The 112491-nt window shown below is 56.8% G+C and carries 112 protein-coding genes and 2 tRNA genes (1 of these 114 cut by a window edge); 51 read left to right on the forward strand and 63 right to left on the reverse strand.

Features of this window, described 5'->3' with window-relative positions; genetic code table 11:
- The first annotated feature begins 12 nt into the window (after positions 1–12).
- On the forward strand, positions 13–456 hold the full coding sequence (locus tag GOX75_RS07255; RefSeq protein WP_171121920.1) for a low molecular weight protein-tyrosine-phosphatase: 444 nt from the start codon (positions 13–15) through the stop codon (positions 454–456).
- Here the strand turns inward: GOX75_RS07255 and GOX75_RS07260 are convergent.
- Complete coding sequence (locus GOX75_RS07260; protein ID WP_171121921.1) at positions 453–1394, reverse strand: LysR family transcriptional regulator; 942 nt, start codon at positions 1392–1394, stop codon at positions 453–455. The two genes, GOX75_RS07255 and GOX75_RS07260, sit on opposite strands and share 4 nt — an antisense overlap.
- Positions 1395–1460: 66 nt before the next feature.
- Positions 1461–1769: a hypothetical protein gene (locus tag GOX75_RS07265; RefSeq protein WP_171121922.1), complete on the reverse strand. Its 309-nt coding sequence runs from the start codon at positions 1767–1769 to the stop codon at positions 1461–1463.
- A gap of 255 nt (positions 1770–2024) precedes the next feature.
- On the opposite strand from GOX75_RS07265, the gene lepA reads away from it, so the two are divergent.
- Positions 2025–3824 carry a translation elongation factor 4 gene (lepA, locus tag GOX75_RS07270; protein WP_170707663.1) on the forward strand — a complete coding sequence of 600 codons (1800 nt, stop codon included), beginning with the start codon at positions 2025–2027 and terminating at the stop codon, positions 3822–3824.
- Positions 3825–3859: 35 nt separating this feature from the next.
- On the opposite strand, the gene GOX75_RS07275 is transcribed toward lepA, so the two are convergent.
- On the reverse strand, positions 3860–4807 hold the full coding sequence (locus tag GOX75_RS07275) for an aldo/keto reductase (RefSeq protein ID WP_171121923.1): 948 nt from the start codon (positions 4805–4807) through the stop codon (positions 3860–3862).
- Between the two features lie 190 nt (positions 4808–4997).
- Between GOX75_RS07275 and GOX75_RS07280 the strand changes: the two genes are divergently transcribed.
- The 4 genes from GOX75_RS07280 to GOX75_RS07295 all read left to right on the forward strand — a co-directional run bounded on the left by GOX75_RS07280 (position 4998) and on the right by GOX75_RS07295 (position 6822).
- On the forward strand, positions 4998–5318 hold the full coding sequence (locus GOX75_RS07280) for a hypothetical protein (RefSeq protein WP_171121924.1): 321 nt from the start codon (positions 4998–5000) through the stop codon (positions 5316–5318).
- A gap of 88 nt (positions 5319–5406) precedes the next feature.
- A complete protein-coding gene (locus tag GOX75_RS07285) occupies positions 5407–5586 on the forward strand; it encodes a CTP synthetase (RefSeq protein WP_171121925.1) in 180 nt (59 codons plus the stop codon).
- Positions 5587–5704: 118 nt separating this feature from the next.
- Positions 5705–6190, forward strand: coding sequence for a hypothetical protein (locus tag GOX75_RS07290; RefSeq protein ID WP_171121926.1), 486 nt, complete (start codon positions 5705–5707; stop codon positions 6188–6190).
- A 182-nt stretch (positions 6191–6372) separates the two neighbouring features.
- A complete protein-coding gene (locus GOX75_RS07295; protein ID WP_171121927.1) occupies positions 6373–6822 on the forward strand; it encodes a hypothetical protein in 450 nt (149 codons plus the stop codon).
- A gap of 1112 nt (positions 6823–7934) precedes the next feature.
- On the opposite strand, the gene GOX75_RS07300 is transcribed toward GOX75_RS07295, so the two are convergent.
- Together GOX75_RS07300 and GOX75_RS07305 are read right to left on the reverse strand one after the other, a co-directional pair.
- Positions 7935–8072, reverse strand: a complete 138-nt coding sequence (locus GOX75_RS07300; RefSeq protein ID WP_217354422.1) for an entericidin A/B family lipoprotein — start codon at positions 8070–8072, stop codon at positions 7935–7937.
- Between the two features lie 280 nt (positions 8073–8352).
- Positions 8353–8694, reverse strand: coding sequence for a metalloregulator ArsR/SmtB family transcription factor (locus GOX75_RS07305; protein WP_171121929.1), 342 nt, complete (start codon positions 8692–8694; stop codon positions 8353–8355).
- A gap of 338 nt (positions 8695–9032) precedes the next feature.
- Between GOX75_RS07305 and GOX75_RS07310 the strand changes: the two genes are divergently transcribed.
- The 6 genes from GOX75_RS07310 to GOX75_RS07335 all read left to right on the forward strand — a co-directional run bounded on the left by GOX75_RS07310 (position 9033) and on the right by GOX75_RS07335 (position 12785).
- Positions 9033–9665 carry an ATP-dependent Clp protease proteolytic subunit gene (locus tag GOX75_RS07310; RefSeq protein WP_039970058.1) on the forward strand — a complete coding sequence of 211 codons (633 nt, stop codon included), beginning with the start codon at positions 9033–9035 and terminating at the stop codon, positions 9663–9665.
- A 125-nt stretch (positions 9666–9790) separates the two neighbouring features.
- A complete protein-coding gene (clpX, locus tag GOX75_RS07315; protein WP_171121930.1) occupies positions 9791–11056 on the forward strand; it encodes an ATP-dependent Clp protease ATP-binding subunit ClpX in 1266 nt (421 codons plus the stop codon).
- Positions 11057–11117: 61 nt separating this feature from the next.
- On the forward strand, positions 11118–11492 hold the full coding sequence (locus GOX75_RS07320; protein WP_171121931.1) for a Rid family hydrolase: 375 nt from the start codon (positions 11118–11120) through the stop codon (positions 11490–11492).
- A 79-nt stretch (positions 11493–11571) separates the two neighbouring features.
- Complete coding sequence (locus GOX75_RS07325) at positions 11572–11955, forward strand: NADH:ubiquinone oxidoreductase subunit NDUFA12 (RefSeq protein ID WP_171121932.1); 384 nt, start codon at positions 11572–11574, stop codon at positions 11953–11955.
- Between the two features lie 12 nt (positions 11956–11967).
- Positions 11968–12420, forward strand: coding sequence for an outer membrane lipid asymmetry maintenance protein MlaD (gene mlaD / locus GOX75_RS07330; RefSeq protein ID WP_171121933.1), 453 nt, complete (start codon positions 11968–11970; stop codon positions 12418–12420).
- Positions 12417–12785, forward strand: a complete 369-nt coding sequence (locus GOX75_RS07335; RefSeq protein WP_171121934.1) for a DUF2155 domain-containing protein — start codon at positions 12417–12419, stop codon at positions 12783–12785. Before mlaD ends, GOX75_RS07335 begins: the two co-directional genes overlap by 4 nt.
- Here GOX75_RS07335 and aat read toward each other — a convergent pair.
- The 4 genes from aat to GOX75_RS07355 form a co-directional block, all read right to left on the reverse strand.
- A complete protein-coding gene (gene aat / locus GOX75_RS07340; protein ID WP_171121935.1) occupies positions 12740–13372 on the reverse strand; it encodes a leucyl/phenylalanyl-tRNA--protein transferase in 633 nt (210 codons plus the stop codon). The two genes, GOX75_RS07335 and aat, sit on opposite strands and share 46 nt — an antisense overlap.
- A 48-nt stretch (positions 13373–13420) precedes the next feature.
- Positions 13421–14770 carry an acetyl-CoA carboxylase biotin carboxylase subunit gene (gene accC / locus GOX75_RS07345; protein ID WP_171121936.1) on the reverse strand — a complete coding sequence of 450 codons (1350 nt, stop codon included), beginning with the start codon at positions 14768–14770 and terminating at the stop codon, positions 13421–13423.
- Between the two features lie 9 nt (positions 14771–14779).
- A complete protein-coding gene (accB, locus tag GOX75_RS07350) occupies positions 14780–15283 on the reverse strand; it encodes an acetyl-CoA carboxylase biotin carboxyl carrier protein (RefSeq protein WP_171121937.1) in 504 nt (167 codons plus the stop codon).
- A gap of 151 nt (positions 15284–15434) precedes the next feature.
- Positions 15435–15971 carry a helix-turn-helix transcriptional regulator gene (locus GOX75_RS07355; protein ID WP_171121938.1) on the reverse strand — a complete coding sequence of 179 codons (537 nt, stop codon included), beginning with the start codon at positions 15969–15971 and terminating at the stop codon, positions 15435–15437.
- 215 nt (positions 15972–16186) lie between these two features.
- Between GOX75_RS07355 and GOX75_RS07360 the strand changes: the two genes are divergently transcribed.
- The 5 genes from GOX75_RS07360 to GOX75_RS07380 all read left to right on the forward strand — a co-directional run bounded on the left by GOX75_RS07360 (position 16187) and on the right by GOX75_RS07380 (position 22066).
- Positions 16187–17482, forward strand: a complete 1296-nt coding sequence (locus GOX75_RS07360) for a helix-turn-helix domain-containing protein (RefSeq protein ID WP_171121939.1) — start codon at positions 16187–16189, stop codon at positions 17480–17482.
- Positions 17483–17560: 78 nt separating this feature from the next.
- The gene (locus GOX75_RS07365) at positions 17561–17941 is read left to right on the forward strand and encodes a response regulator transcription factor (RefSeq protein WP_171121940.1); all 381 of its coding nucleotides are present in this window, start codon (positions 17561–17563) and stop codon (positions 17939–17941) included.
- Positions 17938–18249 carry a hypothetical protein gene (locus GOX75_RS07370; protein WP_171121941.1) on the forward strand — a complete coding sequence of 104 codons (312 nt, stop codon included), beginning with the start codon at positions 17938–17940 and terminating at the stop codon, positions 18247–18249. The genes GOX75_RS07365 and GOX75_RS07370 overlap by 4 nt, the downstream gene beginning before the upstream one ends.
- On the forward strand, positions 18237–20915 hold the full coding sequence (locus tag GOX75_RS07375) for an ATP-binding protein (RefSeq protein ID WP_171121942.1): 2679 nt from the start codon (positions 18237–18239) through the stop codon (positions 20913–20915). The genes GOX75_RS07370 and GOX75_RS07375 overlap by 13 nt, the downstream gene beginning before the upstream one ends.
- Before the next feature lie 77 nt (positions 20916–20992).
- Entirely contained in the window at positions 20993–22066 is a 1074-nt protein-coding gene (locus tag GOX75_RS07380; RefSeq protein ID WP_171121943.1) for a FliM/FliN family flagellar motor C-terminal domain-containing protein, read from the forward strand.
- A 10-nt stretch (positions 22067–22076) separates the two neighbouring features.
- Here the strand turns inward: GOX75_RS07380 and GOX75_RS07385 are convergent, their stop codons facing one another.
- Genes GOX75_RS07385 through GOX75_RS07400 form a run of 4 tightly spaced genes read right to left on the reverse strand, consistent with a single transcriptional unit; the run spans position 22077 to position 24265 of the window.
- Complete coding sequence (locus GOX75_RS07385) at positions 22077–22508, reverse strand: TIGR01244 family sulfur transferase (RefSeq protein WP_171121944.1); 432 nt, start codon at positions 22506–22508, stop codon at positions 22077–22079.
- Between the two features lie 9 nt (positions 22509–22517).
- Entirely contained in the window at positions 22518–22949 is a 432-nt protein-coding gene (locus GOX75_RS07390) for a DUF6691 family protein (protein ID WP_171121945.1), read from the reverse strand.
- Positions 22949–23371 (reverse strand): YeeE/YedE family protein, encoded by a 423-nt coding sequence (locus tag GOX75_RS07395; RefSeq protein ID WP_171121946.1) that lies wholly within the window; start codon positions 23369–23371, stop codon positions 22949–22951. Before GOX75_RS07395 ends, GOX75_RS07390 begins: the two co-directional genes overlap by 1 nt.
- A 30-nt stretch (positions 23372–23401) precedes the next feature.
- Positions 23402–24265, reverse strand: a complete 864-nt coding sequence (locus GOX75_RS07400; RefSeq protein ID WP_171121947.1) for an MBL fold metallo-hydrolase — start codon at positions 24263–24265, stop codon at positions 23402–23404.
- Positions 24266–24510: 245 nt separating this feature from the next.
- Between GOX75_RS07400 and GOX75_RS07405 the strand changes: the two genes are divergently transcribed.
- Positions 24511–24726: a hypothetical protein gene (locus tag GOX75_RS07405; protein WP_171121948.1), complete on the forward strand. Its 216-nt coding sequence runs from the start codon at positions 24511–24513 to the stop codon at positions 24724–24726.
- A 9-nt stretch (positions 24727–24735) separates the two neighbouring features.
- Here the strand turns inward: GOX75_RS07405 and GOX75_RS07410 are convergent, their stop codons facing one another.
- Positions 24736–24954 (reverse strand): hypothetical protein, encoded by a 219-nt coding sequence (locus GOX75_RS07410; protein ID WP_171122335.1) that lies wholly within the window; start codon positions 24952–24954, stop codon positions 24736–24738.
- Between the two features lie 160 nt (positions 24955–25114).
- On the opposite strand from GOX75_RS07410, the gene GOX75_RS07415 reads away from it, so the two are divergent.
- Positions 25115–25384, forward strand: a complete 270-nt coding sequence (locus GOX75_RS07415; RefSeq protein ID WP_171121949.1) for a DUF2312 domain-containing protein — start codon at positions 25115–25117, stop codon at positions 25382–25384.
- Positions 25385–25539: 155 nt separating this feature from the next.
- Here GOX75_RS07415 and GOX75_RS07420 read toward each other — a convergent pair whose 3' ends face one another.
- Positions 25540–26415: a hypothetical protein gene (locus tag GOX75_RS07420; RefSeq protein ID WP_171121950.1), complete on the reverse strand. Its 876-nt coding sequence runs from the start codon at positions 26413–26415 to the stop codon at positions 25540–25542.
- A 183-nt stretch (positions 26416–26598) separates the two neighbouring features.
- On the opposite strand from GOX75_RS07420, the gene GOX75_RS07425 reads away from it, so the two are divergent.
- A tRNA-Thr gene (locus GOX75_RS07425) sits at positions 26599–26674 on the forward strand.
- 142 nt (positions 26675–26816) lie between these two features.
- On the opposite strand, the gene GOX75_RS07430 is transcribed toward GOX75_RS07425, so the two are convergent.
- Positions 26817–27041 (reverse strand): hypothetical protein, encoded by a 225-nt coding sequence (locus GOX75_RS07430; protein WP_171121951.1) that lies wholly within the window; start codon positions 27039–27041, stop codon positions 26817–26819.
- A gap of 266 nt (positions 27042–27307) precedes the next feature.
- On the opposite strand from GOX75_RS07430, the gene GOX75_RS07435 reads away from it, so the two are divergent.
- Together GOX75_RS07435 and GOX75_RS07440 are read left to right on the forward strand one after the other, a co-directional pair.
- Positions 27308–27952, forward strand: a complete 645-nt coding sequence (locus GOX75_RS07435; protein WP_171121952.1) for a hypothetical protein — start codon at positions 27308–27310, stop codon at positions 27950–27952.
- A gap of 396 nt (positions 27953–28348) precedes the next feature.
- Positions 28349–30361 (forward strand): polysaccharide pyruvyl transferase family protein, encoded by a 2013-nt coding sequence (locus GOX75_RS07440; RefSeq protein ID WP_171121953.1) that lies wholly within the window; start codon positions 28349–28351, stop codon positions 30359–30361.
- A 690-nt stretch (positions 30362–31051) separates the two neighbouring features.
- Here the strand turns inward: GOX75_RS07440 and GOX75_RS07445 are convergent.
- The 8 genes from GOX75_RS07445 to GOX75_RS07480 form a co-directional block, all read right to left on the reverse strand.
- Positions 31052–31627, reverse strand: coding sequence for a sulfotransferase family 2 domain-containing protein (locus tag GOX75_RS07445; protein ID WP_171121954.1), 576 nt, complete (start codon positions 31625–31627; stop codon positions 31052–31054).
- Positions 31628–31645: 18 nt separating this feature from the next.
- Positions 31646–32233, reverse strand: a complete 588-nt coding sequence (locus GOX75_RS07450) for a glycosyltransferase family 29 protein (RefSeq protein ID WP_171121955.1) — start codon at positions 32231–32233, stop codon at positions 31646–31648.
- A 345-nt stretch (positions 32234–32578) separates the two neighbouring features.
- The gene (locus GOX75_RS07455) at positions 32579–34465 is read right to left on the reverse strand and encodes an AAA family ATPase (RefSeq protein WP_171121956.1); all 1887 of its coding nucleotides are present in this window, start codon (positions 34463–34465) and stop codon (positions 32579–32581) included.
- 85 nt (positions 34466–34550) lie between these two features.
- Entirely contained in the window at positions 34551–34787 is a 237-nt protein-coding gene (locus tag GOX75_RS07460) for a hypothetical protein (protein WP_171121957.1), read from the reverse strand.
- 117 nt (positions 34788–34904) lie between these two features.
- Positions 34905–35477: a hypothetical protein gene (locus tag GOX75_RS07465; RefSeq protein WP_171121958.1), complete on the reverse strand. Its 573-nt coding sequence runs from the start codon at positions 35475–35477 to the stop codon at positions 34905–34907.
- A gap of 158 nt (positions 35478–35635) precedes the next feature.
- Positions 35636–35818: an AlpA family transcriptional regulator gene (locus tag GOX75_RS07470; protein WP_170412870.1), complete on the reverse strand. Its 183-nt coding sequence runs from the start codon at positions 35816–35818 to the stop codon at positions 35636–35638.
- Positions 35819–35915: 97 nt separating this feature from the next.
- Entirely contained in the window at positions 35916–36287 is a 372-nt protein-coding gene (locus GOX75_RS07475; RefSeq protein ID WP_171121959.1) for a hypothetical protein, read from the reverse strand.
- On the reverse strand, positions 36284–37483 hold the full coding sequence (locus GOX75_RS07480) for an integrase arm-type DNA-binding domain-containing protein (RefSeq protein WP_171121960.1): 1200 nt from the start codon (positions 37481–37483) through the stop codon (positions 36284–36286). The genes GOX75_RS07475 and GOX75_RS07480 overlap by 4 nt, the downstream gene beginning before the upstream one ends.
- Before the next feature lie 368 nt (positions 37484–37851).
- On the opposite strand from GOX75_RS07480, the gene GOX75_RS07485 reads away from it, so the two are divergent.
- Positions 37852–40641, forward strand: coding sequence for a bifunctional aconitate hydratase 2/2-methylisocitrate dehydratase (locus GOX75_RS07485; RefSeq protein WP_171121961.1), 2790 nt, complete (start codon positions 37852–37854; stop codon positions 40639–40641).
- Between the two features lie 122 nt (positions 40642–40763).
- On the opposite strand, the gene GOX75_RS07490 is transcribed toward GOX75_RS07485, so the two are convergent.
- The 5 genes from GOX75_RS07490 to GOX75_RS07510 all read right to left on the reverse strand — a co-directional run bounded on the left by GOX75_RS07490 (position 40764) and on the right by GOX75_RS07510 (position 45204).
- A complete protein-coding gene (locus tag GOX75_RS07490) occupies positions 40764–42026 on the reverse strand; it encodes a TRAP transporter large permease (protein WP_171121962.1) in 1263 nt (420 codons plus the stop codon).
- The gene (locus tag GOX75_RS07495; RefSeq protein WP_171121963.1) at positions 42023–42547 is read right to left on the reverse strand and encodes a TRAP transporter small permease; all 525 of its coding nucleotides are present in this window, start codon (positions 42545–42547) and stop codon (positions 42023–42025) included. Before GOX75_RS07495 ends, GOX75_RS07490 begins: the two co-directional genes overlap by 4 nt.
- Before the next feature lie 63 nt (positions 42548–42610).
- A complete protein-coding gene (locus GOX75_RS07500) occupies positions 42611–43585 on the reverse strand; it encodes a TRAP transporter substrate-binding protein (RefSeq protein ID WP_171121964.1) in 975 nt (324 codons plus the stop codon).
- A gap of 25 nt (positions 43586–43610) precedes the next feature.
- On the reverse strand, positions 43611–44153 hold the full coding sequence (locus GOX75_RS07505; protein ID WP_171121965.1) for a 3-hydroxyanthranilate 3,4-dioxygenase: 543 nt from the start codon (positions 44151–44153) through the stop codon (positions 43611–43613).
- A gap of 97 nt (positions 44154–44250) precedes the next feature.
- Positions 44251–45204: a dihydrodipicolinate synthase family protein gene (locus GOX75_RS07510; protein ID WP_171121966.1), complete on the reverse strand. Its 954-nt coding sequence runs from the start codon at positions 45202–45204 to the stop codon at positions 44251–44253.
- A 148-nt stretch (positions 45205–45352) separates the two neighbouring features.
- Between GOX75_RS07510 and GOX75_RS07515 the strand changes: the two genes are divergently transcribed.
- The 3 genes from GOX75_RS07515 (at position 45353) to GOX75_RS07525 (ending at position 48605) form a co-directional block, all read left to right on the forward strand.
- Positions 45353–46129 carry an aspartate dehydrogenase gene (locus tag GOX75_RS07515; protein WP_171121967.1) on the forward strand — a complete coding sequence of 259 codons (777 nt, stop codon included), beginning with the start codon at positions 45353–45355 and terminating at the stop codon, positions 46127–46129.
- Positions 46126–47091 (forward strand): LysR substrate-binding domain-containing protein, encoded by a 966-nt coding sequence (locus tag GOX75_RS07520; protein WP_171121968.1) that lies wholly within the window; start codon positions 46126–46128, stop codon positions 47089–47091. The genes GOX75_RS07515 and GOX75_RS07520 overlap by 4 nt, the downstream gene beginning before the upstream one ends.
- Before the next feature lie 83 nt (positions 47092–47174).
- Positions 47175–48605, forward strand: coding sequence for an NAD-dependent succinate-semialdehyde dehydrogenase (locus tag GOX75_RS07525; protein WP_171121969.1), 1431 nt, complete (start codon positions 47175–47177; stop codon positions 48603–48605).
- Positions 48606–48720: 115 nt separating this feature from the next.
- On the opposite strand, the gene GOX75_RS07530 is transcribed toward GOX75_RS07525, so the two are convergent.
- Positions 48721–49947, reverse strand: coding sequence for an HlyD family secretion protein (locus tag GOX75_RS07530; RefSeq protein ID WP_171121970.1), 1227 nt, complete (start codon positions 49945–49947; stop codon positions 48721–48723).
- Positions 49940–50278: a hypothetical protein gene (locus tag GOX75_RS07535; RefSeq protein WP_171121971.1), complete on the reverse strand. Its 339-nt coding sequence runs from the start codon at positions 50276–50278 to the stop codon at positions 49940–49942. The genes GOX75_RS07530 and GOX75_RS07535 overlap by 8 nt, the downstream gene beginning before the upstream one ends.
- Before the next feature lie 238 nt (positions 50279–50516).
- Between GOX75_RS07535 and GOX75_RS07540 the strand changes: the two genes are divergently transcribed.
- Positions 50517–50601, forward strand: a tRNA-Leu gene (locus tag GOX75_RS07540).
- 9 nt (positions 50602–50610) lie between these two features.
- On the opposite strand, the gene GOX75_RS07545 is transcribed toward GOX75_RS07540, so the two are convergent.
- Together GOX75_RS07545 and GOX75_RS07550 are read right to left on the reverse strand one after the other, a co-directional pair.
- The gene (locus GOX75_RS07545) at positions 50611–51120 is read right to left on the reverse strand and encodes a hypothetical protein (protein ID WP_171121972.1); all 510 of its coding nucleotides are present in this window, start codon (positions 51118–51120) and stop codon (positions 50611–50613) included.
- Entirely contained in the window at positions 51101–51844 is a 744-nt protein-coding gene (locus tag GOX75_RS07550; protein ID WP_254428703.1) for a response regulator transcription factor, read from the reverse strand. Before GOX75_RS07550 ends, GOX75_RS07545 begins: the two co-directional genes overlap by 20 nt.
- Positions 51845–52450: 606 nt before the next feature.
- Between GOX75_RS07550 and GOX75_RS07555 the strand changes: the two genes are divergently transcribed.
- The 5 genes from GOX75_RS07555 to GOX75_RS07575 all read left to right on the forward strand — a co-directional run bounded on the left by GOX75_RS07555 (position 52451) and on the right by GOX75_RS07575 (position 60991).
- Positions 52451–54832 carry a hypothetical protein gene (locus tag GOX75_RS07555; protein ID WP_171121973.1) on the forward strand — a complete coding sequence of 794 codons (2382 nt, stop codon included), beginning with the start codon at positions 52451–52453 and terminating at the stop codon, positions 54830–54832.
- A gap of 142 nt (positions 54833–54974) precedes the next feature.
- Complete coding sequence (locus GOX75_RS07560; protein WP_171121974.1) at positions 54975–56912, forward strand: type I secretion protein; 1938 nt, start codon at positions 54975–54977, stop codon at positions 56910–56912.
- Positions 56913–57063: 151 nt separating this feature from the next.
- Entirely contained in the window at positions 57064–59184 is a 2121-nt protein-coding gene (locus tag GOX75_RS07565) for a type I secretion system permease/ATPase (RefSeq protein ID WP_371808143.1), read from the forward strand.
- On the forward strand, positions 59181–60533 hold the full coding sequence (locus GOX75_RS07570; protein ID WP_171121976.1) for an HlyD family type I secretion periplasmic adaptor subunit: 1353 nt from the start codon (positions 59181–59183) through the stop codon (positions 60531–60533). Before GOX75_RS07565 ends, GOX75_RS07570 begins: the two co-directional genes overlap by 4 nt.
- An 80-nt stretch (positions 60534–60613) precedes the next feature.
- Positions 60614–60991, forward strand: a complete 378-nt coding sequence (locus GOX75_RS07575; protein ID WP_171121977.1) for a rhodanese-like domain-containing protein — start codon at positions 60614–60616, stop codon at positions 60989–60991.
- 27 nt (positions 60992–61018) lie between these two features.
- On the opposite strand, the gene GOX75_RS07580 is transcribed toward GOX75_RS07575, so the two are convergent.
- On the reverse strand, positions 61019–61777 hold the full coding sequence (locus GOX75_RS07580; RefSeq protein WP_171121978.1) for an alpha/beta fold hydrolase: 759 nt from the start codon (positions 61775–61777) through the stop codon (positions 61019–61021).
- Positions 61778–61868: 91 nt separating this feature from the next.
- Here GOX75_RS07580 and GOX75_RS07585 point away from each other — a divergent pair, with 91 nt between their 5' ends.
- On the forward strand, positions 61869–62243 hold the full coding sequence (locus GOX75_RS07585) for a hypothetical protein (RefSeq protein ID WP_171121979.1): 375 nt from the start codon (positions 61869–61871) through the stop codon (positions 62241–62243).
- 50 nt (positions 62244–62293) lie between these two features.
- Here GOX75_RS07585 and glyA read toward each other — a convergent pair whose 3' ends face one another.
- Complete coding sequence (gene glyA / locus GOX75_RS07590; protein WP_171121980.1) at positions 62294–63589, reverse strand: serine hydroxymethyltransferase; 1296 nt, start codon at positions 63587–63589, stop codon at positions 62294–62296.
- 167 nt (positions 63590–63756) lie between these two features.
- Between glyA and GOX75_RS07595 the strand changes: the two genes are divergently transcribed.
- On the forward strand, positions 63757–64518 hold the full coding sequence (locus tag GOX75_RS07595; protein WP_171121981.1) for an NAD kinase: 762 nt from the start codon (positions 63757–63759) through the stop codon (positions 64516–64518).
- Positions 64519–64776: 258 nt separating this feature from the next.
- On the opposite strand, the gene GOX75_RS07600 is transcribed toward GOX75_RS07595, so the two are convergent.
- The 3 genes from GOX75_RS07600 to GOX75_RS07610 form a co-directional block, all read right to left on the reverse strand.
- Positions 64777–66216 (reverse strand): amidase family protein, encoded by a 1440-nt coding sequence (locus GOX75_RS07600; RefSeq protein WP_171121982.1) that lies wholly within the window; start codon positions 66214–66216, stop codon positions 64777–64779.
- Positions 66217–66311: 95 nt separating this feature from the next.
- Entirely contained in the window at positions 66312–68201 is a 1890-nt protein-coding gene (prpE, locus tag GOX75_RS07605; protein ID WP_171121983.1) for a propionate-CoA ligase PrpE, read from the reverse strand.
- A gap of 256 nt (positions 68202–68457) precedes the next feature.
- Positions 68458–70731: an NADP-dependent malic enzyme gene (locus tag GOX75_RS07610; protein ID WP_171121984.1), complete on the reverse strand. Its 2274-nt coding sequence runs from the start codon at positions 70729–70731 to the stop codon at positions 68458–68460.
- 188 nt (positions 70732–70919) lie between these two features.
- Here GOX75_RS07610 and GOX75_RS07615 point away from each other — a divergent pair, with 188 nt between their 5' ends.
- The 7 genes from GOX75_RS07615 (at position 70920) to upp (ending at position 77311) form a co-directional block, all read left to right on the forward strand.
- Positions 70920–71618, forward strand: a complete 699-nt coding sequence (locus GOX75_RS07615; protein ID WP_171121985.1) for a hypothetical protein — start codon at positions 70920–70922, stop codon at positions 71616–71618.
- Positions 71587–72684 carry a cupin domain-containing protein gene (locus GOX75_RS07620; RefSeq protein ID WP_171121986.1) on the forward strand — a complete coding sequence of 366 codons (1098 nt, stop codon included), beginning with the start codon at positions 71587–71589 and terminating at the stop codon, positions 72682–72684. The genes GOX75_RS07615 and GOX75_RS07620 overlap by 32 nt, the downstream gene beginning before the upstream one ends.
- Positions 72685–72786: 102 nt before the next feature.
- The gene (locus tag GOX75_RS07625) at positions 72787–73179 is read left to right on the forward strand and encodes a cytidine deaminase (RefSeq protein WP_171121987.1); all 393 of its coding nucleotides are present in this window, start codon (positions 72787–72789) and stop codon (positions 73177–73179) included.
- 4 nt (positions 73180–73183) lie between these two features.
- Positions 73184–74491, forward strand: coding sequence for a thymidine phosphorylase (locus GOX75_RS07630; protein ID WP_171122339.1), 1308 nt, complete (start codon positions 73184–73186; stop codon positions 74489–74491).
- A complete protein-coding gene (locus tag GOX75_RS07635) occupies positions 74488–75699 on the forward strand; it encodes a phosphopentomutase (RefSeq protein WP_171121988.1) in 1212 nt (403 codons plus the stop codon). Before GOX75_RS07630 ends, GOX75_RS07635 begins: the two co-directional genes overlap by 4 nt.
- Complete coding sequence (locus GOX75_RS07640) at positions 75696–76682, forward strand: adenosine deaminase (protein WP_171121989.1); 987 nt, start codon at positions 75696–75698, stop codon at positions 76680–76682. Before GOX75_RS07635 ends, GOX75_RS07640 begins: the two co-directional genes overlap by 4 nt.
- A complete protein-coding gene (gene upp / locus GOX75_RS07645) occupies positions 76679–77311 on the forward strand; it encodes a uracil phosphoribosyltransferase (RefSeq protein WP_171121990.1) in 633 nt (210 codons plus the stop codon). The genes GOX75_RS07640 and upp overlap by 4 nt, the downstream gene beginning before the upstream one ends.
- A gap of 5 nt (positions 77312–77316) precedes the next feature.
- Here the strand turns inward: upp and GOX75_RS07650 are convergent, their stop codons facing one another.
- Positions 77317–78330 carry a hypothetical protein gene (locus GOX75_RS07650; protein ID WP_171121991.1) on the reverse strand — a complete coding sequence of 338 codons (1014 nt, stop codon included), beginning with the start codon at positions 78328–78330 and terminating at the stop codon, positions 77317–77319.
- A 149-nt stretch (positions 78331–78479) separates the two neighbouring features.
- Here GOX75_RS07650 and GOX75_RS07655 point away from each other — a divergent pair, with 149 nt between their 5' ends.
- Together GOX75_RS07655 and GOX75_RS07660 are read left to right on the forward strand one after the other, a co-directional pair.
- Positions 78480–79415 (forward strand): DMT family transporter, encoded by a 936-nt coding sequence (locus GOX75_RS07655; protein WP_171121992.1) that lies wholly within the window; start codon positions 78480–78482, stop codon positions 79413–79415.
- A complete protein-coding gene (locus tag GOX75_RS07660; RefSeq protein ID WP_171121993.1) occupies positions 79412–80068 on the forward strand; it encodes a sulfotransferase family 2 domain-containing protein in 657 nt (218 codons plus the stop codon). Before GOX75_RS07655 ends, GOX75_RS07660 begins: the two co-directional genes overlap by 4 nt.
- A gap of 114 nt (positions 80069–80182) precedes the next feature.
- Here GOX75_RS07660 and GOX75_RS07665 read toward each other — a convergent pair whose 3' ends face one another.
- From GOX75_RS07665 to GOX75_RS07700, 8 genes are all read right to left on the reverse strand, one after another.
- Entirely contained in the window at positions 80183–82384 is a 2202-nt protein-coding gene (locus GOX75_RS07665; RefSeq protein WP_171121994.1) for a 3-hydroxyacyl-CoA dehydrogenase NAD-binding domain-containing protein, read from the reverse strand.
- Entirely contained in the window at positions 82381–82866 is a 486-nt protein-coding gene (locus GOX75_RS07670) for a cupin domain-containing protein (protein ID WP_171121995.1), read from the reverse strand. The genes GOX75_RS07665 and GOX75_RS07670 overlap by 4 nt, the downstream gene beginning before the upstream one ends.
- Positions 82866–84077 carry an acetyl-CoA C-acetyltransferase gene (locus GOX75_RS07675; RefSeq protein WP_171121996.1) on the reverse strand — a complete coding sequence of 404 codons (1212 nt, stop codon included), beginning with the start codon at positions 84075–84077 and terminating at the stop codon, positions 82866–82868. Before GOX75_RS07675 ends, GOX75_RS07670 begins: the two co-directional genes overlap by 1 nt.
- Positions 84078–84089: 12 nt before the next feature.
- A complete protein-coding gene (locus GOX75_RS07680; protein ID WP_171121997.1) occupies positions 84090–84728 on the reverse strand; it encodes a glutathione S-transferase family protein in 639 nt (212 codons plus the stop codon).
- A 150-nt stretch (positions 84729–84878) separates the two neighbouring features.
- Positions 84879–85091 (reverse strand): hypothetical protein, encoded by a 213-nt coding sequence (locus GOX75_RS07685; RefSeq protein ID WP_171121998.1) that lies wholly within the window; start codon positions 85089–85091, stop codon positions 84879–84881.
- Positions 85092–85145: 54 nt separating this feature from the next.
- On the reverse strand, positions 85146–86927 hold the full coding sequence (locus GOX75_RS07690) for an acyl-CoA dehydrogenase C-terminal domain-containing protein (protein WP_171121999.1): 1782 nt from the start codon (positions 86925–86927) through the stop codon (positions 85146–85148).
- Positions 86928–86978: 51 nt separating this feature from the next.
- A complete protein-coding gene (locus GOX75_RS07695; protein WP_171122000.1) occupies positions 86979–87380 on the reverse strand; it encodes a MerR family DNA-binding transcriptional regulator in 402 nt (133 codons plus the stop codon).
- Between the two features lie 305 nt (positions 87381–87685).
- Entirely contained in the window at positions 87686–88054 is a 369-nt protein-coding gene (locus GOX75_RS07700) for a MerR family DNA-binding transcriptional regulator (protein WP_171122001.1), read from the reverse strand.
- Between the two features lie 113 nt (positions 88055–88167).
- Here GOX75_RS07700 and GOX75_RS07705 point away from each other — a divergent pair, with 113 nt between their 5' ends.
- From GOX75_RS07705 to GOX75_RS07715, 3 genes are read left to right on the forward strand one after another with little or no spacing between them, the layout of a single operon-like run.
- Complete coding sequence (locus GOX75_RS07705) at positions 88168–88587, forward strand: PaaI family thioesterase (RefSeq protein WP_171122002.1); 420 nt, start codon at positions 88168–88170, stop codon at positions 88585–88587.
- Positions 88587–89105, forward strand: a complete 519-nt coding sequence (locus GOX75_RS07710; protein ID WP_171122003.1) for a PaaI family thioesterase — start codon at positions 88587–88589, stop codon at positions 89103–89105. The genes GOX75_RS07705 and GOX75_RS07710 overlap by 1 nt, the downstream gene beginning before the upstream one ends.
- Positions 89106–89110: 5 nt before the next feature.
- Complete coding sequence (locus tag GOX75_RS07715; protein WP_171122004.1) at positions 89111–90427, forward strand: MATE family efflux transporter; 1317 nt, start codon at positions 89111–89113, stop codon at positions 90425–90427.
- Here GOX75_RS07715 and arsC read toward each other — a convergent pair.
- Genes arsC through GOX75_RS07735 form a run of 4 tightly spaced genes read right to left on the reverse strand, consistent with a single transcriptional unit; the run spans position 90424 to position 92583 of the window.
- Entirely contained in the window at positions 90424–90765 is a 342-nt protein-coding gene (gene arsC, locus GOX75_RS07720) for an arsenate reductase (glutaredoxin) (protein ID WP_171122005.1), read from the reverse strand. The genes GOX75_RS07715 and arsC overlap by 4 nt on opposite strands.
- Entirely contained in the window at positions 90762–91820 is a 1059-nt protein-coding gene (locus GOX75_RS07725) for a quinone-dependent dihydroorotate dehydrogenase (protein ID WP_171122006.1), read from the reverse strand. The genes arsC and GOX75_RS07725 overlap by 4 nt, the downstream gene beginning before the upstream one ends.
- Positions 91817–92248 (reverse strand): DUF1330 domain-containing protein, encoded by a 432-nt coding sequence (locus GOX75_RS07730; protein ID WP_171122007.1) that lies wholly within the window; start codon positions 92246–92248, stop codon positions 91817–91819. The genes GOX75_RS07725 and GOX75_RS07730 overlap by 4 nt, the downstream gene beginning before the upstream one ends.
- On the reverse strand, positions 92245–92583 hold the full coding sequence (locus tag GOX75_RS07735) for a DUF952 domain-containing protein (protein WP_171122008.1): 339 nt from the start codon (positions 92581–92583) through the stop codon (positions 92245–92247). The genes GOX75_RS07730 and GOX75_RS07735 overlap by 4 nt, the downstream gene beginning before the upstream one ends.
- Before the next feature lie 108 nt (positions 92584–92691).
- On the opposite strand from GOX75_RS07735, the gene GOX75_RS07740 reads away from it, so the two are divergent.
- On the forward strand, positions 92692–94275 hold the full coding sequence (locus GOX75_RS07740) for a bifunctional UDP-sugar hydrolase/5'-nucleotidase (RefSeq protein ID WP_171122009.1): 1584 nt from the start codon (positions 92692–92694) through the stop codon (positions 94273–94275).
- 64 nt (positions 94276–94339) lie between these two features.
- On the opposite strand, the gene GOX75_RS07745 is transcribed toward GOX75_RS07740, so the two are convergent.
- Positions 94340–95992, reverse strand: coding sequence for a sulfotransferase (locus GOX75_RS07745; protein ID WP_171122010.1), 1653 nt, complete (start codon positions 95990–95992; stop codon positions 94340–94342).
- A gap of 54 nt (positions 95993–96046) precedes the next feature.
- Between GOX75_RS07745 and GOX75_RS07750 the strand changes: the two genes are divergently transcribed.
- Positions 96047–96712 (forward strand): SOS response-associated peptidase, encoded by a 666-nt coding sequence (locus tag GOX75_RS07750; protein WP_171122011.1) that lies wholly within the window; start codon positions 96047–96049, stop codon positions 96710–96712.
- A 44-nt stretch (positions 96713–96756) separates the two neighbouring features.
- Positions 96757–97809, forward strand: coding sequence for a tRNA 2-selenouridine(34) synthase MnmH (gene mnmH, locus GOX75_RS07755; protein WP_171122012.1), 1053 nt, complete (start codon positions 96757–96759; stop codon positions 97807–97809).
- Here mnmH and selD read toward each other — a convergent pair.
- The 7 genes from selD to GOX75_RS07790 are packed head-to-tail and all read right to left on the reverse strand — an operon-like array spanning position 97800 to position 105891.
- A complete protein-coding gene (gene selD / locus GOX75_RS07760) occupies positions 97800–99959 on the reverse strand; it encodes a selenide, water dikinase SelD (protein ID WP_171122013.1) in 2160 nt (719 codons plus the stop codon). The genes mnmH and selD overlap by 10 nt on opposite strands.
- Positions 99960–99963: 4 nt before the next feature.
- Positions 99964–100350: a Na+/H+ antiporter subunit G gene (locus GOX75_RS07765; protein WP_171122014.1), complete on the reverse strand. Its 387-nt coding sequence runs from the start codon at positions 100348–100350 to the stop codon at positions 99964–99966.
- A 7-nt stretch (positions 100351–100357) separates the two neighbouring features.
- Entirely contained in the window at positions 100358–100627 is a 270-nt protein-coding gene (locus GOX75_RS07770; protein ID WP_171122015.1) for a K+/H+ antiporter subunit F, read from the reverse strand.
- Entirely contained in the window at positions 100624–101124 is a 501-nt protein-coding gene (locus tag GOX75_RS07775; RefSeq protein WP_174825780.1) for a Na+/H+ antiporter subunit E, read from the reverse strand. The genes GOX75_RS07770 and GOX75_RS07775 overlap by 4 nt, the downstream gene beginning before the upstream one ends.
- A complete protein-coding gene (locus tag GOX75_RS07780) occupies positions 101121–102665 on the reverse strand; it encodes a monovalent cation/H+ antiporter subunit D (protein WP_171122016.1) in 1545 nt (514 codons plus the stop codon). The genes GOX75_RS07775 and GOX75_RS07780 overlap by 4 nt, the downstream gene beginning before the upstream one ends.
- Positions 102662–103021, reverse strand: a complete 360-nt coding sequence (locus GOX75_RS07785) for a Na+/H+ antiporter subunit C (RefSeq protein ID WP_171122017.1) — start codon at positions 103019–103021, stop codon at positions 102662–102664. Before GOX75_RS07785 ends, GOX75_RS07780 begins: the two co-directional genes overlap by 4 nt.
- Positions 103021–105891 (reverse strand): monovalent cation/H+ antiporter subunit A, encoded by a 2871-nt coding sequence (locus GOX75_RS07790; protein WP_171122018.1) that lies wholly within the window; start codon positions 105889–105891, stop codon positions 103021–103023. Before GOX75_RS07790 ends, GOX75_RS07785 begins: the two co-directional genes overlap by 1 nt.
- A 222-nt stretch (positions 105892–106113) precedes the next feature.
- On the opposite strand from GOX75_RS07790, the gene GOX75_RS07795 reads away from it, so the two are divergent.
- The gene (locus GOX75_RS07795; protein ID WP_171122019.1) at positions 106114–106581 is read left to right on the forward strand and encodes a rhodanese-like domain-containing protein; all 468 of its coding nucleotides are present in this window, start codon (positions 106114–106116) and stop codon (positions 106579–106581) included.
- 2 nt (positions 106582–106583) lie between these two features.
- Entirely contained in the window at positions 106584–107399 is an 816-nt protein-coding gene (locus GOX75_RS07800; RefSeq protein WP_171122020.1) for a PHB depolymerase family esterase, read from the forward strand.
- A 10-nt stretch (positions 107400–107409) separates the two neighbouring features.
- Here GOX75_RS07800 and mdoH read toward each other — a convergent pair whose 3' ends face one another.
- The 4 genes in view from mdoH to GOX75_RS07820 are tightly spaced (at most 34 nt apart) and all read right to left on the reverse strand, a layout consistent with a single transcriptional unit that may run on beyond the window.
- Entirely contained in the window at positions 107410–109278 is a 1869-nt protein-coding gene (gene mdoH, locus GOX75_RS07805; RefSeq protein ID WP_171122021.1) for a glucans biosynthesis glucosyltransferase MdoH, read from the reverse strand.
- Complete coding sequence (locus tag GOX75_RS07810; protein ID WP_171122022.1) at positions 109275–110774, reverse strand: glucan biosynthesis protein; 1500 nt, start codon at positions 110772–110774, stop codon at positions 109275–109277. Before GOX75_RS07810 ends, mdoH begins: the two co-directional genes overlap by 4 nt.
- On the reverse strand, positions 110771–111988 hold the full coding sequence (locus GOX75_RS07815) for an OpgC family protein (RefSeq protein ID WP_171122023.1): 1218 nt from the start codon (positions 111986–111988) through the stop codon (positions 110771–110773). Before GOX75_RS07815 ends, GOX75_RS07810 begins: the two co-directional genes overlap by 4 nt.
- Positions 111989–112022: 34 nt before the next feature.
- Positions 112023–112491: the end of a tetratricopeptide repeat protein gene (locus GOX75_RS07820; protein ID WP_171122024.1), read on the reverse strand. It continues 902 nt past the right edge of the window; 469 of the gene's 1371 nt are visible here — the last part of the coding sequence; its start codon lies beyond the right edge, outside the window — the gene reads right to left on this strand; it ends in the stop codon at positions 112023–112025.

Here is a 112491-nt window from a genome sequence, read left to right on the forward strand (position 1 = left end):
ACACCTTGGCCTATGAGCCACAGTATCCTGTTTGTCTGCCTAGGCAATATCTGCCGTTCCCCTGCCGCCGAGGGCGTTTTTCGGGCGCGTGCGCCGCACCACTCCAGCGACAGTGCCGGGACGGCGGGCTGGCATGTTGGCAATCCACCTTACGGCCCGATGCAAGAGGCCGCCCTTGCGCGTGGGATCGCCTTAAGCAATCTGCGCGCCCGTCAGTTTGCAGCCGAGGATTTCCGCAGGTTCGACCTGATTATCGGAATGGATGCGAATAACATCGTGGATATTGAGGAGCTGCGCCCTGAAGGAAACGACACCCCCGTGCGCCTGCTAACCGATTTCGCACCCCACTTGGGGGCCGATCACGTGCCCGACCCGTATTACACGCGCGATTTCGACGGTGCGTTGGACTTGATAGAGGCCGCCGTTGATGGCTTGAATGAGTACTTGGGCGGTTAACCCATGACCTTGAGCCGGTCACTGAGCCATGGCAATTGCTCCAAGGTTGGATCGACGATCTGAGTGCGCATGAGGCGGCGCATCATGCCAGCGACCTCTTGCGGTACCTGATCGGACCAGTCGGTGCGGGTGAACAGCGAGATCATGCGCGCGTATTCCCCGAACGGGGCCGGATGTGCTTCGAGCCCGTCGTGGAAACGTGCCGCACGCATGTACCCCAGCGGGGTCGTTATCGCCCAGCCCAATCCGCGCGCAACCATCGCCATCAGTGCAAGGTGAGATCCGATTTCAAACCGTTCCTCAAATTCAAGCTGCTGTCGGGACATGTGCGCTTCAATCTGGCGGCTTATCAACTGTTCCCGCGCATAGCGCAAAAAGGGCAGGTCCTGCATCGCGTTTGCGGCCCCTTTGGGGGTCACAAGAATAAATGGGTCCTGAACCAACGGGTATTCTACAACGCCTTCAAGCACCTCACCGGAATGTGCGGATACGGCCATGTGCAGGCGCTGGGCCTCGAGGTCCGCAAACAGGTCAAGGCTGGGCAGCGTGATCAGTTTGAACTTTGACCGGGTCAGACTGTCGGCCAGTAACGTTGCCAACCGCGGCGTCAGGTCGTTGTCGAAGTCGTCGATCAACCCGATGGACAACGTGGTCAGATGGCCAAGGTCCATCACTGTCAGTTCGCTCTGGGCCATCTGGAGTTCGGCCAGAATGGCCTCGGTTCGGGTCAGGAAACTGCGCCCGGCCTGCGTCAGCCGCATAGGGCGACGTCCATGGTCGACCAGTTCGGTGCCCAAGGCATTTTCCAGATTGCGCAATTGTTGCGAGACCGATGGCTGGCTGAGGCCTGTAATCTCGGCAGCCTGAGCTACCGAACCTGTCCGCGCCAGCGCTTCGAACACTTCGAGGCCGCGCAGGGTAAGCCCTTTCATAACCATAGAGTACACCTTTCGCTGCGCCTTTTCTGGGGCGCAGGGCGTGTCAGGTCAAGGCGTAGGGCTGGCTTAGCTGCAAATCGCCTGAGCCATTTGGCCAAAGGCCCGATATCTGTCCCACAGGGCATCGTCCCGCGCAGTCTGAGACATCTTTAGCTCTTGCGCTTGGTGTGGGTCGGTGAACCACTTGGCGACGGTTTTCTGGTCGCTGCGTGTAAGGGCCTGATTGGCCACGCGCTGAATGCAACTGCACCGGTCTCGTGTGGCAGCCGAACGGTCGGACGCCAGACATGCCTGTTTGATCTGAGCCGCATCTGCCACCGGAGCTACCGCCATCAGCGACGCGGCGCATATTGCGATCAAGAGGAACTGTTTCATACTCGAGCCTCGTTTTTGCCTGCCCGGAGGGGTCTTGCGCCCCTCTCGGTATGCGCGTGAGTATGAATCAAAGTGGATTCGGGATCAATCTCACGATGCAGAAATGTGATTTCTTTTATTATGGCGAAAAGAATGGCCAAATTAGGGCCACACGTGGCTGCGCGCGACCCAACGGGTTATTCCAAGGAAATAAGGATCGCAGGCGGCTTTGTCCCACCTTGACCAGCGCCCATTTTCGAACCATATCCCGACGCTATGACAGACCTCGCTCATATCCGCAATTTCTCCATCGTCGCGCATATCGACCATGGTAAATCCACCCTTGCTGACCGGCTCATCCAAGAGACCGGAACGGTCAAGGATCGCGACATGAAAGAACAGCTGCTTGACAGCATGGATATCGAACGGGAACGTGGCATCACCATCAAGGCCAACACGGTGCGCATCGACTATACCGCCGACAATGGCGAGCAATACGTGCTGAACCTGATCGACACACCCGGCCACGTGGACTTTGCCTATGAGGTCAGCCGGTCCATGCGCGCGGTCGAAGGCTCGCTGCTGGTTGTGGACTCGACCCAAGGGGTCGAGGCACAGACGCTGGCGAATGTGTATCAGGCCATCGACGCTGATCATGAGATCGTGCCGGTGCTGAACAAGATCGATCTGCCCGCCTCCGATTGTGACCGCGTAGCCGAGCAGATCGAGGATGTGATCGGCATTGACGCGACCGACGCCATCCAGGTTTCGGCCAAGACGGGGCAGGGCATCCACGAAACGCTTGAGGCCATCGTGCAGCAACTACCCGCGCCGCAGGGCAATCTGGACGCGCCGCTTAAGGCGATGCTGGTGGATTCGTGGTACGACGCCTATCTGGGCGTCATCGTTCTGGTCCGCATCATGGACGGCACGCTGAAAAAGGGAATGCGGGTCAAGTTCATGTCGAACGGCACACTGCACCATGTGGACCGCGTTGGCGTCTTCCGGCCTGAGATGGAGATGGTCGACAGCCTCGGCCCCGGTGAGATCGGCTTTCTCACCGCGTCCATCAAACAGGTCCGCGACACCCGCGTCGGCGACACGATCACCAATGACCGCAACGGGACTGAGGACGCGCTGGACGGCTTCAAACCAGCGCAGCCAGTGGTGTTTTGTGGTCTCTTCCCCGTGGACTCGGCGGAATTCGAAGACCTGCGCGATGCGATCGACAAGCTGGCGCTGAACGACGCGTCGTTCTCGTTCGAAATGGAAACCTCGGCTGCGCTGGGCTTTGGCTTCCGCTGCGGCTTCCTCGGCCTTCTGCATCTTGAGGTCATCCGCGACCGGATCGAACGCGAATATGATATCGAGCTCATCACCACCGCACCGTCGGTGATCTATCACGTCTACATGAAAGACGGCGAAATGATCGAGCTGCACAACCCCGCCGACATGCCCGATCCGTCCAAGGTCGACCATATCGAGGAACCGCGCATCAAGGCGACCATTCTGGTTCCCGACGAATACCTGGGCGACGTGCTGAAACTGTGTCAGGACCGTCGCGGCATTCAGTTGGACCTGACCTATGCCGGGTCACGCGCGATGGTTGTGTATGACCTGCCCCTCAACGAAGTTGTGTTCGACTTCTATGATCGCCTGAAATCGGTAACAAAAGGATACGCTTCGTTCGACTACCAGATGACCGGCTATACCGAGGATAATCTGGTCAAAATGTCGGTGCTGGTGAATGACGAACCTGTCGACGCGTTGTCGACCATGGTTCACCGCGACCGGGCCGAGATGCGGGGCCGGGCGATGTGCGAAAAGCTCAAGGATCTGATCCCGCGCCACATGTTCAAAATCCCGATTCAGGCCGCCATCGGAGGCAAGGTCATCGCCCGCGAGACCCTCTCGGCCCTGCGCAAGGACGTGACCGCGAAGTGTTACGGGGGCGACGCCACGCGGAAACGCAAACTGCTGGACAAGCAGAAGGCCGGTAAGAAGAAAATGCGCCAGTTCGGGAAGGTCGATATCCCGCAGGAGGCGTTTATTTCGGCACTCAAAATGGACAGCTAAGGCTGTCCATTTTTTCGACTTCGGATTGACCGCTTCTATGAGGTTTCTGGATCGGCGTCCGATTTCCCTAGGTCAGCGAGTTCGGTCCAGGCTGTCTCTGGAATGTCCCAATCCGCCCATTCAAATGTCTGGTTCACGTGCTGCGGCCAAGTCACCCCGCACACTGTAGAGGCAATGTTTTCGTCTTGCAGTGAAAACTGTAGCGCCAGCGCGCCCATGGGAACGTCATGGCGTGCACAGATATCCTCGACAGCGCGCACTGGGGCGAGCGTTTCTTCTGTTGCTGTTTGATAAACGTAGAAGCTGTGGACTGCGCTGCCTCTTGCCAGAATTCCTCCCGCGTAGGGCGCGGCATTTAACACAGTGATGCCCTTAGAGGCGGCTAGTTCGATTAAGGGCGATGCATTCACGTTTACAAGCGTGTGCCGATTGTGCGTCATTACCACGTCGAAGTCCCAGTCGCGTAGCATAGGCACCAAGACGTCCAGCCGCCCGCCGGCCAAACCGACGGCCGTTGCGAGGCCCTCCTCTTTGATTTTGAACAATTCGTCCAGCGCCCCTCCGCTGCGGGTGATCTCCGACACGTCCTCAGCGTATTCTGGATCATGCAAGTGAAGGATATCGACGCTGTCTACGCCAAGCGCCTTCAGGCTTTGTTCGAGGGACCGCCTTGCTTGGGCAGCGTCAAACACGTTTGTCTCCATGTTACGGTCGATTTTTGTAGATAGTACGCGACCCTCTGGCAGGCCGCCGAGTTCGCGTATTACGCTCCCAATGCGTTCCTCACTGCGGCCCATGGCATAGCCGCGAGCGGTGTCGATAAACCCGTCGGGGCGTGCAAATATTGTGCGCAAGGTTTCTCGCGCCCTGTTCTCATCAACTTCATAACCGTAAATCTGAGGAATGCTGCCGATTCCGGTTGATCCAAAACCAATTCGTGGAATTCGTACTCCGGTTCTACCGATTTCGTAAAAAGATGTCATTGTTTCCATTCTCCACGTCACATTTGAATGTGTAAATTTTTTACGGATCAGCCATTCACTGCAAGATTGGGATCTCAATAAACACACGAGGAGAACCGAGTGTGCGAGTCGAAACTGTGACCAATCTCACAGCCGCAAAACCTCCAATCTGCAATAATTGACCTAATGGCAACCTCAGGAGGAGGCCTCTATGTCAACATCGCTCGTCCCTCTCATCGCATTCGGATCAGCAGGACTCTATTCCGCAGCCATGATCGCGATGAAGTTCTGGTGGAAAATCCCCGGGATCGGCCTCAGCCTGTTAATCGTGGCAACCCTGCTGGCCGCCGCAACGCTAGAGCTTGCCGCCCTGCGCGAGGAGCGGTTGGGTATTATCTATACCGGCATTCTCGGGGGCGAGGTTATTCTGATCGCCATCGCATCCTACTTTCTGTTCGGCGAGAATTTTTCGCACCGCGAGGTTGCGGGGATCGGCCTTGTCTTGGTTGGAACGGTACTAGCATGGGCCTGATCGGGTTGCGCATCCTGACCCAGATCAAGGACCACCCTCAACTTCAGTTCTAGTCTCCGGCAAAACACTCAGAACACACGAGGCCCCTATGTCACCGCTGACGCTGATCCTTCACATTTTTCTTGGCTCCACCCTTGCCGGGTTCGCTGTGATTGCGGTTTTGGTCTTGGGCTATGTCTCGTGGACGGCCATGTTGATCGCTGCGGTTGCGGGCTTTGTTGCGGCCTTCCCTGCCTCGTTCATGGTGGCGCGCAGGCTGGAAGGCTAAGGCCCGGTTTAGACGCAAAGTTCGGAATGTGTTATCCTCCGCCCCAGGGGGACCGCGTTCAGGCGGCCTTTTTGATTATATGCTTGCAACGCCAAACCCTCAGAAATGAGAGGTTATTATGCACAAGTTCTTAACAGCGACCGCAATCACAGCCCTAGCCATCGGCCTGTCCAGCACATTTGCTATGGCCGAAAGTTATGACGCCGCCGGCAAGGGGTCGGGTGTCAGTTCGAACCAGGTCTTCGGCATCTCAGACGGGCATGCGGTGATCAAATCTCAGACCGACTATGACAGTTTCGAGGTTTCCGCCGGTCACCCGTTGGAAGGGGCGACGGGGTCGTGTTTTGGTTCGATGCTGATCAATGGGGCCGAGGTGTCGGGCGCGGGCAATTGCGTCTTTGACACAACCTCCGGCGACAAGGCAGTGATGAGCTGGACCGCCACGGGGATCGGTTCGGACGGCGCATTGACCGGCGACTGGTCGGTATCCGGCGGCACGGGCGGTTGGGCCAGCGCCACTGGGGGCGGCACGTTCTCGTCATTTACCGATCCGGACACGCAGAAATTCGTCAATACGATTTCGGGTAGCTTTGAGATGAACTGAATCACTATTGTTAACAGGTGCTTAGGAAAGGGCGCTTTGGTAAGAGCGCCCTTTGCGCTGCGTGGCAGGTAAGCGTCACCTAAACCCTTTATGAAGTTTCCCTTAGGTTAGTTGCAACCGGCCCTCTCTCAACCAATCTGTTCAGCAAGCCGGAAACGGCCAGATCTTTGGGAGGAGAGCCCATGACCAGATATATGACTGCCGGAGCAGCCGCTTTGGCCACGACACTCACCCTTGGAACGGCTGCGATGGCCGATACCGCGCCCGATCTGCGCGGCACATGGGTAGGGACTTATACGACCGTACAACCCACGCATATGCAGCGCGGGACTGAGCCGCGGTTCAACAAGGCCGAATGGATGCTGGATGTTCAGGTGCAGGAAGACAACGTCTTTTGGGGGCCGAGCCTGTGGCGCCGGGACGGTGACACGGACTGGAACCAGAACGAGGCCACCGGGACAATAAGCCTGGATGGATCCGGCAAGATCGGGATTGTCGAAACCTCACCCATGGTGATTGGTGCAAATGCGCTGATCGACGCCCGGTATGAAGACGGAAAGATCTTTGCGGATTTCCGTAGCCTGAGAAACGGAACGACCTACAGCACCGTTCTGGAGCGTCAGGTGAACTGAAGCGTTTCCGGCCCGGTTGGGCTGTAGGGGGTACTGGCTGCGATTGTTTGCAGTACGTAATAAGTAACTCCGACCGGGCCGGACGCTTCTCAAAAATGGAACCAATGTCTCCACAGGGAGGAGACGGGTCGGGCGGCAATTCCACCGTCAGCGGCAGGGTTCGGTTCAATCCATGCTGGAATGCGGCGTTTCTTGGTTTGGGTTAATCGGATCTGGTGAGCTTCAGCGCAGTATCGCAGACGGTTGCAGAAGTGTCGCCCGGCCCCGGTGCCTTTTGTGTGGCTCCCCATTTGAGGCGAATCCGCAGGTGTCGATTCGACGGATCGCGCGTCCGAAAGTTGAACGTCCCGCTCCACTTTCACGTTTCCAGATGTTTGCACATGCAGAAACAGCCGCAAATTCGGGCGCTTCCTAAAGTCTGGACTTTTCCTTGATCAAACCTATGTCTTGGCGCGTTTTCTGGAGTTGTCCACAAAACGCTCCCTGCGGATATCAACACGTTATCCACGGCTAATTTTCATGCTGCAGTGCTATTTTCTTGTCGGGTTACGGTCTGAATGTAACAGTCGCCTTACCGCAGCGGTTCTTAGGGGCCACGGCGGGACGCAAAGGCCAAGGGGTCTGAGTGAAAGGTGGTAAATCTTAGGATATACCAGCGTTCACAGAGGCTTACCGGTAGGTGATTGATCGAGTTGAGCCGAGGCTCGGATCGTTTGATCAACTTCTCAGAAGGTCAATGCGTGCTGTAAGGCGTCCGCGGGCGCCAAGCAGCAGTCGCGGCTCTTGACTGGGTTGTGACAACTGGATCGGGGCGTCCCTCGGGCGTGTCGACCCGGCAAGGCGTCAGGGGTGTCCGTTCGGGCACATGCAAAGACCGCGTCTGCGCACCTGACGCCTTTTCCTTTTGCCGGTTCCCGGGATTTTACAGGCTGCCACTCTATCCCCCTTTATGATGGGATCGGGGTTCTTGCTATTGTGCAAGAACCCCGAAGTCGTGTCAGAAATGCAATGCCGCGTCTATGCACCTGTAAGGCAACGATAACGCGGAAGGCTCAGGCGATCAACCATATGTAGGGGGTGCGTGTCGCCTTTGCGCAACATAAGGGTTGCGGTCAAAGGGCTTGCTGTACGTCGCTGGCCGTATCCGAAATCGCATCGCCCGCTTTTTCAATATCGCGTCCAACGCCTTTTGCCGTTTCGCAGGCAGTCAGTGCAAACAAGGTCAATGCAAGCAGAATTGTGCGGATCATTGCTTTCTCCATAGGTGTTTATGTCGACGTGCGTAGCAGTTTTCCAATGTTGAAACCAGCGTTTTGCTGACGGTTGATGAGCCGCTCAAGCCGACGCGAAACGGGCGGGTAGTCGAGAATTCGGCATGTCGAAACAGGCGGTCCCCGAAGCGGGTCAGAGGTGCTGGTCAAAAGGAAACCCAGCAACCCATGAACCGCGTTCGAACTGCCGATTAACAGAGGTCGAGATTCTTGCGCCGGTTGAATGGATGTATCAAAACGCCCGGGGCGTGCGACTGCGTCAGGCAGTCTCTTCGCGGCAGAAAATCTCGTAGACAACTTCCAACATGCGGCGGGGACGGTCATCTGCCAAACGGTAGAAAATAGCTTTCCCTTCGCGGCGGGGCGTTACCAACCCTTCAAGGCGCAGGCGCGACAATTGCTGCGAAACCGCCGCTTGGCGGGCGGATAGCAGTTCCTCTAGTTGCGTAACCGATTTTTCACCCGACACCAGATGACACAGGATCAAAAGCCGCCCTTCATGGCTGATCGCCTTCAGAAAGTTGGATGCGCGTGCGGCGTTTCCTGCAACGCGCTCGAGGTTTTCAGAAAATGAATCCTGTGAAAGCTCTGATAGTGCCATATGCGTTTTCCTTTTGGGCCGGGCTTGTGCGTGGTTGGCGGGTTCCATATCGCCGCCAAGAGCGGTCGCTTTATCTATTTTGGCGACGAATTTCTATATGTAAGAATCAAAATGACGCGATGAGAAAAACTCAGCCTGCCCGCATGACGGGTCGCGGCTTTCAAGGTTCAGGTCATGCCTGGGAACCGGACAGTTGCGAAGTGCGCTTGGTGGGGGAAACGCCGCGTTCACGGCATAAGTATTCAGCCCCCCTTGCGGCCCCCCGGTGCCGACACTAAGACTCGGGTAATGTTTCTTCGGGTAGTATCCCGATCCATAGCAAGACAGGCAGGTTCCTAATGTTCGATCCCGTTGATACCTATATGAATACGCTCGTCCCGATGGTTGTTGAGCAGACCAGCCGTGGCGAACGCGCGTATGACATTTTCTCGCGCCTTCTGAAAGAGCGGATCATTTTCATCAATGGCCCGATCCACGACGGGATGAGCCATCTGGTCGTGGCGCAATTGTTGCATCTTGAGGCTGAAAACCCGAACAAGGAAATCTCGATCTACATCAACTCACCTGGCGGTGTTGTGACCAGCGGATTGTCGATTTACGACACAATGCAGTATATCAAGCCGAAATGTTCGACTTTGGTGATCGGTCAGGCGGCCTCGATGGGGTCTGTTTTGCTGGCTGGTGGCGAGAAGGGGATGCGCTTTTCACTACCAAACAGCCGGATCATGGTTCACCAGCCCAGTGGCGGTTATCAGGGTCAGGCGAGTGATATCATGATTCACGCGGCCGAGACGCAAAAACTCAAGGATCGCCTGTATGATATATACGTGCGCCACACCGGGCAGACGAAAAAGGCGGTTGAAAAAGCCTTGGATCGCGACAACTTCATGAGCCCGGAAGAGGCGAAAGACTGGGGTCATATCGACGAAATCGTCGAAAATCGCGCCAAAATGGATGGCGATGAGGCCTAAAAAATAGTCCCCGCGTTAAGGGCGCGGGGTACATTTTTGACATTGTAGCGGCCCCGGCGGTGGCCTAAGCTGCAGGCAAGAGCGGCCCAAAGCGGGTCGCAGGGACGAAGCCCGAAAGGTAGAACATGGCGACGAATTCAGGCGGTGACGGCAAGAACACGCTCTACTGTAGCTTCTGCGGCAAGAGCCAGCATGAGGTGCGCAAGCTGATTGCCGGCCCCACAGTTTTCATCTGTGATGAATGCGTCGAGCTGTGCATGGACATCATCCGCGAGGAAACCAAGGCCAGCGGTCTGAAATCCACGGATGGGGTACCGACGCCCAAGGATATTTGCGAGGTTCTGGACGATTACGTGATCGGCCAGGCGACGGCCAAGCGGGTTCTGTCGGTGGCGGTGCACAACCACTACAAACGCCTGAACCACGCCCAGAAAGCTGGCGGCGACATCGAATTGGCCAAGTCCAACATTCTGTTGATAGGTCCCACCGGTTGCGGCAAGACGCTGCTGGCGCAGACCTTAGCGCGGATTCTGGACGTGCCGTTCACCATGGCGGATGCAACCACGCTGACCGAAGCCGGTTATGTGGGTGAGGATGTCGAGAATATCATCCTCAAACTGCTGCAGGCGTCGGAGTATAATGTCGAGCGCGCGCAGCGCGGCATTGTCTATATTGACGAGGTCGACAAGATCACGCGCAAATCCGAGAACCCCTCGATCACCCGTGACGTATCGGGCGAGGGCGTGCAGCAGGCGCTGCTGAAACTGATGGAAGGCACCGTGGCCAGCGTGCCGCCACAGGGCGGCCGCAAGCATCCGCAGCAGGAATTCCTGCAGGTGGACACCACGAATATCCTGTTCATCTGCGGCGGTGCGTTTGCCGGTTTGGACAAGATCATCGCACAGCGCGGCAAGGGCTCGGCGATGGGCTTTGGCGCTGACGTTCGCGACAATGATGAGCGTGGCGTCGGTGAAATCTTCAAGGATCTGGAGCCCGAAGATCTGCTGAAATTTGGCTTGATCCCAGAATTTGTTGGCCGTCTGCCGGTTCTAGCAACGCTGGAAGACCTGGACGAAGATGCGCTGGTGACGATCCTGACCAAGCCCAAGAACGCTCTGGTCAAGCAATACCAGCGTCTGTTCGAACTTGAAGACGCAGAGCTGGCCTTCACCGATGATGCGCTGAAAGCGATCGCCAAGAAAGCGATTGAGCGTAAGACAGGTGCGCGTGGTCTGCGATCAATTCTGGAAGATATCCTGCTGGACACGATGTTCGAACTTCCGGGTCTGAAAAACGTGACCGAGGTTGTTGTGAACGAAGAAGCGGTGTCTTCGGACTCGCAACCGCTGATCATCTATGCCGATGCGGCTGAGTCTGCTTCGGCCGGGTAAGTTCAAAGTCTCCTGACATATTCGGCGCGGTTCCTCCGCGCCGTTTTCTTTTGAGGGCACTATGGCAATTAGACGTATTTCTTCAGGCAGGGAATTTGAGGCCAAAGTCGGGTATTGCCGCGCCGTAGTGTCGAATGGATTTGTCTTTGTTGCCGGAACCTGCGCTCAGGGCGACGACATTCCCAAAGATATTGTTGGTCAGTGCAGGTCCTCTCTTGATGCAATTGGAAAAGCACTGGCTGAGGCTGGGACGGATTTCGCGCATGTGGTCCGTGTAAACTATTACTTGCCGGACATGAGTGAGTTTGAACTGTGTTGGCCTTTGTTGGTTGAGGCATTCGGAGCCAACCCGCCAGCGGCAACAGTTACCGAATGCAATCTCATCACGCCTGAAGATCGCATTGAAATCGAAGTGACCGCAGTTTTGCCGGAATAGGGGCTGCGGTCTTAGTGACACTGGACCTTGGCGAGCCTTTGGTCCATATCTGCAGGAGCAGAAATACCGGAGGCAGACGATGGGAATCCTGAATAATCTTTTGCGAGCCGTAACCTGGTGGAATGGGGCCACTCTGAATACGCAGCTCTACACGGCGCGTAAGGGAACCAAGGTTGGCGAAGATAACGAAGGTAATGTTTTCTATCGCAATGCCGACGACAGCAAGCGCTGGGTTATTTTTAATGGTGAGGCCGAGGCCAGCCGGATCGACCCTGACTGGCATGGATGGTTGCATCGGACTTGGGACGAGCCGCCGACAGACAAGCCGTTGCAGCATAAAACCTGGGAAAAACCACATCAGGAAAATTTGACAGGTACGGCTTTGGCCTATGCTCCTGCAGGTTCGTTGCGCCGACCCAATCCGGTCGAACGTTCGGACTACGAGGCTTGGACCCCAGAATAAGCGAGGCCAGCAATGTCGAGCTATAATGTAACCGAAGTCCTGGTGGGCGGGGCCGTGTTGGCCTGTGCTGTGGCATTTGGCGTTTATGCCAGCCAATCGACTGGCCTGTCGCAAAGCGGACCGGGATATGAATTGGGCGCATCATTCAGATCGCTGGAAGGTGTTGGCGTTGGCACTGACGTTCGTCTTGCTGGTGTCAAGATCGGGACCGTGACAGGCGTTGCGCTGAACCCCGACACGTATCGCGCGGATACAACGTTTTCGATTTCTGATGGAATATTGGTACCCGACGACAGCGCGATCGTCATCTCATCCGAAGGATTGCTGGGCGGAAACTTTGTCGAAGTGATGCCCGGTGGATCGCCCTTCTTTTTCGAACCTGGTGATCAGGTTGAGGATACGCAGGGTGCGGTCAGTCTAATTTCGCTGCTGGTCAAATTTGTGGCTGGGGATGGTGGCGAATGAAGCGCCTGTTTCTGATAGCAGCGCTGCTTGCATCCACCGGCGCAGCAGCCCAGCAAAAGGTTCAATCCGGCCCGGGCGCGATGCTGCGTGGTTTGGACAAGGTGAACGGCCACACCGTTGACGTCGAATTGCAAAGCGGTCAGACCGAGGCGATTTTTGGACTGGATGTGGCTTTGGGCGATTGCCGTTATCCGGCTGATAATCCGACCGGGGACGCCTTTGCTTATCTCACGATTTGGGAAAAAGGCAAGACAGATCAATTGTTTGATGGATGGATGATCGCCACATCCCCGGCGTTGAACGCGCTGGATCATTCACGTTACGATGTCTGGGTAATCCGCTGTATGACACCGTCCGGCAACTGATCCAGTTCTGCGGTGAAGTCTGCGCTGGCCTCGATCGCCTCTTCCAAAGCCTGTCTGTACTGAGCGCGCGGAACTTCGATCGCGCCTAATGACGCCAGATGAGCGGTCAGAAATTGCGTGTCAAATAACTGAAATCCGGTGCGCCTTAGCCGATCAACCAGATAGGCCAACGCAATTTTTGAGGCATCCGTTCGCCGTGAAAACATGCTTTCTCCGAAGAACGCAGCACCCAAGGATACTCCGTAGACGCCGCCGACCAGTGCCTGTCCATCCCAGATTTCTAATGAATGGGCATGGCCGGATTGGTGCAGGCGATGATACAGATTTCTCAGCTCTGCGTTGATCCAGGTGTCTGCGCGATCGGCGCAGCCGTCGACGACGCCAGAGAAGTTCTGATTGATCGTAACTGAGAAACCGCAGTTTCGGATTCGCCGCGCAAGGCTGCGGGATATGTGGAACCCGTTCAGAGGGATGACGCCCCGAAACTTTGGGTCGACCCAGAACAAATCCGGGTCGTCGCGGTGCTCTGCCATCGGGAAAATACCGATGGAATACCCATGCAGTAGGAGTTCGGGAGAAAGGCTCATACAGACAGTCCGACGTTCGAAGGGCCGAAGCCCTTCGAAGTGGTGGTGTTACTCGGCCATGTTCTCCGCAAGCCAATGCTCCAGCCAGTGAATGTTGTAGTCGCCGCTGTGAATGTCGGCTTCTTGGAGCAGAGCATGGAACAGCGGCACCGTGGTGTCGATTCCATCCACGATCAATTCACCCAGGGCTCGGTCCAGACGCGCCAGCGCCTCGGCCCGGTCGCGGCCTTGCACGATCAGCTTGGCAATCAGCGAGTCGTAATAGGGCGGGATCGAGTACCCGTCATACAACGCCGAATCCATCCGCACACCCAGACCGCCGGGCGCGTGATAGGCGCTGATCTTTCCGGGGCAGGGCGAGAAGTTAGGCAGCTTTTCCGCGTTGATCCGAACCTCGATGGCGTGGCCGTTGATTTCCAGATCGTCCTGACCGAACGACATGTCCTCGCCTGCTGCCACACGGATTTGTTCGCGCACCAAATCGACGCCGAAAATGCCCTCGGTCACCGGGTGTTCCACCTGTAGGCGGGTGTTCATTTCGATGAAATAGAACTCGCCATTCTCATACAGAAATTCGATTGTGCCCGCGCCGATATAATTGATCTTCGCCACAGCGTCGGCGCAGATTTTACCAATCTTGGCACGTTCTTCGGGGGTGATGCTGGGGCCGGGGGCCTCTTCAAACACCTTCTGATGGCGGCGCTGAAGCGAGCAGTCACGTTCGCCCAGATGGACAGCCTTGCCTTTGCCGTCGCCAAAGACCTGAATCTCGATATGGCGCGGTGTGGTCAGGTATTTCTCGATATAGACCTCGTCATTGCCAAAGGCGGCTTTGCCTTCGGCGCGTGCGGTCATGAACGCGCTTTCCATCTCATCCGCGGTCTGCGCAACCTTCATGCCGCGTCCGCCGCCACCGGCGGTTGCTTTGATGATGACGGGATAGCCGAATTCCTCACCAATGCGCTTGGCGTCTTCCAAAGTCGGAACGCCGCCGTCGGAACCGGGTACGCATGGCACGCCAAGGGCTTTCATCGTGTCCTTGGCGGTAATCTTGTCACCCATCACGCGGATATGTTCGGCGGTGGGGCCGATAAAGGTGATGTCGTGATCTTCGACGATCTGCACGAACTCAGCGTTTTCGGACAGAAAGCCATAGCCGGGGTGGATCGCCTGCGCGCCTGTGATTTCACAGGCCGAGATGATGGCTGGCACGGACAGATAGCTTTGCGGGCTGGGCGGGGGGCCGATGCAGACAGACTCGTCTGCCATGCGGACGTGCATTGCGTCGCTGTCGGCGGTGGAATGGACGGCAACCGTCTTTATCCCCATCTCGCGCGCGGCGCGGATGACGCGCAGGGCGATCTCGCCTCGGTTGGCAATCAGGATCTTGTCGAACATGGGCCTGCCTTACTCAACAATGACCAGGGGTGTGCCGAATTCCACAGCGTCGCCGTCACCCACCAGAATGCGCTTGATGGTGCCCGATTTGGGCGCGTGGATGTGGTTCATGGTTTTCATCGCTTCGACGATCAGCAGCGTGTCGCCTTCGGACACGGATGCGCCGACCGAGATGAACGCAGGCGCGCCGGGTTCGGGCTGCATGTAGACGGTTCCCACCATGGGAGAGGTCACTGCACCGGGATGGCTGGCCGGGTCTTCGACGGCAGCCGGTGCTTCGGCCGCAGCAGCCGGTGCCGGAGCCGCAGCGGGTGCTGCAGGGGCCGCAGCCGGAACTGCCACCTGAACCGGAGCTACGGCGGCGGTTTGGGACAAGCGGCTGACGCGTACATTCAGGCTGTCTTCCTCGCCATATTCGCGTTTGACCTGCAATTCGGTCAGGTCGTTCTCGCGCAGCAGTTCAGCCAATGCCTTGATGAATGCCACATCCGCTTCGTGTTTGGTGTCTGTCATGAGTGTCCTCGACGGTTCCCCTTTGGCCCGTCTGTGTCTTGCGGGCTTTGGTCTGATTACGCAGCGTTATAAGCCATGAGCCTTGCCATGAAAAGCGCGTCTCGGCCTGTCAGATGGGGGTTTTAACCAAGTTTTCGAGGGGGGGAAGAGGTTACAGCGGCATTCCGGAAAGTTTTGCAACCAATTCCGGTAGTTTTCGCGCGCCGAATTTCTCAAGCAGCCGGGCGCGATAAGCTTCGATGGTGCGGTAGCTCAGGCCCAGTTCGACGCCGATTTCCTTGGCGGACAGGCCCCTGCACGACAAAATCGCCACTTCGCGTTCCCGCGCGGTTAGCTCGACCAACGGGCGTTCCTCCGAGATATCGGAAAAGCTCCAGATGCCGTGGCGGAAAGGGTCATCGGGGGTCAAGGACCGACCGCGTGCGCGGCACCAGAACAAATCCCCATTTCGCCGCCGCATGACGCGCTCGTCCGTGTAATATCCGGTGTCGCGCATGACCTGTAGACTACGGGCACCGATACGCTCCCAATCTGCGACCGAGGGGTAAAGATGTAGCAAAGGCATGTTGCGATAGTCGGCCTCGTCCCCTCCGAAGGTCCGTGCGAACTGCAGATTGCAGCGTCGGATGATACGGTTTTCCAACTCGACCAATCCGATAGGAGCATATTCGAAGGCGGCGTCACTCATTTCGGTATCGTGCAGGGAATTGTCTGGAAATAGAAGGGGTGCGGCCGAGAATGTGGTGTTGAAAGGCGTCAACACTGGTCTGATGATCGTGCAATCCGTTTGTTAAGGGTGTAAACTCGGTTTGAAAATGAACTCCTAAAAGATAGAAAAACCTTGAGAGTTTAGAAAAACTGAACGTTTACAAAGGTTGGCTCCGCTTGGGGAGGGGCGAGAACATGCGCGACACGTTGACAGGCAGCCGTATTCGAGAGAGGCGGCAAATTGCAGGACTGCGGCAGGCAGAACTGGCGCGTCGGGTCGGGATCTCAGCCTCCTATCTGAACCTGATTGAACACAATCGCCGCAGGATTGGTGGCAAGCTGCTTGTGGATATTGCCGCGGCTTTGGCCGTCGAACCTTCGCTGCTGACACAGGGGCTAGAGGCAACGCTGATATCCGCCCTGCGCGAGGCAGCGGCGGACGCGGTGGGGCAACAGGCCGAAGTCGACAGTCTGGAAGAGTTTGCGGGACGTTTCCCGGGGTGGGCTGCTGTGCTGGCGCAGATGCACAGGCGCGTTGTCTCGCTTGAGCGAACGGTTGAAACCCTATCCGACCGCTTGACCCATGATCCACATCTGGCTGCTTCGATGCATGAGGTTCTGTCCACCGCCGCCGCGATTCGTTCGACCGCAGCGATTCTGGCGGAAACACAGGAGATCGAACCCGAGTGGCAGGATCGCTTTCATCGAAACCTGCATCAGGATGCTGAACGCCTTGCCGACAGTTCGAAATCCTTGGTTGCTTATCTGGATGATTCTGACGCGGCGGACGACCGTCGCGGCGTTCCGCTTGAAGATGCCGAGGCGTTCTTTGAACAGCGCGGACATCATTTTCCTGAGATGGAGGGCAGCGAAGACAGCTCTGCGATAGACCTGAGCGAGATTGACTCGGCGGCAGCAAAGACCGTCGCTCGCGGTCTTTTGGGTGTCTATGCAAGCGACGCCAAGGCCATGCCACTGGAGGCGGTGAAAACTGCGCTGGCTGGCACAGAACCGGACCCGATCAAGCTGGCTGCACAATTTTCGGTGGACATCGCGACGGTCTTGCGCCGTTTGGCGGCACTGCCAGACGGGGTGCTTTCGCGACCTACGGGACTGGTTGTGTGCGATGCATCGGGAAGTATCTTGTTTGCCAAGTCGGTGCCGGGCTTTGCGATGCCGCGCTTTGGCGAGGCGTGCCCGCTGTGGCCATTGTTTCAGGCTTTGAACCGGCCTTTGGTGCCAATTCGCAAACGTATCGTACAGCTTGGCCGGTCGGCGGCTGAGTTTGATTGCTATGCCTATGCATGGCCACAAGCGATGTCCGGATATGACGACGCACCTGTTTATCGCTCGGTCATGTTGGTTCGGTCCGTCGAAGAAGGCGGGCAGGGTGGCCAGCCAGTTGCCAGGGTCGGGCCAAGTTGCAGGGTTTGCCCAAATGCCGACTGCGAGTCGCGCCGAGAGCCGTCGATTCTGAGCGAAGGTTTTTGACACTTTCCTGACAGACAGCGTAAGCTGATACAGACAGGACTGCGGATGGGTATCCTGTCACGGGGAGGAATGAAACATATGAGCCGTAAGGTTCTTCTAATTGAGGATGAGCCGAACATCGCCGAGGCCATTCGGTTCCTGCTGACGCGTGAGGGTTGGCAGGTTGAAACGCACGCTGAAGGAACGGACGCTGTCGAGGTCATTCAGGGCGCAAATCCTGATCTGGTCATTCTGGATGTTATGCTGCCGGGCAAAAGCGGCATGGATATCCTGCGCGATCTGCGCGAGTTGGATGACCTTCGGGGTCTGCCGGTCTTGATGTTGACGGCACGCGGCCAGCTTCGTGATCGCGAAATGGCCGAAAGCGCGGGTGTCAGCCGCTTTATGACCAAGCCGTTTTCCAATGCCGAGGTCCTGACCGCGGTGCGCGATCTGCACGCGCAGGCCACGCAATCATGAGCAATAGCGAAGATCGGCAGCCTCAGGGTGTTCGGCCTTCGCTGTTTCTGGAACGCCAAAGTTATCGTCGGCGTCGGTTGACGGACGCTGCACGGCTGTTGCCAATTCTCGGGGCTGCACTGATCGCGATTCCGTTGCTATGGCCTGAACCGGGGGAAACCGGGGCGGTCACTTTATCGTCGGCCATTCTCTATATCTTTACCTGCTGGGGGCTATTGATACTGATTAGCCTGATCTTTGGCTTCGCCGCCCGTCGCACGGCGGCGCGGGATGACACCGACCCGGACACGGATCGATGGCAACGCTGAACCTTCTGATCCTCGTCTGTCTGGGCTATGTGGTTCTTTTGTTCGGCGTGGCCTTTGCCGCTGACCGAATGGCTGCTGCCGGACGTGGGGCGTGGCTGCGATCCCCGTTGTTTTATACTCTGTCGCTGTCGATCTATTGCACCGCCTGGACATTCTACGGCGCAGTTGGAAATGCCGCCCGTTCGGGGCTGGAGTTCGTGACGATCTATCTGGGCCCCACGCTGGTCATGATCAGTTGGTGGTGGGGTCTCAGGAAACTGGTCAGGGTTGGGCGCAGCCAAAGGGTAACCTCGATCGCGGACCTGATTTCGTCGCGCTACGGAAAATCGAATACGCTGGCAATCTGTGTGACCATTCTGGCGGTTCTGGGCGGAACGCCGTATATCGCGCTGCAACTGCAGTCTATTACCTTATCGTTCTCGATCTTTGCAGAGGCTGACCCGTCTGGCCTTTACCGCGAGGGGTCAAGCGTGTTTTGGGTGGCTGCAGGGCTGGCGGTGTTCGCCATCCTGTTCGGGACACGAAACCTGGACGCGAACGAGCGTCACCATGGTGTTGTGACCGCTATCGCATTGGAATCCGTGGTTAAACTGTTCGCTTTGCTGGCGGTTGGCATCTTCGTCGTTTGGGGAATTGCAGGCGGCGTTGGGCCGATGATGGACCGCATAGACGCATCAGAGATCGGTCAGTGGAATGTGGACGCGGGCCGCTGGACGACGTTCATCTTCTTGTCTGCTGCGGCGTTTGTCTGCTTGCCGCGCATGTTTCAGGTGATGGTGGTTGAAAACGCGGATGAGGGACACCTGAGAACAGCGGCCTGGGCGTTTCCGTTATACCTGCTTTTGATGAGCCTGTTTGTGGTGCCAATCGCCGTAGTGGGTCTGGACCTGTTGCCAGAGGGGTCGAACCCAGACCTGTTTGTTCTGACTGTGCCCCTGTCACAGGGCAATGAGTGGCTGGCCATGTTGTCCTTCATTGGGGGCTTCTCATCTGCAACGTCGATGGTGATCGTTACGGCTATGGCCTTGTCCACCATGGTTTCGAACCATCTTGTGATGCCAATTTGGCTAAGCACTCAGGAAGGGTCCGGGTCCTTGTCGGGCGATGTTCGACACGTTGTGTTGGTTGCGCGCCGTGTCTCAATCGCAGCGATCATGGCGTTGGGCTTTTTTTATTACCGGTTATCTGGTGGCGGCGCTGCGCTTGCCTCAATCGGGCTTGTGGCCTTCGCCGGTATTTCTCAGATTCTGCCTGCTCTGGTCGGCGGATTGTTCTGGCGCGGGGCGACGCGGACAGGGGCACTTGTCGGGTTGTCAGTGGGGTTCCTCTTGTGGATCTACACGCTGCTTCTGCCCGGAATGGGTGGGGCGCTGATGTCCAGCTCGGTCCTGCAGGACGGCCCGTTTGGGATCGGCTGGCTGCGGCCGCAGGCATTGTTCGGGATCGAAGGGATGGACCCCATGGTCCATACGGTCATGTGGTCGCTGTCTTTGAATACCGTCGCTTTCTGCGTGGCGTCGCTGCTGAGTTTTCCTAGCCCGCTGGAGCGCTTGCAGGGGGCGCAGTTCGTCAATGTCTTTGACCATTCTGTCGCCCCGCGCGGATGGACCGGGTCTGTTGCGCAAAGCGAGGACCTAATGATCATGACCCAGCGCATACTGGGGGCCGGTCCCGCGCAGGAGTTCTTTCAGGCCGAAGCTGAACAACAAGGCGGACGATCCAGTCTGCCCGAACCAACCCCCGCCTTTCTGGAACGGCTTGAACGGGAATTGAGCGGCTCGGTCGGGGCCGCGACGGCGCACGCCATGATCGGCCAGATTGTCGGCGGGTCTTCGGTGTCGGTCGAGGACCTTTTGGCCGTGGCCGACGAATCCGCGCAATTGCTGGAATACTCCAGCCAGCTAGAAGTGAAATCTGCCGAACTTAGCCGCACAGCCCGGCAACTGCGCGAAGCGAATACCAAGTTGACCCAGATATCGCAGCAGAAAGACAACTTCCTTAGTCAGGTCAGTCATGAACTACGTACACCGATGACCTCGATCCGGGCGTTTTCCGAGATCATGCGGGACACCGACGGTTTAACTGATGAAGAACAGACGCGCTATGCCGCAATCATCCACGACGAGGCGCTGCGGCTGACGCGATTGCTGGATGACCTGCTGGACTTGAGCGTTTTGGAAAGCGGACAGGTCAGCCTGAATATGGGAGGCGATACCCTGCGCTCGGTTCTGGATCGGGCGGTATCGAGCGCGTTGGCGGGCACCAGCAAAACCCTCACTGTTCGGCGCTCGAAGGCGTCCGAACGCATTCCGCTTCACACCGATCTGGATCGTTTGGGGCAAGTCTTCATCAACTTGATTTCCAACGCGCAGAAATACTGCGATGCGGTTGACCCGGTCCTGACCATTTCAGCGCATGATGTAGGCGGCCAAGTCGTGATAGATTTTGCGGATAACGGCAGCGGTATTCCAGCCGAGGCGCGGTCCATGGTGTTCGAAAAATTCGCGCGTGTAGGCGGTGACAAGGCAGGCGGGGCCGGTTTGGGTTTGGCGATCTGCCGCGAGATCATGCAGCGTCTTGGGGGCGATATCAGCTATTTGCCGGGGCAGGGCGGAGCAGCCTTCCGCGTGCAGGTGCCACTGGCTTATAGACAAGCAGCCCAATAAGACGGGCGTAAAGGCATTCGTAACCTTTGCCGGAGTAGACCGGAACATAGGCATATTTACGATTGACGGCTCCAGGCATGACACAACCGGTCACCACAGCTTTGGCAAAAAAAGTATCTGCAAGCCAGGATGAGCGCGGCGGTCAGACGAATTCCATTCTTCGCGCTTTGCGGTTGGCACTTGCCCGTACCGCTGCGGATCGTGTGCAATTGCCGTTGTCGGTCATCGCGGCAAGGCGGGCATCTCGACCAGCCGACGGGCTTGCGGGGTTTGCCGGTGACAATTGGTTGTTGCTGCATCTTCTGAACAACGACGGACTTTCGGCAGCGGTCTGTATGGATTTGGAAACCGTTTCGGCCATCGTTCAAGTGCAGACTATTGGTGAGGTGACGTCAACGACACCAACGCCACGGGCCTTTACCGATACGGATGCCGCGATGGTTGCGCCCATAATCGAAGACGCATGCACCCGCGCGGCACGGTTGGTGGAAACCGTCAGTGAACAGGCAAGCCTGACAGGCTATCAGTACAAGTTGCGGCTGCCTGATCTTCGGGCGCTGTCATTGGCTATGACGCAGGATGCGTATGTTTCATATGATCTAAAGGTCGAGCTGGGCGGCGGTTTGCGACAGGGCTGGATTTCGGTTCTTCTTCCCGATGTGGAGGATCCAGCAGATGCCGAACCTAGTGGGGATTCGGGGCCGCATATCGAACAGGCATCGGGCGTGCTGCGCGCAGAGTTGAATACTGTGATTTGCCAAATGGCTTTACCCCTGGCTTCTTTTTCGGCGCTTGCAGCGGGGGATGTATTGCCTTTGACCGGAGCACGTCTTGACCGTGCACAATTGCTAACGATCGACCGGACTCGGACAGCAGTTGGGCGTTTGGGGCAATCCGGTGGAATGCGGGCAATTCGCCTGAACGAATATGAGCCGCAGGATGTGCCGTCACAGGCCGAGACTCAGGATTTCCTTGAGGCACGAACGTCGGTAATCCAAACATCGGCAGAGCTGTCCGTAGAACCCATTCACACAGACACACATGCGATCGACACCATCGACAGCAAGTTGCAGTTCGGCGACTCAGATCAGATCGCCGCTGAAATTTCGAAGCTGGCTGGCCTGAACGATGACGCAGGTCAGGTGACCTGATCCATAGGGCTTACCCAGCCACGTTGCGAATCTGATCAAGCGTGGGGCGAAGGTTTTCCAGCGCGTAGCCTGCCTTGGTTGTTGCGTCCAGAATATCGTCCGTACTCATCCGGTCGCATTGGCCAAGGGCCCAGATAACTGAACACCGCGTGCCTGATGCGCAATACGCCAGCACCGGTCCGCTGCAACTTTCGGCCAACTCGCGCTGACGGGCGACGTTTTCGGGTGTCATGGTCTGATGCGTCAGTTCCAGAACCTCATAATCCAAACCCGCGGCACGGACGGCCTCGCCAATGGCGTCTGACTGCATGTCTGACGGAACTTCTGTGTTTGGCCGGTTGCAAATAACCTTGACGAATCCGGCTTCGGCTATGGCTGAAACATCCTCGACCGTGATTTGCGGCGAGACGGCGTAGCGGGGTGTAATGCGGCGAATCTCCATCCCAATTGATTAGGCTGCGTTTGCAGTTCTGTCCAGTTGCGCCCCCACAGTCGGCGCTGCGTACATTCCGGCGATCATTGCGGCCAGAAACACTAGCCCGCCAACGCCGCCATAGGTCACCGAGGCAATGGCAGGCCCCGGACACAGCCCGGACAAGCCCCACCCCATGCCAAATAAAACGGAGCCTACGACAAGTCGCCGGTCCAACTCGGGCGGAGACATGGTCGGAAAGGTTCCCCCGACCAAGGGGCGACGATGTTCGGTCATCCGCCAGGCAAACAGCATTGGGATAATTGCCCCACCCATCACGAAGGCCAGTGTCGGGTCCCAGTTCCCGAACACGTCCAGCCACCCCTGAACCTTGGTGGTGTCCGTCATGCCCGAGATCAGCAGACCTGCGCCAAACAGGCATCCGGCGATCAAAGAGATCAGCAACCGCATCAGATCACCCCCCACATGTGGCGCAGAACCGCGAGTGTGATCGCGCCAGCAGCGATGTAGATAACCGTCGCCACAATTCCGCGCAGCGAGAAACGCGATATCCCGCAGACCCCATGTCCCGACGTGCATCCATTGGCGATCCGGGTGCCGATCCCAACCAGCAGTCCCGCGAAAATGATGACAGCAATATTGCCGGTCAGATGGGTCTGCGGTGTGGGTGACATCAACGGGCGAAGAAGCAAGGGCATTCCTACAAGCCCTGCAACAAAGACCAGGCGTTCCAAGGTGCGATCACTATTGTCGACCAAACCGCCCAAGATGCCGCTGGCCCCCATGATCCGGCCATTCCCAAGCAGATAAACGGCGGCACCCAGACCGATCAACAGGCCCCCGGCCAACCCCCAAATCCATTCCAGTTGCATGGTTCTTTTTTCTCCACGTATTGGTTGGCTTCACAGTTTATTCACTGGAATCTTTAGGAAAACATCGCCTTCTTCGTCGCCAGGAGGCATCCGCCCCGCGCGCATATTGACCTGAAGAGAAGGCAGGATCAGACGAGGCATGCCAAGCGTCGCATCCCGTGCATCGCGCATTTTGACGAACTCCTCGACCGAGCGTCCCTGGCCGATATGAACATTGAGCGCCTTCTGCTCTCCGACTGTTGTTTCCCACGCATACTCGTCGCGGCCCGGTGCCTTGTAGTCGTGCCCGACGAAGATGCGTGTCTGATCAGGCAGCGAAAGGATTTTCTGGATCGACGCAAACAGCATTTCCGATGAACCGCCCGGAAAATCGCATCGTGCCGTCCCGAAATCGGGCATGAACAACGTGTCCCCCACAAAGGCCGCATCTCCGATGACATAGGTCAAACAGGCCGGGGTGTGGCCGGGCGTATGCAGAACATCACCCCGCATTTGACCCACGTGAAAGCTGTCGCCCTCGCGGAACAAGGCGTCAAACTGACTGCCATCGCGTTGGAACTCGGTCCCTTCATTGAAGATTTTTCCAAATGTCTCCTGAATGGTGACGATCTGATCTCCGATCCCGATTTTACCGCCCAGTTTCTGTTGCAGGTAGGGGGCCGCTGACAGATGATCGGCATGGACATGACTTTCCAGAATCCATTCGACTTTCAAACCGTTAGCCTGCACATGCTCGATTATTTTGTCTGCTGAACTGGTGTCTGTCCGGCCGGATGCATGGTCAAAGTCCAGGACACTGTCGATAATTGCGCAGGCCGTCCCCTCGGGTTCCTGCACAAGGTAGGACACGGTAAATGTATCGGTGTCAAAAAACGCTTTCACCTTTGGTGTCATTTTGCCCTCCGTCAGACTGCTTTATTCGTATATCAATTTCGGAATGTATAGGATAAAGAATCCGTGAATTGATGCTTGTCAAGGCAGGGTAATTCAGATCGGCCTAGAATTTAACCATTCCGCAGGTGACTGCCGAAACCGTATTTCAGACAGGCGGGTTTTCGCGTGTCCTCGGGTTAAGGTCAGCAGGTCTTAAAACGGTTACCTATATGTGGGTAGATAACGCACCATTTGGGAGGATGGAGATGTCTACAATTAATTTATATTCCGAAGCCGAGCAGCTTGAAGAAAAGTTGCAGGGTGCGTGTCTTGAAACCCGCCTGGCGCTTCAGCCAAGCGTGACAAGGGTAATTGAACGGATGCGTCAGCAGGGTGTGCATATCCCCTCGCGCCTGCGTCGTCTGGATGCAGCCTTGTGCGAGGACGCGATGGAGGCTCAGTTCGATAATCTGCCGGTTTAGGCTGTGGGATTAACTGAACGAGATACCCAAAATAACTAGCATCAGCCCGATCACGGACAGAAAGAGTGAGGCCAGGTTCCAAGGCAATACTCCCTGAACTGTTGCTCGCAGTTCGTCGTCGGACAGGCCGGATTTGCGCGCTTTCATCACGTGCAGGATGCACCAGACGAGTCCCAACAGTCCGGCAAGCGACAGGGCGGCTCCGCCCCAGGTGATGATTTCGAACATGGTTTTCCGCATCAGGCCAAAGAGTTTCTCTGCGCTTATCGGATACCTGTGCATCGCACAAGTCCGATGCCCGATTGTGCGCTTGCGGCGGGTGCTGCGGCCATGTATCCGGCTTAGTGCCGACTTGCGGCAGCAGACTTCAGCCTCTGGGAGAGAATAAATGGAAGACATGACCGAAGATCAGGCCGCCGCCAACTATCGCGTTACCGCCGGAGAGCTGCGTCAGTTTATCGAACGGTTTGAACGTCTGGACGCCGAGAAGAAAGATATCGCAGAGCAGCAGAAAGAAGTCATGGCCGAAGCCAAGGCACGCGGCTACGACACCAAGGTCATGCGCAAGGTGGTTGCTCTTCGCAAACGCGACAAAGACGATATCGCAGAAGAAGAGGCGGTATTGGAGATGTACAAAGAAGCGTTGGGTATGAGCTGACGGTTTCGAATTTGCGGTGTCGTTCAGGCTTTGCCTTCTAGGACACCGCGATCCGGGTGGGCCTCCGAACCGGGACCGGTGGATTTTCTATCTCGGGTCAAGAAAGGCTGATTGATCGCAGGTCGCAGCGCTTGGGCGGGTCAATTTTTCTGGGCTCAGGGCCTTAACAACTGGACCTCTGGCATTGATTCCAGCCTTTCAAGATCCTGTTCATAAAGCTCGGAAAACGCATCCACGATGTCTGTGCTCCAGCCCGGAAGTTCGAGTTCTTCCTCTACAAGCTCCGGTTGGGCGTGATCTTCCAAGATGTCCGCCAGAGCATTACGTAAGCTCGCTTGATCCCCGTGAGGTCCGGCATTCAAAAGCGCATTTGCCTTTTCTTTTCCCGCTTCATCCAGAAGGGAAAGCAGAAAGTTGTACTCTTTTTCTAGGGTCACATCCTCTGGCAGGCCGCACATTTTTCGCAAAATGTCACCCCAAATCAGAGGCGATTCCTCATTGCTCCACAAGGTGATGTTTACGCCCGGAGCCATGTCGCGGATGTCGTCGACCATTCCGATCCAATTCAGGCAGCTCAGGTCTGTATTGCGGATGATATTTTCCCTGTCTTCGTCCGGCAGAGACATTAGTAGTTTAGGAATAAACGTGCCTGGGTTTCTTAAGGTAAAGAAGAAGTCGATCCGAATGTCTTCGAGCGCCTGATCCAAAACGGACATTAGCTTTCCGGCGCGTGGGTAGAATTGCCCGTCCTGAATAGCCGCTTTTGAGTCTGCAATCAGTGCATTGCTTTGGAACACAGCCCGGCGAATGCTCGGGTCTGATGTCAGGCCGGCGCGAACCTGACTGGTTTCTTCTGGAGTCAGGAACTGCGGCTCGGATGTTGCGAAGGTCGGCTTGAAGGCTTGTTTGTATTGGCGCGGGCCAAAAGCGGCGACACCATGCTCGGTCAGCACAGATTTGTGGGCTCTTAGAGCTTTTAACAATCTGCCTTCGCCGGTGAATGCGGCTCCTGCGTGGATAGCAACCTGCATATTCGCTTTTTGCCCCTGCTTCTTCTGCCTCGTCCGCCGGGTTACAGGCTGTGTAGCTGACAGTCAAACCAGTGCACTGATGTGGCGCGGCAGGGGCGCCTGACGTTGGGATTCAAAAATCATCGACAAAAGAAAAAAATGAGTCTTGCAGTCCAGAACCAGAGGCAGTAATCGACGTCCAGTGCCCCTATAGCTCAGCTGGTAGAGCAACTGATTTGTAATCAGTAGGTCCGCGGTTCGAGTCCGTGTGGGGGCACCACTAAATCTCTTTAAATTATTTAATATCAATGGTTTTTACCTTATAATATGAGGCCAGTCCCCCAAATGGTCCCCCGCAGGGATTTTGGTTGAAAAATCGCTTGATCCTACTGAATCGGCAATATTGGATGCCTCGGACGCAATCAGTCCAGCGTCAGAACACTTACTATAAGCCGGTCGTTACTGACCTCATCGCCACCTTCTTTTCGCGGTAAAGCTTTGGCATGCCCGAATGGAATGAGAAACATCGCAATCTTGATAGCCTTGTCATGATTGCCCTTATCAACCGCGCCTTTCAACTGTCCAAACAAGTATTGCATTGGTTCAACGTAGTTCCGACGCGAAGCTAAATCCTCATACCGTTTCATACGGTTACGCTTGAGTTTGTCCCGATTTGACATGCCAGGATTATAGCGAGCTAATGCCTATTGGGAAAGAAAGGGCGTTCGTTCTGCTTGAAAAGTTGACGTTCACTTTAAATGCAGCGAACGGCTACTCTAATCCCAAAAAGCGACAATCTACTTATTCTTTAGATCGGCGCGCCATCCGCATTATTGTTCCTTGATTTAGCTCAACGCAGCATTCATTTCTCAGCAGTAAACTACCTGTGGCCAAGCACCAATGGAGTTACGCTGTGGTCAAAACAACGATCATGCGGCTATCAAATTCTCTGACATTGATGGCGGCGTTATGTTGCCCTGGGTGCGAGAAGGAGACGGCGGGAGCTGCAGGAATGGTTGCGGGCAACACTCTGGTTGCTCCACTGATCTACCCGGCAGCTGTTGCAGTACGCCTTGGAAGAAACCAAAAATACACTGTTCAGCCGGTTGTTGTTTCGGACGGCAGCGGAAAAGTGCTGTCGCCGAGCTTCGAAGGAACGCCAGAGGCAGAGTTTAGGGTATCAGAACGAACGCTGATTTGTTCTGGCGAGGTCCCTTACTTTCGTGGAGCAAACATTTACGACGGTTTTATTGCATGCGGTAGCGGTCGCAAGTTACAAGTAAAGCTCTATTCACACTACGGTAGGAAACTATTCCTTGAGATTGGTCCAGCAAACGTTCCCGTTGAGCAACTGGATCGGCCTCAGGCCGCGTATCCAATCTTTGTATTGGGAGAGATAGAATTCGGTTGCAAAGGAAATTACTCGGAGTCGAAGCAAGGTGCGACACCATTCCTAATTGGTTGCGGAAACGGCTACAACGATAGTACTGGCGTGGTGTCGATTACGCCCAGCGAAGACGGGCGGAAACAGTTAATCGTATGGGTTGACCGACCGTAGCTTCCGCCGTTGCGCGTTAACAGCCAAGCGGCGCGCGTATGGCCACAGAAGGCTTGCTTTGTCTGTGAGCCAGAAGTTGGCGTTTTGCATCGTTGGGCCTGCTATTCGTGCCCAAGCGGACATCTGTCTAAATTACTCAGATTATCGCGCTGAGCCCCTTTTGAACTTTCAGTTTTAGTGCAGCATTCGGCGCGGAATGACCAGTGACGGCCGACTTTGCACCAAAAAAACAGCTTTAGGATGGATCATCGACTGGGCATACGCTAGCACTCAAGCTGGACCACTCAACGGTGAAAGACCGCAGCGGCCCATTCACACGGTTCCTTCTTCGGGATCTCGTGCGTAGAGCTTGACCGAGAAGGGATTCGAAGGGTTATGTGGCAATTCAGAAAACCGATGTTGAAGGATCAGCTGCCCTCCTGGGCGGTCCCTCTTGTCGAGGAAGCTCAACCGCGGCGCTTCTTTCTATTTTCAAACGGCCCTATCGGAAATGCCACCGCGACGCTAAAGGCAATGGACGAACGAGACATCGCAATCCAATTCAACACGTGCCGCCACCATTCATGGCTTAGGGAACATCGCGGCGAACAGATTTTCTTTTTGCATACCAGACCAATAAGTGGCGAAGTTATTGGCCTTCGAAGGGTGGAGGCACTCTATCCAACGCCGGAAAGTGCCGCCAATTTACAAATATTTGCCTGCTATGGTGAACGATTTTTGAAGGTATCAGATATAGAAAAATCGGCCTTACTTCCGGTTCACAATTTAAATTATATGAGCTCGATTCGATCAGCTAAAATGAAATGGCCGAAACGGTTAATTCCATCCATTGGCTTTTCTGCCGTGAGCTGGCTTCAAGCGATAAACTTGAGGCGGCAAATGTCCGGCATGAGTGCTCATCAAATTGTTCTCTGTGGTTTCACTGGTCGATATTCGCACGCTGTGTTCGCTCGGCATGACTTTGAGTTTGAGCAGGAGTTGTTCCAAAGTATGGAAGACTTACAGATGATATGCGCTGACGGGTCACTTACACCCTTTGAGAACAAGAGCTTTAGCGCCCAATCGAAGTTCCGAAATATAATCCCAGATGACTTTGAGTTCTTCCGAGCTGAAAAATCTGATTTGTTCTCCATCATCGCAAAGCGGGCGTTTCAGGATGGGGACACTCAAATGGCGGCATCAATGGCGCGTCTCGCAGTATGGAATAAACCAAAGGATATTGGTGCAGCCTTGAGACTGCTGGTTGACGTCGAGATATCCGAGAGCCAAGAGCAGCTCTATTCGTCGAAGCACGCTTCCGTTCTTTCGCCGACCAGCACGACACTGAATGAACTGCGTTCTATCCCTTCTGCCAAAGAGTTTTTGAAGCCGCTAGACTATTCTGACAACATGATGCGATTTGATAATCGATTTGGAGCAGATGGAGCATACACGCAATCGGAAGGTACACATCGGCGAGCAATCATTGTCAATCATACGATTTGGATTCCTGGAAATTCGCAACACTTGGGCTGTGCTGTTGTTTCTCAACAGATTGAAAGAGAGCTATCCAAGAGAGGCATCGTCGTTGCAGGTTGGATAAACAGCCTCGAAGGATTGTCTCAAATAATTCAAAAGGATCCATCACTTGATTTTGATACGGTCGTTATAAACGGAGAGGGTACACTCCATCACGGGCGACCGAGGGCCTTCGAGATTCTGTTGATTGGGAAGATTCTCGCTGAGAAGGGTAAGTCAGTTCATCTGGTAAACTCGATTTGGGAGGAGAACCCGGACCATTTCATCGAGCTACTAGGAAACTACTCGATGGTGTCAGTTCGCGACAGAGCTTCGGCTACACAGCTGATATCCAAAGGTATCGACGCGACCTACGCGCCAGATCTATCTTGGACACACAAGATTTCGACGGAACAGGCTAAACCTTCTAGGGAAGTAATAGGCATACAAGACTGCGTGCTAAAAGATCGGGCGCGATTGCTCGCCTCCTTCGCGCGCGCAAAGCAGGCTCAATTTCATGTAATGGGAAGGTTCTTCTATGAAGTACAACAGGAGCTGCTAGAAGGATCGGATCCCTTGCGGTTTCCTAAGCCTCTTGAACCTAGTGACTTTTTGACAGCGAAAGCTTGGGTAACGGGCCGGTATCATGGATTAATCCTAGCGTTGCGGCATCGCCACAAGGTAGTCAGTGTTGCGTCGAACACCTCAAAAATCTCCCAGTTGCTTCAGGAGATCGATCTTTCATTTACTGGCATCCCTGATGTGGACTGTTCGTCTGAAAAAGATCTTGAGCGCGAAGCTTATAGCCGAATTGATCGTTATCCCGAGGGTTGGGAAGATAGGATCGAGGCATTCGAGCGAGAGGCAAATTTACGTGCGGCCGAGGTGTTTGACCGGATTGCGCAGGGTTAATTTCCGATGTGCGCCTCGATTTGTGGATTCGTTACTCCCTTGGCGCAAACCAAGCAAGCAGGCTGTTGAGCAGGCCAAGTCATAGATGAGTTCAAGCTGTACGCTATGCATCGCATCGAGTTGCTCGGCCAAGCCTTTCGCTGCTCATTTCCGGTCTCCCACTCACATCCAAGACACCGCACCCGATATAGCCTATACAGTGCAACCCGACTTAGTTCGTAAATCGGTCGTTCGAAGAGTATAGGACGCCAAAAAACCTAGCCCACGCGGTCAGATGGCTGCTCGGAAACCAGGGTCGATCATTCATGCACTCTTCGTATAGAAGTAATGGAAATGAACATCGGGTCTTTAGTCTCGCGGAAGTTGAACAAAAAACGAATGTTGTAAAACGACGATAATTTCGCAGAGACTTCGCCTGAAGTAATGGAGCTTCACCTCTGCGAGGAGGTTCTTTTTTTGGTTGTACACATTCTTCTTGTCTTCTGCAGCCGCTTTTTGGGCATCCAGCACAGGTGTTCAGACGAATACGTTGAGCCCAAAGCAGCCGTTCCCGGAGCTTAAAGGGTCGCCCTGCCGGTAAAACATTTGTTGTGCTTTGGTCTTTGAAACAATGAGTTTATCACCACGGTCCAATCAGTTCAAATTGCCGCAACGACATTCGTGGCGAGTGCGCTCTTCAAGACTTGCTCACTACGCTATAATTGGAGCGTCATAACCAAGAGTTTCAAAATCGCCTTGGTAGTATTCTACCATTCTACTCAATGCAGCGTCGTTTCCTTTGAACAACTCTTGGAAAGTTTCCCCCTTGGTGTGTCGCATACGTGGGAAAGTCACAACTTGTTTTCCGACGGCCTTCAGAATCTCGTTTAGGTCATCTTCATAGTTTTCATACCGGCCGACAAAATCGGCCTGATCCAAGCAATTGAATGGGTGGGTCTGCGGAATTGTATGGTGACGCACACTGATTTCGACGTTTTTGCGCGCTCTGCCATAGGGGATACTATCGTCCAAGACGAGATCAAGAAACTTGTCGAAGCCGCCCTCAAAGCGTCGTATGTCCCTAAAATCGCGATAGGCCGATGCAAGTCGTTCGAGTGGATGTCGCACAAAAGCGAACTTGAAATGCTTATTCCAGTCGGACGGAATCTCACCAAATTCCGGTCCAGTATAGTTGCGCTCCCAGATGCCGATACGGATGGTTGAACCGCCTGTTTTGGGAATGTGGATGAAAACCGCATCCGGATCGGCTAGCAGAAAATTCGACAAGTCCTTAGATCTCCGTTTTCAACTCTGTGTAGAATTATTGGTAGGTTCCCAGTCGCAAAGCAATTGCCAACCCAGTTTTGCAGCGGTGCCTTGTACAAAGATCTCTTCGCTCTGAAAGTCGTGAGGTCCGAGATGCTGCTTCTCTGAGTAGTTGGTCAGGGTTCTTTTGAAATCAAATCCAAAGATCGACACTTGCTTTGGACGTAGGCTGGAAATCAAGTCCACAGTCATTGCTCCGACGCTTGGTCTTGCGTTTAATCTTTGGTGCAAGCGTTCCCATCTATCCAATGGGTAAAAGCTCATATCGCCCCAATTTGTCTGAGCGCTTTTCTCTCGTAGTTTTGGCGACATCCAGATCAGGTGGCGAGCACCAAACTTATGATAAATGTCTTCAACAACACGAGACGTACTGAACGCTAGAATATCAGTTCTTGTACCCTGCGAACCTGGTAACTTCGGAATACCACGGTTCATCCTGATAACAACATCGGCATCGTCAATCAGAAGCCCGTGCCTTTTCGAGAGGATTGAAGCCGCATTCCCGACAATAGCAACGGAGCACTTACTCCAGTCCGAAAACTTGCCTAAGGCATTAGTCGGGTCCAATTTAAGACTTCCCACCTTTGAAACTGTGAATTCCATCTGAACCGGGCGTTTGATTTGGTTTCATGACGATTTGTAGAAGCTAATCCTGCGGCGTTTGTCAACTCAGCCAAAGCGACAGATTTTCCCGAATGTCCGTTTCTCTGCTCAAACCCGTCTTTCACACCGCGCCTTGCACAAAGCGTGACAGCGAGAGCGCGAGCCCGGGGGCTTTGCCCGGGCTCGCGCTCTCGCCTCTGTTGCGATGGTTCAAGCAGCGCGCGAGATGCGAGTTTATCTATAAGGATCTCGCGCTAAATCTCGCGCCCGCGAGTTACCGCGATCTCGCGTGTTTCTCGCGCATCTCGCTCACGCTGAAACAAGCCAAATCCAATCTCGGTTTGTTCCTACGCGACCCGCAGTCTGCAGTGCGTCTATCATCCGGGTAATTTCACGTTTTTGGTCGCGATCGCGCGATGCTTTGGAGATGTCCAACTTCGAAGCGTACGCAATGAGATCCTCCATATGGACGATCCGATACATTTGCGGCTCGGGCCATTCCTCGCCTCCGGGATTCCAGATGCCATGCTCATCGATGTAGAGAGAAAGAGCCTCGATGAGCTTTTGCTGCTTGTCCGGCAGCTGCTCAGCTGCACCTGCAGTTTCATGCGGTGAGTTGGACATCGGCTCGACATAGCATGACGTGACATGCTCCCCGTCGCTGTCGAGACCCAGCGCCACCTGCTGGAGTTGGTAAGAGAACCTCGCCCCATCTTCTCCATCCCGCACTTTCTCGGCGACTGCCGTGATTATATCGCCGTCGCGAGTAATTGAGATTTCTGCATCGACGGCGCCTTTGAGAGAAGAATGCCCGCGTGCTCCACGTGACGTATCCTTGCCCGTATGATGAACAAGCAGGACAAGTCCTTCGATTGCGTTCTCGATCGCGCTTGCGCCCTTCAGAGCCGCCCCCATGCCCTCTGGCGAGTTTTCGTCACGCCCGCCGATTGCACGAGCCAATGTGTCTATGAAAACGGATTGTACCGCCTCACCGGCTTCCTGACCAAGCGCGTGGATTTGTTTTATCAAAATAGAAACAGCGTCCTCATCGCAAAGATCAAGCTCGCCATTTAGGACATACATCGGAACAGGTCCGACCTTTCTCAAAAGAGGCACAAGGCGGTTGCGTACCCCGCCCACGCCTTCAAACGCGATATAGACAACTGGCCCGCCTTGCGTGCGGTGAGAATACCATGGCTGGTTTGCAGCAAGATGTGCTGCCATGTCCAACGCCAACCATGTTTTTCCGGAACCCGGCGGTCCAAACAGCGTTGCGATTCCACGTTTCGGCAACCAACCCCGGATCGCATCAGCGTTTTGAAGTATGGGTTCAACTTCTCCCAACCAGAAGCCATCTGTCGCCATGCGCTCTGGCGTTTCGCTGCCTGCGACTGCGCGTTGAGCGCGCCTTAAACGATCCCAGAGTTGCGTTGGGCCATCTTCTATTAGAATTTCGTTTGCGTCCTTGCGTGGCGACGGATCAAAAATACGCCCGCCGCAGGAAACCGCGGCATCGCGTGCTGCTACGACACTGTCCGCGTCCGCGCAGAATATCGCGCCGGGAAAATCTTTCACTGCTCGAGACCATCGTTGACCAAGCATTGCGACCACCCGGACGTCAGGTGTGGAGATGTCCTCTTTCATCGCTCGCCAGATCGCCAAAGCATCCTCTGCGCCCTCCGCAACCAGAGTATGAGCCGGTTCGGCATCTGAGACCTCGAACCAACCTTCTCCAATTGGCCCAAGTGATTTTCGATCACCGACACGCACACCATCAGTTGAAAGCGGAACACGTTGCACGCCACAGATTTCCCCCATTGAATCCAACACTGGAAAAACGCAGCAGGGACGGCCATACACAGCGTTCGGATGAAAGCGTGCTGCATTTTCTGGAAGGTGTCTTAAGATGCCGCGTGCTTCGAGATACCTCTGGGCAGGCGTACCTTCGATCGGAAGAGCCTTTGACCAAAGCTGTCGGACCTTATCGCGGTTCGGTTTTTCCATTTTGCTGTTGCCCAATCTGAATGTTCTGTCGCCCTGGGCTGCGAGCTGATCAAAATCCGCATCGGGAATGCGAAGGTAGCCACCGTCTTGAGCCTCATGATCATAGAAGGATCCGCGTTTTTCACCGTGCAGAACGACAGACTTAGACCCCCGTTGGCCGAATCTGAGGTCGCCTTGGTTCGACAGGGTCAAGTTGGGCTCACCGAAAGCTTCAGTTGCCGCGTCGCGAAGAAGCCCATTGGACGCCGTCGCCCAAAACGCTGCTCGATCAATTGGACTAAAACGGGATTTCGTCATCCAGAAACTTGTTCCGGCGGTCCCGGTCCACTCTCTGTTGCCGCAACTCAAAATACGCGCTTAACGCGACGCGTAATCCCTCATACCCGAGGTCTGGCCCAATCTGGCGAACCGCGTCAGCAAGTCCTTCTCGCTTCCAGAATAATGCCATGCGACCCGCGGCCACCCGCAGGTCTTCGCGTTCGCTGTCGGTGAAATCGATCAACGTATCACTCATATTTGTGCTCGCTTATTGCTATTTCGCAGGAAGGTCGTGGCAAGACGATGCAGGCGGCTCGGGTTTGATTTGCGGCACAAATCAGAACCCGAGCGTTTGTACTTGCCTGCGGTGACCTCAGGCCCAGGCATCAGGATCTTCGGTACCATCATCTCCGGACTCAGGATCGGATCCCGATGAACCGACATCAGACGCAAATGTTGAAAGGTCAGGCCATTTGCTCTTTGGCGCAATTTCAAACCTGATTTCGGTCGATGTGCCTCGCCCAATTTTAACGGTGTTGACCGCAACAATTCGAACTCGAACAGCCTTACCGTTTGGAATATCGCCGGCCTCTTTTGCGACCGATGCGATGAAAGAGGTAATGGCTCGCGAACCGCCACGCAGTTCGCGGACAGCGGGTTCATCCCAAGCGTCGCTTCTGAGGTCCAGCGATACGGCGGGCGAGTATTCGGGAGATGGGCTTGGAGTGCCATTCCAATCATCTCGTTTCGCTAGCGGTACGAAATCTGCGCCATGTTGATCTACTTTGAGCCAACCCTGTTCTGCGTTAGCCAGATCCAGATCTACGATTTTGCCGACTAAATCGACTTCAACCGCATCACTGTCGACGCAGGAGGCCTTAAATGTTGCCGTTCTTGCGTCGAGACGAATGTAAGGGCGGCCTGTGCCGCTGTTAGGAAATTGCATCGTATTTCTCCTTTTCGGTTTGATGTATTTGAACTTCGTGTTTCGGCGTTAGGTTTTGCCGCCATTTTGTTTCTAGAATTCGAAAGGTCTGATCAGGCATATCTCCTCCGTTCGCGGACCTTTGGGCTCGCGGTTAAGTGTTTCGGATGTCGGGCTGTTTAAGTTCGCTTGGCCTTCAAGCTTTCCACTGCAGTTTGAATATCGCTTTCTGGCCAGCGGGCCGCATATCCAAGTTTGACGGGTTTTGGCAGCAATCCGGCCTTGGCATGTCGCCAGATTGTAGCTTTGGACAAGCCAAGGCGCTCGGCAACTTCGCGGTCCGTTAAAAGTCGATCGGTCATTCAATACCCCGTTTCATCTGACGTTACGGGGTAAGAATGCGTGAGCCCATGGCTTCAAGTCACGGTCAATAAAAGGCTGAATAAATGTCCGCTTCTGCTAGAGGCCATCGGTGTCTTCTTTCGAAATCCTATCTCGCAGGCGTTCCAACACTTCGTCTAGCTCAGCTTGCTTCTTTCGCGATCGTTCCCTTTGCCTACGCTCGGTGCGCTCACTGACTTTAAGCCCGTTCGGAGTAAAAGAACCTTTGGGCCTGCCCCGAGGTTTCCGCAACTCTTTTGGGGTGTCTGCCTTTAAACTTAACACGGCAATGTAGAGCGCGGTTTGCGCTTCAACCTTTGCGCCAATATCCGATAGTTGCTCTAAAAGTAGGAGAGCCGCTGAAATGTCCGTCCGGGCCAATTCGCGCAGCTCTCCGTCGTGTCTCATTTTCCATGCGCCAAGCTGCGGAGTATAGTTTTTACTGTTCATCCCCGCACCCCATTGATCGACACAACATCAGCCTCGCCTCGGCCTGTTACGTGATCAGCCCACGCGGCCATTAAAACGCGACGCTTCTCAATCAGGTCGGATCGCTGATACGCCCGCTCCACCGCATTGCCGACAACGTGACCAAGTGCTGTTTCAGCGACTTCGTACGGCTGGCCGGTTTCCTCGGCCCACGTTCGCAAACTCGATCTGAACCCGTGCGGGCGGGCTGCCATGTCCCGGTCACGCATGAGTTTGCTCATCGTCATATCGCTGATCGGTTTTCCGCGCTGCCCCGGAAACAACACTTCACCACCGTGACGCAGAGCAACCTCTACGACCATCACAGCCTCGTCGGTCAGTGGTACTCGAAAATCTCCCGTCGTACCTTTGCGACTCTTCACAAGCTCGGCGGGTATCGTCCAGATGCGCGCGCCTAGATCGATTTGATCCGGTCTTGCATGGCGGATCGGGGCAGAGCGCACCCCGGTGAGGATTAATAGCCGTAACGCGAGTTCAGTGACACCCTGACCTAGTGATGCATAGAAAGTCGGCACCTCTTGCCACGGTAATGCCGGAATGTTCTTCGCTTCATGCCGTTGTTTGCCGAGAAGGGCGCGGGCCTTGTCCACCGCCTGTAAATCCACATGCAGGCCCAAAGCGGCTGCATGCTTCAGAACGAGATTCAGGCGGTTCGCAGCTTTGCGAGCCGTCTCGGCCTTTTCATGCCAGATCGGCGCCAGCGTGTCTCGTACAGAGATCTGGTCCACCTCAGCGATGGGCATATTTCCAAGCTTGGGCAAGATGTGGATTTCCAACGGCGAGAACCAGCGTCCCGCAGTTCCATCGCCCTTCAGTTCTGCCTTGCGGGCCTCAAAGCAATCCTGTGCCACATCCCGAACAACGTGCAGATTACGGATGGCTTCCAGCTTCTCTGCTTCGCGCTTGGCTATAGGATCGATACCACGCTTGGCCTGCTGCCTGTACTCGGTCGCCATTTCTCGCGCAGCCTTGAGGGAAACATCGGGGTAGGGGCCAAGACCCATTTCCCTACGCCTGCCGTGTATCGTGAAACGAAATACCCAAGCAGCCGTGCCATCCTTACGCCGCACAAACCGTAGTCCACCACCATCCTCGTGCTTACCTGACGGGAGCGATTTCAATCCGACTGCTGAAAGCTTGTTTAGCTTGCCCGACATTCCTGGTCCCCCAATTCGTCCCCCAATACATATTGCGGTACGGTGACACGAGCTAAGACTACCTGCAATGCATAAATGTATTAACACTAAGTAATTACATATCAGCTTGCGTATCTATGATACTATATGATGTGGACTTCTACTCTTATTATGTGCCGTGTGGGGGCACCACTATCCCCTGTATACAAAAGACTTGCCCGGTTCATGCGGCTGGAATTTCGTGCCAGAAGCGCTGGGACTAGCGGTTGTGGGCAGAATGTCGCAAGCGGGGCCCTTGAATTCCGTCGATGTGTATACCATTGTATGCCAAATCGAGTCTTCCCTTAATTTAGCTGCCCTCCAGCCCCTTGCCCGATGTGGAAATGATCATGAGCCTATACGACGAATACCTCGCTGAAATCGAAAACCGGAAAGAACAGGGCCTTAACCCTAAACCGATTGACGATGGTGCGCTTCTCAATGAGGTGATCGCCCATATCCAGGATTCGGCCAGCGGGCATCGCGCGGATTGCCTGCAGTTCTTTATCTACAACACACTTCCCGGAACCACCAGCGCGGCAGGTGAGAAAGCCCGTTTTCTGAAGGCGATCATCTTGGGTGAAGCGACCGTGGACGAAATCACGCCCGCCTTTGCCTTTGAGCTTCTGAGCCATATGAAAGGCGGGCCGTCGGTTGAGGTGCTGCTTGATCTGGCGCTGGGCGCTGACGAGGGCATTGCAAGCCAAGCGGCTGACGTTCTGAAAACCCAAGTCTTCCTCTACGAGGCCGATACGGACCGTATCAAAGCAGCTTACGAGGCAGGCAACGCAGTCGCTGCGGACTTGTTGGACAGCTATGCCAAGGCTGAGTTTTTCACGACTCTGCCTGACATCGACGAAGAGATCGAGGTTGTTACTTATGTTGCAGCCGAAGGCGATATCTCGACTGACCTTCTCAGCCCCGGCAATCAGGCGCATTCTCGGGCTGACCGCGAATTGCACGGCAAATGCCTGATCTCGGAAGAGGCGCAGAAAGAGATCGAAGCACTCAAACTGAAGCATCCGAATGCACGTGTGATGCTTGTTGCCGAGAAGGGCACAATGGGTGTTGGCTCGTCGCGTATGTCTGGCGTCAACAACGTGGCGCTTTGGACTGGCAAGCAGGCTTCGCCTTATGTTCCGTTCATAAACGTGGCGCCCGTTGTGGCGGGCACAAATGGGATTTCCCCGATCTTCTTGACAACCGTTGGCGTGACCGGCGGTATTGGTGTCGACCTCAAGAACTGGGGCAAGAAAATCGGTGAAGACGGTCAACCGATCCTGAACAACGACGGCAATCCTGTTCTTGAGCAGAAATATTCGGTCGAGACTGGCACCGTACTCAAGATCGACACGAAAAAGAAAAAACTCTTCAGTGTTGAAGGCGAAGAGCTGGTCGATATGGAGGGGTCGTTCACACCGCAGAAGATGGAGTTCATGAAGGCAGGCGGCTCTTACGCTATCGTCTTCGGAAAGAAGCTGCAGACATTTGCCGCAGAAACCCTGGGGATCGAAGCCCCGCGGGTCTTTGCCCCATCGAAGGAAATCAGCAACGACGATCAAGGGCTGACAGCGGTTGAGAAGATCTTTAACGCCAACGCGCTGGGCGTCGCACCGGACAAGGTGCTGCATGCAGGGTCCGACGTGCGCGTGCGGGTCAACATCGTTGGATCGCAGGACACCACCGGCCCGATGACGGCACAGGAGCTAGAGGCAATGGCGGCAACCGTGCTGTCGCCGTCCGTTGACGGTGCGTATCAGTCCGGGTGTCACACAGCGTCTGTCTGGGATGCCAAGGCGCAGGCCAACACACCAAAATTGATGGCGTTCATGAACAAGTTTGGTCTTGTGACCGGTCGCGACCCCAAGGGTGTTTATCACGCAATGACCGATGTGATTCACAAGGTCCTGAATGACATTACCGTCGACGATTGGGCGATCATCATTGGCGGGGACAGCCACACGCGTATGTCCAAGGGCGTGGCGTTTGGTGCAGACTCAGGCACTGTGGCGCTGGCGCTTGCGACCGGTGAAGCCTCGATGCCGATCCCGGAATCGGTGAAGGTAACCTTCAAGGGCAAGATGGCCGATCACATGGATTTCCGCGACGTGGTCCATGCAACGCAGGCACAGATGCTGGCGCAGCATGGTGACAACGTGTTCCAGGGGCGCATCATCGAGGTCCATATCGGAACGCTTTTGGCAGACCAAGCGTTCACATTCACGGACTGGACGGCCGAGATGAAGGCAAAGGCGTCGATCTGCATTTCGAACGATGACACGCTGATCCAATCGCTTGAACTGGCAAAGCACCGTATTCAGATCATGATCGACAAGGGAATGGAGCATGAGAACGGAATGCTTCAGAAACTGATCGACATTGCCGAGGCGCGGATCGCCCAGATCAAGTCGGGCGAGAAGCCTGCGTTGACGCCGGACGATAACGCCAAGTACTTCGCCGAAGTTGTCGTTGATCTGGACGAAATCGTCGAGCCGATGATCGCTGACCCAGATGTCAATAACATCGACGTATCAAAGCGTTATACTCATGATACGATCCGGCCGATCTCTTACTACGGGGCGGAAAAGAAGGTCGATCTGGGTTTTGTCGGATCGTGCATGGTCCACAAGGGCGACATTAAGATCGTCGCGCAGATGCTCCGCAACCTTGAGGCGGCCCATGGTGAGGTTGCGTTCAAGGCACCGTTGGTTGTTGCTGCCCCGACCTACAACATCATTGATGAGTTGAAAGAGGAAGGGGATTGGGAAATCCTGCAGAAATACTGCGGATTTGAGTTTGACGACGCTGCCCCCAAGGTCACGGCAAGAACGGAATACGAGAATATTCTCTATCTCGAACGTCCGGGTTGTAACCTTTGCATGGGGAACCAGGAAAAGGCCGCAAAAGGGGATACGGTTCTGGCGACCTCGACACGCTTGTTCCAAGGCCGGGTTGTTGCCGACTCTGAGACCAAGAAGGGTGAATCGCTTTTGGGTTCAACACCGGTTGTTGTTCTGTCCGCAATTTTGGGACGCACGCCGACGCTTGAAGAATACAAGCTGGCGGTAGAAGGGATTGACCTGACAAAATTTGCGCCGCCGGTTCAGAAACCACTCGGCGGCTTGTCGGTGCATTTCTAACGATAACGGCAGCGGCGCGAAGGGCATGGGCAAGCTATCAGCTTGTCTCAGGCCGTCGCGCCGCTGCCGACACTTTGCGGCACGCGGTATCGCCACAGGTCATGCAAGGGCGAAATGTGGACCTAGCGAATAAGGTAGGTCGACAGAATCGGCGCATAGCTCAGCAGGACAAGGACAACCGTTATGGCCATTAGAAATGGCCAGAGCGATCTTAGGATCGAACCGGGTGTGGCGCCGCTCATTGAAGAAGCGATATATAGGCCAATTCCGACCGGCGGTGTCAGCAGGCCAAGAACAAGGTTCAGGCAAACGACTACGCCGAACTGGTAGGGGCTGATGTCGTATGAGCCCGTGGCAATTGGCAGCAAGATCGGAGTGATCAGGATAATCGCGGCGATGCCGTCGATGATCATGCCCACCAACAGAAGCGCCGCGTTGACTATCAGCAGGAATAGGAACGGATCAGAGGTTATGGTCGTGATCAAACCGGCCAGCTTTTGTGGAAGCTCTTCGTAAATGATCACCCATCCGAAAACACTGGCTGCCGCGATCATGAACAGGATCATCGAGGCGTTCTTGGCCGTTCTCAGGAACATTTCGCCAAGATGTCTTGGGTCAAGCTCACCATAGATCAGCCAGCCGACGACAAACGCTACAAATGATGCGACAGCGGCGGACTCTGTCGGCGTGGCAATGCCGAACAGGATGCCGCCAATGATGGCGACAGGGATCAACAGGGCCGGTGCTGCGGCAGCTAGGGCGCGTGCGGATTCCTTGGCGCTCATCCAACTGCCTTTGGGAAATTGCCTCCGCCATCCGATCAACGCGATCACCAACGCAAAGCTGGCCGCCAGGATCAGGCCGGGCAGGATTCCGGCGATGAACATCTCACCAATCGGAATTTGCGCCAGAACCCCAAAAACCACGAACATCATCGACGGTGGGATCACCGGGGCCAACAACCCGCCCGCTGCGGTGGTGGCCGTCGCAAAGCCCTTGTCATATCCCTCCTCCTCCATGGCGGGGACCATGGCGCGCGACATGACGGCGATCTGGGCTGTGGCCGATCCGATAATCGCAGCCATGAACATGTTCGCCAAAAGGTTGATATATGCCAGACCACCCCGGAAACCGCCCACGAAAATGCGGGCCAGAGCAATCAGGCGGCGAGTCATGCCTCCTTCGTTCATAAGCTCGCCGGTCAGCATGAACAGCGGGATGGCCAACAGGCCATAGTTTTCCAGGCCGCCGAACATCTTCTGGGCAAAGCTGTCATAGAGGATCGTGTTCCCACTTTCCCAGATGTACCAGATCGCGGTCACACTCAGAACGATTGCCACGGGCACCGAGATAAACAGGGCCGCAAGAAAGACAATAGGGCTCATGAAACAGGCCTCGTTCCAAAGAGGTGCATTGCGGAATGCAATGTGGCCCCAAGCGCAAAGAGCCACATGACCAGCCAAAACAGGAATTTCGGCAGGCCCAGCGTCAGTGTGGGTTCGGCGTAAATGAAGTTGAAGGTCTGGCCCTGAAACGCGGTTGTATCGAATCCGGCTTGGACAATGTCCAAGGGCAGAAACCATCGCCAGCAGAACCACAACATCGCCAGCGCGAAAGCAAAGACAATCACGTCAACGCATTTGTCGATAAGATGTTTAACGCGGATCGACACGGCATCCGTGACGATGGTGATGGATACGGCATCCCGGTGGTGCAAAGCGGCGGATGCCCCCAGAAAAGTCATCCAAACCATCGAATAAATCGCAAGTTCGTCGACCCAGAACAGCGCGTTTCCCATGCTGCGCGTGACCACGTTCAGCAGGATCAGCACCGTTACGACAAGCGCCAAAAGCGCCGCCGACCAGAGCTCCACTCGGGCCCAGAATGCCGATAAGCGGTACAACATGACCTATCCCCAAGACAAATGGCGCGAGCACAGGCTCGCGCCATGTCTGTCTGCGACCAAACTTTACTTGGTTTCTGCCGCAGTAGCGCGCAGGGCGTCAAGCGACGAGGTCTTTTCTGACCAGATCGTATTCCATTCGTCGATGGCATCGCCAAAGAACGAGGCATCCACCTTTACATAGGACTTTCCAGTGCCTTCGATCTGCTCCAGCCAACTGGCCTCGTTCGAGACATAGCTGTCGATGGTGCTGTCCACATGCTTGGCCATCAACTCACCAATCAGTGCCCGGTCTTCCTCGGACAACCCCGCCCAGACTTTGGCCGAGACAAGCCCCACCATTGGGAACATCATGTGGTCGGACTGAACAATCGTATCTGCATGGTCATAGTATTTCAGAACCCAAATAAGTTCGGCATCCATGTCGATGGCGTCGACCTGACCATTTGCCAACGCGTCGTAAACCGCAGGCAAGGGCATCGGAGTCGGGGCCGCGCCAACGGCGTTGTAGAAATCAAGGATCGGAGTGAACGGAGTGATCCGCAGTTTTAGACCGGCAAGGTCATCCGCTGACGAAACTTCGCCCCGGCTTACGATCTGGCGCAGTCCGGCCATACCGTAGCCGACCCCGACGACGCCGACCTGACCGGGCAGCGGCTCCAGCATTGTCTTTGCGGTGTCTGACCTCAGGATACGACCGGCATGGCCGATGTCGTCAGCAAGGTATGGGGCGTAGAAAGCACCCAGTTCCGGCGCGCGGTTTGACACTTCGGCCACTGTCATAAAGGCCATGTCCAGCGCGCCTGTCTGCAACTGCTGCAGCATCTCAGCCTCGTTACCCAGTTGTCGCGCCGGGAAAACGGATACGCTGTGCGCGCCATCGCTGGCTTCGGACAGCTCGGCCCCAAACGCTTCGGCGGCCTTGGTCCAAATGTGGGGCGGTGGCGTGATCAGGCCCAGACGGAATTCCTCGGCCTGTGCCGCAACAACAGAGACTGTCGCCAAAGCAGTGGCCGCAATTATTTTTCCAAAGTGTTTCATGTTCTTCCCCGTTACTTTTTTGTTTCTACAACTGCACCCAGCCTTCGGGCGGTTCTTTTCCCGGATGTATGGCATTACAATTCGGGCAAGTGCGGTCTTTTTCCGATGCATAGAATTTTTCGTACACCGGAGGCAGGTCGTCAACGATGGACTTTAGCTGCATTTCAGCCCGGTACACGCGTGTCCCACATTCAAAACAATACCACTCGATTGCGTCCAGTTCTCCTTCCTGCCGCTTGGGTTCGATGACCAAGCCGACCGAGCCTTCTTGCGGACGCTGAGGAGAGTGGCGGACATGCGCCGGAAGAAGAAACACCTCGCCTTCACGGATGGGGACGTCATAGAATTCCTCGCCATCAAACAGCTTGAGAAGCATGTCCCCTTCAAGCTGGTAAAAGAACTCTTCGACCGGGTCGTCGTGGTAATCGGTGCGTTTGTTTGGGCCGCCGACAACGGTGACCATAAGGTCGGCATCTTCGAATACCATTTTGTTGCCGACCGGTGGCTTCAGAAGATGACGATGTTCGTCAACCCAAGCCTTGAAGTTGAACGCTCTTAGCTTTGACATTGTTTTCTCCCGTCTGGCAAAAAACTTCGGCGACATTCCTCATAACCACAAAGAAATTGTCCGCATGTAGGTATCGGATTAAGTTATACCGCTAGTTTCACAGTTTCAGTCCGCATTCGTCAAACCCCTTGCGAATAATATCTTTTTCCGCCTGACTGAGCTCTAGCATCGGCGGGCGTACATGGCCCCCGGTTTGGCCCAGCAGGTACTGCCAGTACTTGCCGAAGGCGGTTGGCTTATCTGCGGGTTTGGTCCGCTTGATCGCGTCCCGTACGGGGTTCAGGCTGTCGAACACGCGCCGTGCCTGATCCGCTTTCCCTGCGAAGGCCAGCTGCGTGTATTCATTCATCCGTTGGTCATTGGCGGTCTGCAACTGGTAGGGTGGTGATGAGCACAGGTACAGCTTCCAGTCCAGTTCAAGAATGTTGTCCAACCATTCATGTTCGGCAGAGGTCGAGACATGAATTTTGTCTCCGACCATATGGGTCAGCCTGACATACATGTCGCGCGGAACCGAGTATTTGATCGCAACGATATTGGGCAGATCGGCAATACGTGCGCATTCTTCGGGTTGCATCAGATAACCGCTGTCGGGGTGGCTCCACATGGCAATGCCGATATCAAGCTCATCGCAGAAGCGTTTGTAGTATTGATACAGCAACTCGCCCCGGTCCTGACAGAAACTGAGCATTGGCGCATGTACGACGACATAATCGGCGCCGCAGTCCTGCGCGTGACGGCCAAGTTCAAGCGCGGTTTCCATGTTCTGATCCGAGATCGACATGATTGTTCCGGCCTTCCCGGCGCATTCTTCGACCGCGATCGACATGTTCCGTTTGCGCTCTTCCAACGTCATGGCCCAGAATTCGCCCTGCTTTCCGGCGATGAACAGCCCCTGAATCCCAAGGTCGTCGATCCAATGACGGATATTCGACCGCAGCCCGGCCTCGTCAAGCGACAGATCCTCGTGGAACGGGTTGAGAGCGGCCGCCCAGATGCCCGTCATGTTTTCGCGCGCATAAGCTTTGGCGTCTTGTTTTGTGTATTTCATGGGGCAGGGCCTTTCACTCTGGTTCGGGTTAGAAAACCGTATTGAGTATTGGCATTCCAAGTCGAACTCGGGCAACTGGATATCAGAAAAACGAATATCTGTGGGTTTCTAATTCAGTTTTGCTCTGATCTGTCCTAGCGTTCGACACATGAAAATCGGAATGATCGGGAATGGCGCCATTGCGCAATACGTATCGTCGGGCCTTGCTGCGCGCGAGCATCACCTTGGCGCGGTTCTGATGCGGCCCGATCGGGTTAGGCAAGGCGCCGGGTTGGAAATCGGCTCGGTCAACGACCTGCCATCCGGCATTGATCTGGTGATTGATTGCGCAGGTCACGAGGCGTTGGCATGTTTAGGGCCTCAAATACTGGCCCGTGGGGTCAACATGATCACGGTCTCTTTGGGTGCGCTTGCCGACCCGAAAGTATCTGAGGCTTTGAGCCTTTCCGCGAAAGAGGGGAACGCGAAGCTGCATCTGGCAAGTGGCGCAATCGGAGCGTTGGATTGTCTTGCCGCCGCAAGGGCGGGAAAATTGTCGACGGTCACTTATGTCGGACGCAAGCCGCCGGGGGGATGGAAGGGCTCTGCTGCTGAGGAGAAGTTGGATCTGGATGACATCGTCGATTGCGCCGTTACCCATTTCGAAGGGACCGCGCGCGCGGCGGCCTTGTCTTATCCGAAAAATGCCAATGTCGCTGCGGCGGTGGCTCTGGCTGGTCTTGGGTTTGATCACACCCGCGTTCAATTGATTGCCGACCCATCAATCACGCAAAACGTCCACGAGATCAGGGCCGAAGGTGACTTCGGCAATTTCCATTTTCAGATCAACGGCAATGCTTTGCCTGACAATCCGCGTTCGTCGGCGCTGGCGGCGATGAGCATTCTTGCCAAGCTGGATCAGATAACACAGCGGATCACGCTATGACGGGGCGGCATTCACGCATTGTCGACCGTGCGCTGACGCGATTGAAACTGCGTCAACTCCGCCTGCTGGTGGCGGTGGGCGCGCATGGGAACATTCAAAATGCAGCCCGCGAGCTTGGAATTTCGCAACCTGCTGCCACGAAAATGATTCAGGATCTCGAGCTGGATTTTGAGGTCAAGCTGTTCAACCGGACCAATCGCGGGGTAGTGCCGACCGTGTTCGGCGAAACCTTGATACGCCATGGCAAGCTGATCTTCACGCAGGTTTCAAATGCCGCTCAGGAATTGGATGACCTGAACGAAGGCAATTCTGGACGCGTTGTCGTGGGTACGCTGTTGGCGGCGTCCACAAGCCTGTTGCCCGCCGCTATTGAAATCCTGCTGACCGACAGGCCAAACGTGGCCGTCAAGATCAGTGAAGGCACCAATGAGGTGCTGATGCCCGGGTTGTTGTCCGGTGAGATTGATATGGTGGTGGGGCGCCTGCCGTCGCATCGGCACCGTGACAAGATCCGTCAGGAAAAGCTGTTGCAGGATCATATTCTGGCAGTGGTCGGCCCTCAGCACCCATTGGCGGGCAAGTCAGATGTTTCCTTCGCGCAAACCAAACCGTTTGGCTGGATTTTGCCGCCGTTGGAGACCACTTTGCGCCGACAGGCTGATCATTTCTTTATCGGTCAACAGCAATATGTCCCGCCTGTTACAGTCGAAAGCGTGTCTTACCTGGCCAATCGCGCACTGTTGCAATCGCGCAATCTGATCGGGCTTATGCCTGCTGCGGTGGTAACGCAGGATTTCTCGAACGGGCATTTGTCACAGTTGGACTGGACCGTACCCTTTGGCCATGGGCCAATTGGAATATCCCTGCGGGCAGATGACGATCTGTCACCTGCCGGTCGTGCGTTCAAGGCAGCTTTGCATCAGGCAGCGCAGGACAATCGGTTCAGGTATTCGTCAAAATGATATCAGTATTCCCCCAATTCACTTGAAGCGATCACCCGGGATGCCTGATCTGAACGGGCAGAACAATCGGAGGCCTCTGCGTCATGTATCCAGATTTGAAGCTCTTTATCGGGGGGAAGTGGCGTAGCACCGAAACCGATATGCCGGTCGTGAACCCCGCGACAGAAGAAGAGATCGCCCGCCTGCCACGCGCCTCTGTCAGCGATCTGGATGATGCACTGGATGCGGCGGTCAAAGGCTTTCGGGTTTGGAGCCACACGTCACCACGAGAGCGCGCAGACACGATCCTGCGGGCAGCGGCGCTCATCCGGGATCGGCAGGAAGACATTGCGCAGTCGATAACACTGGAACATGGCAAACCGTTGGCTCAGGCTCGGCTGGAAGTCATACGCGGGGCGGAATTCTTCGAATGGGATGCGGGGGAGGCCATGCGGTCCTATGGGCGCATCATTCCAGCGGCCCCCGGCCACAAGTTCGCAGTTCATCATCAGCCGGTTGGAGTTGTCGCCGCGTTTTCGCCGTGGAACTTCCCAATGAGCCAGCCCGCCCGAAAGATCGCAGGCGCGTTGGCTTCTGGGTGCTCGGTCATTCTAAAGGCTGCCGAAGAAACTCCGGCGGGGGCTTTGCATATCGTTCGTGCGTTCGAGGATGCGGGCCTTCCCGCCGGTGTGCTGAATCTTGTTTTTGGAACGCCTGCCGAGATTTCAGGGCACCTTATTCCGCAGGACCCGGTGCGTCTGGTGGCTTTTACAGGATCAACAACGGTCGGACGACATCTGACGACTTTGGCGGCACAGAACGACACGCGGGTTCTGATGGAATTGGGCGGGCACGCCCCGGTTATTGTTTGCGAAGATACAGATGTTCACACCGCCGCCGTTTCCAGTGCCGTTCGGAAAATGCGTAACGCGGGGCAGGTCTGTACGTCGCCGACGCGCTTCTTCGCGCATGAAAGTATTTTTGAAGACTACGCCGCTGCATTTGCAACGCGAGCCAAGGCCACAGTTGTGGGTGATGGCCGCCAGGATGGGGTTGAAATGGGACCGACCGCCAATGCCCGGCGTATCCCCGCACTTGCGGAATTGGTCGATGATGCGGTGGCCAAAGGCGGGACTTTGGTAACGGGGGGTGCCCGACTTGGTAACACCGGGTATTTCTTTGAACCCACTGTTCTTATGAACGTACCCGACACCGCCCGGATCATGCGGGAGGAGCCGTTTGGTCCGGTCGCGGTGATAAACCCGGTCGCTTCGTTGGGCGAAGCTATCGAGCAAGCGAACGCTGTGCCTTATGGGTTGGCCGGCTATGCATTTACCAATCGCGCTGACTATATTGATCGGCTGGTGGATGAGGTAGAGGTCGGCAACTTGTCCATTAATACGCTGGAAGCATCCATGCCCGAAACACCCTTTGGCGGCGTCAAGTCCAGCGGCTATGGCCGAGAAGGGGGGACAGAAGGATTGGAGAATTACATGACGGTCAAAAACGTCTGGCACTCGGCCCGAATTGTTTGAATGACCGATTAATCACCACTTAGCATCCGATCGCTATGGCGGTTGCGTTGCCATCCGGCCCGGCAACGGAGGTGGAACACTCTCGCCGGGTTTCAGAACGGTTGCTGCGTGCGCTTCAAGAAAAAACGAGCGTCTTGACGGGCAACAGTATCGCCTGTGCACGCAGGACAATGGCATTCGCTATGCCCATCCCGTCCACAATTCTGGCAAAAAAGGCGGACAGCCCCGTGATCTCCCCCGCATCTATTTCCTTCGCGCGACTTGTATAAGCGACGCCAATGCAGGCGCTTCCGGGGGGGATGCCTTCCAAATGCTTGGGAAAAACCGGAGCCAGAAAAGCGGTGACCGTTCCCGGACGAGCGCGATCCTGGGAATCAAGCAGCGCGTCCCCCGGCCGAAACTGACCCGCGGCTATGGTATCTTGCACCCCGTCCACAATCATGGGGACAATGGTCAGTGGTTTGGATGCGCAGGTGATTTCAACAAGCATACCGGGTTTCAGAACGCTCGCGGATATCTGTCCAAAAGCCGCGACAAAGCGGCCTTGCCCCGATATCTCGGGAACCAAAATGCCAGCGGGACGCAGGATCGGATTCACGATGTCGCCCGGTTTCAGCAAAAACTGGGTCACTGTGCCATCCACTTCGGCGAATACCGTGGACTTTGCGATTTCATTCTCGGCTTCTTGTAGGACTGCGCGCGCACTTTCCTTTTGCGCTGGTAAAACTGCTGTCTGACGCAACTTGGCACCGTCGCGCGCAGAAATAGCGGCTGCGCGTTGGCTAGTTGCGCCGGACACGGCGGTTTGCAGGCGTTCCAGCTCTTGTTCGCTGACAACGGTGTCGTTTCGTTCCGCCAGTGACAGACGCCGCTGTAGGTCGTTTTCAGCCTGACTAAGCTCAACCTCTGCGGCTTTGACGCGGGCTTCGGCTGTGGCGACTTCTGTCGCGATCAATCCCAATGTGGCGTCAATCTCTTCAATCCGACGCTGCGCGGTCTCTGCCGCCGCTTCCTGCCGGGTGGTATCCAGCGTGAAAATCGCGTCGCCTGCCTTCACCCTTGCATTGTTGGTGACATAGACCTCGGCAACGCGGCCCCCGCGGTCAGAAAGGATGGTCACAGTACGAAAAACCGCGGTCACTTTGCGCGTTGAAGGGTGGAAATAGAAAATGATGGTGATCAGCGTCACGGCCACTATTGCACATGCGGTCAATCCCCAACGCAGTTCATACCAGACGTTGAACAGGGTGATTTCGTGGCCCCACCGTTTGCCCTGCTTGTACCGGCGGTATAGATAGTCGGGAACAATCGTGATCAGCGCCGAGAAAATAAGCTCAAGCATCAGTGTGCTCCGGCAAATCCGTCTTGGTTTCCAGTGGAAGGATTTCGTGCAGGGGCACTGCTGCAATCAGGATGGCTGCAATCCAAAACGCATTGTTCAAGGTGAACAGCGAAATCAGGCCAAGCACGCCGACAAGTTGCATTTGCACCTTATGAGCACCGGCCGCCATTCGATCTGGAATAGCCTGCACCGTGAAATAGAGCGCACCAAAGCCCAGCAAGACAACAATAAGCGAAATGCCCACAACGATCAGAAAGCCATCCGTTTCGCCCGGGGCGGTTACCCAAAACGGTAGCCGGGCCAAAGCCTCATCAGAAATAGAGCTGTTCACGGGAACCTCCGGTTTCATAATGATACTGTGCAAGGATAAACGATTGAATTCAAAAAGATCAAACTGGGGTGGTTTTCGGCTCCGATCTATGGCGCGTTTCAGCGCGGGGTTGCCGCAAGTGGCGTCCTGTCCGGTTTTGGCCGCACCATTTTTGCGATCGTCAACTTAGCGACTTTTCAATCAGTTTGGTTCGCATTAAGAGTTCCGATAGTCGCCGCGCCTGATGGATCGGTGACCTGCGGATGTGGCGAAACTGGTAAACGCAAGGGACTTAAAATCCCTCGCCCTAGGGCTTGCGGGTTCGATCCCCGCCATCCGCACCACTCAAACCTTCAAACTGGAAAGCCCAACTGGCTGATCAGCCGCCAGATATCGCGGTTCAACTCGGAAAGTTGATCAACAATGTCTTCAATCTCTTTCATGGCCAAGGCGTCGACTGTGTCTTCACGCCCCAGTTTGATGTCTGTTTTTCTGTCGGAAATCCTCATCAGGATTGTCTTTGGATTGCCGCTGTCCGGGTCAAAGGAATAAATGCAGTGATTGTATTTGTTTCGAATTCCCGACAGTTTGGCTAATCGCTGTGTGTGAACAAGGATTGGGTCGCGAATTTCCGGTGGGCGGCCCTCCATCTTGGCAAGCCGTTCCACAAGATCAAGGCGCGCCCGTGTGGTGTTCAGCGTCAGAAAGATAATCACCGCGACATCTTTCTTGGTTTCGCTCAGGCCTGCGATCAAGTGGATCAACAGGCTTTCGGTGTTGGTCCACATGTAATTCAGCCGACCCACCAACAGGATCAGGCGATCAAATCGGGTTTCAAAGTCGTCAGTCAACGGCCATTTCATGCGCCTCTTTGGGCGCGACCTCAAAGAAGAATTGTGCAGCGGCAGTCCTGTTGCTGACACCAATTTTGCCTACGACATTGTGTATATGCAGCTTAACAGTGTGCTCGGTAATTCCCAGATTGGAAGCAATGATCTTGTTGCTCTGGCCTTTTGATACCAATTGCAGGACCTGTTTCTCTCTCGGTGTCAGCTTGGAATAGATCGGATGAGGATCTGCTGCCGCCGAAATTGCGGGATGGTCAAGCTTAGGTTGGCCGTCATTGGCTGCAACGCTGTCAGCAAGAAAACAGGGCATATAAAATTCTTCGTGCAACAACAGACGTAGGATAGACCTCCAAACATCTGGCGAGACGTTCATCGGCAGGTATCCAATTTCGCCATATGTATTGCGATCCCAATTTTCGAACAAAAACCGGGCCGCCTCATCTTTGCGATATGCAAATGCAACGCTGCCGGAGCCGACACAATCCTTATAGGCTTTGGGTCGCGCGATCAGATCATCAAGTGACATTTGGTCGACGATGATGACCCGGCCGGAACCGGATGAAGGACAGACCGGAAGTGATTGGATGCTGTCAATCCGGTGTGTGGCGACACCGAATTCGTTTTGAACCTCGCGCAAGGTTTGACGCGAATAAAACAGTTCCTTGCCAACAAAGTTGATCGAGAATTCTTCGGCGGTAAAATTACCTTGGATAGAACTATCCTGAAACGGGATACTCATTATTCCCCCCTACATAACCCAAACCGCGGAAATGCGGCAAAACAGTAAACAGAACTTGAAGCGTATAATTAACACAATATTAACGTGCATGATCTCAAGACTACAGTGAATAGTGCAAGTTTCTTCAATAAAACGTGATTCCAAGGGCTTAGGTTATAGTACTTTCGATTAGGTGGAAGCTGGCCTTTCTCGTTTAAGTAGAGGGAATCGCACGGTTTCCCACCTAAAGGGATTCCGCCCCGCCTTTTGCGGTGCCAATTCGGACAAACAGGCCGAATCGGTTTTTTAATTCAATGAAATCATAATTTTAAGCGATCTAGTGCTTACGGTTAGCTATTCAGGCTGTGCTGCTCCTGCAACGATGTGAGTGCCTCAATTGAAGAGGTGCTTGTTCCTAATGTGCCCGCGATTCGCGCATTTTCGCGATTTTTTGCGCAAGGGCTCTTTCGGCTAAGCCGAGAAAGGAGGGTGGGAGACCAAGTCACTGACGATACCGCACGAAAGCGCGTTTCGCGTTTCTCTTTGTGCGCAACTCTTGTTTCAACCGCGCCCGTAACCGTTTTGTAGATGAATGACGGTCTGTGCGCTTAATAAGTGGAAATTGATATGTCTAGAAACCGTAATGGTAATCACGGCGCCGACGTCGAAGAAATTAATGTTGGTCCAGTCATTGCTCCGGTAGATGAAATTAACATCGACGACGTCGAAATCAGCGCGGACCAGACTGAGCAGAAAACCAAGGTTGATAATGATCAGGATCAAGATCAACTGCAGGCGCAAGCCCAGAAAACCGATGTGGAAACTGATGTAGATAACGAAAACGATCAGGATCAGGACCAACATCAAGGTCAGGGCCAAGCGCAGGCTCAGAAGCAGAAGAACGGCGATAACGACAACGACAACTCGAACTCTGTCCATATCGACTTTGGCGAAGCCGAGCCGCTGGGCAGCGACGATGATCTGGTAGATGTTGATGTCTCTGGCGGTTCAAGCATCGACAAAGTCATTACCGTTGGAAACGACCTGGATTATGATCCCGGCGATGACCTGAACCTGAACATCAGTCTGGATGGCGCAGGCAACGACATGTCCGCCATCAATAAGCAGTACCTAAACCTGAGCGACGACGACACCCTGGGTGCGGCGGAAGTTAAGAATAACGGTAGCTTTGACCAGGACGGCAACGCGCGTGGCGGAACGGCCAATGCTGACGAAGGCATCGGCTCGCAGTCGGACGGAGGAAACTCCGGAAGCGGCGGCACTGCGCACGGCGGTTATGCAGACGGGGACACCGATGGTGGTACTGCATTGGCCTTCGGCGGTCACACCGGTGACGCAGATGGTGCCGGCACTGGCGGTGCAGGCGGTTCCTCGGGAAGTGCAACCAATTTCGGTCTGGGTGTTGGACATTCCAATGCTGACTCGAACGGAAGCAGCACCGCGGGTTCCGGCGGAAATGCCAACAGTGACGCCGATGCCGACAATACCGGCAGCGCCGACTCTGATGGTGATAGCACAGCCGGAGAAGGCGGAAACGCAGGCTCGATCGGTCTGGGCTTGGGCCTGGGCCTGTCCGAAGCCGACAACGATGGCGCGTCTCTTGGCGGCAACAATGCTACTGGTGCCTCGGCACTGGGTGCCGGTCTGGCCGGGAATGACTCGGACGCCAATGGCGCCAATGGTGGTGACGGCGATGCTGACACCGATGGCGTTGCGGTAAACGCTGGTAGCAGCGACACCGAAGCCAACGACGCGGCGGCTGGTAACCTGGGCCTTGGCCTGGCGGGAAGCCTTGCCGATAGCGACGCTGACGCTGATGGCGGCAATGGCACCGGTTCCGGCGGAACGGGTGGAACTGGCACTGGAGCGACGGGCACCGGCGGCAACGGCAATGGTGCGACCGGCACTGGCGGTGCGGGCACCGGCGGCGCTGGCACTGGCGGAACATCCGGCCAGGTCGACGCGGCGCTTGCTGCGCTGAACCAGCAGAACGGGCTGATTGGCCTGAACGCGGGTGAAGCCGAAGCTGACACCGGCAGCGGTGACGTCAATGGCGGTAACCCCGGCACTGGCGGTGAAGGAGACGGCGGATTTGGTTCCGGTGGCAACGGTAGTGGAGCTCAAGGTGTTGGCGGTGCTGGTACCGGCGGTACTGGCGGTGGCGGAGACGGCACCGGTGGTGCAGGTCTTGGCGGTACTGCGGGTGCTATGTCCGGTGCTCAGGGTGTTGGTGATCAGGCCACGACTGGCCCGAATATCACGCAAACCCCGGGTGACGTGAATGGCACAGCCAACATGCCACAGAACACCAGCGGCGACGGTGGTGCAGGTGGCGGCAACAGCACAAGCGGCTCGGCCACGGGCACTGGTACCGGTACTGCAACTGCCGACGGCTTTGGCGGTGGCGGCGGCGCGATCCAGCAGGACGCAATGTCCAACGGATCCGGCACAGGTTCAGCAGACGCTGTGAACACTGCTGGTGCGGGCGGCGACTCTGGTCTGTGGTCGGTCGCAGACACCGATGGCAGCGCTGACAGCCTGGCGAGTGCGATTGCAGGATATGGCGGCGACGCGATGTCCGACAATGACGCCACTTCGACAGGCGCAGGCAGCGCGACCGGCTCGGCGAATTCGGGCTTTGGCGGCGGCGGCGGTGCCGGTGCCGGCTACGGCGGAACCAGCGGCGACGCGATGGGTTCGGCAACAAATGGTGCGATCACCGGCGCAACGGTTAACGGTGGCGACGCATCGGGTGCCAACTCGGGCGCGGGTGGTAATGGCGGCAACGCCGGGTCCTGGGGTTCCAACAATTCTGGTGACGGAATTGTCCACGGTGAATCCTACGCATCGGCGGCTGCTGTTGTAGATACATCGGCCTTCAACCAGACGATCGTTATGGGGGCCAACGTTCTCGGCAACTCGGTCGACACGACAATGGTTGGTGGCTCGATGAACTCGACCTACACCAGCGACGATACCGACGTATAACCCGCCTCTGGGTTTGGGGCAGAGGGCGACGGTTCGTTCTCTGACCCGGTCAAGCTAACTGCCGAGGCCGCTTCTGCGGTGGCCTCGGCCCAACTTAACCCAGACCGGAAATTTTGCGCCGGGACGGGGAAAGGACAGTGTTATGTCGCTCGACAGTATCAGTGAAACGATTGCCCACTTTATTGGAACCTTTGAGCTTACGACTGAGCAGGCCAGACTGCGCGAACAGTACGAGGAATTTACCGCCCTCAGACGCAAGATTGAATTAGAGGATCTGGCAGAGGCCACATCCATTAATGTGCGGGCCGACCTGAAACTTGATCCGGGTAAATACGGTCCTCTTCCCTATAAATTCATGGCCCCGGACAACGATGGTCCGTTCCCCCCGGCCTCTGGTGGTCCAATCCCTGAACCGGCTCTTTTCCTTGATCCGGTATCCGGTCCGGACGAGATTATCCCCGAAGGGCAACTATTTACGGCGGAATTTCAGCAGACTATCGTGATTCCAGAACTGGTGCCTGAACTTATCGGGTCAGCCGTCACATACACATTCCAGACCCTTAACCTGAGCGACAACGACACAATCGGTCAGGGTGATTTCCGCGACGCCGAAGTTTTGATGCAAGAGGGTTACGAGGCGCTGGATGTTGCGCTGTCGCTGCATGTGATTTCATCCCCGTCTTTTGACATTGCGGACTTCCAATCGGTCGAAAAACTGGAACAGTTGGCCGAACAGATGAAGGCGACCGTGACCGTTCAGGTCGATGGTGCCACAGTCCATCAATTCCACGGCGAAGAAGCGGTGGGTATCATCGTCAACGGCGAACGGGTAGAGGAACTGCCCGATTGGATGGAGCTTTTGCCACAGCATCATCAGTCCGAGGACGACGAAGAGAGCGGGCAGCCGAACCCCTATCCGAAAGAATGGGATCAGTCCGAAGATGACGTATTTGGTGAAGGCCACACGGTGATTGCGGGCGGCAATCTGGCAATCAACGAAGTGTCCATCACGGTTGGTTGGGTCGACGCACCAATAATAGCTGTGGGCGGGGCGTCCTACGATCTGACCGTGGTCAGCCAGGTCGCTATTGTCTCAGACATCGACGAAGGAGAGCCGGGCGCGCAGAGCGAAACCAAGGTTATCCAGTCGTCCCAGATTGTAGTCGAAGCCAGCGAGGCGTCTTGGATTGAAGATAACGTAGCACCACCCGGACAGGATCCGCTTGTCGTTATCAGTTGGATAAGCGGAGACCTGTACGTCACCAATTTTGTCAAGCAAGTGATTGACGCCACCGACATTGATCACATCCAGACCGAAGTTTCGGCTTCGAACAGTATGTATGTTCTGGGTGATAACGACATGTTCAACGCCAACAACATTGTTCAGTTGGGCAGCTTCTATGACGTAGTCATGGTTGGCGGGAATATGGTTTCCGTCGACATCGTTCAGCAAACGATCGTCTTGATTGACGACGATGTCGTAACGGGTCCCGTTCAGGATGAGGTCGAAGAGAACCTTGTCATGAACCAGGTGTCTCTGACCAGTACGGGTGAAGATACGCATGAAGACATCACTCCGAACTTGGCCAGCGTTTTGCCGATAGAGGAAGTGAACACAGACGCCCTTGAAGACGCGCTGTTGAACGATCCAGCCTTTGCCGGGATGGAGCAACTTCGCGTTCTGAAGATTGAAGGGGACCTGATCCAGGCGAACGTAATCGAACAGGTCACTTTGCTGCAGGATCAGGACGACGTCCATCTGACAGGGGGCCAAGGTGCTGAAGCATCGGCGTTGGGTGCCGGGAACGCGCTGTTGAACGCAGCCAGCGTTTCCAAGATAGGCGTCGACTCTGTCGTTATGGCGGCGGAGGGCGAATACTCGGATGTGTTGCTGCATCAGGCCAGCCTGATCGACTCACCTGATGAAGAGTTGGGCGAAGAGATCGCCAATGAAGCCATCGCGTTTTTGATGGAGGAAACAAACGGACCCGGAAAGTCAGATCTTGCACCGGGCCACAACAAACTAACACCCTCCGAGGCGGCCAGTTTGGATGACGGTATGCAGTCCATGCTAGCCTAATCTCTTTATTAGTTACGAGTGACCCGAAAGTTTTAGTATGTCGATTTTGTTTTCGTCGCGCCGCACACCGTTTGCCAGTCCGCTGGACAGTCGAAACGGTCCGGACCGAGTTAGACCCCTTGTTGACGAACCCGCGCACAGGCCGGCGAAGATGGCCGGTTTGCGCCTAACCGAGGAGATGCGGTTAAAATCTCCTAAGACCAATCCGGCCAAGGCCGTTGAATCGCAGGCGACCCGAACCGCACGGGCATCTGCAGAACCGAATAAGACCACGGAACCTCCAGAGCGCGCTGTACCTTCCCCCCGGCGCGCTCAGCCACAGCCCGATGAAGACAATTACCAAGAGGGCCGTGGTGCTGGGGTGGCCGATGCCAAAGGCCCCGATCCTGAGACCGCTAAGGATTCGACCGCACGAAAACCCCCCTCGTCGCGCTCGCACAGCGGTGAAGCCATAGGTACCACTATCGAGGCCAAGGCAAACGAGCCGCTGCCGCTGCGCAAAGAGGGCGGCGGCGACGGTAAAGGGCCACCCCAGACTTTTCACAAGCGCACCCCACCTGAAGATTTCCAGAACACCCTGCGCACGTCCCTGCGTGCGATATGGCGGAATTTGGCTTTTGTTCTGGTGCTGACCTGCGCAACGAATATCCTGATCCTGGCGATTCCGATCTATCTGTTCCAGATCAGTGACCGGGTGTTGACCAGCCGTTCTTTAGATACGTTGATCATGCTGACGGCGATTGTCGCCGGGGCGGTGATCTTTCAATCCGCCTTTGATGCTGTGCGTCGGTTCATGCTGATGCGCACGGCGGTCGAGGTTAACGCGCGCCTTGGGGCACCGATCCTGAGCGCGGCCGCCCATGCGTCACTGCATGGAACCGGGCGCGAGTATCAGACGTTGGGCGACTTGCAGCAGGTCAGAGGGTTTCTTGTGTCAGGAACGCTGATTTCCTTTTTGGATGTGCCGTTCGCCCCGCTTTTCATCCTGATGATTTTCCTCGTGCATCCTCAGCTAGGCACGATTGTCATCGCGACAGCTTTGCTGTTGATGGTGATTGCCCTGATAAACCAACGCATGACCGCAAAACCGTTTGCCGAGGCGAACAAGGCACAGTCGATGGCAAATCAGCATCTGGATTCGATGGCGCGCAACAGTCAGATCATCAATGCGCTGGCCATGATCCCAGAGGCCGTTCGGATTTGGGGCCGCGACACGGCGCAGTCGCTGACGTGGCAGGTGCGTGCACAGGACCGCAATGTTATTTTCGCTGCTATCTCGCGCGCGGTGCGCTTGTTGACGCAGATCGCAATCCTTGGGTGGGGGGCGTTTCTTGCCCTTCAGGGTGAGATCACGGGCGGCATGGTTATCGCAGCGTCGATCATTGCCGGGCGTGCGTTCGCCCCGATTGAAGGCTCGATCGAAGGTTGGAATGCGTTTCTGTTGACCCGGGGCGCGTATGGCCGCATCAGCAATCTGCTGTCCAACTCGGCGTTGCAGTTCGAAAAACTGCGCCTGCCGCGCCCCGAAGGTCGTTTGGATGTTGAGCGTTTGCTTTACGTGCCCGGCGGGACCAAGAGGGTTGTTCTGAACGGGATCAGCTTCTCACTCAATCCGGGTGAGACCTTGGCGATCATCGGCAATTCCGGCGCTGGCAAGACGACCTTGGGTAAAACGCTGGTCGGATCCATCCTGCCAACGTCGGGGAGCGTACGGTTGGACCTGATGGACATTCGCAATTGGGACCCGCGGCAATTTGGGGAAAGCATCGGCTACCTGCCGCAGGACGTGCAGTTGTTCCCCGGAACGATCAAGGACAACATCGGACGGATGCGCGAAGACGCGACGGATGAACAAATCCACGACGCAGCGGTTCTTGCGGATGTGCACAACATGATCGCTACCCTTCCGCAAGGGTATGAGACCGTTGTCTCCGCAGATGGCTCGCCATTGTCAGGGGGCCAGAAACAACGCATCGCTTTGGCGCGGGCCTTTTTCGGCAACCCAAGGATGGTTGTTCTGGATGAGCCAAATTCAAATCTGGATGTCGCCGGAGATCAGGCGCTGGCCCGGGCGATTGCCCAAGCCAAAGAAAGCAAAATTACCGTTGTGGTCATCACGCAAAAGCCAACGCTGCTGAACGCGGTCGACAAGATCATGCTGCTGACCGACGGTCGTGTGGCTCTGTTTGGGCAGCGTGAACAGGTTCTGCAGCAACTGAACGGACCACGCAGTCAGCAAGGTATCGCTGGCCAGAAGGGGGATGGACAATGAACGATCTGGTCGCAATCAACAACGACCCCAAGGACCCGACCGTCTGGTATGCCGAGGTTCCGCGATCCATCAACCGATTGATTGTGGTTGGGTTCGTCATGCTGATCCTGTGCTTTGGTGGGTTTGGCGTCTGGTCTTTCCGCGCTCCTCTGGCCGCCGCGGTAATCGCGCAAGGCAGCTTTGTCGCGACGGGTCGCAACAAGATCGTGCAGCACCTTGAAGGCGGCATCATCGAGGACATCAAAGTGATCGAGGGCCAATCCGTGAAGGCGGGCCAAGTTCTGATGACGCTTGATCAGACCTCAGCCGAAGCCAATGAGCGCGAGTTGTTCATCCGGAAAATCCGCCTTCAGGCCATGACCGAGCGTTTGCAGGCCGAATACAATGAAAGCGACCGTCTGGAATTCTCGCAGGGGTTGCTGGCCGCTACGGATGACGTCGAGGTGATGACGATCCTCGATGGTCAACGCATCAGTTTTGACGTGTCCCGCAAGACTTTGCTGAACGATATCGCCCTTCTGGAGCGTAATATGGAAGCCCTGAAGATTCGATCCAGCGGCTTTGAAGCACAGCTTGCAAGCATGAAGCGACGCTCGGAAATCCTTCAGGAAGAATATGAAACCAAGCAGTCGCTGTTTGAAAAGGGGTTGGTGCGAAAAGGTGATCTGAACACGATCCGCAGGGTCCAAGCCGAGGCCGACGGCCAGCAGGCGCGTTTGGCCGCAGAAACGGCTGAAATCAATCAGATGCTGCTCAAGTATGAAGAACAGATTACACGCACGCGGTCTGCCTATCGCGAAGCCGCGCTGGACGAACTTGGCGTGATCGAAGGTGATCTGGAAAGCGTCCGCGAAAAGGCGCGTCAGGCGCGCAGCGTTCTGGACCGTGCCGTTGTCCGCGCCCCGGTGACGGGAACGGTTGTTCGGTTGCATTATCACACGCCCGGCGGTGTTATCGAAACGGGTGAGCCCATCGCTGAAATCCTGCCCGCAGACGCCCCCCTGATCATCGAGGCGCAAATCCCCCGGACAGAGATTGACAGCGTCATCACCGGTCAGGATGCAACGGTGCGCCTTGTTGCGCTGAACCAGCGCACGACCCCGGTGCTGAGTGGTGAGGTCTTTTATGTTTCAGCAGATGCGCTTGTCGAAGATTCCTCGGGCGCCCCGCAAGAGGTTTATCTTGCGCGGATATCGCTTGAGCCGGATGAGATCGAAAGGGTGCGCGGCTTTATTCCGACGCCGGGAATGCCGGCCGAGATCATGATCCAGACCGAAGAACGCACCTTTGCGGCCTATATAGCAAAGCCTGTGACAGACAGCATGTCGCGCGCTTTCCGGGAACATTGATCGCCTGCCTAGGGCGATCAACCTACACCTTCCAGTTTTTGCATGTTAGCATCCCGTGACAACCAACAGGAGGGTGCGACATGCCCGTGACCGTCAAGGAAATGATGGAGGCTGCAAACGCTGCCGTCGAGCGTATCGATATGGAAAAGGCGAAAGATGTGTTGGGCAAAGGTGGCCTTTTGCTGGACATCCGTGATGCGGCCGAGGTTCACAAAACGGGTCGGGCCAAGGGCGCGCACCACATCCCTCGAGGGATGCTCGAATTTCGCGCCGATGACGCGCTTCAGTCGCACGACCCCGAGCTGAAAAAGGATCGCCCGATCGTGCTGTATTGCGCATCAGGCGGACGCGCCGCCCTTGCCGGGAAGCTGCTAAAGGATATGGGCTATGATCAGGTTTATAATCTTGGCGGGTTGAATGATTGGGTGAACGCCGGCGGCGAAACCTCTGAAAGTTAAGCGCAAAGCTGTAATTCTCGCAGCGACTTAAGCGTTGAGAAAAGCCCTGACTGCGGCTTCGAATTCGCGGGGTTTTTCAGCGTGTAGCCAATGCCCCGCACCGGGAATTTTGGCGAAGCGCGCAGCGGGAAACAACGCGCGAATTCTGTCGCGATGCTCCGGAAGCACATAATCCGAACTGCCGCCGGACAGAAACAAGGTTGGTCCCACCCAATTTGCGTTCAGATCAGGAAAGCTCATGATCTTTGGCATCTCAGACGCCAATACATCCAGATTAAGAAGCCAGCGTTGTCCCTTGATATCCAAGGATTGTGTGAAAAAGCTCTGCAGAGCTTTTTCGACGCCATGTAGCGCCAACTGTTGTTCCGCGTCCGAGCGTCTTTCAACCTTGGACAAGTCGACTGCGCGCATTGCTTCGATGAATTGGATTTGGCTGTGCGTGTAGGTGACAGGCGCAATGTCTGCGACCACCAGTTTGCGCACACTTTCACCGTATAAAAGGGCCAAGGCCATGGCCGCCTTGCCCCCCATGGAATGCCCGACAACATCGGCGGTGCCGCCAAAATGCGCGATCACCTCAGCAAGGTCGCGGGCCAAATCTGGATAGTCATGATGGTCTGTCCACATGCTGTTCGCGTGGTTGCGCACGTCTACGGCAACAACCTGCCGTTCATCGGACAAGCGCCGGGCGATGACGCCCCAATTCCGGGCCGAGCCATATAGCCCATGCGCGATAATCAGCGGTGGGTTTTCGGTGGGTTCGCCATGTACAATCGTGTTCAGCATGACCGTGTGATACCCGGCGCGAATTGAAACGACCAGCCCCATTGTCGCAGAGAAGCAGCCCAGATAAAGTGCCGCATCAGGAGAAACGCGTATGCAAAAGACCGTCGATATCCAAACCCAGATCGCGCAGACCGTGCAACTGTTGCGCGACAAGTTGGGTGTCCATGGCAAGACGCTGACAGAGTCTGTCAAAAAAGCAAAGCGGCAGCTTCCCCGCCGGATTTACAAGCAGGCCATGTTGCTGGCGCAAGCTGAACAAATGGCGGCTCATCCCAAGCTGAGGCTGGTGTTGGATACGCCAAAACTGGTCAGGGCATCGGAAGAGGTTCAGAAACACCTGGGGGGCATCAATCTTGCCGACCGGCGCATGGGGTGGTTTCTGGGGATGCTGAGCAGCTTGGCCTTTAACCTGCTTGTCCTGTCTGCCCTGCTCTTGGTGTTCCTGCGGTGGCAGGGTTTGATCTAACAAAAACGGCGCCCTATAGACGCCGTTTAACTGTTTGAAATCGAACAGACTTACAGGTTCGGGTAGATCGGGAAACGAGCGCAAAGCTCGGCCACTTCAGCCTTGACCTTGGCTTCGACCTCACCGTTGCCGTCTTCGCCGTTGGCGGCCAGACCGTCGACCACTTCGATGATCCAATCCGCGATCTGACGGAACTCGCCCTCGCCAAAGCCACGGGTAGTTCCGGCGGGCGAGCCAAGGCGAATGCCCGACGTAATGGTTGGCTTTTCGGGGTCGAACGGCACGCCGTTCTTGTTGCAGGTAATATGCGCCCGGCCCAGGGCTTTCTCTGTCGCGTTGCCCTTCACACCTTTGGGGCGTAGATCTACCAGAACCACATGGGTGTCGGTGCCATGTGTAACCGTGTCCAGACCGCCTTTGATCAGTTGATCCGACAACGCCTGCGCGTTGTTGACCACGTTCTGGATGTAGGTCTTAAACTCGGGGCGCAGGGCCTCTCCGAACGCGACGGCTTTGCCTGCGATGACATGCATCAACGGTCCGCCCTGAATGCCGGGGAAGATGGCCGAGTTCACTTTCTTGGCGATCGCCTCGTCATTGGTCAGGATCATGCCGCCGCGCGGGCCGCGCAAAGTTTTGTGGGTGGTGGTGGTCGCCACATGCGCGTGCGGGAAGGGGCTGGGATGCTCACCCGCCGCAACCAGACCGGCAAAGTGGGCCATGTCCACATGCAGGTAAGCGCCGACCATATCCGCAATCTCGCGCATGCGGGCAAAGTCGATCTGACGTGGTATGGCAGAACCGCCCGCGATGATCAGCTTGGGCTGATGCTCTTTCGCCAGCACCTCGACCTGATCGTAGTCCAGCATGTTGTCTTGCTGGCGCACACCGTACTGAACGGCGTTGAACCACTTGCCCGACTGGTTCGGGCGCGCGCCGTGGGTCAGGTGACCGCCTGCGTCCAAGCTCATGCCCAGAATGGTGTCGCCGGGCTGGATCAGCGCCTGGAACACACCTTGGTTGGCTTGACTGCCCGAATTGGGTTGGACGTTTGCGAACTCACAGCCAAAAAGCTGCTTTGCGCGGTCAATGGCCAGATTTTCGGCGATGTCGACGAATTGGCAGCCGCCATAGTAACGACGCCCGGGATAGCCCTCGGCGTATTTGTTGGTCATGACCGAGCCCTGCGCTTCCATTACGGCGGCAGAGACAATGTTCTCGGATGCGATCAGTTCGATCTCGTCGCGCTGACGGCCCAGTTCGGACGTGATCGAGCCGAACAACTCGGGGTCACGGTCCGCAAGTGACTGGGTGAAAAATCCGGTATCACGAAGATTGGCGTTCATGGGGGCTCCACATTCTGGGGGTAATTCTTGCGGATTTCCTATCGGAAACCGATCTGGCGCAAAAGGCTTAAAGCGACGAATTGGCCTGCTGCGGCGTCAAGTCTGGCCTATCGGGGAAAGGTATGCTTGTTTCGGAACCAAATGTGCAAGACCGGAAACCACAACAGATGATTCAGAGAATCGCCTTTCTCGCCAGCGATGTTAAGGTGGCGCAATCCGCCCGCGATAAACTGGTCAAGCGGTATGGAAACGCCGCGCCGCGCGATGCCGACGTCGTTGTTGCGCTGGGCGGGGATGGCTTCATGCTGCACACGCTGCACAATATGCAGCATCTTGACACCCCGGTTTACGGCATGAACCGCGGAACAATCGGTTTTTTGATGAACGAGTTTCACGAAACCGATCTGCTGGATCGCCTTGCCGCCGCCGAAGAAGAGGTCATCAACCCGTTGGCCATGCGCGCAATGGACCAATCCGGTAAACTGCACGAGGCATTGGCGATTAACGAGGTCTCGTTGTTGCGGGCCGGTCCTCAGGCCGCGCGGCTGAAGATCAGTGTGGATGGCCGCGTTCGTATGGATGAATTGGTCTGCGACGGGGCGTTGCTGTCAACGCCTGCCGGGTCAACGGCGTATAATTATTCTGCTCACGGTCCGATCTTGCCCATCGGCTCGGATGTTTTGGCTTTGACGGCGATCGCGGCCTTCAGGCCCCGTCGCTGGCGTGGGGCGTTGCTGCCCAAGATAGCCAAGGTGCGATTCGATGTGCTGGATGCCGACAAGCGACCCGTTATGGCGGACGCGGATTCTGTATCTTTCCCCGATATAGACTGGGTCGAAATACGGTCCGAGCCGTCCATACAGCACCGTATTCTGTTCGACCCCGGTCACGGCCTTGAAGAGCGCCTGATCTCAGAGCAATTCACATAATCTTCCTGTTAGTCGTTTTTTTTGACTTGTGTGAACCAGTTCACAGGAGTTGGATTAATGTTGGATTAACCTGAACTTGCCCGAAGAACACACCAAGGTGGGAGTGAGTGGCCGCCAACGGTGTTTTCGAATTGAATGCGCATTTTTCGCGCTGGCGGGGGTAGGTGGTGCTACGCTCGTTATCGGATCTCCGGGCATATTTTAGCAAGCGGACCCCGGGCACAAAAACCCGGGGTCTATTTTATTCTGAACGCTTGTTTACGCGGATGCGCTCATCTTGTCCCAAAGTGGCAGGCACATTTGACCGACACGCGATTCGACCGCTGCGGCAGCATCCACCGCCATGTCTTCGCGCCAGCGAGGGGCCGCGATCTGTACGTTAATAGGCTGCGGCCCTTGGGGAAGATTTGCCAAAAGCGCGGGAACGCTGGCGGCAGGCAGGCCGAGGAAATTCATTGCATAGGAATAGACGGCGCAGCCCAAAACCTCATGCACGCCTTCCGCGCCTTCCGTGTCGCGATCGGGTTTGAAAAAGGGCTGGGGCAAAAACGGAGAAAGCACCAGCGGGTAGTTCTGCATGAAAAGCGACCATTCACGGGCGTAGTGGCTGCGTTTGGCCAGCATCTCGATCAGGTCTGTTCCGGTGATCGGTGGGAACTCCTGAAAATAGACCTCGAAGATATCGCGAATGGTCTGCGACCCGGCCGCCTCAATATCGCTTTTCAACAGGGTCAGAACTTCGCCCATCAGGGCGCGATACCCGCCGCGTCCGCATTCGAATGCATCCGGGGGTGCGATTTCTTCGACGTGATAACCTGCGTCAACCAGCGCGTCTCGGGCAATGTCCAGGGCCCGGTCGACTTCGGGGTGCATCGCGTATCCGAATGTGTCCTTCGTAAACGCGACTTTGATCGGTCCTTCGTCGGCAGTGCCGCGCCATGGCATCGGTACATGGAAGGGGTCATGCGGGTCAGGTGCGATCAGGCTGGACATCGAAAGATGCAGATCCGCCGCCGAGCGCGTGATCAGCCCCTGCACCGACATCGACTGCGCCAGCAATCCCCGTTCGGTCTTTTGGCTGGGATTCCATGCAGGAACACGCTCGAGCCCCGGTTTAACCGTCACCGCGCCGTTTGCAGCAGCTGGAAATCGCAGGCTGCCGCCGATGTCATTGCCATGAGCCAGCGCACCGATCCCTGCCATCACTGCAGCCCCGGCGCCACCGGACGACCCTCCGGGCGAGATGTGGCGGCCCCATGGGTTATTCGTTCGCCCGTGGAGTTCGTTATCCGTATCCGCCCGGAATGAGAATTCAGGCGTGTTCGTGCGCCCTATGACGATGGCCCCTGCATTCTGAAGGTTGCGAACAACCGGTGCATCAGCGGGGGCGATCACATCCTTCAGCGCGACAACCCCGTTCGAGGTTGCGTGGCCCTTTTGATCGACGTTGATCTTGATCGTCACCGGGACACCATGCAGCGGCCCGGGGTCTGCGCCATTGGCCACGGCCTTGTCCAGATTACGGGCACGGGTCAGCGCCTCGTCGCTCAGGTCCTCGACCACGGCGTTCAGGTCGGGGTTCACCTGTTGCATCCGGTCCAGGGATGATTTCACGGCGTCTTCCGCGCTGATGTCCTTGTTGCGGGTCAGGGCGGTCAGATCGGTGGCGTTCAGACGCCAGATGTCGCTTGATGTCATAGGGCCTCACTGTCTTGATCAGACAGTAGAGGCCCGGTCAAGGGTTGCAAGAAAAAGCCGGGGCTGAGGTCGACGCGCTGACGCCCTCAGTCCGGTTACTGGGCGTAGCCGATTGATTTCAGCGCGTCCGTGATCTCATCCAGAATGGCGGGATCGTCGATCGTTGCGGGCATCTTGTAATCTTTGCTGTCCGCGATCGACACCATCGTCCCGCGCAGGATCTTGCCCGAGCGGGTCTTGGGCAGACGATCTACCACCACGGCTTGTTTGAACGCCGCGACAGGGCCGATCTTTTCGCGGACCAGTTTGACCACGTCTTGCACGACTTCACCGTGATCGCGGTCGCAACCGGCATTCAGGCACAGGAACCCCACGGGCATTTGCCCTTTCAACTGATCAGTCACGCCAATGACTGCACATTCAGCCACATCGGGGTGGGCGGCCAGAACCTCTTCCATCCCGCCGGTTGACAGGCGGTGCCCCGCGACGTTGATCACGTCATCGGTACGGGCCATGATGTAGAGGTATCCTTCCTCATCAATCATTCCCGCATCGCCGGTCTCATAATAACCGGGGAACTGGTTGAGGTATGAGCTTTTGAACCGTTCCTCTGCGTTCCAAAGCGTCGGCAATGTGCCGGGGGGGAGGGGAAGCTTGACCGTGATCGCACCCAGTTCACCAGGTTTCATCGGGTGGCCGCCTTCATCCAGAATCTGAACGTCGTAGCCCGGCATGGGTTTTGCCGGAGATCCCAGCTTGATCGCCAGTTCCTCAATCCCCAGAGGGTTGCCAGCGATGGTCCACCCCGTTTCGGTTTGCCACCAGTGGTCGATGACCGGGACTTTCAAAGCCTCCTGCGCCCATTCGATTGTGTCAGGGTCCGCACGTTCACCTGCAAGGAACAAAGCGCGCAGGCTGGACAGGTCGTATTTCGAAATCAGCTCTCCCTTTGGGTCCTCGCGCTTGACTGCTCGGATGGCGGTCGGGGCGGTGAAGAAGCTTTTGACCTTGTGTTCAGCTATCACGCGCCAGAATGTGCCCGCATCCGGGGTGCCAACCGGCTTGCCTTCGAATACAATGGTGGTGTTCCCGTGGATCAGCGGCGCATAGCAGATATAGGAATGCCCCACGACCCAACCGACGTCAGAGGCTGCCCAGAACACATCGCCAGGATCAACGTCATAAATGTTCTTCATCGTCCAGTTCAGCGCGACCAGATGACCGGCGGTCGGACGCACGACGCCCTTGGGGGACCCGGTGGTGCCTGATGTGTACAGAATATATGCGGGATCATTGCCGTCTACGGGAACGCATTCAGCCGGTTCGACGCCGTATTGAAATCCGTGCCAGTTGAAATCGCGCCCTTCAATCAGTTGCGCGACTTCCTGTTCGCGTTGAAAAATAACGCAAAAGTCAGGTTTGTGGCTGGCCAGATCAATGGCGCCGTCCAGAAGGGGTTTGTAATGCACGACGCGTCCCGGCTCCATCCCGCATGAGGCCGCAATGATGGCCTTGGGCTTGGCGTCGTCGATCCGTACTGCCAGTTCGTTACTTGCAAACCCGCCAAACACCACGGAATGCACGGCACCCAGGCGAGCGCAGGCCAGCATTGCCTCAAGCGCCTCGGGGATCATCGGCATATAGATGATAACCCGGTCGCCCTTTTCGATTCCCTTGGCGCGCAAAGCCCCCGCAAGGTTTGCCACGCGATTGCGGAGTTCGACATAGGAAATCTCACGCTTGGTGTGGGTGATCGGGCTGTCGTAGATGATCGCGGTCTGTTCGCCCCGGCCATTTTCGACATGCCGGTCCACCGCATTCCAGCAGGTATTTACCTTGGCATCGGAAAACCACTCATAAAGAGGCGCCTTGTCGTCAAACAGAGCTTTGGTCGGTGGCTGGACCCAATCTATCCCTTTGGCGGCTTCCATCCAGAAGGCCTCTGGATCGGATTTCCAGCTATCGTAAACGTCCTGATATGCCACAGTGGTTTCCTCCGAAAATTCCCTGTGCCGTTGTTAGGGGCGCAGGGGGCGACACACAAGCAACCGCTGTGACGGGGCGTCACTTTACCGCAAAACATTTGCAGATGAGCGCTTTTTTGGCTGCAAAATTTTTGCAAATTCGCCGCATTAAGCGGGTTTATGGGCGGATATAGGCCGCATTTGCAAATCTGCAAACCATTGCGTGCAAATAGCGGCAGAATCAGGCCGGGCATCTGAAAGGATGCCCGGCGCCGTCCTATCCGTAATGCGCGACCGGAGTGCCCGCGATGGCCGCCATGTTCAGCAACCCGCGCGCCGTGATCGAGGGTGTTACGATATGTGCCTTGTTGCCCATCCCCATCAGGATCGGGCCAACCTCAAGCCCATCGGCCTTCATCTTAAGGATATTGCGGACCCCGCTGGCCGCGTCTGCATGGGCGAATATCAGAACGTTGGCTGCCCCTTGAAGGCGCGAATTCGGAAAAATCCGCGAACGCAATTCTGGGTCCAGTGCCAAGTCCAGGTTCATCTCGCCTTCGTAGGTGAAGTCACGTGGTTTCGAGTCAAGCATCTCCAGCGCGGCGCGCAGGCGTTTTCCGGATCCTTCCGCCTGATTGCCGAACTGTGACTGCGAACAGAATGCGATCTTGGGCTCCAGACCGAACCGTCGCACATGGCGGGCTGCGCCAATGGTCGTTTCGGCCAGCTCTTCGGGCGTTGGCAATTGTCGTACATGCGTATCGGCGATGAACAGGGGGCCGTCCTCGAGGACCATCAGCGAAAGCGCCCCATGAGGCCGCAGGTCGCCGTCATCCAGAACCTGCTGCACATAATTCAGATGCCAGCGATATTCGCCGAACGTGCCGCAGATCATGCTGTCAGCCTCGCCGCGTTGTACCATGATGGCGGCAATCGCGGTGTTGTTCGTCCGCATGATCGCTTTGGCAAGGTCTGGCGTTACGCCCCGACGCTGCATGATATTATGGTACGAGTTCCAGTAGTCATAGTATCGAGGATCGTTTTCCGGGTTCACAATCTGGAAGTCCTCGCCGGGACGCACGGTCAGGCCCAGACGTTCACATCGTGCGTCGATCACATCGGGACGTCCGATCAGGATCGGGGTCTCTGTGGTTTCCTCAAGGATAGCTTGGGCTGCGCGCAGGACACGTTCATCCTCGCCCTCGGCAAACACGATGCGGCGGGACGCAGCGGCAGCGGCCTCGAAGACGGGGCGCATGATGAGGGCGGATTTAAAGACGGTCTGATTTAGCCGCTCTTTATATGCCTCGATGTCTGTGATGGGGCGTTTGGCGACCCCGCTTTCCATTGCTGCCTTGGCCACTGACGAGGACACAACACCCACCAACCGGGGGTCAAACGGCTTGGGAATCAGATAGTCGGGGCCAAAGGTTAGCTGTTCCCCCTTATATGCAGCGGCTGCTTCGGCGCTGGTTGTGGCGCGGGCCATCTCTGCAATCCCGTCTACACAAGCGATCTGCATTTCATCGTTGATCTCGGTCGCCCCTACGTCCAGAGCGCCGCGGAAGATGAACGGAAAGCACAGGACGTTATTGACCTGATTTGGGAAATCGCTGCGACCGGTGGCAATGATTGCGTCGGGAACAACTTCGCGCGCTGCATCGGGCAGAATCTCGGGCGTTGGGTTGGCCAGTGCGAAAATGATCGGACGGCTGGCCATTTTTGCCACCATTTCAGGTTTCAGCACGTTTGGTCCGCTGAGACCCAGAAACAGGTCCGCCTCGCCGATTACGTCATCCAACGTTCGCAGGTCGGATTTCTGCGCGAACTGGTCCTTATGCGGGTTCATATCTTCAGCGCGGCCTTCGTAGACCAGCCCGTGAATGTCGCACAGCCAGATATTCTCGCGCTTGACGCCCAGCTTGACCAACATACTGAGACAGGCAATCCCGGCGGCACCGCCACCGGTTGAAACCACCTTGATATCTTCGAATTTCTTACCAGCCACGTGCAGAGCGTTTTTGGCGGCGGCCCCAACAACGATCGCGGTGCCGTGCTGGTCGTCGTGGAACACGGGGATATTCATCCGTTCCCGGCACAGCTTTTCGACGATGAAACAGTCCGGTGCCTTGATGTCTTCCAGATTGATCGCACCAAATGTCGGCTCTAGCGCGCAAACGATTTCGGCCAGCTTTTCTGGGTCGGGCTGGTCCACCTCGATGTCGAAACAGTCAATCCCGGCAAATTTCTTGAACAGGACGGCCTTACCTTCCATCACGGGCTTCGAGGCAAGCGCACCGATATTCCCCAGCCCCAATACTGCGGTGCCGTTGGATACGACGGCCACCAGGTTACCGCGCGCTGTGTAAAGTTCTGCATTGGCGGCATCCGCTTTGATTTCAAGGCTGGCTTCGGCCACACCGGGTGAGTAGGCGCGGGCTAGGTCGCGGCCGTTCGCCATCGGCTTGGTGGCCTTGATCTCAAGCTTTCCGGGCTTTGGATGGGCGTGATAGTCAAGCGCGGCCTGCCGCAGGCTAGGTGAGTCAGACATCGGCGATTCATCTCCCTTCCGAAATTTAGTTGAGGGTTAAACTATTTTTTTTCGGAATGGCTACGCTACGTCAATCTGCAACAATGATGTAACCATGTTGAGAGCGCTTGGTTGAAATCTGTCATAAAGTGTTTAATTTCCCGCCACTGCGAAAACATCGCGAACGTATGGGGCACTGAAGGTCATTCATGAGCTATAAAGACGAATTTCAGGCGGAAAGTGTATTTCCGTCAGAAAAGATGCTCTTCGGTGCCAAGCGAATTGCGTTTTGGGGTGCGATCGCATTGGGCGCAGTGATTTTGCTCGTGGGTATTATATGGCCCGTGCAGACATCGACCCTGAATCAGGAAGGCGGTTTGATCGAGACCGTTTCCGCAATGGGGCTTTTTGCTGCTGGATTGGCTGCGTTCTACCGTTTCCCGGGCCTAAGTCGCATGTATATCGGTCTTGTCTGCCTGCTTTTGGCGGAACGAGAGCTTGAGTCCGACATCTACCCCGTCGGCAGTTTGCCGTTCGAGATTTTGAACGGGCTGGATGCCGTTCTTGATATCACGGCCGTTCGCGTGGTTTTGGGGCTGATTGTTCTATTCGGTTTGATCCGGCACGGCATTCCGAACGGGTGGCGCGCGCTGCGCGGTCGGGCATCGTTTATGGTGATGTTTGTGGTGGCGGGGCTCTTTGCGGTTTTGGCGCAAGGGCTGGAAGAAGTGTCGTACATGTTCCGGCATGATTTTTCTGGTGTCATGATGGTGCGGTTCTTTGTGTTGGAAGAAACGCTTGAGATGTTCTTTTCGATTGGCATTCTGGCCGCTGTTCTGATCGGATGGCCCAAAGCCGAAATCGAAGAGACCTTAAATGACCGAGAACCCCAACCAGATCCACGCTGAGATTCGCCTGCCGACGCAGGAATTGCGCGACGACATCCCCTTTTTCACCAAGGTTCTAGGGATGCGGATGGACATGATTTATCCTGCTGACGATCCACGTGTCGCAGTTTTCTCGGGTCATGGGGTGCGACTTCGGATTGAAAAAGATGCACCGGAAAGTCCCGGCACTCTGCGTATTCTGACGGATGATCCTGACGGATTTGCTGATGGTCAGCGCGCTTTGATCGCCCCGAACGGTACGCGGGTTGAGATTGATGAACTCAACCCTCCGATGGTGATGCCGGATACCGTTCATTCATTTGTGGTGCGGCGGCTCAAGGATCAGGCGCCGTGGATTATCGGACGTGCCGGGATGCATTACCGCGATCTGGTGCCTGACCGTTTGGGCGGGTCGATCATCGCCAGCCATATCCGGATACCGGATGGTGGGCCGGTGCCAGACATGGTGCATTTCCACAAGGTCGGGTTCCAATTAATCTTCTGCATCCACGGCTGGGTGGACGTGGTTTATGAGGATCAGGGTGACAAGATGCGCCTGACGGCGGGCGATTGCTTTATCCAGCCGCCTGAAATCCGTCATCGCGTGCTCGAAGCGTCGGACAATGTGCAGGTAATCGAGATCGGTGTGCCAGCCGAGCATGTCACCGAGATTGATCACGACATGACCCTTCCCACTCCGCACCTTCGTCCCGATCGGGAATGGCAGGGCCAAAAGTTCGTCTTTAACCAGGCCGCGGGTGCGGAGTGGGGGGCATTCCGGCTGCCGGGCTATGTTTGCCGGGATACAACGATCGCCGAAAACACCAAGGGTGTGGCCGGGGTGCAGGTGGTACGCAAGGGTCAGGGCGAACCAGCTTGGGCAACGCACGATACTGATATTTACTTTACATTTGTCATGAACGGCCAAGTCACCCTTGAGGGCGAAGGACGCGATCCGTACCGGCTGGAGCAGGGGGATGCTTTTGTCATCCCACCCGGAATGCTTACCCGACTGGCCGACCCGTCAGAGGACGTCGAACTGTTGGAGGTCACGCTGCCGGGTGTCTTCAAGACGATACTGGACTAAGCGATTTGGTTCAGGAAATCTGCGCTTGGGGCTTCAATTCCCCGAGTGCTTTCCGGTAGTGTGTTAGTTTCTGACCAGATGATCAAAAATTGGGGAATCGCCATGACGTTGAAAGACACAGCACTTTCGGTTCGGGAAAACGCATACGCGCCCTACTCCAAATTCAAGGTCGGTGCGGCGATCCGGTCGGCCTCGGGTCAGGTATTTGCCGGGTGCAATGTCGAAAACGTGGCCTACCCCGAAGGAACCTGTGCCGAAGCCGGAGCGATCGCTGCAATGGTCGCCGCGGGCGAACAGGACTTGACCGAAGTGTATGTTGTGGCCTCGTCCCCTCAGCCTGTGCCGCCTTGCGGGGGATGCAGGCAAAAGCTGGCGGAATTCGGCAAGCGCGACGTCAAGGTGACATTGGCCAGCGTGGACGGCGCGGAGTTGGTGACAACGATCGGTGACCTGTTACCCGGCGCGTTCGACGCATCGCACATGGAGAATGTCTGACCGCATGGATGCCCGCTCGATTATTGCAAAATTGCGCCGGTCCGAGGTTCCAACGGCCGCCGAGCTGAACTGGTTTGCACAGGGTCTAGCGGATGGCGGGGTTAGTGACGCGCAGGCCGGGGCCTTTGCCATGGCCGTCTGCATGGGCGGTCTGGGTGCGCAGGGGCGGGCTGATCTGACGGTCGCAATGCGCGACAGCGGCGAGGTCCTGATATGGGATGTCGACGGACCGGTGATCGACAAACACTCGACCGGGGGTGTGGGCGACAGCGTCAGTCTGGTGCTGGCCCCGGCGCTGGCCGAGTTGGGCGCTTATGTTCCGATGATCTCGGGACGTGGGCTGGGCCATACCGGGGGAACCCTGGATAAGCTGGAAGCAATTCCCGGCGTTTCAACGCAAATCGGGCAGGATCGGCTGGCCCAGATTTTGCGCGATGAAGGTGCGGCCATTGTTGGCGCGACGGGGCAGATCGCCCCGGCGGACAAACGGCTTTATGCGATCCGTGATGTTACCGCGACAGTGGAAAGCCTTGATCTGATTACAGCGTCGATCCTGTCCAAGAAACTGGCGGCCAGTCCGGATGCTCTGGTACTGGACGTCAAGGTTGGCAGCGGTGCGTTCATGAAAACGCATGAAGACGCGCGCAATCTGGCCACGGCATTGACCGAGACAGCCAATGCCGCTGGGTGCCGGACGTCGGCCGTGATTACGGATATGAACCAGCCCTTGGCCCCGGCATTGGGAAATGCCTTGGAAATCTGTGAGGTCATGAAGGTTCTGACCAGTGGGCAGAATGCGCCTCTGGCCGAGATTTCGGCCGAGTTGGGCGGTGTCCTGCTGGTTGATGCCGGGATGGTTTCAACACTGGATGAAGGGCGCGACAAGGTCTCTGAGGTTATCCGCAATGGCCGCGCGGCAGAGCGGTTCGGGCGCATGATGGCTGCAGTTGGTGGGCCACTGCACTTTGTCGAAAACTGGTCGCGTTACTTGCCCGAAGCCAGCGTTATTCTCGAGGTTCCAGCACCTTCCAGCGGATATGTGACGGCGATGGATGGCGAGGCGCTGGGCCTTGCCGTTGTTGCGCTGGGCGGTGGCCGACAGGTCGAGGATGACGTGATCGATCCGGCTGTCGGTATTTCCGAAATCGTCCGGTTGGGCGACAAGATTGACAAGGGCGCGCCCCTGGCCGTGATCCACGCCGCCCGTGAGGATGCAGCGCGTCAAGCCGCGCAATCGGTCTTGCACGCGATCAGTCTTGGCCCTGAAAGCCCGTCGCTTCCGGGCATCGTGCACGAAAGGATCACAGCATGAGCCGTGCATTTCTGGTCGTCATGGATTCGGTTGGCATTGGCGGGGCACCGGACGCGGATCGGTTCTTTAACGGTGATATGCCGGATACCGGGGCAAACACGCTGGCCCATATCGCGCAAGCCTGCGCCGAGGGGCGGGCCGAGGAGGGGCGGTCTGGTCCGCTGCGCGTGCCAAAATTAGACGCTTTGGGGTTGGGGGCGGCCACCCGGCTGGCCTCAGGCGATGAAACGCCGGGATTGCAGGCCGAACCAATCGGTCTTTGGGGGTGCGCGCGTGAACATTCGCGGGGCAAGGATACACCGTCAGGGCATTGGGAATTGGCAGGTCTGCCTGTGCCGTGGGACTGGCACTATTTTCCTGACACGACTCCCAGCTTTCCCAATGATCTGAGCCGTGCTGCCGCGCAAGCGGCTGGAACAGAAGGGATTTTGGGCGATTGCCATGCCTCTGGCACAGCGATCATCGCGGAATTGGGGGCCGAACATATGCGAACCGGTTGGCCGATTTGCTATACGTCGGCAGACAGCGTCTTTCAGATCGCCGCCCATGAAGAAAGTTTTGGTCTTGAGCGTCTGTTGGACATGTGCCGCGCACTTGCCCCTCGGTTGCACGACATGAAAGTTGGGCGTGTGATCGCCCGTCCTTTCGTCGGCTCACCGGACACAGGCTTTACGCGGACAACCAATCGCAAGGACTTTGCCATCCTGCCGCCCGCGCCGGTTCTGACGAATTGGGTGCAGGACGCGGGGCGGCGGGTTCATGCGGTTGGCAAGATCGGCGACATCTTCTCGATGCGGGGGATTGATACGCTGTGCAAGGGCTCGGATGCGGAACTGATGGGGCACCTGTCCGATCTGGTGGACGAGGCCGAAGGGGGAAGTCTGACCTTCGCCAATTTCGTCGAGTTCGACAGCCTTTTTGGCCACCGACGGGATATCAGTGGCTATGCCCGTGCGTTGGAATGGTTTGATCGTGAGATTGGCGCCCTTCTTTCACGCCTGCGCCCCGGAGATATGATGCTGTTGACCGCGGATCACGGAAATGATCCAAGCTGGATCGGAACGGACCACACACGTGAACAAGTGCCGGTGCTGATCGCCGGACTGGGCGCGGGTGAAATCGGAGCCGTCAATTTCGCTGATATCGCCGCAAGCATTGCGACCCATTTGAACATTCCGGCCCAAGGGCCGGGACGGAGTTTTCTATGACTGTAGCAGACCTGCCAAAGATCGAACTGCATCTGCATCACGAAGGCGCGGCCCCGCCTGCCTTTATTCGCCAGCTGGCGCACGAAAAGCGCATCGACCTAAGTGGAATTTTCAAGCCGGACGGCAGCTATGATTTCCGCGACTTCGCGCATTTTCTCAGCGTGTATGAGGCCGCCTGCGAAGTGCTGAAATCACCCGAGGATTTTCGGCGGCTGACGCTTGCGATCTTGGAAGAAAGCGCGGCGAACGGGGTCGTCTATTCGGAAACATTTCTAAGCCCGGATTTCTGTGGCGGCGGTGACCTGCACGCCTGGCGCGACTATCTGAATGCCATTCAGGACGCGGCTGATGAAGCCGAACGAAAATACGATATCACTCTGCGCGGTGTTGTCACCTGTGTGCGCCATTTCGGGGCGGAGCAGGCCAAGGTCAGCGCCCGGTGTGCTGCGGAAACTGCGGGGCACTGGATCACCGGCTTTGGAATGGGCGGCAACGAATCCGTCGGCACGCAGGGGGATTACAAGTGGGCCTTTGATTGCGCACGCGAGGCCGGGCTGCGCTTGACAACACATGCAGGGGAATTCGGCGGCCCTGAAAGCGTCAGGGACGCCATCCGGGAGCTGGGCGTGGAGCGTGTCGGCCATGGGGTTCGCGCGTCCGAAGACCCGGATCTTGTACACGAACTGGTGGATCGCGAGGTAACGCTTGAGGTCTGCCCCGGCTCGAACGTGGTTCTGGGGCTTTTCCCCGAGTTTGCAGCCCACCCGATAGCAAATCTGCGCGACGCTGGTGTCAAAGTCACGGTTTCAACCGACGATCCCCCGTTTTTCCATACCACAATGCGACGCGAATATGAGATGCTGGCCAAAGCTTTCGGCTGGACAGCCGACGATTTTGCAGCCCTGAATGAAACGGCCCTGACTGCGGCCTTTTGCGATGAAGAGACCCGTGAGCGGGTCAAGAAAAGACTGGAGAGATCATGAGCGAACACCTGACCGTCGTCGACCACCCGCTGGTTCAGCACAAACTGACGCTCATGCGGGACAAGGGCACATCGACCGCCGTTTTTCGGCAGTTGCTACGCGAGATTACACTGCTGCTGGCCTATGAGATCACGCGCGAATTGCCTCTGACCACCCGGCACATCGAAACCCCGATGGAGGAGATGGACGCCCCGATTCTCGCAGGTAAGAAAATGGCGCTTGTGTCCATTCTGCGGGCTGGCAACGGGATGCTGGATGGTGTGTTGGAACTGGTCCCCTCGGCCCGTGTGGGGTTTGTGGGGCTGTACCGGGATGAAGAAACGCTGAAACCTGTTCAGTACTATTTCAAAGCGCCCGAAGGTTTGAAAGACCGCCTTGTCATCGCTGTCGACCCGATGCTGGCCACGGGCAACAGCTCGGCTGCTGCGATCGACCTGCTGAAAGAGGCTGGTGCCAACGATATCCGGTTCTTGTGCCTGTTGGCTGCCCCTGAGGGCGTCGCGCGTATGAAAGAGGCGCACCCCGATGTGCACATCGTGACTGCCTCGCTGGACCGCGAACTGAACTCCAAAGGCTACATCATGCCGGGCCTTGGCGACGCCGGGGATCGGATGTTCGGAACCAAATAAGCGGTCTACTCTCCGCAGATGTTCTGAAGCCGGACCCAATCGCGGTCCGGCAGCACCTGTTGCAAAGGTCGTCCTGCCATCGGGTCAGCTTCGATCAGGCCCAGAACGGTTTCGCCCGTCACATCCATCGCGTAGGCATATGGTGTCGAGGGAAGAGCGACTTGCGCGAAAAGCTCAAGCAGGTCGTCGTCCGGCAAGGTAGGGCGCGGCTCGGACAAGACCTGCTCGGTATACGTATCGACGATATCGGGGGTCAGTTCTCCAGTCGTGAGAAGGCGAAAGGCCGAGCGCACTCCGGTTCGGTCCAGAAGGTCATCCAAAGGATCCTGAGCCGCCGCCCTCGCGCGTTCGGCGATGATGTACCCTGCCGCGACCGAGGGGTCTTCGTGGTCTTCAACCAATGAGCGGTTCAGAAGGATGATCCCTCCGGGTAGGCTAAGGCTACTTTGCACGCCCGCAGGAAGGATCACGACGCTGCGCACCCCCGTCCGCGTCGCTAGATGATCCAGTGCCTCCTGCGCGTCCGCAGAGGCGCACGCGCGGCCTGACACCCTTTCAATCCGGCTCAGGATGGCGTCGCCTATGTCCTGCCTTTTGATCTCGGGCACGACAGACACAACGTGGTTTTGCAGGGCGGCCGGCACCCATAGCAGCAAAAGCGCAAGAACGGCCCCGACAACGCCCGCAACGCTCAACCATCGCAGCCGCCCCGGATGTGGTCGCGCACGGTCGATTGCGCGTTGCAGGCGGTCGATGGCCTCAATCATGGTGGTTTCGGATTCCGCCAGTTCCAGCGTTTCTTCCGGGTCGCCATCGGGGTTGAAAATGGCCGGATAGCTGCCGGGGTTTTGACGCTCGAGCGCTGCCAGTGACCAATGTGTCAGGGCGCGGTCATTGAAATCCGAAATTGTCAGAGTCGCTTCGCCAATCGAAACCACGACCTCGCGCCGTTGCACATCGGGCGAGGGGCGCCACAGACCGGTGGCTTCGATCCGCTGGTACTGTTTCAGGGCCGTCATCAAGGTGAGGTCTGCTCGTTATTATTTGAACTTAGTTTAGCACGCTAAAATCCAATGGCGCAAACCTGTTGCACGTTAATCGGGAAATGTGCTGGATATCACGACGCGCGGGAAAAATTTCGCGTCCGGGATCAGTGTCAGGGCGGCAGATGCAGTCAGAAACGCAGACATCACCAATACTCGCGTCGGTGCTGATGATCAGCGCCATGGCAATTATCGGAGTGATCGACAATGTGGTGGTGCTGTTGGCTGAAACGATTGGATTGTGGCAGTTCCACCTGAGCCGTTCTTTGCTGATGCTACCGTTGATTGTCGGGCTGTCGCTGCTGGGCCTGGGCAGCCTGCGCCCGAAACGGCTGGGGCCGGTTGTTTTGCGTAGTGTTCTGATCACCCTAGCCATGTTGTTTTACTTTTCTTCCCTTGCGCTGATGCCGATTGCGCAGGCGCTGGCCGGATTGTTCACTTCGCCGATCTTCGTGCTTTTGATTTCCGCCTTGTGGCTGAAGCAGACCATCGGACCGTGGCGCATATTTGCTGTCATCCTTGGGTTTTGCGGTATCTTGTGTGTCTTGCAGCCGAATCCGTATGAGTTTGACACGCTAAGCTTGCTGCCTGTCGCAGGAGGGTTGTTTTACGCCCTGAGCGCAATAATCACCCGCAGCCATTGTTCCGAGGAAAGCACCGTCTCGCTTTTGGCGGCCATGGTCATCACTTTGGGTGTGGCCGGGGCAATCGGGCTTGTGGCCCTGTCGGTGTTTCCACTTGAGTCTGTCGCCGGGCCGCAGGGCTTCGCGACCCGAGGCTGGGAGCCTAATATGACGCCCGCCGTGCCTTGGATTCTGTTGCAGGCCGGAGGGTCCACGATTGCCGTCTTTATGTTGATCAAGTCATACCAGATCGGGGAACCCTCGTATGTCGCGGTCTTTGAATACTCGGTTATGGTCTTTGGACCGCTTTTTGCATGGGTCGCCTTCGGTCAAACAATCGGAATGTTGCAGACGGTGGGAATTGGTCTGATCGCCACGGCTGGGGCATTGTTGGGGTGGCGCGCCTCGCGGGAAGTGGCGCGAAAGGTGGCGGCGTGATTATCTCGCGAGGGCGGCGCTATGTCTTTGTCCACATTCCCAAAACGGGGGGGACATCGCTTGCGCTGGCGCTGGAACAGCGTGCGATGAAAGACGACATTCTGTTGGGGGACACTCCCAAAGCCAAAAGGCGTCGCAAACGGGCCAAGTCGCTTAACGCACGCGGGCGGCTGTGGAAACACTCGACACTTGCGGATATTGACGGAGTTCTGACCGCCGACGACCTGAAGGACATGTTTACCTTCACGCTGGTGCGTAACCCATGGGACCGAATGGTCAGCTATTTTCACTGGTTACAGGATCAGGATTTTGATCATCCCGCAGTCTCGCTGGCCAAGGCGCTGTCTTTTGAAGACTTCGTTATGCACCCGGCAACACTACGGTCCTTTCAAAACTACCCGGCACGCCAATATATGACCACGGCAGAAGGGCAGGAGTGTTGCAGGGCCTATATTCGGTTGGAACATTTCGAACAGGATGCAGCGCCATTGTTTGCGCATCTTGGGTTTCAGTTCGATTTGCCGCGTGTGAATCCGTCAGTTCGTTCCAAGGGCTACAGGCAATACTACTCAGCCCGAACAGCCTCCGCTATTGCCAGTGCCTGCGCAGAAGATATCGACAGGTTCGGATATCAATTCGACCCGCCGAACTGATCACGAATTCAAATAAAATTGGGGGCGAAACTTGAAGCCATGCAGGGTGGTCTGCGCGGGCTTCCGAGAAAATGGAAAAGCTGGCGCATAAGGACATGCGCCAGCTTTGTTAATTTAGGCGGCTTTTGCTTCAGGGTCGAAGCGGCCATAGAAGGTCTGACCCTTCTCAGCCATTTCACGCAACAGCGGCGGGCAGGCGAAGCGATCGCCATATTTAGCCGATAGTTGGTCGCAACGCTCGGCGGCGTAGGGGGCACCAATGATATCTACCCAGCTAAGTGGGCCACCGGACCAAGGTGCAAAGCCCCATGCCAGGATCGCACCCACATCGGCCTCGCGGATATCTTCTACCACGCCTTCCTCCAGCGCGCGGACGGCTTCTAGAACCTGGGCGAACATCAGACGTTCTTGAACCTCGATCAGGTCGGGCTGATCCTCGGCCAGCGGGTATTTGTCTTGCATCCCTTTCCAATAACCCAGGCGCTTGCCCTTTTCGTCATAGTCGAAGAAGCCGGATTTAGACTTCCGCCCCAGACGGCCCTGTTCTTCCATCCAGAACATCAGATCGTCCGCCGGGCTTTCGGGGTAGGCATTGCCCATCGCTGCCTTGGTCGCGCGGGCAATCTTGGCCCCCAGATCAATCGAGGTTTCATCAGTGAGCGTGATCGGCCCCACAGGAAAGCCCAATTGGCGTGCGGCGTTGTCGATCAGCACGGGGCTGACGCCTTCTGTCACCATGCGGGCACCTTCGTTCAGGTAGGGAATGATACAGCGGTTGCAGTAGAAGAACCGCGCGTCATTAACCACGATCGGCGTCTTGCGGATTTGGCGCACATAGTCCAACGCCTTGGCGACTGCGCGATCCCCGGTTTCCTTGCCTTTGATGATCTCGACCAGGAACATCTTCTCGACCGGCGAGAAGAAGTGGATGCCGATGAACTGCTCGGGCCGCACGCTTGCCTTGGCCAGATCGGTGATCGGCAGGGTCGAGGTGTTCGACGCAAAGATGCAATCTTCGGGGATAATAGCCTCGACCTTTTTGGTCATGTCGGCCTTGACCGCGGGGTCTTCAAACACGGCCTCGATGATCAGGTCACAGCCTTTCAGCTGATCCAGATCCGGGGTCGCGGTGATCTGGCCCAGCATGGCGACTTTCTTGTCCTCGGTGACTTTGCCGCGCTTCATGCCCTTGTCCAGATAGGCTTCGGTATAGGCCTTGCCCTTGTCGGCGGCGGCCTGATCACGGTCGATCAGAACAACCTCCATCCCGGCTTGCGCAGATACCAAGGCGATACCGGCCCCCATCATGCCTGCACCTAGAACGCCGATCTTCTTGACCGACTGATCGGGGATACCGGCGGGGCGCACGGCACCCTTGTCCAGCGCCTCTTTGTTCAGGAACAAAGAGCGGATCATCGCGCCGGAAGAGGGGTTCATCAGTACGGTAGTGAACCAGCGGGCCTCGATCTTCAGCGCGGTGTCGAAATCAACTAACGCACCTTCGTAAACCGCGCTCAACAAGGCTTTGGCAGCAGGGAATGCGCCTTGCGTCTTGCCATGCACCATCGCGGCAGCACCGACGAAGTTCGGGAAACCAGCCGGGCTGAACGGAGCGCCACCGGGCATCTTATAACCTTTGGCATCCCACGGCTTGACCAGATCGGCGTCTTTGGCGTTCAGAACCCATTCTTTCGCTGCAGCCATCGGGTCTGCTGCGATCTCGTCGATATAGCCTGCGCTTTTGGCCTTCTTGGCGTCCAACATCTTGCCTTCCAGCAGCAGCGGAGCCGCAGCCATTGCGCCGACCTTGCGGACCATCCGTGTGGTTCCGCCTGCGCCGGGGAAGATGCCGATCATAATTTCCGGCAGGCCGTATTTTGCCTTGGGGCTTTCACCGGCAAAGATGCGATGGGTCGACAGGGGAAGTTCCATGCCAATACCGGCGGCGGTTCCGGGCAGAACGGCCGCAATCGGCTTGCCGCCCTTTTTGGTCTTGGGGTCCATGCCAGCCAACTCGATTTTGCGCAGCAGCTTGTGCATGTTCATCGTGCCTTCGAACAGGCCCTTGGCCGGGTCATCACCCGCCTGTTCCTTCATCACGGCCAGCAGGTTCAGGTCCATGCCACCGGCAAAGGATCCCTCTTTGCCCGAAGTGATGATTATGCCTTTGACCTCATCGTCAGCCAGCGCCTGATCAATGCAGGCATCCAGTTGTGTCAGCCCGTCAAAGGACATCACGTTCATTGATTTGCCGGGAACATCCCAGGTGATTGTACCGACGCCATCGGCGTCTTTGGTCAGGGTAAACTCGGTCATCCGTCGTCTCCTATCTGGTCAGCCGTCAGGGGGCTGCCGTCTTTCCGGGTGAAGGATTCGCCATCTGCGTCGTCCTTCACCATCATGTCCAGGTCGCTGTAGTAAGCGGTCTCGGTCGGGGTCCGCGTGCCCACCACCAGAAAGGTCGCAGGCGCGTCGGTTTTGTTCACAAAGTGGTGGCCGTTGGGCTCACCTGCGGGCCAGGCCGCACAGTCACCGGGCTGCATCTCATGTTCACCGTCATCGTCGATCAGGGTGCAGGTGCCGGAAAGCACAATGGCAAACTCGTCCTGCTCCATGTGGTAGTGCCGCAACGAGGACATCCCCGCCGGTTCCAACCGCACGATGTTGACCCCGCATTGGGTCAGACCGCCCGCATCCCCCAGTCGCTGGACGAAACGACCTGCGGTCGCCTCGGCCAGTTTGCCGGGATAGGACGACCCCTCCACAAACGGGATCCGCGAGAGATCCAGCTTGGGCATTACACCCTCTCGATGATGGTGGCTGCACCCATGCCCGAGGCCACGCACAGCGTCGCCAGACCGGTCTCTTTGTCCTGGCGCTCCAACTCGTCCAGCAGGGTGCCGATGATGATCGCACCGGTGGCGCCAAGCGGGTGACCCATAGCGATCGAGCCGCCGTTGACGTTGACCAGTTCGGGGTCGACATCGAACGCCTGCTGGAAGCGCAGCACGACCGAGGCAAAGGCTTCGTTCACCTCGAACAGGTCGAGGTCCGAGATCGCCATGCCGCTGTCAGCCAGAATTTTCTGTGTCACCGGCACGGGGCCGGTCAGCATGATGGTCGGGTCCAGACCGATCTTCGCGGTGGCCTTGATGCGCGCGCGCGGTTTCAGGCCGTGCTTTTCACCAAATTCCTTGTTGCCGATCAGAACAGCCGCGGCCCCGTCCACGATGCCCGAGCTGTTGCCCGCATGGTGGATGTGGTTGATCTTTTCCAGATGCGGGTATTTCAGCAGCGCCACCTTGTCGAAACCGGGCATCTGCTCACCCATCATCTGAAAGGCGGGGTTCAGGCTGCCCAAGCTCTGCATGTCGGTGCCGGGGCGCATGTATTCGTCGCGGTCCAGAATGGTCAGGCCGTTGCGGTCCTTGACCGAGATCACCGATTTCTCGAACCGATTCTCTTCCCAGGCTTGCGCCGCACGGCGCTGCGATTCCATCGCCAACTGGTCGGCTTGTTCACGGCTGAACCCGTATTCAGTTGCGATGATGTCCGAGGAAATCCCCTGCGGCACGAAATAGGTGTCCATCGCCACGGTCGGGTCAATGGCAATCGCTGCCCCGTCGGAACCCATGGGCACGCGGCCCATCATTTCCACGCCACCGGCGATGTAGCCGTCACCAGCACCGCCTTTGACCTGGTTTGCCGCCAAGTTCACGGCCTCCATGCCCGATGCGCAGAAACGGTTGATCGACAGGCCGGGGATGCTTTCATCCAGGTCCGACGCCAGAACCGCAGTCCGGGCCAGACAGCCGCCTTGTTCCATTGCCTGAGTGGCGTTGCCCCAGATCACGTCCTCAACGGCGTGGCCTTCAAGGTTGTTACGCTCCTTCAGCGCGTTCAGGGTCACGGCGGACAGTCGCACCGAGGTCACCTCGTGCAGACTGCCATCCTTACGGCCCTTGCCACGCGGGGTGCGCAGGGCGTCATAGATATATGCTTCGGTCATCAGTAGCTCTCCTTAAGCTCGATCCGGTGCTTGGCCGGGCATCAGGTCATAGGGTGGTTGCCAACCGGGCTGTTCAGACAGCCGCGTCAGCCATTTGTCGATATTGGGCCATTCGGCGCGGTCAAAGCCGAAAGGTTCGGGGTAATACAGATATCCGCAGCAACTGAGATCGGCGTTTGTCACACCGTTGCCAACGATCCAGTCGCGGCCATCCAGATGAGCGTCAAGAACTTGATAAGCCGATTTCAGACGCCCTTGATTGAATGCAATAACGTCCGCGTTGCGGTGTTCAGCGGGCAGGAAGTTCATCAGGAAGCGTGTCAAACCCGCCATCGAACTGAACTTATGGTTGTCCCAGAGAACCCAACGCAGAACCTCGTATTTCTCTTCATGCGTTGTGCCGCCGAATTTGCCGGTTTTTTCAGTGATATATGCCTGAATCGCGCCGGACTGGCTGGTGCGAAAATCACCATCAACCAACACCGGGGCTTCACCCATCGCATTGACGTAGTCGCGGTATTCAGGGGTCCGTGTCTCGCCCTTGAAGAATTCGACCTCGATCGGCTCCCAATCCAGACCGGACAATTCAAGCGCCAGAGCCGCCTTGTAGGAATTTCCGCTCGCGCCGAAGCAATATAGTTTCATGGTCATGGTCGCGCCCCTCCCGTGGCGTTGATCGACTGTTTTTCACGCGTATCTTTAGCAGCAAGAACCTGTCATTCATGAATGACGTTGCGGTCTATTGCGCAAGTTTCTTCTTGTTGAAAATACGCGGTTTTCCGGGTTCTGTTTGCTTTTGGTTCAACGCTTGCGCGCCTCTAGCTCGGAATTGAAAACCCGGAGTCGGTGGGTCAGGTTGTCCTGATCAATGACGCTGTTGAAGTTTTCAAAAAGGAAAGACAGCGCTTCGCCTTCGTCCAAGCCTGCTTCGCGGGCGAACCCCCTAAGCTTGCGGTATCCGTCTTCGGTCATTGCGACCGGAAACCGGCGGGTTAAACGAAATCGTTTCGGCATGTCTTTCCCTCCCGAGGAACTGGCTCCGGGGTCGCCCCCGGAACCAGGTAAGGATCAGAAGTTTGCCGCCTCCAGTGCCATGACTGTGTCGGCGCCGGTCTGGATACGTGCCAGATGCAGGCCGGTGGCCGGCAGGCGACGCGCCATGTAGAACTGGCCGGTGGCAATCTTGGTCTCGTAGAACTCGGTATCCGAGGCTGCGCCGTCAAGGGCTGCATAAGACGCTTTTGCCATTTGCGCCCACATCAGGCCTAGGCAGACATGGCCGAACATGTGCATGAAGTCGTTCGACCCGGCCAGCGCGTGGTTGGGGTTCTTGGCACCGTTCTGCATGAAATACATGCCAGCGGCCTGCAAGTCCTTCGAAGCCGCCTTGAGCGGTTCAATGAACGCTTTGTCGAAGGCTTCGTTCTGGCCGCCGTTTACCTTGCAGAAATTCTTGACGATCTCGAAGAATGCCATGACGTGCTTGCCGCCATCGGTGGCCAGTTTGCGGCCCACAAGGTCAAGTGCCTGAACGCCGTTTGCACCTTCGTAGATCATGGCGATCCGCGCGTCGCGGGTATATTGCGACATGCCCCATTCTTCGATGTAGCCGTGGCCGCCGTAAATCTGCTGGGCCTGAACGGTCATGTCATAGCCCTGATCGGTCAGGAAGCCCTTGATGACCGGCGTCAGCAGCGAGATCAGGCCGTCCGCGTCCTTGTCTTCCGAGCGGTGCGCCTGGTCGATCAGCGTGGCACCCCACAGGATGAATGCCCGTGCGCCTTCGGTGAAACTTTTCTGATCCATCAAGTTGCGGCGGACGTCGGGGTGGACGATCAGCGGGTCTGCGGGACCATCTGGGTTTTTCACGCCGGTTACGTCACGGCCCTGCAGGCGGTCCTTGGCGTATTCCAAAGCGTTCTGATACGCGGCCTCGGCCTGCGACAGGCCCTGCATACCCACACCCAGACGCGCTTCGTTCATCATGGTGAACATAGCGCGCATACCTTTGTTCAGGTCGCCCAGCAAAAAGCCCTTGGCTTCGTCATAGTTCATCACACAGGTCGAGTTGCCGTGGATGCCCATTTTCTCTTCGATCTTGCCGACCGAAACGCCGTTGCGTTCGCCTAGCGAGCCATCTTCGTTCGCCATGAACTTGGGAACGATGAATAGCGAAACACCCTTGATGCCCTCGGGGCCGCCGGGAACCTTGGCCAGCACCAGATGGATGATGTTGTCGGCCATGTCGTGATCGCCGGACGAGATAAAGATCTTTTGACCCGAAATCTTGTATGAGCCGTCATCTTGGGGCTCGGCCTTGGTGCGCATCAGGCCCAGGTCGGTGCCGCAATGCGGTTCCGTCAGGTTCATGGTGCCGGTCCATTCACAGCTTACCATGTTGGGCAGATAGGTGGCTTTCTGTTCGTCGGTGCCGTGCGCCAGAATGGCCGAAGCCGCACCGTGGGTTAGACCTTGATACATGGTGAACGCCTGGTTCGAGGCCGAGAACATCTCGCCCACGGCAGTACCCATCACATAAGGCATGTTCTGACCGCCGAATTCCTCGGGCATATCTAGGCCGGTCCAACCACCTTCTTTCATCTGCTCGAACGCGTCCTTGAAGCCGGTCGGTGTGTAAACGATGCCGTTTTCAAGGCGGCAGCCTTCGGTGTCGCCAACGGTGTTCAGCGGATGCAGAACGTTCGAAGCAATCTTTCCTGCTTCTTCCAGCACGGCACCGGTGAATTCGGTGTCCAGTTCGTTGTATCCGGGGATGTCCGACCCCGAAATGTTAAGCACTTCGTGCAGGATGAACTGCATGTCTTTGGTGGGCGCGTTATAGACGGGCATTTGAAGCTCCCTTTAATATTCAGATGTCCGGGTGATTAGAGACCGCCAGGGTTACTCGGCGGCGTTTTTCTCGTTCTTCATCGAGGCGATGACTTTTTCGCCCCAGCGCAACTGCTCTTTCATTTCGCTGATCGCCTGGTCCAGTTCGTCCCGGCGGGATTCCAAGTCCACCAAACGTTCCCGCGCGATCTCAAGCGTGCGGGTCATCTGGGTCATCTGCTGATCGCCGACGTGGTAGAGATCCAGCAGTTGCCGAATTTCCTCCAGGCTGAACCCAAAGCGTTTCCCGCGAAGGATAAGCTTCAGGCGTGCCCGGTCGCGTTTGGTGAACAGGCGTTTCTGCCCTTCACGGATCGGAAACAAAAGTTCTTTTGCCTCGTAAAAGCGCAATGTGCGTGGCGTGACGTCATACGTCTCGCACATTTCACGAATGGTTATCAGATCTTCGGTCATGGGTTCAGCACTCTTGATCACTGGCGTTTTCAATAGTTAGTTGCGCAGTCGATGCGCGTCTTACAACACGGAGGTGTAGTTTACGTAATGCAAACGCTACGTCACTTATAAGTTGACGTAACATCCGTTTACGTCAAGCACCTTGGGCGCCAAGATCAAACGAACGTGACGTCACAATTCCTGACAGATGAGGTTGTGCTGATTTGCGGCGGCAGGACACGGCGATCCGGCGAATTTGAAAATGGCCGGTCCCTTAGGGTGACACCGTGAAGAGGGGAATCGGCGCAGCGCCTGCCGCCCCTTGATTATTCTAGCGAACTGGCGGTTTGATCACGCATGCTCTGCAACGCGTCGACCGCCTCATCCAGTTGCTGTCGTTGCTTTTCCAGCTCGACTAGCTGCTGGTCGGCCAATTCAACGAAGGCCTTCATTTGGGCCTGATTCCCCTGATCTTCGTAGATCAACAGCCACTGGCGAATGTCTTCCAAAGGAAAGCCGTATTTCCGCCCCCGCATGATCAGCGTCATCCGGGCACATTCCCGAGGGCCATAGAACCGCGACCTGCCTTCCCGTTCGGGTTGCAGCAACTCGATATACTCATAGTAGCGCAGGGTACGCGGGGTTACATCGAACTCGGCGCACATCTCTTTGAATGACAAACGATCGTCGGACATTCCTGATCTCCTCTGGGACAACCTATGGCCTGCCGCATGCAAGCGCAACAGGCAGGCTTGCTCTTTTGCCTGCCCCTCGCTCATAAAGGGAGAAACCAAGAGGACACAAGTACATGGTCGACAATGCGACGATTGCGCGCCAGTTCATCGAGGCGATTCCGCATGCCAAGGCGCTGGGAATGCACCTGACCAAAATCGACAGCGGCGAGGCTGAAATCACCATGCCGTACAGCGAACAACTGGTTGGCGATCCGCGGACAGGTGTGATCCACGGGGGGGCGGTCTTTGCCGTTTTGGACACCTGTTGCGGGGCCGCTGTCATGAGCCACCCCGCCGCCCCCGGGGGAACCGCCACGATCGACCTGCGGATTGACTACATGCGCGCCGCGACACCGGGGCAGAGCATCACGACCCGCGCGACCTGCTATCATATCACCCGCAACGTCGCCTTTGTCCGAGCAACTGCAATGGACGATGATCAGGATCTGCCTGTGGCGACGGCATCCGGGTCTTTCACCGTGGAGGGGCTGTAATGGCACGTACCCGTCCTGAGCCCATGCAAGTCGTAAAGCAACGACGCGATGCGGCTTTGAACGCTATCGTTGATGGTGTGCCCTATATCCGGTTTCTCAATATCGGATTTGACCGGCGCGGGGATGAACTGACCGGCGTGTTGAACTTCGACGAAAAGCTGATCGGAAACCCTTTTCTGCCAGCTTTGCATGGTGGAGTCACAGCGGCCTTTCTTGAAGTGACGGCAGTAATCACCCTGAGTTGGGAGTTTTTCTTTCCCCGGATCGAAAGCGGTGAACTGGATGCAGAAGATATCTTCAAGGATGACACGGTGCGGTTCCCCAAAACGGTGGATTTCACTGTTGACTATCTGCGGTCCGGCTTGCCACGCGATGCATATGCCCGGGCCTTCGTCAGCCGTTCAGGTCGGCGATATGCTTCGGTGCGGGTTGAGGCGTGGCAGGACAATCACGCGCGCCCCTATGCGCAGGCCACAGGGCATTTTCTAATGCCACAACCACCGACCACCAAAGAGTGACGGCTGTGCAGGATGCTTCGGCACCCATAACGCATAAGCGGGTGCTGAAGATTGCGGTACCCATTGTGCTGTCGAATGCCACAGTTCCCATTTTGGGGGCCGTGGATACTGGTGTTGTCGGACAAATGGGCCAGGCCGCGCCAATCGGGGCCGTCGGTATGGGCGCCGTCATCCTGTCCGCGATTTATTGGATTTTCGGGTTCCTGCGTATGGGAACCACAGGTTTGGCAGCACAGGCACGCGGGGCAGGGGACACGGCCGAAACTGGCGCTCTTTTGATGCGGGGGCTGCTTTTGGGCGGTACGGCGGGGCTGTTTTTTGTCCTGACGCAAATCTGGGTGTTCTGGGGCGCGTTTGCCCTGTCGCCAGCCAGCCCCGAAGTTGAGGCACTAACGCGCGACTATCTGGAAATTCGAATCTGGGGGGCTCCGGCGACAATTGCGCTTTATGCGGTGACCGGCTGGCTGATCGCGATCGAACGGACAAAAGGGGTGTTCATCCTGCAGATCTGGATGAACGGCTTGAATATCGTGCTGGACCTTTGGTTTGTGCTGGGACTTGGCTGGGGCGTCGAAGGTGTTGCGATTGCGACATTGATCGCTGAATGGACGGGTCTGGCTTTGGGCCTCTGGCTGTGCCGCAGCGCGTTTGGTGGCAATCAATGGCGCGACTGGCCGCGAATATTCGATCCCGCCCGCCTGCGCCGCATGATGCAGGTGAACAGGGATATCATGATCCGTTCGGTCCTTTTGACCGGCTCGTTTACGACCTTTCTGTTTGTCGGATCAGATCTGGGCGACGTCAACCTGGCGGCCAATCAGGTCTTGTTGCAATTTCTCGAAATCACAGCGTTTGCCCTGGACGGGTTCGCGTTTTCTGCCGAGGCCCTTGTCGGGGGGGCGGTTGGCGCTAGGGATCGGTATCAGGTGCGGCAGGCCTCGGTTATGGCGTCGCTCTGGGGCGTGGGCGGAGCCTTTGTGCTGGGGGCAGTGTTCTTTTTGGCCGGACCTGCGTTGATCGACGTTATGTCCACCTCGGCTGAAGTGCGGGTTGCCGCACGAGAGTATCTGGCCTGGGCAGCATTGGCCCCAGTGATCGGCGTGGCAAGCTGGATGTTCGACGGTATCTACATCGGCGCCACGTGGACTCGTGCAATGCGGCAGGCGATGATCCAATCCGTCGCGATTTATGTCGTGGCGCTGTTTGTCCTTGTCCCGTGGCTGGGCAATCACGGGTTATGGGCGGCCCTGATGGTGCTGAACATTGCCCGGGGCGTCACGTTGGGATGGCGATACCCCAGACTGGAAGCCCAGATCGCCTAGAGCAAGGTCAGCAGATTTTCAGAAGGCCGACCAATAACCGCCTTGCCGCCTGATATCGCCACAGGGCGTTCGATCAGGATCGGATTGGCAGCCATCGCTACAATCAAGTCATCCTCGGGCGTTGTCTTGGACAGGCCCAGTTCCTTGAAACGCTTTTCGCCGGTCCGCATCATTTCGATGGCAGGAGTACCTAAGCTTTGCAGGGTGGCGCGGATTTCTTCTGCCGAAGGCGCATCATCCAGATACTTGCGGATTTCAACCTTTGCGCCGTTTTCCTCTAGCAGAGCAAGCCCGGCTCGGGACTTAGAACAGCGCGGGTTGTGCCAATATTCGATCACAGCCAATCCTCTCGTTTGCTGCCAACGGCCTGCGCAACAGCTTCAAACCCATCGCGGGCCAATAGATTGTCCAACCTCTGCGCAATGTCAGAGGCAAGGGAAATGCCGCCGAATACCATGGCCGTATAGAACTGAACGGCCGACGCCCCGGCGCAAATCTTTGCATAGGCCTGCTCGGCCGAGCTGATGCCGCCGACGCCGATCAACGGAACCTGCCCGTCTGTCAGCTTGCTCAACTGTGCCAGAACGCGGGTGGATTTTTCAAACAGCGGCGCGCCGGAAAGACCACCAGCCTCGGACTTATGAGGGCTGCTCAGGCCGTCGCGCGACAGTGTCGTATTGGTGGCGATTACGGCGTCTACACCTGTTTCGCGGGCCACGTCGGCAATATCCAGAAGTTCGTCTTCGGTCAGGTCCGGGGCAATCTTCAGGAAAATCGGCAAAGGACGTGCCAGTGCGTCACGGGTTTCAATCACGCCGCTCAACAAGGCAGTCAGCGCAGCTTTACCCTGCAAATCCCTAAGCTTTTCAGTGTTGGGAGAGGACACGTTCACCGTGGCAAAATCCAGATGCGGGGCGCAATGCGCCAGCACCTTGGCAAAATCGCCCGGTCGGTCGTCGCTGTCTTTGTTCGCACCAAGGTTCAGGCCGATTACAGCTTCCTTGGGGCGCTGCGCCAGACGGCCTGCCATAACCTCCATGCCTTCGTTGTTAAAGCCGAACCGGTTGATGGCTGCCCTGTCTTCGGTCAGGCGAAACAGGCGCGGCTTCGGGTTGCCGGGCTGGGGGCGCGGCGTGACTGCGCCGACTTCGATAAACCCAAAGCCGGCACGGGACAGCGGGGCAAGAACCTCTCCGTTCTTGTCGAAACCGGCGGCCAATCCGACGGGATTCGGCAGGTCAAGCCCTGCAACTGTTGTGCGCAGCCTTGGCGACGTAATCGGTCCCGGTGCCGGGGCCAGCCCAGCCTTCAGGGCTTTGATCGACAGTCCATGGGCGGCTTCCGGGTCCATCCGGTGAAGGGCGGCAAGGCCAATTTTCTCGGTCAGTTTCATCCAAACGACTCTCCGCCCTGTACCGGGGCGCAGCGGATCAGGCGGGAGGTTTCAACCGCTGCCTGGCGGTGCACAACCGCCTTTTGATAGGTCAGGTCCGTAACCATCTCAAGGAAGGCATGTGCAGAAGGATACCGGGCAATGAATACGGCATCCCAACTTTCGTCGCTGGGGCCGATCAGGGTTGTCTGGAACGCGCCGCGCCACAGTATGGATGTCCCCAAACGTGCGATGATCGGCGCGGTTTCGGTTCCGTAGTTTCGATATGCCTGTGCACCGGTCAAGTCAGCCTTCGCCAGATCATGCCCGTCAGGGTATTGGGCCTTGGCCCGGAACTTCACAAGATTCAGCATCTCGATCGGATGGTCGCGGTCGAGGGTCTTGAACGCCTCGAATTGCGCGCGCTCGGGGTCGATATAGGTTGTCATTCCATCTCCTTGGGGAATTGGTGCGCATGTCCATCAAACGGCAGGGGGCGCGACCAGACAACGTCCGTCATGCGGATTTTGCGGTATAGATGGGGGAACAAAGCGCCGCCCCGCGACACCTCCCATTTCAAGTCGCCCCCCATCGCGCCCGCATCGCAGGCCAACAAGGTCAGCCCTGTGACACCCGCAAAGTGCTTGGTCGCGGTTTCAGCAGCCTGCGTCGCGGTCGAGAAATGAACATACCCATCCGAAACGTCGATCGGAGCGCCATCGGATTCGCCGTTGGACTGCAACGCGGCCCATTCATCGGCCCGAAAAATCTTGTAAATCAGCATGGGCTCGTGATGCCCCGCGCGACGGCTAGAATCAAGATGGATTTCCCCCTTTGACTCTTTGAACAGCAGAGCGCACCATCACGCCCAATAACAATAGGGAGTTTCAATATGTTGACCCGTTTCCTGGCTTCGGCCGCTGTTTTGGGCCTGACCGCAGGCATGGCGTTGGCCGAATACAAGCTGACGATCCTGCACACCAACGACATCCACAGCCGCATCGAGTCCATCAACAAATATGATTCAACTTGCGATGCCGAGGATGAAGCAGAAGGCAAATGCTTTGGCGGGGTCGCACGGTTGAAAACGATCGTGGACGCCCGTCGCGATGCGCTGAGCGGCGAAAACTATCTTTTGCTGGATGCCGGTGACCCCTTCCAAGGTTCGCTGTTCTATACGACCTATAAGGGCGCTGCGGAAGCTGAGTTCATGGAAGCAATCGGCTATGATGTCATGGCGGTTGGAAACCACGAATTTGACGACGGCCCCGAAGGTCTGGCTGCATTTGTTGACGTTGTCAGTTTTCCCGTAATCTCGGGAAATCTGGACCTGTCGTCTTCAGCGGAGCTGAAAGATCGCGTTGATGGGCATGTTGTCCTCGAGCTGGGCGGCCAGAAAATCGGGATCGTCTCAGCACTGGCGACGGACACGGTGGAAACCTCAAGCCCCGGCAAGGATGTCGTGTTTCAGGACGAAATCGAAAGCCTGACCGCCGATGTCGAGGCGCTGAAGGCCGAGGGTGTGAATATCGTCATCGCCCTGACCCATGTGGGTTTGGCCAAGGATATCGAGATTGCCGAAAAAGTTCCGGGGCTGGATCTAGTCGTGGGCGGGCACTCCCATACGCTTTTGTCCAACACGCAAGAGGGCGCGGCTGGGTCTTATCCCGTGATGGTCGGCGACGTTCCGGTCGTTCAGGCCTATGCCTATTCCAAGTATCTCGGCGAGGTTACGCTGACCTTTGATGATGACGGAAACCTTGTATCTGCAGAAGGTGAGCCAATCCTGCTGGATGCCTCGGTAACTCCGGACCCCGATATCGCCGCGCGTGTTGCCGAGATGGGCGCCCCGATCGAGGAAATGAAACAGCGTGTGGTCGCCAGTTCCGCTGAAGCGATTGAAGGAAACCGCGATGTTTGCCGCGTTCAGGAATGCCAAATGGGCAACCTTGTCGCCGACGCGATGTTGGCGCGGGTCGCGGATCAGGGCGCTCAAATCGCGATTGCCAATTCGGGTGGTCTACGGGCCTCAATCGACTCGGGCGATGTGACCATGGGCGAAGTGTTGACGGTTCTGCCGTTCCAGAACACGCTTTCGACCTTTGAGATCAGCGGCCAGGGCGTGATTGATGCTTTGGAAAACGGCGTCAGCCAAGTCGAAGAGGTCAAGGGCCGCTTCCCGCAGGTGGCGGGCATGACCTTCACATGGGACCCGTCAGTGGCACCGAACGAAGGCCGCATCACCGAAGTCATGGTGGCCGACGGCGACGGCTTTAAGCCCATTGACCCCGCCGCGACCTATTTGGTTGTCACGAACAACTATGTCCGCAATGGCGGCGACGGATACAGCATGTTCGAAGGTGACGACAAGAATGCCTACGACTTTGGCCCGGACTTGGCTGATGTGACGGCGGAATACCTTGCAGAAAACGCGCCTTACACGCCTTATCTGGATGGTCGCATCAAGCAGAAGTAACGCGAATTAGATAACAAAAATCAGGCCGCATCAGTCGATGCGGCCTTTTTTTGTTTCGGACCCGTTAGCTGAAATCGTATTCCGGCCAAAGTTCCGGTTCGAACCCTTGCAGCATCGGTTGAAGATGCTCTGAAACGTCGCGCCAACCGCCAATGGACTTGGTCGAGATTTTCTTGCGCACTTGGTCGATACTGGCCGTTCTGACCTGTTTGGTGTTCTTTTCCGGGTGCATCATGGTTTCGGACCATTTGATGTCACAGAATTCGGCAACCTGTTGGCTGTACGTCTTGGGATCGGCGACCAGCTTTTCGTAAGGAACTGTCAGAATTCTGTCGCCAAACACAGCGGTCCAATGCGTCATATAGCGGCGGTACAGGTTCGCTGTGTGGGCAATTGCTTCAAGGTTTGAGGCATAGCGCATCCCGCCAGCAGGGAACCTTCTGATCCATTTGGACAGACCAACGTCGCGCGGATCGCGCAGCATGTTGATGACTTTGGCATTGGGGAAGGCCGACAGAAGGAAACCCGCGCGCTGAAAGTTGTGCGGCATCTTATCGACAAACGCGGCGGAGTCGTGGGGGATTGGAGGCATCAACTTGCGGAATTCCCGTGCAAATTCCGCCGCCTCTTTTTCGCCGAACCGTTTACCGGTTTTCAAATGGGCCTGAGACAGGTCGCCGGTAATCGTAAGCTCTCCGCACCCCGCGATTTTGGGGTCAGAACTCAGCATCATTTCCATCAACGTGGTGCCGGAACGGGGCTGGCCCAGAACGAAAATGGGTTTGGGGGATTCCGAAAGGTCAGCCATGACCGGATCGACCCCAATGGGGAACAGGTCCGTGATCTGCGTCAGCTTTTCTTCTTCTGCTTGGAAATCATACGGGTTTGCTTCGTGCTGGACTGCATTGGCCCGCGCAAATTGAGGAAGCGCGGCGCCCAACCCTTCTGTCTTTGAGATCAGCTCGGCCTTGGCGAATTCCAACTCTGAAAGTTCATGCTCATTTGATTTGCGGGCGGCTTCAACCGCTGGCATCAGGTCTGGCGCGGTTTCCGCGTTCGCCATGGTTGAAAGTTGGAACAGCGTCGCCACATGCCCGGGCTCTTCGGTCAGAATCCGCTGCATAATTTCCTTCGACCCCGTCTTGTCGCCGCTTTGATGCAGGTTAACGGCCATCTGAAACGCAACATTGTGATTTTCAGGGTCCAGTGCATAAGCCCGGGTAATATCGCGCGCGCTGTCTTCGACAAACGAGATGCGCCCATAGGCTCGTGCACGCGCCGACAAAAGACCGGGGTTATCCGGGTCCGAGGCCAGCTTTCTGGAAGTATAGTCGATGATCAGACGCCAGTTGCTTCCCTTTTGCTGGATTTCGTCGATGACGCGGGTCAGTTCCTTGTTGTTGGGGAACTTCTCAAGCTTTTGTTCAGCAAATTCCAGCGCCTTGGGAATTTGACCGGTTTGCATCAGTGCGTTGGCAAGGTTTTCGACAAATTGCGGATCGTCCGGTTTCATCCGCGAGGCTTCGACGAAATGTGGTATCGACTTTCGATACTGCTTCATCTCGGTCAGGACAAAGCCGGAAATGGCGTGAAAATCCGTGTCTTTTGGGAACTTCTTGAGGCCCAACTGTGCTTTTTTCAATGCTTGCTGCAGCTTGCCTGCGTCCAGGGCCGACAGCGCCTTACTTTTCAGGGAACTTGCTGTTTGATTTTGCATATGACCCCGTGAGAACCTGTGCCTGTAGGAAATACTGTTGATGGTTCATTACCCATGTGCGGACGGTTTGCAATAACTCTTCCCAACGACGCTATGGCGCAGCTTTTTGCAGCTCGGCCTGCTAATACGTTGCCTGCCGTGCCCAACTTTAATGTTTGCCCGACAAATCAGGTGCATGTGGTACGGGCCGGAGAAAACGGCCGCACGCTGGACCCTCTGCGATGGGGGTTTCTGCCGCATTGGTACAAGACGGAAACCGCGGGTCCCTTGCTGATCAACGCGCGGGCAGAAACATTGGCCGAGAAGCCCGCCTTTCGTGCAGCTTGCCGCGAGCGGCGGTGCCTGATCGTGGCCACCGGGTTTTACGAATGGACCAAGACGGACCAGGGTGATCGGCTGCCTTGGTACATTCAACGTAATGATGGCGCGCCCATTGCCTTTGCTGGAGTCTGGCAAGATTGGGGGGGCGAGGGCGCGCGGCAAGGGACCTGCGCAATCGTCACAACGCCTGCCAACAAACACCTGAGCGCGATCCATCACCGAATGCCCCTGATACTTGAGCAAAACAACTGGCCCTTGTGGTTGGGTGAAACTGGAAAAGGGGCCGCGCGATTGATGCAACCGGGGGCCGAAGGTGTTCTTAGTTTTCACCGGGTGGATCCGGTGGTGAATTCCAACCGGGCATCTGGTCCTGACCTGATTGAGCCTGTCGATGCGTGATCGCTGTTCTTTCCAAACCGGGCAGGGCGGGTTAGACCGCTGACATGGTTCTGAAATTTTCCAACCTGCCCGAACTCTATGCGCATGGATTTGACACGGTGATCGACGTGCGCAGCCCTGCGGAATTTGCCGAAGATCATTTGCCCGGTGCAATAAACCTGCCGGTGTTGGACAATGAAGAACGCGCAAGAGTCGGCACGATATACGTTCAGCAAAGCCCCTTTCTGGCGCGAAAGCTGGGCGCGGCATTGGTGTTTCGGAACGCGGCTAATCATATCGAACGCAGCCTGTCCCACCACGAAGGAGGGTGGAAGCCCTTGGTATATTGCTGGCGCGGCGGGCAGAGGTCAGGGTCGTTTACTTGGATGCTGCAGCAAATCGGCTGGCGCGCCGAAGTTGTCGAGGGCGGCTATCGCACCTATCGCAGGTTGGTGAACCGTTACCTGTATGATGACCCGTTGCCCCACCGATTGATTGCGCTGGACGGGTATACGGGTACCGCAAAGACCGAATTGCTGGCCAAGCTCGGCGCGTGTGGCGTTCAGGTGCTTGATCTTGAAGGGCTGGCAAATCACCGGGGGTCATTGCTGGGTGAAATGCCCGGAGGACAGCCCAGCCAGAAGGCCTTCGAATCCGCGTTGGCAGCCCGTTTGTGCCTGCTGGATCCCGCCCGTCTGGTGGTGGTGGAAGCGGAGTCTTCGAAAATCGGATCGTTGATCTTGCCTCCAACCATCTGGTCCGCGCTTCGAAACGCGTCCCGTATTCAGATCGCTGCCCCGATTGAGGCACGCTCGGCCTATCTGGCGTCGGCCTATGACGACGTGTTGTCAGATAGTGACCGGTTGCGGGATCGGCTGTCTGCGCTCCGGTTTCACCGGGGCCACGATATTGTGGATGGGTGGGTGTCGTTGATCGACGCAGGCGACAAGAAGGCACTGACCCGAGCCTTGATGGAGCAGCACTATGACCCGGCTTATGCCAAGTCCAGCCGGGCGCGCAAAGCGCCGGTCATCGCCCATGTCGATGTTCCTAGGTTGGACGACGCGGGATTGGACAGTGCGGCGGCACAGGTCCAACAGGTTTTGGATCAGCTTTGAAGGCGCAGGCCGGGTGTGTCGGTCATTTGGCCAATAAAAACTGCGGGGTATCCCGCCTCACGTAGCGTCGTACAGGTTTGATGAGCGTGATCCGGGGAAACGGCAGCCAATAAGCCCCCGGCGGTTTGCGGGTCGAACAGCAAGTCGATCTTGCCGCCGGAGGGCAATTCGGGCGCCAGCGCGCGATTGTCATTGAACAGCGTGGATCTGACGCCGCCTTCGCTCAGTTCAAGTGCGCCGGTCATGATCGGGATTGCATCGGGATCAAGGGTCGCCCCGCAGCCTGAAGCTTCGCAGATACCCAAAAGATGCCCTGCGAGGCCAAACCCGGTTACGTCCGTCATGGCATGGGCGTCGGCCAGAATGCGCGAAGCTGCATCCTGCGGCTGGACCATCTGTTGAAATGCCTTTGAGACCCACGCTCCGTCCGCCGCGCCAGCCATTTCAGCGGCCATCAGGATACCGCTGCCCAATGGTTTGGTCAGGATCAGGGCATCACCGGTGCGTGCACCGGCAAGCGTGATCGGGTCGCGCTCACACAGGCCGGTCAAGGTGAAGCCGATGGTCAATTCGTCCCCCATGGAACTGTGGCCACCTACAATTTCAGCTCCGGCTGAACGGATAACGTCGTTAGCCGTCGTCATGACCTCGACCATCGTGCGGTGCTGCAAGTCCGGGGACATCCGGGGCAAAATGATTGTGGCCGTTGCAGCTTGCGGTGCAGCTCCCATCGCCCAGATATCACCAAGGGCGTGCACGGCGGCGATCCGAGTCATCAGGACCGGGTCGAGTGTGAAACCGCGAAGGTGATCCGATGTCATGACCTGCCGTGCGTTTCCGGTTAGCAGAAGGGCGGCGTCGTCATTGGGCAACGGCGTCACATCTGCGCGATCGGGTTGGGGCAGGTTGCGCAGGGCTTCCCGTAACGCGCCCCGCCCAATCTTTGCGCCGCACCCCCCGCACATAGGTTTGTCACCGACCGCGCTTTCCATCCCAGCGGCGTGGTCGCGGGGCAGCGCAGGTTGTGTCATCTGAGGCAGGTTGCGGAATTTGTTCATGAATGTCTGGTCGATGTGGTCCTTCCATTTCCACATCAACGCACCACTGAACGAGGTGCCCAGACGTTCGGCCAGCGCGGACTTTCCGCCCAAAGACACCAGTTTCAGGTAGTCCTTTTGCGGGACATACCGGCGCAGTTTTCCCGCGCCAAGGGCTGCGCGCAAGTTATTGAACAGAATGGGGGCTTCTCTTACTGCATAGACGCCTGCCTTGGGTCTTGGGCTTTCGGTCAGATGCGCGCAATCCCCGGCGGCAAAGACAGCCGGGTCACTGGATTGAAGGTGCCCGTCGACCTGAATAAAGCCGTCTTTCAAATCCAGCCCTATCTGCGCGATCCACTCATGGGCGCGGGCACCGGCGGCACCGGTTACAAAGTTCGCCGGAATCTGACGCCCGTCCTCAAGCAGCACATGATCGTTTGCAATCCGCGTGATGGTCGCGCCTTCGATGACTTCAATGCCAAGGCCGGACATCGAGCGCCTTATCGTCGATGCGGCTTTGACCTGCGTTGCGGTCAGGGCTTGGGCATTGTCGATCAACGTGACCTGCGCGGGTCGGTTTCTGGACTTCAGGGCATGGGCCATTGCCATGACCAATTCGACGCCCGCAATACCGCCGCCAATAACGACCACCGCAGCAGGGCCGCTTTGGTCGACAAAATCGCCCCATTTGGCTGCAAATGGCCCCAGCGGTTTGGCTGGGGTCGCGTGTTCGGCGAAGCCCTCAAGTCGTGGCATGTCCGAGGTGATGCCCACGTTGACCGAAGCCAGGTCAAACGTGATCGGAGGGCGTCCGGGCACATGCACATGTCGGTCATTCAGGTCGATTCCATCCACGGCCCCTAGAACGATGCGCGCACCTGCGAACCGGGCCAGCTTGACCAGATCGATATTCAGCTCGTGCCTGTCATAATGCCCGGCGACAAACCCCGGCAGCATGCCCGAATACGGTGCGGTCGGGCCGGGGTTGATCACCGTGACCCGAGCGCCCGGCAGCGGGTCCATCCCCCATTTCCGCAGCAGCAATGCGTGGGTGTGACCGCCGCCAATAAGAACCAGATCGCGGGTCAGGGGCAGCGGAGGTGTATTCATATCGCTAGTTCGCCGTATGGTCCGGTACGTCTTCGACCTGTTCGACGGCGTGGGTGGCCCAAAGCCCGTCCTCGCCCGCGTCTGGCAGGTTCTCGGGTTTTTCATGGCGGTGAATGTGCCACTTTGCAATGAACAGGGCCGTGATCGGGGCTGTCAGGAACAAGAACAACGTGATCAGCAGCTCATGCAGGGACAGATGATTTTCAATCAGAACTGAATGGATGATCGAAGCCACAAGAACGCCGCCCACCCCCAGAGTCGTAGCTTTGGTCGGCGCATGAAGGCGCGACATCGGGTCTTTCAGTTTGATCATCCCGTAAGAGCCCACGAACCCGAAAATCCCCGAGACGACTAGAAAGAAGGCGATCAAAAACTCGAAAATGAATGCCATGCCGCCCTCACTCGATAATATTGCCGCGCAACATGAAACGCGCGTAAGCAACGGTTGAGACGAAGCCCAGCATGGCAATGATCATGGCGGATTCGAAAAAGATCTCGGTCCCCAGGGATAAGCCATACAGGATCAGAAGGGCGATGGTGTTGATCACCATCGTATCCAACGCCAGCACACGGGTGCCGACGCCGTCTGCTGTGATGATCCGCCAAAGGCACATCATGATGGCGGTTCCGAAGCACGCAAAGGCAAACCAGATGGCGTAGTCGATCATTCGAAAATCTCCTTGAGCCGGCGTTCATAGCGCTGCTTGATTTGATCCCGCACCGCATCGGGGTCGGGGGCGTCCAGGCAATGAACCAAAAGGCAATGACCTTGCGCTGACAGATCGCTGCTGACCGTGCCCGGTGTCATTGTAATGGTGCCGGCCAGAACGGTTATGGCCTCGGGCGTGCGTAGTTCCAGCGGTACGCTGATCCAATTGGGTTGGCGGTCTGCATCGCGTTTGAACAGGATGATCCGGGCGACGGTGACATTGGCCACGACGATATCCCAAAGTACGACCAGAATATACTCTACGACCATGGGCCAATTCCGCAGTTTCGGGCGATCCGGCCAGTAGGGTTGCGTGACGAATGGGATGATGATCCCTAAAATCAGGCCGAAGACCAACGAGTTCAGCGAAGGTTCGTTCGCCAGCAGAACCCACACAACCGTCAAAAGAAACGTCAGATGAGGGTGCGGAAATATCCGGCGCAGGAGTCTTATCATTCTTCGCCTCCCAAAACGGCTGAGATATAGTCTTCCGGGGTAAACAACTGCTGGGCCGTGCTGTTGGCGTATTGCAATGCAGGACCAGCGAATAACGTCAGCATGACAAGGCCAAGAACAAGCGTAAAGACGGCAGTGAAGGCAAGACCGGGTTGCGGTTCTGGCGCCGGAACTGCGTCAACCCCGTCTTCGTTTTCTTGGTCCGCTTCTGGGTTGTGCTGGGCGCCATGACTTTTCCAAAAGATCAGCGACCCGGCCCGCGCCAGCCCGACAATCGTGACGAATGAGCCGATCAGGATTACGGCCCAGATTGCGTTTGCGTCCCGTGCATCCCGCGCGGCGTCCAGAACCAACAATTTGCCGACAAAGCCGGATAGCGGCGGCATCCCTGCCAACGCGATGGCCCCGACAAAGAACAGGGCTGAAATCAACCCGCTCTGCGGCATTGGGCGCGTGGGGGCAATCGCTCCGCCGCGACGTTCCATCACCAGATCCGCCACCAGGAACAGCAGGGCGGTCGCTAGGGTCGAATGGTAGATATAGTACAGCGCCGCAGTTGTAGCGGTTTCTGTGAACAGCGAAATGGCAACCAGCAGCGTTCCCATCGATGCGATGGCGCAAAAGGCCACCATCCGCGCGATATGCTGCGCGCCAAGGATGCCGATCGTGCCCACCGCAAGCGTCACCAGAGCAGCCGGTTGTAGCCATGCGCCTACCAGTCCTTGCGTCGCTTCTACCTCGGGGCCGAAGCCCAGCGTGTACATCCGCAGGATCGAATAGGCCCCGACCTTGGTCATGATGGCAAACAGTGCTGCGACAGGCAGAGGGGCGTTTGCGTAGCTGGCGGGTAGCCAGAAATGCAGAGGCAATACCGCGGCCTTGATACAGAACACCAACAGCAACAGCACCGCGCCGACCCGCAGCAGGGCCGTGTCGTCGGCCGGTAGCTCGGCCACGCGTACAGCCATGTCCGCCATGTTTAGCGTACCGGTCACAGCATAAAGCGTTCCCAGTGCGAACAGGAACAGGGTTGATCCCAGCAGGTTATAAGCGACGTATTGCACGCCTGCCTTCAGACGCACCGCCCCGCCGCCATGGGTCATCAGGCCGTAAGAGGCGATCAGCAGAACCTCGAAGAAAACAAACAGGTTGAAGGCGTCGCCAGTCAGGAATGCGCCGCACACACCCATCAATTGAAAGTGGAACAAGGCATGGAAATGTTTGCCCCGGTCGTCCCAGCCCGAGGCGATGGCATACAGCACAATCGGCAGCGCCAGCAGGGCGGTCAGCAGTACCATCATGGCCGACAGTCGGTCCAGAACCAGAACAATACCGAACGGCGCGGGCCAGTCGCCCAGTTCATAAACCTGAATGTCTCCTCCCGCCGCCTGTGCAGTAATGGTCAGGGCAATCCCCAGCAGACCAACAACCCCGGCGACCGAGAAGATGCGTTGCAGGTCCAGATGATACCGCAGGACCATGATAATAAACGGGGCCAGGATCGCAGGAAGGACGACCGGCGCTACGATCCAGTGGTTCATGCGTCTTCTCCCGGCGCATCCACGCTGTCTTGCGCGGTCATGTCGATGTGGTCATCTCTGGACGACAGGTACGCCGACAATGAGATCATGACGATCACCGCCGTCATCCCGAACGAGATCACGATGGCCGTCAGAACCAGCGCCTGTGGCAGCGGATCGGTATAGGGAACGTCTTCGTATTTGTTCAGGACAGCAGGAGCGTTCAGCGCCAGCCGTCCGGTGGCGAACAGGAATACATTCACGGCGTAGGTCAGCAAGGACAGGCCCAGAATAACCGGAAAGGTTCTACGGCGCAGGATCAGGAAAATCCCGGCGGCGGTCATGATGCCAACGGCTGAGGCGACAAGCGCTTCCATCAGGCTTGCTCCTTTTCTTGTTCTTCTTCCGGGGGATTATCCCGCAGCGGGTTGATATCCATCGGGAATTCCTGCGCCATTCCGGGCTGCCAGGCAAACCGTGACAGACTGTCCAAAGCCAGCATGACAGCGCCCAGAACCGCCAGGAAAACGCCTGTGTCGAAAAGCATCGCCGTGGCCCATTCGAACTCTTCCAGCGGTGGCCAGTGCAGATAGCCGAAGTCGCTGGTCAGGAAGGGGCGTTCGTTGAACCACGCACCCAGACCCGTTGCGGCTGCGATCAGGACACCCCAGCCGATTGTGCCGTGATAATAGAACCGCTGCCGTTCAATGGCCCAAGTGTATCCGCTGGCCATGTATTGCATCAGGTAGGCGATGGCGACGATCAGTCCGGCGATAAAGCCGCCTCCGGGCTGGTTGTGGCCGCGGAAAAAGATATAGGCCCCCACCATCAACGCAATTGGCATCATCATGCGCGTCACGACCACCATCATGAGAGGGTGTGAATCACCCGATTGTGGCCAGTGCGGTTTGCGGTTCAGCAGATAGCTGCGGACATTCGTCCCCAATACGGATTCTGTCAGCGCAAAGATGATCAGGGCAGCAATCCCCAGCACAATGATTTCACCAAAGGTATCAAAACCCCGGAAGTCGACCAGAATCACGTTGACGACGTTGGTGCCTCCGCCTCCTTTGTACGAGTTGGCAAGGTGGAACTCGGAAATGGTTGGAAACGCAAAGTCACGCAGCATGAGCGCATAGATCAACGCGCCAGTACCCAGCCCTGCGACGACTGAAATAGCCGCGTCCCGCCAACGCCGCGTTGCGCTGCTGTCCCATGGTGTATCCGTAGGCAGAAAGTTCAGCGACAGCAGCAGAAGGATCATGGTCACCACTTCGACCGAGATCTGCGTCAGGGCCAAATCCGGAGCCGAGAGGTAGTTGAACGCCATTGAAACGATCAGTCCAACGACTCCAATCAGGACCAGCGACAGCAACCGGTTACGGTGGAACCACATAATCGCCAGCGTCGCACCCACCAGACAGATCCAACCGATGAACGGAATGAGTGGCGCAGGCAGGGCTTCGCGTGTCGCGACCCCCAGCGACCCGGTCGAATACGCATAGTATCCCAGTCCGAGCGTGAAGGCGATCAGGATTATGGCGTACCGGCTGATCACACCATTATGCAGCGCGTCTGTGACCCACCTGCTGAACACCGTGAATGCGCCAATGACATAGTCAAAGATCGCTTTGGCCTCGGGGCGGGGAAGGGCGTTCCAAAGCTGCTCGCCCCGGCGGTGAAGGGCCAGCAGGAACAGACCGCCCAGCGTTGCAACAACGGACATGTAAAACGCAGGCGTAAAGCCGTGCCACAGCTTCAGCGAGTAGTAGGGCAGTTTCTCGCCACCAATCACCGCGCTGGATACAACGGCGACCAGTGGCCCTACAATGGCCGCAGAATACAGGCCAATCAGCACAACAAGCACCACAAGGAAAGCCGGGGCCAGCCATAGCCCGACCGGAGGATCATGTGGATGGGCCGGGTAATCGCTCCGCTGTGGGCCAAGAAACACATGGCTGACGAAGCGGAATGAATATGCGGCAGAAAACAGCGCCGCCAGCAAAGCAAGACCCGGCACCAGGTAGTGTGAGTTCAACCAAGTGGTGTGAACGGTTTCTTCCAGCATCATCTCCTTGGACAAGAAGCCGTTCAGGGGCGGTAGCCCTGCCATTGACAGTGCTGCAATCGCTCCGATGGTGAAGGTTATCGGCATAAGCTTTCGCAGACCGCCAAGCCGCTTGATGTCGCGGGTTCCCGTCTCGTGATCGACAATGCCTGCGGTCATGAATAGCGCGGCCTTGAAGGTCGCGTGGTTGATGATGTGGAACACGGCTGCGACGGCTGCGAACTTGGTGCCAAAGCCCAGCAACATCGTCACCAGCCCCAGATGTGACACCGTTGAAAACGCCAGCAGCGCCTTCAGGTCATCTTTGAACAGAGCGATGCAGGCACCGATCAGCATCGTGACCAACCCTGTTGTCGCGACAATATAGAACCACGCATCTGTTCCGGCCAGAACCGGCCACATTCGCGCCATCAGGAAAAGCCCGGCCTTCACCATTGTGGCAGAGTGCAGGTAAGCCGAAACCGGTGTCGGTGCAGCCATCGCATGGGGCAACCAGAAGTGAAACGGGAATTGGGCCGACTTGGTGAAACACCCCAACAGGATCAGGATCAGCGCAAGCAGATAGTGCGGCGACGACTGGATCAGTTCTTTGTTCTGAAGAATGACGCTCAGGTCGTAGGAGCCGACGATATTGCCAAGGATCAGCATCCCCGCGATCATGGCGAGCCCGCCTGACCCCGTTACCGCCAGTGCCATTCTGGCCCCTTGGCGCCCTTCGGGAAGGTGTTTCCAATAGCCGATCAGTAAGAATGAGCTCAGCGACGTAAGTTCCCAGAAAATAAGTAGAAGAAGGATGTTGTCCGACAAAACGATACCGACCATCGCGCCCTGAAACAGCAGCAGGTACGTGTAGAACTGCCCCATCGGATCTTCGCGTGACAGGTAGAACCGGGCGTAGAGAATGATCAGCAGACCGATGCCCAGGATCAGCAGGGCAAACAGAAAACCAAGACCGTCCAGCATGAAATTGGCGTTCAGCCCAAGGCTGGGAATCCAATCAAACCGAGCGGTCACGACATCCCCCCGCATGACCGACGGGATGTGGATGAGCAAACCCATCAAGGCCAGAAACGTGGTCAGCCCCGCGGCGGATGCAGCTGCGTTTCGTCCCGCCCTGATAAGAAGGGCTGGAAACACAGCGCCGAGAAAGGGAAGGGCCGCGATGAGGAATAGGGACAAGTGCGATACTCCGGTCTGGGCGGTCAAAATTAGTACTGATTTTGTAAGGAAATATTTCCGACTGTCCAGCTATTGCAAGTTTTGCACTTTGTCCTACCCCTGCATTCAGGGCGAAGTTTTGTGCGGGAAAATGACGCGATCTTGATTGGCGCGTCTATTTTCGGCGCGGAATTGAAACTGGGACTGTGATAAACCCGTCTTGCCGGTTTAGGAGTATGCGACGTGGCAGGTGAAACAGCTAGAACACGCAGATTGGTCGTGCTTGGCACGGTCGGCGTCGTGGCAATAGGGTTGGCGGTCCGCGAATACCGGCTGATCCCTCCTGTTTACGCGGGTGGGCAGCTTGGGGTTCGGGACGCGCACCAACAGGCTGTATCAGGTGAGATATTGTTGCTTGATATCCGCACGCCACGGGAATGGGCGGCGACAGGCGTCGGAGAAGGGGCGGCAACGCTGGACATGCGCCGGGAGGATTTTGTCGAGGTATTGGATCAATTGACCGACGGCGACAAGACCACGGCAATCGCTTTGATCTGCGCGCGTGGTGTCCGGTCAGCCCGGCTGAGTAACCGCCTAAGTGAGGCCGGGTTTGAGAACATTATCGACGTTCCCGAAGGTATGCTTGGGTCCGCTGCGGGTCCGGGCTGGCTGCGTACGGGCCTGCCTTTGGTTGACTACGAAAAGGAATAGCTATGATCCGAACGGTGACATTGGCACTTGGCCTTTCGCTTGCGGGTCAGACCGGCCTTGCCGCCTGTGCTGATCAGGACGGGATGTGCGAAACGGCCTCGGGTGGGTACCACATCGAACTGCCACAGGCCGAAAACCCGCCGCTGGTGGTTTTTCTGCACGGCTATGGCGGCACCGCAACGGGGACTTTGAAAAACCGCAGGATGGTCGACCCTCTACTGGCCCGAGGCTATGCGGTCATGGCCCCCGAAGGGTCAGAGCGAAACGGACGCCAAAGCTGGAATTTTTTCCCCGGATGGGAAGGCAGGGACGAGACCGCATTCCTGACCGAAGTGGTGCAGAACGCCTCGGACCGGTTTGGTGTTGATGCCGACCGCGTGGTTCTGGGTGGGTTTTCGGCCGGGGCCTTCATGGTCTACTATCTGGCATGCGCTGCGCCCGAGACATTCTCGGCCTATGTGCCGGTATCCGGCGGGTTTTGGCGGCCCCATCCCCAAAGTTGCGAGGGACCGGTGCGCATGTTTCACACGCATGGCTGGACCGACAATGTCGTCCCGCTGGAAGGCCGCATCCTTGGCGGAGGCCGCTTTCATCAGGGCGATATTTTTGCCGGGTTGGAAATATGGCGCATAGCCAACGAATGCGCAGACACCAAGCCAACCGGCTTTTCCACAACCGGCGAATTCATGCGCCGTCACTGGAGTGGTTGCGCCGATGGCAGCGCGTTGGAATTCGCGCTTTTCCCCGGGGGTCACAATGTGCCCAAGGGGTGGTCCGATATGATGGTTGACTGGTATGAAGGCCTGCCGGGGGGCTGACCAAAGCGCCTTATTCGGCAGGCGTCATGACGCCCTTGCCCTCGATCAGACGCTTCAATTCATCCCGGTGCCGGCGGGCCGATCTGGTGATCGCAGGTTCCTGAATATCTTCTTTCATCCCGAGCATACGGCGCGCGGGTGCAGATGAAACACCGCTGAGCGCCGATAACGGAATGGCAAACGCCAGGCTAATGGCAATCGGAGCCAGCCAGATCGACACGAGGCCCGACAGAATGCCAACACTCAGGGCGACGCCGCTGATGGTTTCCAGCGCATGGCACAGGATCAATGTACGCAGCCCATAGCTGCCGCCATCGCGCGCCTGTGGGGACCAGCCTTTTTGCACACCAAACGCTGTACGGAAAACGGCGATCATCTGCTGCACCATAAGGATCGGAGCATAGAGGATGGACAGGACCACCTCGACCAGAAAAGAGGTCAGGAACTTGGAACCGCCACCAAACTCGGAATAGCGCATACCGCTTAGGGGCAGTGCCAGAACGCCAAGCACTTTGGGGGCCAGTAGCATGGCGTACATGACCAAGATAATCAGGACGTGACGGGTTTCCGACATTTCAGGCCACTGCGGGAACAGAGGGTTATCGGGGCTGAAATAATGCAGAACCGACGCGTCTTCGCCCTGACCGATAAGCGCCCACATGACCAGTAACGCGAACCAAAGCGGTGACATCAGGTATCCAACAGCACCGTGGAACATGTGGAACCGCGATACGGCCCGGAACCCGGCAGAATCCAACAATTTCAGGTGCTGCAGGTTGCCCTGGCACCAGCGCCTGTCCCGCAATGCGTGATCAATCAGCGTCGGCGGGGTTTCTTCGTAAGATCCACGGATGCGCGGCAGGAACCGCACGCCCCATCCGGCGCGGCGCATTAGCCCAGCCTCGACGAAGTCGTGGCTCATGATCAGCTTTTCCTGACCGCTGAGCGTCCGTAGTTTTGGCAGACCCGCACAATTGGCAAAAGCCTTGGTGCGGATAATGGCGTTGTGACCCCAATAGTTGCCCTCTTGCCCGCACCAGCGGGCCAGCCCTTCGGCAAAGGCGATACCGTAAACCCCATTGGCGAATTGTTGCATGCGGGCAAAAACCGACTGCGCGCCGATCAATTGAGGATAGCTCTGGATCAGGCCCGCGCCGGGGTCGCGCGCCAACGAGTCGGTCAGGCGCAGGATTGCGTGGCCCGTCATCAGGCTGTCTGCGTCCAGCACCAGCATCGCGTCCCAATCAGCACCCCAGCGACTGACCCAATCGGCAATGTTTCCGACCTTGCGGTCCGTGTTCTGTTCACGCCGACGGTAATAGAGTTCCAACCCCGGCGCGAGCGTGGTGCGCAACGCTTCGATACTGGCTTGTTCCTGCGCGGCAATTTCGGGATCGCGGGTGTCGGACAAGATGAACATGCCATAGTGATGCTGACCACCTTGCGCGCGCAGGTCTTCCAGCATCGTCCGGGCATTCCCCAGAACATTCCACGGAACCTCGTTATAGACAGGCATCAGCAGAGCAACGCGCAGCGGCTGCGCGCGATCTTGCCGTCGCGGCGGTTCTTGCCGGGACAGCGACACCATGCCCAGCAATACAGTGCAGACCGTGAAAGCGATCCAGAAGAAATTAAAGGAAATTAGGGTTAGAAGGATACCTTCCACCAGATTGATCCCTTCGGCCGCAAACCAGTCCGCCATCACCCATAGCAAGCCCAGCGTCGCAACCATTGCGGGCGAGAACACAAGCGCACGCCAGAAGCCAGCCGAAGGACGCTGGCCGCCCGGGACTTGTGCATCGCGGAACCCTGCGCGGAAATTCTGCGCTGGCATCGCCAAAGGGGTCTCAGGCGGCATGATATGCAAATCGCTGCTCATATGGTCCAACGGTACAGCCAGACCTCTGAGGCCGGTTGTTTGTCTTTCAACAATTGCGCACGCAGTTCGACGTGGTTGCGTTCACCGGGTTGGAACGAGAATGCCAGCCGCAACCCACCCGTATCGGGGTTACGCTGCAATACACCATCCGAGGTTTCGGCATGGGGCGAGTCCACGAAGATGGTCATCGCCTCGGGATCATCGAACAATTCGCTTGGCTCAAAGTCGATGACAGCCAGACGGCCGTCGCCAAAGGTGTTGTCCCCCATCGCCGTGTTGATCACGCGCGGCATTGGGGTCCGCTGTGGTTCTTCGCCCCAGATCAGGCGATAGGACAGGTCGACCTGACTGCCTGCCGTGTACGGCTCCATTGGCCGCCAATAGGCTACGATGTTGTCATAAATCTCTTGATCGGCCGGAATTTCAACCAGCGTCACCGTGCCCTTGCCCCAGTCGCCGTTTGGTTCAACCCACAGGCTGGGACGTTTGTGGTAATTGGCCTCAAGATCGGCATAGTCCGAGAATTCCCGCTTGCGCTGCATCAGGCCGAAACCACGCGGGTTCATGTCGACGAAAGAGGAAATCTGCAAACGGGTAGGGTTGGCCAATGGCCGCCACAGTACCTCGCCGGCGCCGTTGCGGATCAATAGCCCGTCGCTGTCGTGGACGGCGGGGCGGAAGTCGTCAAAGCGGCTGTGGTTGGTTTGATCGAACAGGAACATCGACGTGCCCGGTGCGATCCCCACGTGAGTCAGGTCCTCGCGCGGGAACAGCGTAGCTTCGACATCCATCACGCAATCCGCACCGGCGGTGACGTTGAACCGATAGGCACCGGTCACGCTGGGGCTGTCCATCAGGGCGTGCACAACCATGTTGCGCTGGCCGGGTTCAGGGCGTTCCAGCCAAAAGCGGATGAATTCCGGGAACTCCTCGCCATCCGGGTCGCCGGTTTTCAGGGCAAGTCCGCGCGCGGACAGGCCGTAAACCTCGTGCAGGCCAATGGCGCGAAAATAGCTGGCCCCTTGCCAGACGCAGAACTCGTCTGTCTCGCCGGGGCGGTGCATTTCGGTCCGCAGGCGCAGGCCAGAAAAGCCCAGCGTATCGTCGATGGGCAGTTGTGGCACGTCTTCGGACTTGTCGAACATCGACAGGTCAAAAGCGACCGGCGTGGCCATGCCACCCTCGACCGTGGCCACTTTGACAGTGCGGGGGAAGTAAAGGCCGGGTGTGAAGAAATCGACGTTAAACGGCGTTTCGGTTTCGTACCACAGCGCGCGATCTAGACGGAACCGGATCGAGCGGTATTGCTGATAGGTCAGGTCCTGCCATTCCTGCGGGACCATTTCCCGTTCCGCAAATGGCCGACTGGCCAGATCACGGGCAAGCGCGATCACGTCTTCGCGCTGAAATGGAACTTCACCACCTACCGCAAAGGTCGCCGGGGCGATTGCAAGCGCCGAGGTTGAGGCCAGAAATGCGCGACGTGTGAAATTCATTTTTTCGACTTCCAAGGTTGTGACTTAAACCACGCGGCCGTGTAAGCGACGCCGATGATCATGGCAAAGCCAATCATGTTTGCGGCAAACACGCTGGCAACATCCCGCCCACTCAGGTCCAGTCCGACGCCGATAAGTCGTGCTGCTGCCATTGAAAATACGAAGACAGCCAGTGACTGCTGCCCAACTTTGGTGATGACGGTCAACAGGAACTGCCAGACCCGCGCGGCAGCTCCGTGCCCGGTCGCGATCAGGCGGTGACCATGCTCACCGGCGACGACCCAGCCCAGATAGGCTAGCGACAGGAAGTGAATGTAACGGAAGAGGCCGAATTCCGTTTTGTCGCGGAATTCCTTGGTGACGGGCCAGACTTTGCGGATTTCGTCGGCAAGGTCAGGGGCTGCCGCATTGATCCACATAAACACTTTCCAGGACCCGAAAGGCATTGACAGGATCAGGAATAGCGCCGCTGCCCAGATCAACGTTTTCGACACAGGCGGGGCAGGAATCCAGCCTCTCATGAAGGCAAAGCCAGTGAAGAACAGCAACTGCCATCCAAAGGGGTTGAAAAACCACTCCCGTTCCGACCACGGTTCGGCGGGCAGGGCCAGCGCACCCGTCTGTGCAATGAGCCAGATCGCTATGGACGTGGCGGCAACGGCCCAAAATCCAACCCGATACAAGCCCATGAACACGGGCATAAGGGCCAGAACCACCAGATACATCGGCAGAATGTCAAAGTAGTTCGGCACGTAAGTCAGCGTGAACAACCCTACCATTTGCGGGGCCGGGTCATTGAAGAAATGCTGCAGGTTCAGGGACGAGATGTAGGTTTTCTCGAAAAGCCCGGTCTGATCCAGTGCAGCCATCGACATGGCCACGAAGAAGAACAGGCAGATATGCGCCCAGTATACCTGCCAGATGCGGAAGGCGACACGCGCCGTGCCCATCCACCAGCCTTTGCGCAAAAAAGCACCGCCAAATGCGATGGCCGAGGCCATGCCCGAGCAGAACACAAAAATCTCGGTTGCGTCCGAGAACCCGAACCGCGCGGGAATCCACTTGGCCCAGGGGTCGTTTGGGATATGGGCGATCAGGATGATAAACATCGCGATGCCGCGATAGAAATCCAGGCGCGGGTCGCGCACGCGGGCAGGGGCGGCTGCCTTGGCCGCCACAGGCGCAAAATCAGAAGCGGGCGATGCTGTCGCCATACGTGTTCTGTCCTTCTTTGGTCTTTTGTTTTTGTTATTCAGCCGGAACGCTTTGTGCATCCCGATCATCGCGGGCCGCGTCGATCAATGCGCGGCGCGCAAGGGCGTAATTGTCCTCGCCACCGGCCCGTTTTGCGCGGCGGTCATCCAGAATGCGCTCGACTGCATCTAAACGCCCGGCGCGCAGGCCGGAATCAATTGTGATGCGCTCGAATACATCACGTTGCGCGTGACTGCCACCTGCCAATTGCATTCCGTCACGTGCATTGGACAGGAAATCAAAGGCTTGACCATAAAGCCCCTCGCCGAAGGCTTCCAGCCCCTTGGCCGCCGCGATCCCCGGATCGGACATGCGGATCGGGGTGTCACCCTGATTGCGCTGGGCGTCTTTCTGGATGCGTTGCAGCATCTTGCCGGTGGCCTCGGGGCGCTTGTCGCCAGTGAGGGCCAGCAAATAGTGCAGATCGGCGAAGATCAGGCAGCCATCCTCGGTTCGCGCGGCG

It is taken from the genome of Ruegeria sp. HKCCD7251 (assembly GCF_013031165.1).
Taxonomy (GTDB): Bacteria; Pseudomonadota; Alphaproteobacteria; order Rhodobacterales; family Rhodobacteraceae; genus Ruegeria.

Excerpts from the sequence above, each read along its gene's own strand:
- GOX75_RS07385 (WP_171121944.1), bottom strand. The coding sequence starts at position 22,508 with ATGGAGATTCGCCGCATTACACCCCGCTACGCCGTCTCGCCGCAAATC.
- GOX75_RS07475 (WP_171121959.1), bottom strand. The coding sequence starts at position 36,287 with ATGAACAGTAAAAACTATACTCCGCAGCTTGGCGCATGGAAAATGAGA.
- GOX75_RS07655 (WP_171121992.1), top strand. The coding sequence starts at position 78,480 with ATGCAGTCAGAAACGCAGACATCACCAATACTCGCGTCGGTGCTGATG.
- GOX75_RS07505 (WP_171121965.1), bottom strand. The coding sequence starts at position 44,153 with ATGTCAAAGCTAAGAGCGTTCAACTTCAAGGCTTGGGTTGACGAACAT.
- GOX75_RS07620 (WP_171121986.1), top strand. The coding sequence starts at position 71,587 with ATGACCGAGAACCCCAACCAGATCCACGCTGAGATTCGCCTGCCGACG.
- accB (WP_171121937.1), bottom strand. The coding sequence starts at position 15,283 with ATGACAGACACCAAACACGAAGCGGATGTGGCATTCATCAAGGCATTG.
- GOX75_RS07400 (WP_171121947.1), bottom strand. The coding sequence starts at position 24,265 with ATGACACCAAAGGTGAAAGCGTTTTTTGACACCGATACATTTACCGTG.
- GOX75_RS07520 (WP_171121968.1), top strand. The coding sequence starts at position 46,126 with ATGACGGGGCGGCATTCACGCATTGTCGACCGTGCGCTGACGCGATTG.
- GOX75_RS07355 (WP_171121938.1), bottom strand. The coding sequence starts at position 15,971 with ATGAGTGACGCCGCCTTCGAATATGCTCCTATCGGATTGGTCGAGTTG.
- GOX75_RS07665 (WP_171121994.1), bottom strand. The coding sequence starts at position 82,384 with ATGACCGAGTTTACCCTGACCAAAGACGCCGATGGCGTCGGTACAATC.
- GOX75_RS07370 (WP_171121941.1), top strand. The coding sequence starts at position 17,938 with ATGAGCAATAGCGAAGATCGGCAGCCTCAGGGTGTTCGGCCTTCGCTG.
- GOX75_RS07550 (WP_254428703.1), bottom strand. The coding sequence starts at position 51,844 with ATGAGTATCCCGTTTCAGGATAGTTCTATCCAAGGTAATTTTACCGCC.
- GOX75_RS07485 (WP_171121961.1), top strand. The coding sequence starts at position 37,852 with ATGAGCCTATACGACGAATACCTCGCTGAAATCGAAAACCGGAAAGAA.
- GOX75_RS07640 (WP_171121989.1), top strand. The coding sequence starts at position 75,696 with ATGACTGTAGCAGACCTGCCAAAGATCGAACTGCATCTGCATCACGAA.
- GOX75_RS07405 (WP_171121948.1), top strand. The coding sequence starts at position 24,511 with ATGTCTACAATTAATTTATATTCCGAAGCCGAGCAGCTTGAAGAAAAG.
- GOX75_RS07260 (WP_171121921.1), bottom strand. The coding sequence starts at position 1,394 with ATGGTTATGAAAGGGCTTACCCTGCGCGGCCTCGAAGTGTTCGAAGCG.
- GOX75_RS07700 (WP_171122001.1), bottom strand. The coding sequence starts at position 88,054 with ATGTCCGACGATCGTTTGTCATTCAAAGAGATGTGCGCCGAGTTCGAT.
- GOX75_RS07810 (WP_171122022.1), bottom strand. The coding sequence starts at position 110,774 with ATGAATTTCACACGTCGCGCATTTCTGGCCTCAACCTCGGCGCTTGCA.
- GOX75_RS07770 (WP_171122015.1), bottom strand. The coding sequence starts at position 100,627 with ATGATCGACTACGCCATCTGGTTTGCCTTTGCGTGCTTCGGAACCGCC.
- GOX75_RS07280 (WP_171121924.1), top strand. The coding sequence starts at position 4,998 with ATGTCAACATCGCTCGTCCCTCTCATCGCATTCGGATCAGCAGGACTC.
- GOX75_RS07440 (WP_171121953.1), top strand. The coding sequence starts at position 28,349 with ATGTTGAAGGATCAGCTGCCCTCCTGGGCGGTCCCTCTTGTCGAGGAA.
- GOX75_RS07305 (WP_171121929.1), bottom strand. The coding sequence starts at position 8,694 with ATGGCACTATCAGAGCTTTCACAGGATTCATTTTCTGAAAACCTCGAG.
- GOX75_RS07395 (WP_171121946.1), bottom strand. The coding sequence starts at position 23,371 with ATGCAACTGGAATGGATTTGGGGGTTGGCCGGGGGCCTGTTGATCGGT.
- GOX75_RS07595 (WP_171121981.1), top strand. The coding sequence starts at position 63,757 with ATGATTCAGAGAATCGCCTTTCTCGCCAGCGATGTTAAGGTGGCGCAA.
- GOX75_RS07265 (WP_171121922.1), bottom strand. The coding sequence starts at position 1,769 with ATGAAACAGTTCCTCTTGATCGCAATATGCGCCGCGTCGCTGATGGCG.
- GOX75_RS07515 (WP_171121967.1), top strand. The coding sequence starts at position 45,353 with ATGAAAATCGGAATGATCGGGAATGGCGCCATTGCGCAATACGTATCG.
- GOX75_RS07465 (WP_171121958.1), bottom strand. The coding sequence starts at position 35,477 with ATGCAATTTCCTAACAGCGGCACAGGCCGCCCTTACATTCGTCTCGAC.
- GOX75_RS07300 (WP_217354422.1), bottom strand. The coding sequence starts at position 8,072 with ATGATCCGCACAATTCTGCTTGCATTGACCTTGTTTGCACTGACTGCC.
- GOX75_RS07555 (WP_171121973.1), top strand. The coding sequence starts at position 52,451 with ATGTCTAGAAACCGTAATGGTAATCACGGCGCCGACGTCGAAGAAATT.
- GOX75_RS07480 (WP_171121960.1), bottom strand. The coding sequence starts at position 37,483 with ATGTCGGGCAAGCTAAACAAGCTTTCAGCAGTCGGATTGAAATCGCTC.
- GOX75_RS07415 (WP_171121949.1), top strand. The coding sequence starts at position 25,115 with ATGGAAGACATGACCGAAGATCAGGCCGCCGCCAACTATCGCGTTACC.
- GOX75_RS07525 (WP_171121969.1), top strand. The coding sequence starts at position 47,175 with ATGTATCCAGATTTGAAGCTCTTTATCGGGGGGAAGTGGCGTAGCACC.
- mnmH (WP_171122012.1), top strand. The coding sequence starts at position 96,757 with ATGGTTCTGAAATTTTCCAACCTGCCCGAACTCTATGCGCATGGATTT.
- GOX75_RS07745 (WP_171122010.1), bottom strand. The coding sequence starts at position 95,992 with ATGCAAAATCAAACAGCAAGTTCCCTGAAAAGTAAGGCGCTGTCGGCC.
- GOX75_RS07530 (WP_171121970.1), bottom strand. The coding sequence starts at position 49,947 with ATGCTTGAGCTTATTTTCTCGGCGCTGATCACGATTGTTCCCGACTAT.
- GOX75_RS07495 (WP_171121963.1), bottom strand. The coding sequence starts at position 42,547 with ATGTTGTACCGCTTATCGGCATTCTGGGCCCGAGTGGAGCTCTGGTCG.
- GOX75_RS07255 (WP_171121920.1), top strand. The coding sequence starts at position 13 with ATGAGCCACAGTATCCTGTTTGTCTGCCTAGGCAATATCTGCCGTTCC.
- GOX75_RS07275 (WP_171121923.1), bottom strand. The coding sequence starts at position 4,807 with ATGACATCTTTTTACGAAATCGGTAGAACCGGAGTACGAATTCCACGA.
- GOX75_RS07765 (WP_171122014.1), bottom strand. The coding sequence starts at position 100,350 with ATGGCATTCATTTTCGAGTTTTTGATCGCCTTCTTTCTAGTCGTCTCG.
- GOX75_RS07365 (WP_171121940.1), top strand. The coding sequence starts at position 17,561 with ATGAGCCGTAAGGTTCTTCTAATTGAGGATGAGCCGAACATCGCCGAG.
- GOX75_RS07490 (WP_171121962.1), bottom strand. The coding sequence starts at position 42,026 with ATGAGCCCTATTGTCTTTCTTGCGGCCCTGTTTATCTCGGTGCCCGTG.
- GOX75_RS07635 (WP_171121988.1), top strand. The coding sequence starts at position 74,488 with ATGAGCCGTGCATTTCTGGTCGTCATGGATTCGGTTGGCATTGGCGGG.
- GOX75_RS07580 (WP_171121978.1), bottom strand. The coding sequence starts at position 61,777 with ATGCTGAACACGATTGTACATGGCGAACCCACCGAAAACCCACCGCTG.
- GOX75_RS07380 (WP_171121943.1), top strand. The coding sequence starts at position 20,993 with ATGACACAACCGGTCACCACAGCTTTGGCAAAAAAAGTATCTGCAAGC.
- GOX75_RS07575 (WP_171121977.1), top strand. The coding sequence starts at position 60,614 with ATGCCCGTGACCGTCAAGGAAATGATGGAGGCTGCAAACGCTGCCGTC.
- GOX75_RS07585 (WP_171121979.1), top strand. The coding sequence starts at position 61,869 with ATGCAAAAGACCGTCGATATCCAAACCCAGATCGCGCAGACCGTGCAA.
- GOX75_RS07360 (WP_171121939.1), top strand. The coding sequence starts at position 16,187 with ATGCGCGACACGTTGACAGGCAGCCGTATTCGAGAGAGGCGGCAAATT.
- GOX75_RS07750 (WP_171122011.1), top strand. The coding sequence starts at position 96,047 with ATGTGCGGACGGTTTGCAATAACTCTTCCCAACGACGCTATGGCGCAG.
- GOX75_RS07735 (WP_171122008.1), bottom strand. The coding sequence starts at position 92,583 with ATGCTGATTTACAAGATTTTTCGGGCCGATGAATGGGCCGCGTTGCAG.
- GOX75_RS07420 (WP_171121950.1), bottom strand. The coding sequence starts at position 26,415 with ATGCAGGTTGCTATCCACGCAGGAGCCGCATTCACCGGCGAAGGCAGA.
- GOX75_RS07690 (WP_171121999.1), bottom strand. The coding sequence starts at position 86,927 with ATGCCCGTCTATAACGCGCCCACCAAAGACATGCAGTTCATCCTGCAC.
- glyA (WP_171121980.1), bottom strand. The coding sequence starts at position 63,589 with ATGAACGCCAATCTTCGTGATACCGGATTTTTCACCCAGTCACTTGCG.
- GOX75_RS07705 (WP_171122002.1), top strand. The coding sequence starts at position 88,168 with ATGGTCGACAATGCGACGATTGCGCGCCAGTTCATCGAGGCGATTCCG.
- GOX75_RS07610 (WP_171121984.1), bottom strand. The coding sequence starts at position 70,731 with ATGTCTGACTCACCTAGCCTGCGGCAGGCCGCGCTTGACTATCACGCC.
- GOX75_RS07325 (WP_171121932.1), top strand. The coding sequence starts at position 11,572 with ATGGGAATCCTGAATAATCTTTTGCGAGCCGTAACCTGGTGGAATGGG.
- GOX75_RS07335 (WP_171121934.1), top strand. The coding sequence starts at position 12,417 with ATGAAGCGCCTGTTTCTGATAGCAGCGCTGCTTGCATCCACCGGCGCA.
- GOX75_RS07285 (WP_171121925.1), top strand. The coding sequence starts at position 5,407 with ATGTCACCGCTGACGCTGATCCTTCACATTTTTCTTGGCTCCACCCTT.
- GOX75_RS07650 (WP_171121991.1), bottom strand. The coding sequence starts at position 78,330 with ATGACGGCCCTGAAACAGTACCAGCGGATCGAAGCCACCGGTCTGTGG.
- aat (WP_171121935.1), bottom strand. The coding sequence starts at position 13,372 with ATGAGCCTTTCTCCCGAACTCCTACTGCATGGGTATTCCATCGGTATT.
- mdoH (WP_171122021.1), bottom strand. The coding sequence starts at position 109,278 with ATGAGCAGCGATTTGCATATCATGCCGCCTGAGACCCCTTTGGCGATG.
- GOX75_RS07290 (WP_171121926.1), top strand. The coding sequence starts at position 5,705 with ATGCACAAGTTCTTAACAGCGACCGCAATCACAGCCCTAGCCATCGGC.
- GOX75_RS07630 (WP_171122339.1), top strand. The coding sequence starts at position 73,184 with ATGGATGCCCGCTCGATTATTGCAAAATTGCGCCGGTCCGAGGTTCCA.
- GOX75_RS07560 (WP_171121974.1), top strand. The coding sequence starts at position 54,975 with ATGTCGCTCGACAGTATCAGTGAAACGATTGCCCACTTTATTGGAACC.
- GOX75_RS07565 (WP_371808143.1), top strand. The coding sequence starts at position 57,064 with ATGGCCGGTTTGCGCCTAACCGAGGAGATGCGGTTAAAATCTCCTAAG.
- GOX75_RS07615 (WP_171121985.1), top strand. The coding sequence starts at position 70,920 with ATGAGCTATAAAGACGAATTTCAGGCGGAAAGTGTATTTCCGTCAGAA.
- GOX75_RS07675 (WP_171121996.1), bottom strand. The coding sequence starts at position 84,077 with ATGACCGAAGCATATATCTATGACGCCCTGCGCACCCCGCGTGGCAAG.
- upp (WP_171121990.1), top strand. The coding sequence starts at position 76,679 with ATGAGCGAACACCTGACCGTCGTCGACCACCCGCTGGTTCAGCACAAA.
- mlaD (WP_171121933.1), top strand. The coding sequence starts at position 11,968 with ATGTCGAGCTATAATGTAACCGAAGTCCTGGTGGGCGGGGCCGTGTTG.
- accC (WP_171121936.1), bottom strand. The coding sequence starts at position 14,770 with ATGTTCGACAAGATCCTGATTGCCAACCGAGGCGAGATCGCCCTGCGC.
- GOX75_RS07295 (WP_171121927.1), top strand. The coding sequence starts at position 6,373 with ATGACCAGATATATGACTGCCGGAGCAGCCGCTTTGGCCACGACACTC.
- GOX75_RS07510 (WP_171121966.1), bottom strand. The coding sequence starts at position 45,204 with ATGAAATACACAAAACAAGACGCCAAAGCTTATGCGCGCGAAAACATG.
- GOX75_RS07680 (WP_171121997.1), bottom strand. The coding sequence starts at position 84,728 with ATGACCATGAAACTATATTGCTTCGGCGCGAGCGGAAATTCCTACAAG.
- GOX75_RS07785 (WP_171122017.1), bottom strand. The coding sequence starts at position 103,021 with ATGGAAGCGCTTGTCGCCTCAGCCGTTGGCATCATGACCGCCGCCGGG.
- GOX75_RS07800 (WP_171122020.1), top strand. The coding sequence starts at position 106,584 with ATGATCCGAACGGTGACATTGGCACTTGGCCTTTCGCTTGCGGGTCAG.
- GOX75_RS07815 (WP_171122023.1), bottom strand. The coding sequence starts at position 111,988 with ATGGCGACAGCATCGCCCGCTTCTGATTTTGCGCCTGTGGCGGCCAAG.
- GOX75_RS07685 (WP_171121998.1), bottom strand. The coding sequence starts at position 85,091 with ATGCCGAAACGATTTCGTTTAACCCGCCGGTTTCCGGTCGCAATGACC.
- GOX75_RS07375 (WP_171121942.1), top strand. The coding sequence starts at position 18,237 with ATGGCAACGCTGAACCTTCTGATCCTCGTCTGTCTGGGCTATGTGGTT.
- lepA (WP_170707663.1), top strand. The coding sequence starts at position 2,025 with ATGACAGACCTCGCTCATATCCGCAATTTCTCCATCGTCGCGCATATC.
- GOX75_RS07695 (WP_171122000.1), bottom strand. The coding sequence starts at position 87,380 with ATGACCGAAGATCTGATAACCATTCGTGAAATGTGCGAGACGTATGAC.
- GOX75_RS07730 (WP_171122007.1), bottom strand. The coding sequence starts at position 92,248 with ATGACAACCTATATCGACCCCGAGCGCGCGCAATTCGAGGCGTTCAAG.
- GOX75_RS07725 (WP_171122006.1), bottom strand. The coding sequence starts at position 91,820 with ATGAAACTGACCGAGAAAATTGGCCTTGCCGCCCTTCACCGGATGGAC.
- GOX75_RS07600 (WP_171121982.1), bottom strand. The coding sequence starts at position 66,216 with ATGACATCAAGCGACATCTGGCGTCTGAACGCCACCGATCTGACCGCC.
- GOX75_RS07740 (WP_171122009.1), top strand. The coding sequence starts at position 92,692 with ATGTTGACCCGTTTCCTGGCTTCGGCCGCTGTTTTGGGCCTGACCGCA.
- GOX75_RS07470 (WP_170412870.1), bottom strand. The coding sequence starts at position 35,818 with ATGACCGATCGACTTTTAACGGACCGCGAAGTTGCCGAGCGCCTTGGC.
- GOX75_RS07570 (WP_171121976.1), top strand. The coding sequence starts at position 59,181 with ATGAACGATCTGGTCGCAATCAACAACGACCCCAAGGACCCGACCGTC.
- GOX75_RS07780 (WP_171122016.1), bottom strand. The coding sequence starts at position 102,665 with ATGAACCACTGGATCGTAGCGCCGGTCGTCCTTCCTGCGATCCTGGCC.
- GOX75_RS07545 (WP_171121972.1), bottom strand. The coding sequence starts at position 51,120 with ATGAAATGGCCGTTGACTGACGACTTTGAAACCCGATTTGATCGCCTG.
- clpX (WP_171121930.1), top strand. The coding sequence starts at position 9,791 with ATGGCGACGAATTCAGGCGGTGACGGCAAGAACACGCTCTACTGTAGC.
- GOX75_RS07390 (WP_171121945.1), bottom strand. The coding sequence starts at position 22,949 with ATGCGGTTGCTGATCTCTTTGATCGCCGGATGCCTGTTTGGCGCAGGT.
- GOX75_RS07310 (WP_039970058.1), top strand. The coding sequence starts at position 9,033 with ATGTTCGATCCCGTTGATACCTATATGAATACGCTCGTCCCGATGGTT.
- GOX75_RS07670 (WP_171121995.1), bottom strand. The coding sequence starts at position 82,866 with ATGCCCAAGCTGGATCTCTCGCGGATCCCGTTTGTGGAGGGGTCGTCC.
- GOX75_RS07320 (WP_171121931.1), top strand. The coding sequence starts at position 11,118 with ATGGCAATTAGACGTATTTCTTCAGGCAGGGAATTTGAGGCCAAAGTC.
- GOX75_RS07500 (WP_171121964.1), bottom strand. The coding sequence starts at position 43,585 with ATGAAACACTTTGGAAAAATAATTGCGGCCACTGCTTTGGCGACAGTC.
- GOX75_RS07775 (WP_174825780.1), bottom strand. The coding sequence starts at position 101,124 with ATGATAAGACTCCTGCGCCGGATATTTCCGCACCCTCATCTGACGTTT.
- selD (WP_171122013.1), bottom strand. The coding sequence starts at position 99,959 with ATGAATACACCTCCGCTGCCCCTGACCCGCGATCTGGTTCTTATTGGC.
- GOX75_RS07410 (WP_171122335.1), bottom strand. The coding sequence starts at position 24,954 with ATGTTCGAAATCATCACCTGGGGCGGAGCCGCCCTGTCGCTTGCCGGA.
- GOX75_RS07460 (WP_171121957.1), bottom strand. The coding sequence starts at position 34,787 with ATGAGTGATACGTTGATCGATTTCACCGACAGCGAACGCGAAGACCTG.
- GOX75_RS07430 (WP_171121951.1), bottom strand. The coding sequence starts at position 27,041 with ATGAAACGGTATGAGGATTTAGCTTCGCGTCGGAACTACGTTGAACCA.
- GOX75_RS07625 (WP_171121987.1), top strand. The coding sequence starts at position 72,787 with ATGACGTTGAAAGACACAGCACTTTCGGTTCGGGAAAACGCATACGCG.
- GOX75_RS07710 (WP_171122003.1), top strand. The coding sequence starts at position 88,587 with ATGGCACGTACCCGTCCTGAGCCCATGCAAGTCGTAAAGCAACGACGC.